At 45.4% G+C, this 115343-nt stretch carries 105 protein-coding genes (2 of these 105 only partly in view); 43 read left to right on the plus strand and 62 right to left on the minus strand.

Translation table 11 applies throughout. The annotated features are described in order from the left end of the window. From ACHUFM_RS13310 to ACHUFM_RS13320, 3 genes are all read right to left on the minus strand, one after another. Window positions 1-220: the 5' end (the start) of a sterol desaturase family protein gene (locus tag ACHUFM_RS13310; protein WP_394182703.1), read on the minus strand. 788 nt of this gene lie to the left of the window's left edge; 220 of the gene's 1008 nt are visible here — the first part of the coding sequence; it begins with the start codon at window positions 218-220; the stop codon falls past the left edge of the window. 70 nt (window positions 221-290) lie between these two features. Further along, window positions 291-1688 carry a DUF4856 domain-containing protein gene (locus ACHUFM_RS13315; protein WP_394182704.1) on the minus strand — a complete coding sequence of 466 codons (1398 nt, stop codon included), beginning with the start codon at window positions 1686-1688 and terminating at the stop codon, window positions 291-293. A 194-nt stretch (window positions 1689-1882) separates the two neighbouring features. Then, the gene (locus tag ACHUFM_RS13320; RefSeq protein ID WP_394182705.1) at window positions 1883-2857 is read right to left on the minus strand and encodes a helix-turn-helix domain-containing protein; all 975 of its coding nucleotides are present in this window, start codon (window positions 2855-2857) and stop codon (window positions 1883-1885) included. 202 nt (window positions 2858-3059) lie between these two features. Here ACHUFM_RS13320 and ACHUFM_RS13325 point away from each other — a divergent pair, with 202 nt between their 5' ends. The 4 genes from ACHUFM_RS13325 (at window position 3060) to ACHUFM_RS13340 (ending at window position 7020) form a co-directional block, all read left to right on the plus strand. Beyond that, complete coding sequence (locus ACHUFM_RS13325; RefSeq protein ID WP_394182706.1) at window positions 3060-4478, plus strand: ethanolamine ammonia-lyase subunit EutB; 1419 nt, start codon at window positions 3060-3062, stop codon at window positions 4476-4478. Then, a complete protein-coding gene (gene eutC / locus ACHUFM_RS13330) occupies window positions 4478-5329 on the plus strand; it encodes an ethanolamine ammonia-lyase subunit EutC (RefSeq protein ID WP_394182707.1) in 852 nt (283 codons plus the stop codon). Before ACHUFM_RS13325 ends, eutC begins: the two co-directional genes overlap by 1 nt. A gap of 162 nt (window positions 5330-5491) precedes the next feature. After that, a complete protein-coding gene (locus ACHUFM_RS13335) occupies window positions 5492-6853 on the plus strand; it encodes an ammonium transporter (protein WP_113872857.1) in 1362 nt (453 codons plus the stop codon). A gap of 2 nt (window positions 6854-6855) precedes the next feature. Continuing rightward, window positions 6856-7020, plus strand: coding sequence for a hypothetical protein (locus ACHUFM_RS13340; RefSeq protein WP_181799770.1), 165 nt, complete (start codon window positions 6856-6858; stop codon window positions 7018-7020). Window positions 7021-7159: 139 nt separating this feature from the next. On the opposite strand, the gene purL is transcribed toward ACHUFM_RS13340, so the two are convergent. Beyond that, the gene (gene purL / locus ACHUFM_RS13345) at window positions 7160-11059 is read right to left on the minus strand and encodes a phosphoribosylformylglycinamidine synthase (protein ID WP_394182708.1); all 3900 of its coding nucleotides are present in this window, start codon (window positions 11057-11059) and stop codon (window positions 7160-7162) included. A 114-nt stretch (window positions 11060-11173) separates the two neighbouring features. Then, window positions 11174-11665 carry a tRNA adenosine(34) deaminase TadA gene (tadA, locus tag ACHUFM_RS13350; RefSeq protein ID WP_394182839.1) on the minus strand — a complete coding sequence of 164 codons (492 nt, stop codon included), beginning with the start codon at window positions 11663-11665 and terminating at the stop codon, window positions 11174-11176. Between the two features lie 93 nt (window positions 11666-11758). Between tadA and ACHUFM_RS13355 the strand changes: the two genes are divergently transcribed. Continuing rightward, on the plus strand, window positions 11759-12175 hold the full coding sequence (locus tag ACHUFM_RS13355; protein WP_394182709.1) for a CBS domain-containing protein: 417 nt from the start codon (window positions 11759-11761) through the stop codon (window positions 12173-12175). Here the strand turns inward: ACHUFM_RS13355 and ACHUFM_RS13360 are convergent. The 4 genes from ACHUFM_RS13360 to ACHUFM_RS13375 all read right to left on the minus strand — a co-directional run bounded on the left by ACHUFM_RS13360 (window position 12172) and on the right by ACHUFM_RS13375 (window position 17469). Next, window positions 12172-12432 carry a cold-shock protein gene (locus ACHUFM_RS13360; protein WP_394182710.1) on the minus strand — a complete coding sequence of 87 codons (261 nt, stop codon included), beginning with the start codon at window positions 12430-12432 and terminating at the stop codon, window positions 12172-12174. The genes ACHUFM_RS13355 and ACHUFM_RS13360 overlap by 4 nt on opposite strands. Before the next feature lie 71 nt (window positions 12433-12503). Beyond that, on the minus strand, window positions 12504-15287 hold the full coding sequence (locus tag ACHUFM_RS13365; RefSeq protein ID WP_394182711.1) for a valine--tRNA ligase: 2784 nt from the start codon (window positions 15285-15287) through the stop codon (window positions 12504-12506). A gap of 129 nt (window positions 15288-15416) precedes the next feature. Further along, entirely contained in the window at window positions 15417-15758 is a 342-nt protein-coding gene (locus tag ACHUFM_RS13370) for a hypothetical protein (protein WP_394182712.1), read from the minus strand. Between the two features lie 250 nt (window positions 15759-16008). After that, complete coding sequence (locus ACHUFM_RS13375) at window positions 16009-17469, minus strand: leucyl aminopeptidase (RefSeq protein WP_394182713.1); 1461 nt, start codon at window positions 17467-17469, stop codon at window positions 16009-16011. 119 nt (window positions 17470-17588) lie between these two features. Here ACHUFM_RS13375 and lptF point away from each other — a divergent pair, with 119 nt between their 5' ends. Then, window positions 17589-18707: an LPS export ABC transporter permease LptF gene (lptF, locus tag ACHUFM_RS13380; protein WP_394182714.1), complete on the plus strand. Its 1119-nt coding sequence runs from the start codon at window positions 17589-17591 to the stop codon at window positions 18705-18707. A gap of 3 nt (window positions 18708-18710) precedes the next feature. Beyond that, complete coding sequence (gene lptG / locus ACHUFM_RS13385) at window positions 18711-19772, plus strand: LPS export ABC transporter permease LptG (RefSeq protein WP_394182715.1); 1062 nt, start codon at window positions 18711-18713, stop codon at window positions 19770-19772. A 20-nt stretch (window positions 19773-19792) separates the two neighbouring features. Here the strand turns inward: lptG and ACHUFM_RS13390 are convergent, their stop codons facing one another. Continuing rightward, window positions 19793-20968 (minus strand): aminotransferase class I/II-fold pyridoxal phosphate-dependent enzyme, encoded by a 1176-nt coding sequence (locus ACHUFM_RS13390; protein ID WP_394182716.1) that lies wholly within the window; start codon window positions 20966-20968, stop codon window positions 19793-19795. Between the two features lie 159 nt (window positions 20969-21127). On the opposite strand from ACHUFM_RS13390, the gene dksA reads away from it, so the two are divergent. The 9 genes from dksA (at window position 21128) to ACHUFM_RS13435 (ending at window position 30504) form a co-directional block, all read left to right on the plus strand. Beyond that, window positions 21128-21562, plus strand: a complete 435-nt coding sequence (dksA, locus tag ACHUFM_RS13395; RefSeq protein WP_013794852.1) for an RNA polymerase-binding protein DksA — start codon at window positions 21128-21130, stop codon at window positions 21560-21562. Window positions 21563-21565: 3 nt separating this feature from the next. Further along, window positions 21566-22444, plus strand: coding sequence for a tRNA glutamyl-Q(34) synthetase GluQRS (gene gluQRS / locus ACHUFM_RS13400; protein ID WP_394182717.1), 879 nt, complete (start codon window positions 21566-21568; stop codon window positions 22442-22444). 70 nt (window positions 22445-22514) lie between these two features. Continuing rightward, window positions 22515-23936 (plus strand): sigma-54-dependent transcriptional regulator, encoded by a 1422-nt coding sequence (locus ACHUFM_RS13405; RefSeq protein ID WP_394182718.1) that lies wholly within the window; start codon window positions 22515-22517, stop codon window positions 23934-23936. Between the two features lie 534 nt (window positions 23937-24470). Beyond that, window positions 24471-25907 carry a polynucleotide adenylyltransferase PcnB gene (gene pcnB / locus ACHUFM_RS13410; protein ID WP_394182719.1) on the plus strand — a complete coding sequence of 479 codons (1437 nt, stop codon included), beginning with the start codon at window positions 24471-24473 and terminating at the stop codon, window positions 25905-25907. A 14-nt stretch (window positions 25908-25921) separates the two neighbouring features. After that, window positions 25922-26404: a 2-amino-4-hydroxy-6-hydroxymethyldihydropteridine diphosphokinase gene (gene folK / locus ACHUFM_RS13415; protein ID WP_394182841.1), complete on the plus strand. Its 483-nt coding sequence runs from the start codon at window positions 25922-25924 to the stop codon at window positions 26402-26404. A gap of 3 nt (window positions 26405-26407) precedes the next feature. Continuing rightward, on the plus strand, window positions 26408-27232 hold the full coding sequence (gene panB / locus ACHUFM_RS13420; RefSeq protein WP_394182720.1) for a 3-methyl-2-oxobutanoate hydroxymethyltransferase: 825 nt from the start codon (window positions 26408-26410) through the stop codon (window positions 27230-27232). Next, the gene (gene panC / locus ACHUFM_RS13425) at window positions 27232-28083 is read left to right on the plus strand and encodes a pantoate--beta-alanine ligase (protein WP_394182721.1); all 852 of its coding nucleotides are present in this window, start codon (window positions 27232-27234) and stop codon (window positions 28081-28083) included. The genes panB and panC overlap by 1 nt, the downstream gene beginning before the upstream one ends. Before the next feature lie 60 nt (window positions 28084-28143). Beyond that, the gene (gene pgi / locus ACHUFM_RS13430) at window positions 28144-29790 is read left to right on the plus strand and encodes a glucose-6-phosphate isomerase (protein WP_394182722.1); all 1647 of its coding nucleotides are present in this window, start codon (window positions 28144-28146) and stop codon (window positions 29788-29790) included. 339 nt (window positions 29791-30129) lie between these two features. After that, window positions 30130-30504 (plus strand): hypothetical protein, encoded by a 375-nt coding sequence (locus ACHUFM_RS13435; RefSeq protein ID WP_394182723.1) that lies wholly within the window; start codon window positions 30130-30132, stop codon window positions 30502-30504. A 399-nt stretch (window positions 30505-30903) separates the two neighbouring features. Here ACHUFM_RS13435 and ACHUFM_RS13440 read toward each other — a convergent pair whose 3' ends face one another. Further along, window positions 30904-32043 (minus strand): Fic family protein, encoded by a 1140-nt coding sequence (locus tag ACHUFM_RS13440; protein ID WP_394182724.1) that lies wholly within the window; start codon window positions 32041-32043, stop codon window positions 30904-30906. Between the two features lie 584 nt (window positions 32044-32627). On the opposite strand from ACHUFM_RS13440, the gene ACHUFM_RS13445 reads away from it, so the two are divergent. Then, window positions 32628-34928 carry a bifunctional diguanylate cyclase/phosphodiesterase gene (locus tag ACHUFM_RS13445; RefSeq protein WP_394182725.1) on the plus strand — a complete coding sequence of 767 codons (2301 nt, stop codon included), beginning with the start codon at window positions 32628-32630 and terminating at the stop codon, window positions 34926-34928. 76 nt (window positions 34929-35004) lie between these two features. On the opposite strand, the gene greA is transcribed toward ACHUFM_RS13445, so the two are convergent. The 6 genes from greA to ACHUFM_RS13475 form a co-directional block, all read right to left on the minus strand. Further along, window positions 35005-35481: a transcription elongation factor GreA gene (gene greA / locus ACHUFM_RS13450; protein WP_063332868.1), complete on the minus strand. Its 477-nt coding sequence runs from the start codon at window positions 35479-35481 to the stop codon at window positions 35005-35007. Further along, window positions 35481-38696: a carbamoyl-phosphate synthase large subunit gene (gene carB, locus ACHUFM_RS13455; protein ID WP_394182726.1), complete on the minus strand. Its 3216-nt coding sequence runs from the start codon at window positions 38694-38696 to the stop codon at window positions 35481-35483. The genes greA and carB overlap by 1 nt, the downstream gene beginning before the upstream one ends. A gap of 20 nt (window positions 38697-38716) precedes the next feature. Further along, window positions 38717-39847, minus strand: coding sequence for a glutamine-hydrolyzing carbamoyl-phosphate synthase small subunit (gene carA / locus ACHUFM_RS13460; protein ID WP_394182727.1), 1131 nt, complete (start codon window positions 39845-39847; stop codon window positions 38717-38719). A 250-nt stretch (window positions 39848-40097) separates the two neighbouring features. Continuing rightward, window positions 40098-40649 (minus strand): DJ-1 family glyoxalase III, encoded by a 552-nt coding sequence (locus ACHUFM_RS13465; protein ID WP_394182728.1) that lies wholly within the window; start codon window positions 40647-40649, stop codon window positions 40098-40100. A 4-nt stretch (window positions 40650-40653) separates the two neighbouring features. Beyond that, entirely contained in the window at window positions 40654-41124 is a 471-nt protein-coding gene (locus ACHUFM_RS13470) for a GNAT family N-acetyltransferase (protein WP_394182729.1), read from the minus strand. A gap of 24 nt (window positions 41125-41148) precedes the next feature. Next, complete coding sequence (locus ACHUFM_RS13475; protein ID WP_394182730.1) at window positions 41149-41997, minus strand: hypothetical protein; 849 nt, start codon at window positions 41995-41997, stop codon at window positions 41149-41151. Window positions 41998-42188: 191 nt separating this feature from the next. Between ACHUFM_RS13475 and ACHUFM_RS13480 the strand changes: the two genes are divergently transcribed. Continuing rightward, entirely contained in the window at window positions 42189-42977 is a 789-nt protein-coding gene (locus ACHUFM_RS13480) for a transporter substrate-binding domain-containing protein (RefSeq protein ID WP_394182731.1), read from the plus strand. 114 nt (window positions 42978-43091) lie between these two features. Next, window positions 43092-43901, plus strand: a complete 810-nt coding sequence (locus ACHUFM_RS13485; protein WP_394182732.1) for an amino acid ABC transporter permease — start codon at window positions 43092-43094, stop codon at window positions 43899-43901. A gap of 79 nt (window positions 43902-43980) precedes the next feature. Here ACHUFM_RS13485 and ACHUFM_RS13490 read toward each other — a convergent pair whose 3' ends face one another. The 9 genes from ACHUFM_RS13490 to ACHUFM_RS13530 form a co-directional block, all read right to left on the minus strand. Then, complete coding sequence (locus ACHUFM_RS13490; protein ID WP_394182733.1) at window positions 43981-44628, minus strand: AbiV family abortive infection protein; 648 nt, start codon at window positions 44626-44628, stop codon at window positions 43981-43983. Window positions 44629-44901: 273 nt separating this feature from the next. Beyond that, a complete protein-coding gene (locus ACHUFM_RS13495; RefSeq protein ID WP_394182734.1) occupies window positions 44902-45903 on the minus strand; it encodes a TIGR03842 family LLM class F420-dependent oxidoreductase in 1002 nt (333 codons plus the stop codon). Window positions 45904-45956: 53 nt separating this feature from the next. Continuing rightward, on the minus strand, window positions 45957-46649 hold the full coding sequence (gene npdG / locus ACHUFM_RS13500) for an NADPH-dependent F420 reductase (RefSeq protein WP_394182735.1): 693 nt from the start codon (window positions 46647-46649) through the stop codon (window positions 45957-45959). Continuing rightward, window positions 46646-47419, minus strand: a complete 774-nt coding sequence (gene cofE, locus ACHUFM_RS13505; protein WP_394182736.1) for a coenzyme F420-0:L-glutamate ligase — start codon at window positions 47417-47419, stop codon at window positions 46646-46648. The genes npdG and cofE overlap by 4 nt, the downstream gene beginning before the upstream one ends. Beyond that, the gene (cofC, locus tag ACHUFM_RS13510) at window positions 47412-48080 is read right to left on the minus strand and encodes a 2-phospho-L-lactate guanylyltransferase (protein ID WP_394182737.1); all 669 of its coding nucleotides are present in this window, start codon (window positions 48078-48080) and stop codon (window positions 47412-47414) included. Before cofC ends, cofE begins: the two co-directional genes overlap by 8 nt. Then, window positions 48080-49039 carry a 2-phospho-L-lactate transferase gene (gene cofD, locus ACHUFM_RS13515; RefSeq protein WP_394182738.1) on the minus strand — a complete coding sequence of 320 codons (960 nt, stop codon included), beginning with the start codon at window positions 49037-49039 and terminating at the stop codon, window positions 48080-48082. The genes cofC and cofD overlap by 1 nt, the downstream gene beginning before the upstream one ends. Next, a complete protein-coding gene (gene cofH, locus ACHUFM_RS13520) occupies window positions 49039-50253 on the minus strand; it encodes a 5-amino-6-(D-ribitylamino)uracil--L-tyrosine 4-hydroxyphenyl transferase CofH (RefSeq protein WP_394182739.1) in 1215 nt (404 codons plus the stop codon). The genes cofD and cofH overlap by 1 nt, the downstream gene beginning before the upstream one ends. Next, complete coding sequence (gene cofG / locus ACHUFM_RS13525) at window positions 50250-51398, minus strand: 7,8-didemethyl-8-hydroxy-5-deazariboflavin synthase CofG (protein ID WP_394182740.1); 1149 nt, start codon at window positions 51396-51398, stop codon at window positions 50250-50252. Before cofG ends, cofH begins: the two co-directional genes overlap by 4 nt. Before the next feature lie 260 nt (window positions 51399-51658). Further along, window positions 51659-52300 (minus strand): TetR/AcrR family transcriptional regulator, encoded by a 642-nt coding sequence (locus tag ACHUFM_RS13530; protein ID WP_394182843.1) that lies wholly within the window; start codon window positions 52298-52300, stop codon window positions 51659-51661. A 264-nt stretch (window positions 52301-52564) separates the two neighbouring features. Here ACHUFM_RS13530 and ACHUFM_RS13535 point away from each other — a divergent pair, with 264 nt between their 5' ends. The 3 genes from ACHUFM_RS13535 to hydA all read left to right on the plus strand — a co-directional run bounded on the left by ACHUFM_RS13535 (window position 52565) and on the right by hydA (window position 57014). After that, entirely contained in the window at window positions 52565-53812 is a 1248-nt protein-coding gene (locus ACHUFM_RS13535; protein ID WP_394182741.1) for a Zn-dependent hydrolase, read from the plus strand. Window positions 53813-53928: 116 nt separating this feature from the next. Next, window positions 53929-55413 (plus strand): NCS1 family nucleobase:cation symporter-1, encoded by a 1485-nt coding sequence (locus ACHUFM_RS13540; protein ID WP_394182742.1) that lies wholly within the window; start codon window positions 53929-53931, stop codon window positions 55411-55413. A gap of 161 nt (window positions 55414-55574) precedes the next feature. After that, on the plus strand, window positions 55575-57014 hold the full coding sequence (hydA, locus tag ACHUFM_RS13545; RefSeq protein ID WP_394182743.1) for a dihydropyrimidinase: 1440 nt from the start codon (window positions 55575-55577) through the stop codon (window positions 57012-57014). Window positions 57015-57111: 97 nt separating this feature from the next. Here hydA and ACHUFM_RS13550 read toward each other — a convergent pair whose 3' ends face one another. The 6 genes from ACHUFM_RS13550 to nrdR form a co-directional block, all read right to left on the minus strand. Continuing rightward, entirely contained in the window at window positions 57112-57603 is a 492-nt protein-coding gene (locus tag ACHUFM_RS13550) for a phosphatidylglycerophosphatase A family protein (protein WP_113872899.1), read from the minus strand. A gap of 39 nt (window positions 57604-57642) precedes the next feature. Beyond that, on the minus strand, window positions 57643-58593 hold the full coding sequence (thiL, locus tag ACHUFM_RS13555) for a thiamine-phosphate kinase (protein ID WP_394182744.1): 951 nt from the start codon (window positions 58591-58593) through the stop codon (window positions 57643-57645). 204 nt (window positions 58594-58797) lie between these two features. Then, window positions 58798-59094, minus strand: a complete 297-nt coding sequence (locus ACHUFM_RS13560; protein ID WP_394182745.1) for a DUF6172 family protein — start codon at window positions 59092-59094, stop codon at window positions 58798-58800. 211 nt (window positions 59095-59305) lie between these two features. Next, window positions 59306-59806 carry a transcription antitermination factor NusB gene (gene nusB / locus ACHUFM_RS13565; RefSeq protein ID WP_394182746.1) on the minus strand — a complete coding sequence of 167 codons (501 nt, stop codon included), beginning with the start codon at window positions 59804-59806 and terminating at the stop codon, window positions 59306-59308. A 239-nt stretch (window positions 59807-60045) separates the two neighbouring features. Then, the gene (gene ribD / locus ACHUFM_RS13570; protein ID WP_394182747.1) at window positions 60046-61191 is read right to left on the minus strand and encodes a bifunctional diaminohydroxyphosphoribosylaminopyrimidine deaminase/5-amino-6-(5-phosphoribosylamino)uracil reductase RibD; all 1146 of its coding nucleotides are present in this window, start codon (window positions 61189-61191) and stop codon (window positions 60046-60048) included. Then, window positions 61181-61678, minus strand: coding sequence for a transcriptional regulator NrdR (nrdR, locus tag ACHUFM_RS13575; RefSeq protein WP_394182748.1), 498 nt, complete (start codon window positions 61676-61678; stop codon window positions 61181-61183). The genes ribD and nrdR overlap by 11 nt, the downstream gene beginning before the upstream one ends. Before the next feature lie 135 nt (window positions 61679-61813). On the opposite strand from nrdR, the gene ACHUFM_RS13580 reads away from it, so the two are divergent. Both ACHUFM_RS13580 and ettA read left to right on the plus strand, forming a co-directional pair. Beyond that, window positions 61814-62728, plus strand: a complete 915-nt coding sequence (locus tag ACHUFM_RS13580) for a DMT family transporter (RefSeq protein WP_394182749.1) — start codon at window positions 61814-61816, stop codon at window positions 62726-62728. A gap of 192 nt (window positions 62729-62920) precedes the next feature. Further along, on the plus strand, window positions 62921-64582 hold the full coding sequence (gene ettA / locus ACHUFM_RS13585) for an energy-dependent translational throttle protein EttA (protein WP_394182750.1): 1662 nt from the start codon (window positions 62921-62923) through the stop codon (window positions 64580-64582). A gap of 106 nt (window positions 64583-64688) precedes the next feature. Here ettA and ACHUFM_RS13590 read toward each other — a convergent pair whose 3' ends face one another. The 16 genes from ACHUFM_RS13590 to ACHUFM_RS13665 form a co-directional block, all read right to left on the minus strand. Beyond that, complete coding sequence (locus ACHUFM_RS13590; RefSeq protein ID WP_394182751.1) at window positions 64689-65363, minus strand: hypothetical protein; 675 nt, start codon at window positions 65361-65363, stop codon at window positions 64689-64691. Window positions 65364-65390: 27 nt separating this feature from the next. Then, complete coding sequence (locus ACHUFM_RS13595) at window positions 65391-66332, minus strand: SMP-30/gluconolactonase/LRE family protein (protein ID WP_394182752.1); 942 nt, start codon at window positions 66330-66332, stop codon at window positions 65391-65393. A 79-nt stretch (window positions 66333-66411) separates the two neighbouring features. Beyond that, entirely contained in the window at window positions 66412-67524 is a 1113-nt protein-coding gene (locus tag ACHUFM_RS13600; RefSeq protein ID WP_394182753.1) for a substrate-binding domain-containing protein, read from the minus strand. Between the two features lie 77 nt (window positions 67525-67601). Next, window positions 67602-68651 carry an ABC transporter permease gene (locus tag ACHUFM_RS13605; RefSeq protein WP_063332900.1) on the minus strand — a complete coding sequence of 350 codons (1050 nt, stop codon included), beginning with the start codon at window positions 68649-68651 and terminating at the stop codon, window positions 67602-67604. Between the two features lie 64 nt (window positions 68652-68715). Then, a complete protein-coding gene (locus ACHUFM_RS13610; RefSeq protein ID WP_394182754.1) occupies window positions 68716-70224 on the minus strand; it encodes a sugar ABC transporter ATP-binding protein in 1509 nt (502 codons plus the stop codon). Between the two features lie 70 nt (window positions 70225-70294). Then, window positions 70295-71302 carry a 3-dehydro-L-gulonate 2-dehydrogenase gene (gene yiaK, locus ACHUFM_RS13615; protein WP_394182756.1) on the minus strand — a complete coding sequence of 336 codons (1008 nt, stop codon included), beginning with the start codon at window positions 71300-71302 and terminating at the stop codon, window positions 70295-70297. Window positions 71303-71649: 347 nt separating this feature from the next. After that, on the minus strand, window positions 71650-72519 hold the full coding sequence (locus tag ACHUFM_RS13620) for an L-ribulose-5-phosphate 3-epimerase (RefSeq protein ID WP_394182758.1): 870 nt from the start codon (window positions 72517-72519) through the stop codon (window positions 71650-71652). A gap of 23 nt (window positions 72520-72542) precedes the next feature. Further along, entirely contained in the window at window positions 72543-73301 is a 759-nt protein-coding gene (locus tag ACHUFM_RS13625) for an IclR family transcriptional regulator (protein WP_394182760.1), read from the minus strand. 6 nt (window positions 73302-73307) lie between these two features. Further along, window positions 73308-73952 carry a 3-keto-L-gulonate-6-phosphate decarboxylase UlaD gene (locus ACHUFM_RS13630; protein ID WP_394182762.1) on the minus strand — a complete coding sequence of 215 codons (645 nt, stop codon included), beginning with the start codon at window positions 73950-73952 and terminating at the stop codon, window positions 73308-73310. Continuing rightward, a complete protein-coding gene (locus ACHUFM_RS13635; protein ID WP_394182764.1) occupies window positions 73949-75454 on the minus strand; it encodes an FGGY-family carbohydrate kinase in 1506 nt (501 codons plus the stop codon). Before ACHUFM_RS13635 ends, ACHUFM_RS13630 begins: the two co-directional genes overlap by 4 nt. After that, window positions 75451-76284, minus strand: coding sequence for a Cof-type HAD-IIB family hydrolase (locus tag ACHUFM_RS13640; RefSeq protein ID WP_394182766.1), 834 nt, complete (start codon window positions 76282-76284; stop codon window positions 75451-75453). The genes ACHUFM_RS13635 and ACHUFM_RS13640 overlap by 4 nt, the downstream gene beginning before the upstream one ends. Before the next feature lie 11 nt (window positions 76285-76295). After that, a complete protein-coding gene (locus ACHUFM_RS13645) occupies window positions 76296-76991 on the minus strand; it encodes an L-ribulose-5-phosphate 4-epimerase (RefSeq protein ID WP_394182767.1) in 696 nt (231 codons plus the stop codon). A 90-nt stretch (window positions 76992-77081) separates the two neighbouring features. Continuing rightward, window positions 77082-78074 (minus strand): TRAP transporter substrate-binding protein, encoded by a 993-nt coding sequence (locus tag ACHUFM_RS13650; protein WP_394182768.1) that lies wholly within the window; start codon window positions 78072-78074, stop codon window positions 77082-77084. Between the two features lie 16 nt (window positions 78075-78090). After that, entirely contained in the window at window positions 78091-79371 is a 1281-nt protein-coding gene (locus ACHUFM_RS13655) for a TRAP transporter large permease subunit (RefSeq protein WP_063332909.1), read from the minus strand. Next, complete coding sequence (locus ACHUFM_RS13660; RefSeq protein WP_063332910.1) at window positions 79368-79850, minus strand: TRAP transporter small permease; 483 nt, start codon at window positions 79848-79850, stop codon at window positions 79368-79370. Before ACHUFM_RS13660 ends, ACHUFM_RS13655 begins: the two co-directional genes overlap by 4 nt. A gap of 416 nt (window positions 79851-80266) precedes the next feature. Then, window positions 80267-81223 (minus strand): DMT family transporter, encoded by a 957-nt coding sequence (locus tag ACHUFM_RS13665; RefSeq protein ID WP_394182771.1) that lies wholly within the window; start codon window positions 81221-81223, stop codon window positions 80267-80269. A 122-nt stretch (window positions 81224-81345) separates the two neighbouring features. On the opposite strand from ACHUFM_RS13665, the gene ACHUFM_RS13670 reads away from it, so the two are divergent. Continuing rightward, complete coding sequence (locus tag ACHUFM_RS13670) at window positions 81346-81828, plus strand: Lrp/AsnC family transcriptional regulator (RefSeq protein WP_394182773.1); 483 nt, start codon at window positions 81346-81348, stop codon at window positions 81826-81828. 58 nt (window positions 81829-81886) lie between these two features. Here the strand turns inward: ACHUFM_RS13670 and ACHUFM_RS13675 are convergent, their stop codons facing one another. Further along, entirely contained in the window at window positions 81887-83500 is a 1614-nt protein-coding gene (locus ACHUFM_RS13675) for a methyl-accepting chemotaxis protein (RefSeq protein WP_394182775.1), read from the minus strand. A 350-nt stretch (window positions 83501-83850) separates the two neighbouring features. Between ACHUFM_RS13675 and ACHUFM_RS13680 the strand changes: the two genes are divergently transcribed. Next, the gene (locus ACHUFM_RS13680; protein ID WP_394182777.1) at window positions 83851-85176 is read left to right on the plus strand and encodes a DUF2868 domain-containing protein; all 1326 of its coding nucleotides are present in this window, start codon (window positions 83851-83853) and stop codon (window positions 85174-85176) included. 3 nt (window positions 85177-85179) lie between these two features. Next, the gene (locus tag ACHUFM_RS13685) at window positions 85180-86532 is read left to right on the plus strand and encodes a GTPase/DUF3482 domain-containing protein (RefSeq protein ID WP_394182778.1); all 1353 of its coding nucleotides are present in this window, start codon (window positions 85180-85182) and stop codon (window positions 86530-86532) included. Here the strand turns inward: ACHUFM_RS13685 and ACHUFM_RS13690 are convergent. Both ACHUFM_RS13690 and ACHUFM_RS13695 read right to left on the minus strand, forming a co-directional pair. After that, window positions 86522-87244 carry a 1-acylglycerol-3-phosphate O-acyltransferase gene (locus tag ACHUFM_RS13690; protein WP_394182780.1) on the minus strand — a complete coding sequence of 241 codons (723 nt, stop codon included), beginning with the start codon at window positions 87242-87244 and terminating at the stop codon, window positions 86522-86524. The genes ACHUFM_RS13685 and ACHUFM_RS13690 overlap by 11 nt on opposite strands. 20 nt (window positions 87245-87264) lie before the next feature. Continuing rightward, window positions 87265-89586 carry a putative bifunctional diguanylate cyclase/phosphodiesterase gene (locus tag ACHUFM_RS13695; protein ID WP_394182782.1) on the minus strand — a complete coding sequence of 774 codons (2322 nt, stop codon included), beginning with the start codon at window positions 89584-89586 and terminating at the stop codon, window positions 87265-87267. A 181-nt stretch (window positions 89587-89767) separates the two neighbouring features. On the opposite strand from ACHUFM_RS13695, the gene ACHUFM_RS13700 reads away from it, so the two are divergent. Beyond that, window positions 89768-90844, plus strand: coding sequence for a carbohydrate kinase (locus tag ACHUFM_RS13700; RefSeq protein ID WP_394182783.1), 1077 nt, complete (start codon window positions 89768-89770; stop codon window positions 90842-90844). Continuing rightward, entirely contained in the window at window positions 90841-91746 is a 906-nt protein-coding gene (locus ACHUFM_RS13705) for a pseudouridine-5'-phosphate glycosidase (RefSeq protein ID WP_394182785.1), read from the plus strand. Before ACHUFM_RS13700 ends, ACHUFM_RS13705 begins: the two co-directional genes overlap by 4 nt. Before the next feature lie 29 nt (window positions 91747-91775). Here ACHUFM_RS13705 and rlmF read toward each other — a convergent pair whose 3' ends face one another. The 5 genes from rlmF to ACHUFM_RS13730 form a co-directional block, all read right to left on the minus strand. Further along, entirely contained in the window at window positions 91776-92774 is a 999-nt protein-coding gene (gene rlmF / locus ACHUFM_RS13710; RefSeq protein ID WP_394182787.1) for a 23S rRNA (adenine(1618)-N(6))-methyltransferase RlmF, read from the minus strand. 145 nt (window positions 92775-92919) lie between these two features. After that, the gene (locus ACHUFM_RS13715; RefSeq protein WP_394182788.1) at window positions 92920-93252 is read right to left on the minus strand and encodes a DUF6164 family protein; all 333 of its coding nucleotides are present in this window, start codon (window positions 93250-93252) and stop codon (window positions 92920-92922) included. A 75-nt stretch (window positions 93253-93327) separates the two neighbouring features. Then, window positions 93328-94893, minus strand: coding sequence for an EAL domain-containing protein (locus ACHUFM_RS13720; protein ID WP_394182790.1), 1566 nt, complete (start codon window positions 94891-94893; stop codon window positions 93328-93330). A gap of 204 nt (window positions 94894-95097) precedes the next feature. Further along, a complete protein-coding gene (locus ACHUFM_RS13725; protein WP_394182792.1) occupies window positions 95098-95598 on the minus strand; it encodes a DUF7482 domain-containing protein in 501 nt (166 codons plus the stop codon). Window positions 95599-95698: 100 nt separating this feature from the next. Beyond that, window positions 95699-97666 carry a sigma-54-dependent Fis family transcriptional regulator gene (locus tag ACHUFM_RS13730; protein WP_394182845.1) on the minus strand — a complete coding sequence of 656 codons (1968 nt, stop codon included), beginning with the start codon at window positions 97664-97666 and terminating at the stop codon, window positions 95699-95701. Between the two features lie 370 nt (window positions 97667-98036). Between ACHUFM_RS13730 and ACHUFM_RS13735 the strand changes: the two genes are divergently transcribed. From ACHUFM_RS13735 to ACHUFM_RS13760, 6 genes are read left to right on the plus strand one after another with little or no spacing between them, the layout of a single operon-like run. Continuing rightward, the gene (locus ACHUFM_RS13735) at window positions 98037-99125 is read left to right on the plus strand and encodes an ABC transporter ATP-binding protein (protein ID WP_394182793.1); all 1089 of its coding nucleotides are present in this window, start codon (window positions 98037-98039) and stop codon (window positions 99123-99125) included. A gap of 2 nt (window positions 99126-99127) precedes the next feature. Further along, entirely contained in the window at window positions 99128-100258 is a 1131-nt protein-coding gene (locus ACHUFM_RS13740) for an ABC transporter ATP-binding protein (protein ID WP_394182795.1), read from the plus strand. Continuing rightward, the gene (locus tag ACHUFM_RS13745) at window positions 100248-101117 is read left to right on the plus strand and encodes a carbohydrate ABC transporter permease (protein WP_063332926.1); all 870 of its coding nucleotides are present in this window, start codon (window positions 100248-100250) and stop codon (window positions 101115-101117) included. Before ACHUFM_RS13740 ends, ACHUFM_RS13745 begins: the two co-directional genes overlap by 11 nt. 8 nt (window positions 101118-101125) lie before the next feature. Then, window positions 101126-101986, plus strand: coding sequence for a carbohydrate ABC transporter permease (locus tag ACHUFM_RS13750; RefSeq protein ID WP_394182797.1), 861 nt, complete (start codon window positions 101126-101128; stop codon window positions 101984-101986). 11 nt (window positions 101987-101997) lie between these two features. Next, entirely contained in the window at window positions 101998-102270 is a 273-nt protein-coding gene (locus ACHUFM_RS13755; RefSeq protein ID WP_394182799.1) for a DUF2160 domain-containing protein, read from the plus strand. A 60-nt stretch (window positions 102271-102330) separates the two neighbouring features. Next, window positions 102331-104052, plus strand: a complete 1722-nt coding sequence (locus tag ACHUFM_RS13760; protein ID WP_394182801.1) for an ABC transporter substrate-binding protein — start codon at window positions 102331-102333, stop codon at window positions 104050-104052. A gap of 124 nt (window positions 104053-104176) precedes the next feature. On the opposite strand, the gene ACHUFM_RS13765 is transcribed toward ACHUFM_RS13760, so the two are convergent. From ACHUFM_RS13765 to ACHUFM_RS13780, 4 genes are all read right to left on the minus strand, one after another. Continuing rightward, complete coding sequence (locus ACHUFM_RS13765; RefSeq protein WP_394182802.1) at window positions 104177-104359, minus strand: hypothetical protein; 183 nt, start codon at window positions 104357-104359, stop codon at window positions 104177-104179. Window positions 104360-104527: 168 nt separating this feature from the next. Continuing rightward, on the minus strand, window positions 104528-105319 hold the full coding sequence (locus tag ACHUFM_RS13770; protein WP_394182803.1) for a DODA-type extradiol aromatic ring-opening family dioxygenase: 792 nt from the start codon (window positions 105317-105319) through the stop codon (window positions 104528-104530). A 222-nt stretch (window positions 105320-105541) separates the two neighbouring features. Continuing rightward, window positions 105542-105913 (minus strand): VOC family protein, encoded by a 372-nt coding sequence (locus ACHUFM_RS13775; protein WP_394182804.1) that lies wholly within the window; start codon window positions 105911-105913, stop codon window positions 105542-105544. A 161-nt stretch (window positions 105914-106074) separates the two neighbouring features. Beyond that, window positions 106075-106527, minus strand: a complete 453-nt coding sequence (locus ACHUFM_RS13780) for an Rrf2 family transcriptional regulator (protein ID WP_394182805.1) — start codon at window positions 106525-106527, stop codon at window positions 106075-106077. 135 nt (window positions 106528-106662) lie between these two features. On the opposite strand from ACHUFM_RS13780, the gene ACHUFM_RS13785 reads away from it, so the two are divergent. From ACHUFM_RS13785 to ACHUFM_RS13795, 3 genes are all read left to right on the plus strand, one after another. Beyond that, window positions 106663-107562, plus strand: coding sequence for an NAD(P)/FAD-dependent oxidoreductase (locus ACHUFM_RS13785; protein ID WP_394182807.1), 900 nt, complete (start codon window positions 106663-106665; stop codon window positions 107560-107562). A 295-nt stretch (window positions 107563-107857) separates the two neighbouring features. After that, on the plus strand, window positions 107858-109000 hold the full coding sequence (locus ACHUFM_RS13790) for an OmpA family protein (RefSeq protein ID WP_394182809.1): 1143 nt from the start codon (window positions 107858-107860) through the stop codon (window positions 108998-109000). A 395-nt stretch (window positions 109001-109395) separates the two neighbouring features. Then, complete coding sequence (locus tag ACHUFM_RS13795; protein ID WP_394182810.1) at window positions 109396-109947, plus strand: porin family protein; 552 nt, start codon at window positions 109396-109398, stop codon at window positions 109945-109947. 84 nt (window positions 109948-110031) lie between these two features. Here ACHUFM_RS13795 and ACHUFM_RS13800 read toward each other — a convergent pair whose 3' ends face one another. Then, window positions 110032-111258: a TIGR03862 family flavoprotein gene (locus ACHUFM_RS13800; RefSeq protein WP_394182811.1), complete on the minus strand. Its 1227-nt coding sequence runs from the start codon at window positions 111256-111258 to the stop codon at window positions 110032-110034. Window positions 111259-111325: 67 nt separating this feature from the next. Then, entirely contained in the window at window positions 111326-111910 is a 585-nt protein-coding gene (locus ACHUFM_RS13805; RefSeq protein WP_394182812.1) for a DUF502 domain-containing protein, read from the minus strand. Window positions 111911-112080: 170 nt separating this feature from the next. Between ACHUFM_RS13805 and ACHUFM_RS13810 the strand changes: the two genes are divergently transcribed. The 5 genes from ACHUFM_RS13810 to ACHUFM_RS13830 form a co-directional block, all read left to right on the plus strand. Then, entirely contained in the window at window positions 112081-112257 is a 177-nt protein-coding gene (locus ACHUFM_RS13810) for a hypothetical protein (RefSeq protein ID WP_394182813.1), read from the plus strand. 83 nt (window positions 112258-112340) lie between these two features. Next, window positions 112341-113255: a LysR family transcriptional regulator gene (locus ACHUFM_RS13815; protein ID WP_394182814.1), complete on the plus strand. Its 915-nt coding sequence runs from the start codon at window positions 112341-112343 to the stop codon at window positions 113253-113255. Between the two features lie 91 nt (window positions 113256-113346). After that, the gene (locus ACHUFM_RS13820; RefSeq protein WP_394182816.1) at window positions 113347-114147 is read left to right on the plus strand and encodes a putative hydro-lyase; all 801 of its coding nucleotides are present in this window, start codon (window positions 113347-113349) and stop codon (window positions 114145-114147) included. 93 nt (window positions 114148-114240) lie between these two features. Then, a complete protein-coding gene (locus ACHUFM_RS13825) occupies window positions 114241-115203 on the plus strand; it encodes a TRAP transporter substrate-binding protein (RefSeq protein WP_394182818.1) in 963 nt (320 codons plus the stop codon). 112 nt (window positions 115204-115315) lie between these two features. Continuing rightward, window positions 115316-115343: the 5' portion of a TRAP transporter small permease gene (locus ACHUFM_RS13830; RefSeq protein WP_394182819.1), read on the plus strand. It continues 491 nt past the right edge of the window; the window shows 28 of its 519 coding nt (coding positions 1-28); the start codon lies at window positions 115316-115318; the stop codon falls past the right edge of the window.

The following is a 115343-nucleotide window of genomic DNA, read 5'->3' on the forward strand; positions in this document are numbered from 1 at the left end:
AAATAACGTAATCGTGACGGGCAGATCTGTGCCACCACACGCTAGGAGAAAAGAGTTGGATAAGCTGCGATTTCAACTTACCAGGATAACGCCAAGCGTAAAAAACACCAGCGATCATAAAAGCCGATAACAGATACCAGATCGACACTCGCTTCTGCACACTTTGCAAATCCGCAAGCGTTTGTTGCAACACACTGAGCAACCACTCAAAATACGTCATAAACACTCAACACAAAGCCAAAACAAAATATGAGAAGGCACGTGGCCTTCTCATATTATACGCTCTGCTATTAATCGTTTTCAGCACTTACGCCTGTGTTCAGGTTTTCCATTAAGTCTGAAATACCAGCCGTACGATCATTCAGCTTGGCTTTCAAAGCAAACTTCTCAGCCAAATGCACTTGCAGTTTTAGCATATTCAACTTGTACTCATTCATCGAAATGCTCTTTGCTTGAATGAATGCACCGTCAGCGCCGACGGCAACCACTTGTGAATCACCAAACAATACTGGGCTGAAACCAGTCAAACGATTCAACTGAACTTGCGTTTCACCCAATTCACGGCCCGCCGCTTGCAAAGACAAAGTAAAGCCTTTCAATTCACCCCAATGCTTCACATAGTTGCGGTAAGGCTTGGCGATGTCGCCATTGGATTTTTCCGCTTTTTGCAGGGTTTCAATGTCTTTGTAGACACTGCCAGCATATTTGAACGCCGCTTCAGCAATAACTTTCTGCCAGTTATCCGCAATCACCTTAGCATAAGCCTGTAGCTTTTGACGCTCAGCTGTTGACAGTTTTTCACCTTGCGCGTCTTGGATCAATTTACGACCATCGTAAAAAGCCTTCATGATGGTATAGAAGTATTGCGTACCACCTGAAGCATCGACACTCGCAGCGTAATAGGCATGAGCAAATGCCATTTCAGATTTAAGATCAACCACACCATCTTTATTATAATCCGCCTTAGCAAACGCGTCTGGCTTCATTTTTGTAATATCAACGATTTCTTGGGGCGTTAAGTTTAAAGCATGGATAGGCGCACCGAAGTAACCAAAGGCTTCATCCCAAACATGCTCTTTACCTGTGTAGGCCACACCGTCTTTGTAGGCTTTATCATTAGGATGCACATCGGCACCTAACTTTTCATCTAGATAATGGTTTACCGCTTTATTGTAGAAAACCGCGCCCATTGAAAATTTGGAAATCAATTGGATGTAGTCGTAGCCATTAACGGGATCAAACCCGCCTTTGGTTTTCGCCGCTTGCGCAATCATGCTGTTCAGTACTTCAGCCGCCGTCATATTTCCTGGCCAGCCTGTTACGACACCTTTGTAAGCACTGGTTGCCAAGTCTTTACCGGAAGAAAGTTCATCAATTTCGCTTTGCTTGATCGCAAAGCCTGGCTTAGAAACGGGATCAATAATATCGCGACCCGCAGCGGTACCAGAAAAGTATAGGTTTAATTCATCAAGCAAAGCTTGATTGTTGTTACCATTGCCTTGCTTGCTCAATACTTTGATTGAATTGTGCAATGCATGGCGCGCAATTTGTCCGCCATATGACACTGAGCTTGTTTTATCGCCCTGATAGTCCTTTAAAGTAATGCCAAATTCATAGGTTGGTTCTGCTGCCTGTGTGGCCCCCGCCATACTTAACATCAGCAAAGATAAAACCCATTTATTTTTCATATTGAACCTCTAGCCATACTCGCGTTGAGTATTTTGTTATTTTAAAAAATGCAAAAAAATCGCAAGAATGAACAAAGATACTATTGATTCTTATTTTCTCTTAATGAAAAAAATCTATTGGTTTATAAAAATTGTTTATAACTAGATATAATCAAAATGGTATAGAAGTCTAAGGAAAGAACTGAACATTAAGATTAACAACGCCAATCTAGAGTTTGGGAAGGTTGCTCACCAAACAATTGCTTGTAATCTTTGGCGAATTGACTCAGATGCCAAAAGCCCCATTGCGCGGCAATTTGGCCAACATTGATAGTATTCGATGTTCCATCAAAACTGGCTTTAACCAGATCACGTCGCACACCGTTTAAACGAGTAAAACGTAAATACTGAATCGGACTCACCCCAAGAATGCTCTCAAAACTGTACTGTAAAGTACGACGACTTACACTGACTACTTCACAAAGTTGCGTCACCGTTACTGGCGCATCCACATGTTGATCCAAAAAGCTGCGAGCGCAATCCACAACTTTTTTACGATGATAATAGCTTTGCGTCTTCGCAGGTTGTGGCGTTTCCACTTTAAGCACTTCCAATATCGCCATCAGAACGATGTCTTTTTGCAAACGCGACGGGGTTTCATTCTGCTCTACTGATAACAAACGATGCAGCAGAAAACGCACTTCTTCCAAGGTTTTATCTGGCACGCCAAGACGACCGTGCTCGGTCAGTTCTTTCCAGTTCAAATCCAAACCGTGAATATCAGCAAGCTTCAAGAGATTTTTCTGATCGACGACTAGGCCAAATAGATCGTAGTCCTCTGGTGTTGAAAGCTGAAATTCACAGTTACCTGGGCGACACATAATAGTATCCGGCCGAATGGTTAAACCATTAATTCGGCTTGCAGGCTGCTCTTCCAACGGAATCCCCAACCACACGGAATCAGGCCACACAACGCACTTTTGCTGTAATGCTTGGCTGGTGTGTTCACGAAATACCTGCAAACCATCAAAAGGCAGTTCAACAATACTGCCATAAAAACTGCCGCGGCTGGTTTGATCGTACTCTTGCTGCCAATTGGTTAGGTTGCTGGCATGCAAATCAGCATCATGAGCTTCGGAAATCTGCACCTCTCCGACCCAAGTTGGTGCATTTTGATTTACATTCAACATAATTATCTTACCTATCCAACCCTTTGGAAATTATAAATCTATGATTTATAAGGATTTTTAAAATTTGCCATTATTCGATAACGCCTGTTCGGCAATTTTCATAAAGTAGATAGCAGCAAAACCTGTGCCTTTTTACACCTCATCATAGAAAGCACAGTTTACTGTTTCACTTTATGAGTCACCCCATTTAAAGAGCTAATACATGAGCGCAAACCGCACCACACCGCAATTTCGTCATATTCTAGGAGAGCGAACTTTTACCTTCGCAGACCTTGCAGACCTTATGGCCAAAGCAACCCCTGCGCGTTCTGGTGATCGTTTAGCTGGCGTGGCCGCAGAAACCGCAGAACAGCGCGCCGTCGCTCAAATGACCTTGGCCGATGTGCCTCTCTCACTGTTTCTTGAGCAACCACTGATTCCCTACGAAGACGATGAAATTACGCGTTTGATTATAGACGAGCATGACAAAACTGCCTTCGCGCCTATTTCACACCTCACCGTGGGCGGCTTTCGTGATTGGCTGTTAAGTGACTTGGCCAGTCCAGAGAGGCTGCATTCCATTCGCGCGGGCGTGACGCCTGAAATGGCCGCTGCAGTCAGTAAGATCATGCGCAACCAAGATCTCATCTTAGTTGCGAAGAAGTGCCATGTGCGTACGGCATTTCGTAATACCATAGGTTTGCCCGGCCATTTGTCTACACGCCTACAGCCCAACCACCCAACCGACGATTTAACCGGCATCGCTGCCAGCATGTTAGACGGTTTATTGTACGCCAATGGTGACGCTGTGATTGGCATTAACCCAGCAACAGACAATGTTCAACAAGCCACTCGACTGATCAAGATGATGGATGAAGTGATCCAACATTACGAGATTCCAACACAATCCTGCGTGCTGACTCACGTGACTAATACCATTGAATGCATTGAACAAGGGGCGCCAGTGGATCTGGTGTTTCAATCTATTGGCGGTACGCAAGCAACCAATGACAGTTTCGGTTTCAACCTCGCGACCCTCGCCGAAGCTCAAGACGCCGCTTTATCTTTGAAGCGCGGCACAGTTGGCAACAATGTGATGTATTTTGAAACCGGTCAAGGCAGCGCCTTGTCCGCTAATGCTCATCACGGTTTGGATCAACAGACCTGCGAAGTACGCGCCTACGCTGTGGCACGTAAATTTGACCCATTGTTGGTTAACACTGTAGTGGGATTTATCGGTCCAGAATATTTATACGATGGCAAAGAAATCACTCGCGCCGGTCTAGAAGACCATTTTTGTGGAAAATTGCTTGGTCTGCCAATGGGCTGTGATGTTTGTTACACCAACCATGCCGAAGCCGACCAGAATGACATGGACAACTTGCTGACCTTATTGGGCGTCGCTGGCTGCACTTTTATTATGGGCATCCCCGGCTCTGACGACATCATGCTCAACTATCAAACCACTTCTTTCCATGATGCGCTGTACGCCAGACGTGCTCTCGGTCTTAAACCCGCTCCAGAATTTGATGCTTGGTTGGCGAAGATGGAAATTTTCAAAAACAACGAACAATTCACCTTAAATTCGCAGTTGCCTTCGGCCTTTCAACCCTCTTTGCAGCGTTTAATTGGAGGTCTGTAATGTCGCAAGACAAACCGACTCAACAAGATGCCGTAACAGAAAACAGCTGGCAAAAACTGAAAGCCTTTACCGATGCTCGTGTTGGCCTTGGCCGTTCAGGGGTGAGTACACCGACACAGCATCTACTGGCCTTTCAGTTAGCTCATGCGCAAGCCATTGATGCCGTGCACACACAACTGGACACTCAACAACTTGCACAACAGATTATGGCTCAGGATTGGGCCCCAAACTGTGCCCCCCTATTTTTGCACAGCCGCGCGACGGATCGCGCCACTTATTTACAGCGCCCAGATTTTGGTCGTCGCTTAGATCAAGCGTCGGCAGACAATTTGGATCAGCACGCACAAAATACTGAAACTGAATACGACTTAGCGATTGCCGTCGTAGACGGACTGTCCTCTCTCGCCGTCGAGCAAAATACCATGCCCTTTTTAGAGGCTTTGTTTGGCTATTTGTCTGAAGACAACCCGTTGAATCAACAGGCTTGGTCAGTCGCTCCTATTTGTTTCGTACAGCAAGGTCGAGTAGCCATTGGCGACGATATTTGCGAAAGGCTCAATGCCAAATGTGTGTTAGTGCTGATTGGTGAGCGTCCGGGATTAAGCTCTCCCGATAGCTTAGGACTGTATTTAACTTGGGGTGCAAAAGTGGGCTACACAGACGCTTACCGCAACTGCATTTCCAATATTCGTCCAGCAGGCTTGATGTACCCAGAAGCAGCGCGTAAGGCATTTTACTTATTGAATGAAGCACGAACACTGGAGCTATCTGGCGTGAAACTAAAAGACAGGTCAGATGATGATTTGCTTGAGCACGATACACAAACCACAGAGAACTTTTTAATTTCGTAACTCAAGGTTTAACAATTCTACTGGTGAAGCCAGTGGTGGTTTGTCAGTGACAAGCCGAAAAATCACGGATTGAAATAATAAATAAACGGCGTGTTAAGACGCTGATTAAATAACGACTTCGGTCATTAAAAGCTAACAACTCCCACAAAAAGGAACAAAACTATGGCTACAGAAACCCCAACCCTGGAATCCTTGCAAGCGTCTCTCGATGCTCAGCAAGCGATTTTTAACATGCACCAAGCCATGAACGTAGAAGTTTTCTACTGGTGGTGTACCGCTATCATGGTGATGATTCACGCAGGCTTCCTAGCCTACGAAATGGGGGCATCACGTAGTAAGAACGCCCTTGCCGCAGGGGTGAAAAACATTCTTGCGCTGGCCGTTATCATCCCCACTTTCTACCTGTTCGGCTGGTGGATCTACAATGCTTTCCCTGGTGGTTTGATGCCAGTAGAAGCCTCTTCTGCTTTGCCTTGGTCACAAAGTATGGGTCCTGATGTACAAGACATGGGTACAGGTATTTTCTGGGCGGCTTTCGCATTGTTCGGTGCGACCACAGGTTCCATCATGTCTGGTGCGGTTATCGAGCGTATTCGTGTCAGCGCATTCCTGATCCTAACGGTTATTTTGGGTAGCGGCGTATGGATTCTTGCTGGCGCTTGGGGCTGGCACCCAGATGGCTGGATGCTGACAGAAATGGGTTACCATGATGTGGGCGCATCTGGAGTAGTACACGCTATTGCTGGTTTCTTCACGTTAGGTGTGCTGATCAATCTAGGGCCTCGTGTGGGCAAGTTCATCAATGGTGTTCCGCAGCAAATCCGTGCACACAACCTACCCATGACCTTGATCGGTTTGATGATGATCATCTTTGGTTTCTTCGGTTTCCTAGGCGGTTGTATTATCTTCAACGGCGGCGACACTGGCTGGACAACCATCTACAACAACCCAACTAATCTGTCTGCTTTCGCTTTCAACACGCTAATGGGCTTTGCGGGTGGTGTAATCGGTTGTTACATCGCGACTCGCGACCCTTTCTGGACCATGTCTGGTGGTCTAGTCGGTATCATTTCCATCGCCGCAGGCCTTGATCTATACGATCCAGGTTTGGCCTTCATCATCGCGACTTGCGTCAGCTTCATTGCGGTTGGTGCTGCGAAACTGCTTGAGAAAAAAGGCATTGACGATGCTGTTGGCGCGGTTGCCGTTCACGGTGTAACCGGTGTGGTAGCGGTTATTCTAGTCGGTGTTTTCGCAGGTGGCACACCAAACGTAGGTGGCAACCCAGCAATCAGCCTTTACGGTCAAACGGTTTGTGCCATCGTCATGGCGGTTCTTGGTTTTGTGCCTGGCTACGCTGTTTCTTACTTATTGAAGAAATTCAACATGCTACGCGTACCAGAAAACGTGGAAGTATTGGGTCTAGACGAGGTCGAAATCTTGGCTCACCCTTACCCAGAAACCGTACCAGCTAAAAGCGGTACAACAACGAATGTCGGCGATCTAGAAGCGAAAGGAGCTTAATTATGGGAACCTCTATTACCTCTTGGGAAAATGTCTCAGCGTATTTTACCTTTGCTGATAATCCACTTGCCCTGATGTTATTCAGCCTAGGTGTGGCAGGCATCGTGGTAGGTCTGATTCGCTTTATTATGAAGCACGAAGCAGAAGCATTTGATAATCACAAGTAAGCAAAACACGTTCAATAAATGACGTTAACAAGTCGGCGTTGATATGAGCCAATAATACCTGACTCATTATTAAGCCGATAACAAAAAAGGCCTGATATTCCATCGAATATCAGGCCTTTTCGTTTAAACCATTAGCGGCTTAACCTAACCATTTACGACCGTTTTGGAACAAACGCAGCCAAGGTGCTTGCTCATCCCAGTCAGTTGGGTGCCAGCTATGCTGAACCGTACGATAAACACGCTCTGGGTGAGGCATCATAATGGTCACACGGCCATCTTCAGACGTTAATCCAGTGATACCTTGTGCAGAACCGTTCGGATTGAACGGATAACGCTCCGTCGCTTGGCCGTAGTTATCTACGTATTGCAGTGCCACTTGTTGATTGGCTTGCAGCAGCGCTTGATGTGCTTCATCACGGTATTCTGTTTGACCTTCACCGTGTGCCACAGCGATTGGCAAACGAGAACCTTCCATACCTGCCAACAGAATGGAGTTGGATTTTTGCACTTCCACTTGCACCAAACGCGCCTCAAATTGCGCTGATTGGTTACGGACAAATTTCGGCCAATTCTGCGCACCCGGAATCAGTTCGTGTAAGTTAGACAACATCTGACAACCGTTACATACCCCTAAACTGAAGGTATCTTGGCGATTAAAGAAAGCTTCAAACTGGTCGCGAGCACGAGCATTGAAAAGAATCGACTTCGCCCAACCTTCACCTGCACCCAGCACGTCACCGTACGAGAAGCCACCACAAGCAACCAAACCATGGAATTCGGCTAAATCAATTCGACCTGACAACACATCACTCATGTGAACATCAACAGGGGTAAAGCCGGATTTATGGAAAGCCGCCGCCATTTCTACTTGACCGTTGACACCTTGTTCACGCAACACAGCCATACGAGGCTTCACGCCTGTGGCAATGAAAGGCGCCGCCATGTCTTCATTGTGGTCAAAGGTCACCTTAGCAGACAGGCCAGGGTCTTTAGCATCCAACAGATTGTCGAACTCTTGTTGTGCTAATTCTGGGTTATCACGCATCGCCTGAATACGATAACTGGTTTCTGACCAGACTCGTTGCCAGTTAATACGAGTTTCTTCTAACAATGTTTCACCGGCCAAACGCACACGAATTTGATCATCGCCCGATAGCGTGGCAATCGGTGCAACCGCTACGCCTACCTTGGCATAAGCCGCCACAACCGCATCAACATCCGCTTGATTGACTTGAACCACTGCACCCAACTCTTCATTGAATAAGGCTGGCGCGACTTGCTCTGCAGAGTTAACCACGGCATCTAAATCAATGTTCAATCCTAAATGGCTAGCAAAAGACATTTCCGTCAAGGTTGCGAACACACCACCGTCAGAACGGTCATGGTAAGCCAACAATTTACCTTCTGCGTTTAACGCTTGCGTGGTGTCGAAGAAGCCAGCCAGTGCGGCCGCATCATCCACATCTGGAGCCTGTTGACCTAACTTGTTGTATACCTGAGCAATAACAGAACCGCCTAGGCGATTTTTACCAGCACCTAAGTCAATCAATAAAAGCTGTGTGTCGGCTTTATTTTGCAATTCTGGCGTTAAGGTTTTACGAGCATCGGCAACCGGCGCAAACGCCGAAATCACCAAAGACAATGGCGACGTGACGGCTTTTTCTTGCTCGCCTTCCTTCCAAACTGTTTTCATCGACATGGAATCTTTACCCACTGGGATTGCAATATCCAATGCCGGACACAGTTCCATACCAACGGCTTTAACCGTTTGATAAAGTTTTTCGTCTTCCCCTTCATGACCTGCTGCGGCCATCCAGTTTGCTGACAACTTGATCTGGTTACGCTGAGTAATCTGCGCCGCCGCTAAGTTAGTCAAAGCTTCACCAACCGCCATACGACCAGACGCTGGCGCATCCAATAGAGCAACAGGTGTACGCTCACCCATAGTCATGGCTTCGCCTGTGTAGCTGTCTAGAGAAGACGTAGTGACTGCCACATCGGCGACTGGCACTTGCCAAGGACCGACCATTTGATCACGCGCCACCATACCCGTAATGGTACGATCACCAATGGTAATCAGGAAGTTTTTACTCGCCACTGTCGGCAAACTCAATACACGCTTCGCCGCATCCGCTAAATCCACGCCCATTGCGGTGAAGTCATCACCCGCAATGACGGCTTTGGTAGCTTCACGATGCATCTTTGGCGGCTTGCCAAACAGCACAGACATTGGAAGATCTACAGGTTTGTTACCAAAATGGCCATCTTCTACCTGCAAATGCATTTCTTCTTTGGCTTCACCCACAATGGCAAACGGACAACGCTCACGCTCACAGATCTCACGGAACTCATCCACTCGATCCGAGGATACCGCCATAACGTAACGTTCTTGTGACTCGTTACACCAGATCTCCAAAGGCGACATACCAGGCTCATCATTTAAGATCTTACGAAGGTCGAACGTACCGCCACGTTCACCGTCCTTGACTAGTTCAGGCAAGGCATTTGATAGACCGCCCGCACCCACATCATGGATAAAGCTGATTGGGTTCTTATCCCCTAGTTGCCAGCAACGGTCGATGACTTCCTGACAACGACGCTCCATTTCCGGGTTACCACGCTGTACGGAAGCAAAGTCCAAGTCTTCGTTACCATCAGACGAGGCCATAGAAGACGCGGCACCGCCCCCTAGTCCAATCAACATCGCCGGTCCACCAAGCACGATAAGCTTAGCTCCTACCTTGATTTCATCTTTTTCGACGTGTTCACGGCGAATGTTACCAAGACCACCAGCCAGCATGATTGGCTTGTGATAACCACGTACTTCTTCTTGTGAAGCACCTTGGATTTTTTGTTCGTAAGTTCGGAAATAACCCAATAGGTTTGGACGCCCGAATTCATTATTAAACGCCGCGCCACCAATTGGACCTTCGATCATAATATCCAATGGCGTGACGATACGGGCAGGTTTGCCGTAATGGCTTTCCCATGGTTGCTCGTAACCTGGAATTTTAAGATCAGATACGGTGTAACCGCTCAACCCGGCTTTGGGTTTTGAGCCAATACCCGTCGCCCCTTCATCACGAATTTCACCACCAGAACCAGTTGCTGCACCAGAGAAGGGTGAGATCGCCGTTGGGTGGTTATGGGTTTCCACTTTCATCAAGATATCGATGTTTTCTTGACTAAAATCGTATTCACGAGAATCTGGAGAAGGGAAGAAACGACCCGCATGATGACCTTCCATCACCGCGGCATTGTCTTTATAAGCAGACAAGGTGCCATGAGGATTATGTTCATGGGTGTTTTTAATCATCTTAAACAAAGAGCGCTCTTGCTCTTCGCCATCAATGGTCCAAGACGCATTAAAAATTTTATGACGGCAGTGTTCTGAGTTTGCTTGGGCAAACATCATCAATTCAACGTCAATTGGGTTACGCCCCAAAGCGACAAATGATTCAACCAAATAATCAATTTCATCGTCAGCTAATGCCAGTCCTAAGCTTTGGTTTGCCTCAACCAAAGCGGCACGGCCACCACCTAACACATCAACACTGGTCATTGGAGCCGGTTCTGCATGTGAGAACATTTGCGCAGCGTCGCTCAATGCCGGGAGCACGCTTTCTGTCATACGATCATGCAACATGGCCGATAACAAGTCCAACTCTTCTAACGTCAGCGGTTGGCTACTGTGAATAAAATATTCAACACCACGCTCAACACGAGACACAGCGGCCAAACCACAGTTATGAAGAATATCCGTTGCTTTAGAAGACCAAGGAGAGATAGTGCCCAAACGAGGGACAACTAAAACGCTCTGATCAGACGATTGAATGTCTGCCGATTTAGGGCCGTATTCAAGTGCTCGTTGTAAAACAACCTCTTGTTCAGACGTAAGAGACTGATCATCAGCCAGTTCAACAAAATGAATAAACTGAGCATCAACGTCGGTAACAGACGGAACAGATGCAGTCATATTCGCTAATAACTTTGCCTTACGAAACGCTGATAGCGCTGCGGAACCATGCAGGGTTAGCATGTTGGTTATTGCCTCATTTGTAGTTTTGGGGGAAATGGTGCGGGTATTTTAAATCAATGAGGCAAATAGAGGCCAGCAGAGTCTGACTTTTCTGCAAAAAAAGGGGCAAATTAATTAGGAAATGGGAGGATTTGACAAGTCTTTGAGCTTTTTCTTTTGTGCCCGACGATACTGAAAAAATCGCGTCAGCTGTTCTGACGCCACTTCGGCCAACACCCCACCCTCAGCAGTCACAGAGTGATTCAAAAAAGGCGCATCAAAAAACCGCCCTTGGCTCTCCACAACGCCACTTTTAGGCTCTGTTGTCGCATAGACAACACGACCTATACGAGCATGAATAATGGCCCCAGCACACATGGAACAAGGCTCAAGAGTGACATAAAGAGTGGCATCTGGAAGGCGATAATTGCCTACGAGCTGACAAGCATCTCGAATCGCTTGAATTTCAGCATGAGCCGTCGGATCGCATTTCGAAATAGGCGAATTATAGCCTTCTCCGATCACCTTGCCATTTTGCACAATAATGGCACCAACTGGAATTTCGCTTTCGCCTGCGGCCTTTTCTGCTTGCTTAAGCGCCAACGCCATCCAGTCTTCTTCTGTCATCATTGATCTACCTCAATTGGTGTGCATTGCGTTTTACTCATTCTTCACCCAAACTCAATGAAAACCTATCAGTCGTACAAGGAGATAGCTAGAATGCAAACCGTCGCAGATTTAATGGTTACTAAGCTGATTACATTGAGAGAGAACGACTCTCTGGCGACCGCCAAAACCATCATGCAGGAAAAGAACATTCGCAACATTCCCATCACCAATGACAAGAATGAATGCGTCGGCATATTAACTCAACGGGAATACTTGCGTCATGCCTTCCACCTTGTCAGCCAATTTGGCACTCAACAACTGTCCAAAAAAGAACAACAAACACCTATTTCCAACGCCATGAACAAGGACATTTTAACCATCAGCCCAGAAATGCCGCTCGACACAGCGGCCGAATTCTTCATTGACAATAAGTATGGCTGTTTACCAGTGCTAGAAGACGACAAACTGGTGGGTATTTTAACCCCAGTCGACTTTGTCAAACTGGCTCATAAAATGCTAAACAGCTAATGGCCCACAGCCTGCTCATTAATGTCTTTTTGAACGGGCTGAGTCACACTATTTTCCACTTGAACATCCATCGCTTGTAAACCGAAATCTGTTTTCGTTAATACAAAGCTCACACTTTGCCCCTTCTTAAGGGTTTTATGTCCAGTGCAAGAAATGGATTTATAATGTACAAACACGTCGGCATCCGCTTCTCGTTTAATAAAGCCGATGCCCTTCGCATCATTAAACCACTTAACACTTCCCGTCAGTCGTTGCATTTAGATCGCCTCTTTTTTTATTTTTATTAAAGTAAGCGCGAAGTCAGGACACCGGCCCTGACCTCTCATTTTTATAGTGATTCTATGCTGGCTTTTTGATCTTCTAACTTACTGACCGCCAACTTAAGGTCATCACATTTCGCTCTTTCTTTTGCGACAACCGCTTCAGGAGCCTTCGCCACAAAACTCTCATTCGACAACTTACCTTCAATACGCTGTAGGTCTTTAGATGCCTTATCAATTTCTTTTTGCAAACGTGCAAGCTCCGCATCTTTATCGATCAGACCTGCCATCGGCACCAAGACTTCCATATCACCCACTAAGGCAGTGGCCGACATCGGCGCTTCGTCGCCTGCATTCAACCAAGTCACTGACTCAAGTTTCGCTAATTTTTGCAAGAAGGTCAGGTTCGCTTCTAAGCGCGCTTTATCCTGCTCAGATCCATTACGGAATAACACGGTTAACGGTTTAGAAGGCGCAATGTCCATTTCGCCACGGATGTTACGAACGCCAAGAATAACCCCTTTAAGCCACTCCACATCCGCTTCGGCTTGCGCATCTTTTTTCGCATCTTCCGCTTCAGGGTATTGCGCCAACATAATGGTGTCACCTTCAACACCTGCAAGCGGTGCGATGCGCTGCCAGATTTCTTCCGTTAGGAATGGCATCATTGGATGCGCCAAACGCAAGAAAGATTCCAACACACGAACCAAGGTGCGACGCGTACCAGTCAATTGAGCCCCAGTAGCATTCTCATCCCATAGTACCGGCTTAGACAATTCCAAGTACCAGTCACAGTATTCGTGCCACATGAACTCATACAAAGCTTGTGCTGCGAGGTCATAGCGATGTGTTTCAAAGGCACGATTGACCGCATCTTCGGCATGCTGTAAGCGTGAGATAATCCATTTATCCGCCAGCGACAACTCAACCTCTACGCCATTTTGTCCACAATCTTGTTCTTCTGTGTTCATCAACACATAACGTGTGGCGTTCCAGATTTTGTTACAGAAATTGCGGTAGCCTTCCAAACGGTTTAGATCAAACTTGATGTCACGACCACCAGATGCCAATGAACATAAGGTGAAACGCAAGGCATCTGTACCGTAAGCCTGGATTCCTTCTGGGTAAGTCTCACGGGTATTTTTTTCCACTTTTTCGGCCAAACGAGGCTGCATCATGCCGTACGTACGTTTTGCCACCAAAGAGTCGATGTCGATACCGTTAATCAAATCCAATGGATCAATCACGTTACCCTTGGATTTCGACATCTTGTCGCCGCGCTCATCACGAATCAAGCCAGTAATGTAAACAGTTTTGAACGGCACTTTATTGGTGAACTTCAAGGTCATCATGATCATTCTGGCTACCCAGAAGAAAATAATGTCAAAGCCGGTTACCAAGACATCAGACTCACTGAAGTCCATAAAGTCTTGTGTTTCTTCCGGCCAACCTTGCGTCGCGAAGGTCCATAATGCGGATGAGAACCAAGTGTCTAAAACATCTTCGTCTTGTGTTAATTCAAGATCGGCTGCCAAACCGTATTTGGCACGTACACTTGCTTCGTCTTTACCAACATATACTTTGCCGTCGGCATCGTACCAAGCAGGGATTTGGTGTCCCCACCACAACTGACGAGAGATACACCAGTCTTGCAGATCTCGCATCCAAGCAAAGTAGGTATTTTCCCACTGCTTAGGCACAAATTGAATGTCGCCATTTTCAACCGCTTCAATGGCAGGCTTGGCTAGACTTTCTACTGCCACATACCACTGTTGTGTCAAATAAGGTTCGATAATGGTGTTACCGCGCTCACCACGAGGCACTTTGAGTTTGTGATCCGCAACTTTCTCTAATAGGCCCAGCGCATCAAAATCGGCCACCACGGCTTTACGAGCATCGAAACGATCCATGCCACGGTATTTTTCCGGTGCATTGTCGTTGATGGCGGCGTCATCATTGAAAATATTGATCAACGGCATGTCATGGCGCTTACCCACTTCATAATCGTTAAAATCGTGAGCTGGGGTAATTTTCACACACCCTGTACCAAATTCTTTGTCTACGTATTCATCAGCGATAATAGGAATACGTCGCCCTACTAGAGGCAACTCTATTTCTTTACCAACCAATGAAGCAAAACGCTCATCATCAGGCGCGACCGCCACACAAGTATCACCAAACATGGTTTCTGGACGCGTTGTCGCAACCACAATATGATCTTTACCATCAGAGGTTTTAACGCCATCCGCTAGTGGGTAACGGAAGTACCACATGAAGCCGTTTTCTTCTTCCGAGATGACTTCAAGGTCAGAGATTGCTGTATGTAAAACTGGGTCCCAGTTAACCAGACGTTGACCACGGTAAATAATGTCTTCGTCAAACAAACGGACAAACACTTCCTGTACCGCTGCCGACATGCCAGGGTCCATCGTAAAGCGCTCTTTATCCCAAGCGACAGAGTCACCTAACACACGCATTTGGTCAGAAATGGTGCCGCCAGATTGGCCTTTCCACTCCCAAACCTTGTCTAGAAATTTTGCACGACCCAAGTCATGACGAGTGACATTTTGTGCCGCTAATTGACGCTCAACCACCATCTGAGTCGCGATGCCGGCATGGTCACAACCTGGTTGCCATAATGTACGACTGCCCTTCATACGTTCACGACGAATCATGGCATCCATCAAGCTATGCTGGAAAGCATGCCCCATATGCAGACTACCCGTGACGTTTGGCGGAGGAATCATGATCGAAAAAGGAGTGCCGTTGCCTTGAGGTGAAAAATAGCCACTCTCTTCCCAACGTTTATAAATAGGCTGTTCGATACTTTGAGGTTGGTAAGTTTTTTCCATTATGGTGTCTTAAAGCTCTTTGTAATGTCGCGGTCAAAATTAATGGGGTGGAATTATACCCTGTCATAGCCAGATAAAGAACTATAGGGTTTGGTTTCAATAAACATCCTACGAAAACAGCGTAATAACTTAGTTTTCGTTTTTCGACTCAGTGGTCTGCATGACCTGAATCACTTCGGCCACCAATTCAGGCAAGCGCTTCTGCAAGACTGAAGTAATAGCCTGTTCTAATGCTTCTCGTGAGGCGTAATTGGAAACAGTAGCCTCAACCGAAGACTCAACTTGCTCAGTGACATCCTCTACGGAATGCACAAAATGCTCTTCCTGACTCACGCCATCTTCTTCTGAGTCTGGGTCCGTCACGACATCCATTAGAATAGGTATGTCGTCCTGATTACGCAGCGCAGAAATCAGCGTTTCTTCATCCGGCTCATGAGTTTCTTCATTTTGATTCGTCGCAAGATCTGACATATAAAACCAATCGTTGAAATGCTAAATGAAATTGTTTGTGACCATATCAAACAGGCCACACAATCTCTCCACTTTCGCATTGAAGACCTCAAAAGTCTAGTCTGCCAAACACACAAACAACCAATGCAAACTGCTCATTTGAAAACTAAAATCTTGATTCCTAATAGGTTTATCAAAAAAAAGCGGCGATAAAAATATCGCCGCTTTATGATCATTAAAGCCTAGGTTTTTCTCTAGCAGAGAAAGTCGCTTAAGCCTTGCTAAGCAAGTAGCGCGTCAACAAGGCAACAGGGCGACCACTTGCCCCTTTATTTGCGCCACCCGACCAAGCTGTGCCAGCAATATCTAAGTGTGCCCAAGGGTAAGATTCCGTAAAGCGAGATAAGAAGCAAGCCGCCGTTACAGAACCGGCTTCAGGACCACCGATGTTGGCAATATCAGCGAAGTTACTGTCTAACTGCTGCTGATATTCTTCATCCAAAGGCATCTGCCAAAGTTTATCGGCGGACACTTTTCCAGCCGTTTTCAACTCAGCGGCTAACGCCTCATTGTTTGCATACATACCAGAATTCACACTACCCAAAGCCACCACACAAGCACCTGTTAGAGTAGCAATGTCGACAACGGACTTAGGCTCAAAGCGTTCGATGTAAGACAAAGCATCACACAACACCAAACGACCTTCCGCATCGGTGTTTAGAATTTCTACGGTTTTGCCAGACATGGTCTTCACAATGTCACCCGGCTTAGTCGCATGACCACTTGGCATGTTTTCCGCCGCCGCAATGACCGCGGTAAAGTTCATTTTAGGCTTCAATTCACAAATGGCTTTCATGGTGCCAAAGACACTTGCTGCGCCACACATGTCGTACTTCATCTCATCCATTTTCGAACCAGGTTTCAATGAAATACCACCCGTATCAAAGGTAATACCTTTACCCAATAAAACATGAGGAGCATCGCCTTCTTCACCACCACGGTAATGCATGACAATCAAGTAGCTCGGTTGATCACTGCCACGACCAACAGACAGCATACAGTGCATACCCAGCTCATCCATCTTAGTTTCATCCAACAACTCAACGTCGATAGAGAAGTCTTCTGCTAATTGCTGCGCTTTCGAAGCAAGGTAACTTGGCGTACATACATTGCCTGGCAAATTGCCTAGCTGACGCGCAAAAGCGGAACCACTTGCGGTGGCTTTACCAATTGCCAATGCGGATTCATCGCTACCTTGAAGTAATAGGGTCTCCACTTTTGTGGCTTTTTCAGCATCGTCTTGTTTGAAACCAATAAAGCTGTAGAAACCTTCGTTCAACCACTGCGCTACCAAGGCAATGATTTCTGACTCCGAACGGTCTTTCATGACCAAACCTTGGTTTGCCACAGCGACGTTCGCGAACGGCAGACCTTTAATTTGTGCCGCCACTGCCGCCACCACTTTACGCGACTGCATATCACTTAAAGCATCGCCTTTACCGACGCCGACCAACAATACGGCTTGCGCAAAATCTTGACTTAAAGAAGGCAGCAATAAAGTCTGTGCAACCCCCCCTTTGAAAACACCGGTTTCACGCAATTGAGAAATGTGCCCAGCGGCATTTTCATCCACCCAAGCGGTCGACTCAGGCAAGTCACCTTCACTTGGTACAAACACGACCAACAAATCTGCCTCTACATTAGGCAGGCGATCAAATAACGCCATATTCATGAAAGAACCCTCAATAAAATAACTTTAAAAAAATACTGGATAATGTCCTTCTTACCACGAGATAATGGGGGCTTTAGATGTGTAATCAACTCTCGGCTTAGAAGCATTAATCATCAGAGGTGACTTTGAGACTATTCAGATACTTAGCGAAAGAAGTGCTGGTGTCAACTGCTGGCGTCACGCTAATTTTATTATTAGTGATTTTGAGCGGGCGTTTTTCCTATTACTTAGGGCGCATTGCGGAAGGCAAAATGACCTTCGAATTTCTCTTTGTTATCTTGGGATATCACATTCCCAGTTTTGTACAAATGATCATTCCATTAGCCTTTTTTCTTTCTCTTCTGCTCGCGTTTGGTCGCTTGTACATTGAAAATGAAATGTCGATTTTATTCTCCAGTGGCATCAGTAAAGTCAAGCTAGCAGGTTACACTCTCGGCATTGCCTTTCTAATCAGCCTTTTCAGTGCCACCATCAATCTTTGGCTCGCACCAGCCAGTGAATATAAAGCCGCCGAAGCCTCAGAACAGCAGAATCAGCTCTCTACTTTTGACTTTTTGATTCCAGGACGTTTTGAAGGCAGCGGACAACGCACCACTTATGTCGACAGTTTCACGCCGGAAGAAGGTTGGATGAATAACCTTTTCATCTCGGATGTTATTCGTAAAAAAGGGCAAAACATTCCAGTGCAAACCTTTGCCGCGAATGCCGAACAGATTCGCATCAGTGATAGGGGCGATCAAAATTACCTTGTCTTTAAAGATGGCACTCGCTACGAAGGCCAGCCCGGCACCGCAGAATATCGTGTGACGCAGTTTGATACTTATGCCATCAGAATGGAAAATCAGGCCAGCGATCCCATCGACGATCCTTTCACTCAAAGCACACTTACTTTGCTTAACAGTGATCGTAAAATTGACAAAATTGAACTGCAGTGGCGTTTATCCCTCGTCATTATCATTCCAATTCTGGCCATCATTGGTTTGTCTCTGAGTCAGGTAAACCCGAGACAAGGTCGCTTCTTTAAAATGCTGCCCGCCATTCTTATTATGATTCTCTATCTCGCACTACTGATATGGGGTCGCACAGGACTGGAAAAAGGCAAGCTACCAATGCAATACGGATTATGGTGGATTCATGGCATCTTCTTACTCTTGGCCGGGTTACTGTTTGCCCAGTACAACCAAGTATTTCATCGCCGCAAAGCACGCTTACCAAGCACCACAGAGGTTGAACAGTAAGTCATGAGTAAAATAGACAAGTACATTGCCAGTAGTGTGTTGTGGGCATTTTTGATAGTGGTTCTGGTGTTACTCGGGCTCGACTTTGCATTAACCTTTATTGAGCAAATTAAAAAAGTTAACGAGCACTATACCGTCGCGTCTTTGCTGCAAGTTATTCTCTTTCGTTTACCGGGAAAATTCGCTGAATACGTTCCTATTGCCTCTCTGATTGGCACCCTGATGGGATTAGGAACCCTGGCCGCGACATCTGAACTGACCGTCATGAGAGCCGCGGGCATGCCCATTTGGCGTATCGGATTTGCGGCCTGCCAGCCGATTTTATTGGTGTCTCTAATTGGCCTTGGTGTGTCTGAATTTGTGTCGCCAGTCAGCGAGCAAAAAGCCAATCTCATTGAAAAATTCCGCAATCAAAAAAGTGGCGAGTTTTCTCTTACGGGTGGCGTGTGGCTAAAAGCAGACAATCGCTTTATCTACATAGATGCGGCGGACAACACCGGCAAACTGTATGGCATTGAGATTTTTGAGCCACAAGGTCAACAACTAAAAAGTGTTACAAAAGCCGCAACGGCAACCTATGTGGACGATTCCCTATGGCAACTGAATCAAGTATCGGAAACCCTCTTTTACTCTGATCGGATCGATATAACACAAGCTAAAACTCAAGACTGGCATATGAGCATCAAACCAGAACACCTCTATCTGGCGTCTCAAGACCCTGAAACCCTGTCTTTGAGTCAATCTATCAGCTATCAAAATTATTTAAGCCAACAAAATTTGGATGCGTCACAATACGAACTGGAGTTCTGGATTACCATATTAAGACCCATTGCCGCGATGGCTTTGGTACTCGTCGCGTTATCCAGTGTCTTTGGGCCACTGAGATCCTCCACCATGGGAGGCCGCATCTTCTCTGGCGTGTTGATTGGCTTAGCGTTTCAGAATGCGCTTAACCTATTTGGACGCATGAGTGTCGCCGTAGATTTTCCACCCGCCATTGGTGTGAGCATTCCTATTGCCATTTGCCTTTGCGCAGGCATCTTCTTAATGAAAAGAAGAGGTTAACCCTCTCTCCTCAAACGGAATCAATGGAATGATTTATTGATGAAGCGCTCAATTCGAGACAAGGCCTCCAATAAATCCACTTCATCACAAGCGTAAGCAAAGCGTACATAAAGATTGGCGTCTTTGCTGCCAAAATCGGCTCCTGGGGTCAATGCTACATATTCCGTTTCCAACAATGCCAAACACCAAGCCATGGCATCTTGAGTCACACTGGAGACATCAACATAGACATAAAACGCCCCCTGAGCTGGCGAGGTGACAGGTAAACCAAGTCTTTCAAGCCCCTCTAATAGAACCAAACGACGAGCGTTCAGCGTTTGACGACGTTGCTCACATTCGTCCAATACATCTTGACCAAACGCTCGTATTGCCGCGTATTGAGACACACTGGGAGCTGAAATAAACAAATTTTGCGCCAACTTTGTGGCTCCTTCGACAGCCCACTCAGGTACCACCAACCACCCTAGACGCCAGCCAGTCATGGCAAAATATTTTGAGAAACTGTTAATCACAAACACATCGTCGGCAATGGATAACGCGGAAAAATCATCCCCTTCGTACACCAAGCCTTGATAAATCTCATCCACCAATAAATGCCCACCTAAACGACGCACTGTGTCATACATAGATTCCACATAAGATCGACTAAGCACCGCTCCGGTTGGGTTGGAAGGCGAGGCCAACCATACGCCTGACGTGTTTGCTTGCCATGCGGCTTCAACCGCTTCTGGGGTCATGGCAAAAGCCTCTTCGGCCCGCGTCTCTAGCAACCTCGCCTGTGCACCGACCTGCATCACAAAGTGTCGATTACATGGGTAACAAGGGTCAGGCATCAACACCTCATCGCCAACATCCACCATCAAAGAAGCCATTAACAGTAACGCCCCTGAAGCACCGGGAGTCACTATTATTCGCTCTGCAGACACATCGACCTGATATCGCAAAGCATAATAATGGCTAATCGCCCGCTTGAGTTCTGGCAACCCAGTGGCCGCAGTGTAACCGGTCTGATGCTGCGAGATTGCCTGTATACCTGCCTGCTCAACTTGAGCGACAGCCGAGAAATCTGGCTCACCTATTTCCAAATGGATAACGGGCTTTCCTTCTGCTTCTAATGCCTTGGCTTTTTCCAGCACCGCCATCACTTGAAAAGGGGAAATTTGCTCAACTCGAGCCGCCATTTTAAGCTGTTTCATCCGGAGTTCTCTGCCTAATTGAAAAAAAACGTGATATTTTGCGCAAAAAAAGTGGTGAACAACCGAATAATCTGGTAAGTTTCCGGCCGAAAAATAAACCACCTAATTTTATTGGTTACAGGTTATCACAACGGATACCTGCGAAGTGAGGCAATGCATATGCCAAATATGAACCCAGATTCATTAATGAAAGACTTCACCCCTTATGTAGCTAAGGAAGGCGAAGAATACATGAACGAGAACCAGTTGGCGCATTTTAAAAGCATCCTACTCAACTGGAAACAAAACTTAATGGAAGAAGTGGATCGCACTGTTCACCATCTGAAAGAAGAAGCGGTAAACTACGCAGATCCAAATGACCGAGCTAGCCAAGAAGAAGAGTTTAGCCTTGAATTGCGCGCCCGTGATCGTGAGCGTAAATTGGTCAAGAAAATCTCTCAAACCATCGAGCTAATCGACAATGACGATTACGGTTTTTGTGAAGAGTGCGGTATCGAAATCGGTATTCGTCGCTTAGAAGCTCGCCCAACGGCGACCATGTGCATTGACTGTAAAACACTTGCTGAAATCAAAGAGAAGCAAGTCGGCGGTTAATCCGTGACACGTCGCTATATAGGCCGGTTTGCACCATCGCCAACCGGTCCGCTTCATTTCGGCTCACTGGTCAGTGCTTTAGCGAGCTATCTGGAAGCCAAACAACGACAAGGCAAATGGCTTATTCGCATTGAAGATGTGGATGGTACACGCTGCAAGCCCATATTTGCCGAACAAATTCTTACCACCCTGCAAAGCTATCAGCTGGTTCCTGATGACAAAGTCGAAGTACAAAGCCAACACCACCAATCTTATCAAGATCATTTAGAGCAACTAAAGCAGCAAGGACAACTCTTCCCTTGCAATTGCACTCGCCAGTCCCTGCAAACATTCCAAGGCCGACACCCACACATTTGCGATAGTCATACGGACACCCCGCATTCTTGGCGGTTAAAAAGCAGTGAACTGGTTTATCAATATTATGATCCCATCCAGGGGACGCTCACGTTTACCGATGATCTCAGACACACCTGCCCTGTTTTAAAACGGAAAGATGGCTACTTTTCCTATCAATTAGCCGTGGTAGTGGATGATCATAGACAACACATCACCCACCTTGTTCGTGGTGCCGACCTAATCGAAACCACCGCCCAACAACTGCATCTGTATTCACTGTTTAACTGGACGCCACCAGAACTTTGCCACATTCCTCTCATCGTGAATCAGAGAGGTGACAAGATCAGTAAGCAGAATCACGCTAAAGCTATTGTCGATGGCGATATCACCACCTTATTGTGTGCCTTGAAGTACCTTGGACTGCAGATTCAAGCCTCAAACATTCAAGCAGCCTTAGACCAAGCCATCAAATCATGGGACATAAAACGCCTACAGGGACAAAGTACTCTGCCGATCCAATCGCAAGACTGGCACCTTATTCAATAACCCTTCTCTATTCCAACCTCTCTTCATCCGTGTGTATAATCGTTACATTGGTTACAAGAGGTGACATCACATGCACAGCATTATGATTATCTGCCCCGACAACTCCCTGTTAAAAGAGTCGGAAAGATGGCTATCGAAATACGGTTTTCAAATTAACACCAGCCAATCTTTTGAGCAGGCCAACAAATATTATGACCTCTCAGCATTCGACTTAATGCTCGTGGATCAAGCGGCCATCGAATCATTAGAGCACCCCGCTAGCGAGATTCCAGAAACGCCAAAACACATTGTACTAGATGCCAAACCCAGCCTAAGCACTGGGGTAAACAGCATGGCCGAGGGTGCGGTTTATTATTTGCCCTTACCCACAGACACAGAAACGCTACTCAAACATGTCGTCAATACGCTGGAACAAGGTGATCAAGAAAAAACCACCCCAACCTCTGACACGCTATCATCAAAACCAGTCTTGTTTGCGGCCAGTGAACGCGAAGAAGCCCTTCCTCTTGGCACACCTGGTAGTGGCATCATTGGCCAATGCCCACCTATGCTGGAGTTATTCAGTGACATGAGAAAAGTGGCCGCAACGGACGTCACCGTATTGATAAGAGGCGAGTCAGGGACAGGTAAAGAGCTTGTTGCCAAAGCACTCCACAATCTAAGCCAACGACACGACCACCCTATCATCAGCGTCAACTGCGCCGCCATCCCTGAAAACTTAATAGAATCAGAGCTTTTCGGCCATGAAAAAGGCGCTTTCACCGGGGCTACCACGGCGCATGACGGTCTGATCGTAGCGGCAGACAAAGGCACTTTATTTCTGGATGAAATTGGCGAGCTTCCCCTTGAGGCACAAGCCAGATTACTCAGGGTATTACAAGAAGGTGAGATTCGTCGTGTCGGTGCCACACAATCCACTCACGTAAACATTCGCCTCATTACAGCAACCCATAGAAACCTCTTTGAAATGGTCAAAAACGGTCAATTTCGAGAGGATTTATACTATCGCTTGTACGTCATGGAATTGCTGTTACCGCCGTTACGCGATCGCGGTGAAGACATCTCTATATTGGCGAAAGCTTTATTAGAAAAAACCTGTTTAAAGCATCATCGCCCACCCGTTCCCTACAGCAAAACATTCGACAAAGCGATTCGCTCACATGACTGGCCAGGTAATGTTCGAGAGTTGGAAAACGCCATAGAGCGAGCCATCATACTTAGCCCTATGGATAGAGTGGAAGCAGCCAATCTCAAATTGGCTAGCCAACATCATACCAAAGGGAAAAGCTCGCCAATCTCGACCGAGAGTGACATGAATGCCACACTTCCAGAAGGCACCACCCTTGACGATTACTTTAAACACTTTGTGCTCACGCACCAGCACAAGATGACAGAAACCCAGCTTGCACATTCGTTGGGCATATCACGTAAAAGTTTATGGGAAAGAAGACAAAAGCTCGCAATACCCAAAAAAGTAACAACCGAAAAGTAACACTTGATACCAAAATACCCAAAAAAAGAGAAAGATATTGTAAAAAAAGTGTACAATATTTTACTAAAAACCAATAAAATCAGTGTATTATGTTTTTTGGCACAACTAATGCCTTATATATGGCACAACGATAATAAGATTGACCAAGAATAAAAATAAGTTAATCGTCGTATGTTAGGTTCTTAAAAATAAAAATAATAATTAGGAACACCGTGGCCTCTTCAAATAAAAATAAAATTTGAGGCCATGGATGGAAAATCGCTTTGGATAATTGATTTTTTTAGATATACAAGCCCTCGGGCGATGAAAACAATGCAAAAATAAAAATAAGACCCAAGTAGAACTGCAGAAGCAGCACTGACTTTGTTTTCGGAACTAGTATCTTCATGTATCCAAAGCGATTATTTTATTTCTTAATCCATCTCTTAGATTCCCGATCTTCACCAATTTCACTGAAACTGCCTCATAAATCGTGTAACTTTTCGCCATCACGTGTAGAATGCCATTTTCGTTAACTTTTAAATTTGTTGTCTAATGCTTACAGGATTCAAATCTCTGGTACGTAAAGCCTCTTCTGTGTTCACTCCTAATAAAACACAGACTTACCCCATTATCATACCTCGTAAACAACACAGTCTTTCAAGACAGGACATGAGTCCAAATGCTGTTAAGGTTTTATATCGTCTTAATAAAGCAGGTTACGATGCTTATTTGGTGGGCGGCTGCATACGAGATCACTTGATAAACATAGAACCCAAAGACTTTGACGTCGTCACCAATGCCACACCCGAAGAAGTTCATGCCATCTTTTCTAACTCTCGATTGATCGGTCGACGCTTTCGCTTAGTACACGTCACTTTTGGTCGAGAAATTATTGAAGTCTCTACCTTTCGAGCTAATACAGCACAAGAAGAGACACCAACCCCCAGTGCTACACAAACATCACTGAAAAACAAAGATTCAGCACGCTCTACTCATGGCATCATTCTGCGCGACAACGTTTATGGCAGCATAGAAGAAGACGCAGAGCGCCGTGACTTCACCTTCAACGCTCTTTATTACAATGTTCAAGACTTTAGCATTCACGATTATTGCGGTGGTCTTGCTGACATTAAAAACAAACAAATTCGCATCATCGGGGATCCTAGGCAACGCTATCAAGAAGACCCTGTGCGTATGCTTCGAGCGATTCGCTTTGCTGGTAAGCTTGGTTTCAACATTGAAGCCAGCACAGCAGCGCCTATTAAAGAGATGGCGCATTTACTGGATCACATCCCACCCGCACGCCTATTTGAAGAGGTACTGAAATTACTGGGCAGCGGCAACGGCATTAAAACCTTTGCGCTACTGCGAGAATTTGGCCTGTTTCGTTACTTATTTCCAGACACAGATGCATTACTACAAAGTGGCTGGAAACGGGATGACATTGACCCTGAAGCTTTCATTCTACGCGGCTTAAAAAATACTGACGACCGCATTCAAAGCGGTAAAAGTACCGCACCTTATTTTTTATACGCCATTTTACTGTGGCCAAGTGTTGTCTTAAGACACGAAGAATTTCAGGCGCAAGGCATGCCCGTTACACCTGCACTGCATCAAGCCGCCAACATGGTGCTTGATAATCAAGTCGCGTCAACGGCAATTCCACGTCGATTCTCAACGCCAATGCGTGAAATTTGGGACATGCAACTTAGACTACCGAAGCGTTATGGCAAACGCGCCTTCCAACAATTAGAGCACCCAAGATTTCGTGCTGGCTTTGATTTCTTACTCATTCGCGAACAAAGCGGCACTGAGCTGAACGACCTTGGCGCTTGGTGGGAAGCATTCCAGCATAGCAACGAGAATCAGCAACGAGAACTTATCAAACAAATTGACAGTCGCTCGAATAATGAAGGGCCAAAAAAACGTCGTCCTCGTCGACGCCGTAAAAGCAACGCCCCACAAAGAGACAGTTCAACCGATTCATAAGAGACAGGCCGATGATGACAGCTTACATTGGTCTTGGCAGTAATCTTGATCAGCCTCTTGAGCAGATTCGCCAAGCCATTCAAACTCTTGCCACAGAGCCGAGTTTGATTCATTTTAGAATCTCTAAACTCTACGCTAGCAAACCGGTTGGCCCACAAGATCAGCCAGATTATGTGAATGCGGTTGCGTCATTCGAAACCTCATTATCTGGCATCGAATTATTAGATTTACTGCAAGCCATCGAACAAGATCATCATCGGCGTCGCGAACGTCACTGGGGACCGCGCACCTTAGATTTAGATCTGTTATTGTATGGCCAAGAGCAGATTGATTTACCAAGATTGACCGTGCCACACCCTTTTATGCTTGAGCGAGGTTTTGTCATCCAACCTCTTCATGATCTTGCTCCCGATATGCTCTTGGTAAATGGCAAAACCGTTACTGAGCAGTTACACCAACTTGATACCAGCGACTTGGTTATTATCACAGAAGAATAAGATATGTATTCAGACAACTCACAGAAAAAACTGACCAAACCCGTTACTTTGTCGACACTCAAAAAAATGAAAATCGACAAAGAAAAAATCACCTGCCTAACCTCATATGATGCCTCTTTCACGAACGTCATGAATGCGGCTGGCGTTGAAACCATCCTTGTGGGTGATTCACTTGGCATGGTCGTTCAAGGTAAAGACAGCACCTTACCCGTTACCATCGAAGAAATGTGCTATCACACTGCAGCAGTAAAACGAGGCAACACGAATGCCTTCATTATGTCAGACATGTCTTTCATGAGTTACAGCAAGCCAGAACAGGCATTAGACAATGCCGCCAAGCTGATGCAGGCTGGGGCAAACATGGTTAAGCTAGAAGGTGGCAGCTGGCTGGCTGATACCATAAAACTGTTAAGCCAACGCGGCATTCCAGTTTGCGCTCATTTAGGTTTAACACCGCAATCTGTTCATAAGCTAGGTGGCTATAAAGTACAGGGCAAAAGCCAAGACGCCGCTGAACTGTTACTCCAAGAGTCGTTGGATTTAGTGGAATCAGGCGCTGATATTTTATTGTATGAATGCATCCCCACTGAACTTGGCAAAAGCTTAACTGAAGCCGTTCCCGTTCCGACCATCGGCATTGGCGCTGGTCATCATACAGACGGTCAGGTGTTAGTCATGCATGACATGCTGGGCATTAATCTTGGTCATGTGCCACGTTTTGTTAAAAACTTCTTAGTGGATGGTCGTAATGTAAGCCAGGCCTTTGAAGCCTATGTAGACGAAGTAAAAAGTGCCAGTTTCCCTGGTCCAGAACACGGATTCCAATAATGCAGACGTTTCATACCATAGCTGAATTACGAGCAGCACTTAAAACCTTACGCCTTCAAGATAAAAGCATCGCTTTTGTTCCGACGATGGGCAATCTACACGATGGCCACATGTCATTAATTCGTCGCGCTTCACAAGAAGCAGACATTGTTGTGTCATCCATTTTCGTCAACCCAATGCAGTTTTCCGCCAACGAAGATTTAGAACGTTATCCGAAAACCTTAGAGGAAGACAAAAAGGTACTCAAAGCCAACGGTTGTGATTATGTTTTCGCTCCCGATGCCTTGGAAATGTACCCAGATGGCAAACGCAGTCAGACACAGATTGAAGTCGTTGGCCTATCTGACATACTTTGCGGCGCGTCTCGCCCTGGTCATTTTGTTGGCGTCGCCACCGTGGTCACGAAATTATTCAACATAGTGCAACCTGATTGCGCTATTTTTGGAAATAAAGATTTCCAACAATTGAAAGTCATCGAAGACATGACACGAGATCTCAGCTCCAATGTCCGAATTATAGGGATAGACACCGCCCGAAATGAAGATGGTTTAGCAATGAGTTCTCGCAACGGCTATTTAACAGAACAAGAACGAGACATTGCACCGACAATGTACAAAACATTGCTCTGGGCAAAAGAACAGCTCTTAGCAAACAGCGCGAGTCACGAGGACATCCGCGAACAAGCTCAACAGAAGCTTGAAGCGGCCGGTTTCCGTCGTGATTATTTTGAAATCCGCGCGCAAGATAATTTACAAATGCCAACAGAGGAAGAGAAGTGCTTGGTCATATTGGCTGCAGCACATCTAGGGAGCGCACGTCTTATTGACAACCTGCGCGTCGACCTTGGGTAAGTTGAGCCATTAAGCTCACCCCCATAACCTAATTCACTTTCAAACACGAGGGAGATTGTAATGCGTTCACCCACTGAATTTTCTGCCTGGAAGAAACTCGCAGAACATCAACAGGAAATAGCCTCTGTTGATATGACATCACTTTTCCAGACCGACCCTAAACGTGCTGACAAATATCAAGCACAAGCGGCTGGCTGGACCCTTGATTACGCCAAAAACCGTGCGAATGACACCACCCTGTCTTTATTGACTGAACTGGTCACTGAAGCCGGCATGAAAGACGCCATTGATGGCATGTTTAGCGGCGCTCACATTAACAATACGGAAGATCGCTCAGTACTGCATATCGCCTTGCGTGCCAGCCAAGCACAAGACAGTCTTATGGTCGATGGTGTCAACGTGCTTGCGGAAGTTCGTGCCACACTAAAGCAGATGGAACAATTTGTTGCGCAACTGCACAGTGGTGAGTGGCAAGGCTACACCGGAAAAACCATCACCGACGTTGTATCAATCGGCATTGGCGGCTCTTACCTTGGCCCTAAAGTCGTTGCTGAAGCGCTGACACCCTACAAAAAAGACGGCATTAAAGTTCACTTCGTTGCCAACATTGATGGCTCTGACATCACAGGTAAACTGAAGCAACTGAATCCTGAAACCACAGTATTTGTGGTGTCATCAAAAACCTTCGGGACACTGGAAACCCTATCGAATGCCAATGCGGCTCGCGACTGGTTCCTAAGCAATGGCGGTTCGCAAGACAACGTCAGCAAACACTTCGCTGCCGTTAGCTCAAACGTTAAGAAAGCCGTTGATTTTGGCATGGCTGAAGAAAACATTTTCCCAATGTGGGATTGGGTTGGCGGACGTTACTCTCTTTGGTCGGCGATTGGTTTACCGGTAGCCATTGCGGTTGGCATGGATAACTTCTACGAATTGCTAGACGGCGCTCACCAAATGGATGAGCATTTCCGCACAGCACCGTTAGAAGAAAACCTGCCCGTTATTATGGGTGCCTTAGGCGTGTGGTACATCAACTTCCACAATGCACAAACCCATGCCTTGATTCCTTACGATCATTACCTACGCGCCATGCCTGCTCACATTCAGCAGCTCGACATGGAAAGTAATGGTAAAGCGAATCTATTGAATGGTGACGGCGTAGAAACCGACACAGGACCAATCATTTGGGGGGGCGCTGGTACCAACGGCCAACATGCTTACCACCAATTGTTGCACCAAGGTACTCGTCTTGTTCCTGTTGACTTCATCGCACCATTAACCAGCCACAATCCAATTGCTGAACACCACACGCACTTGTTCGCGAACTGCCTAAGTCAGTCGCAAGCGCTAATGGTGGGCAAAACCCTTGAACAAGCTCAACAAGAGCTAAAAGAGGCCGGAGCAACCGACGAACAAATCGCCAAGATTGCACCGCACAAGGTCATCAAGGGCAATCGTCCAAGCAACACCCTATTAACCGACAAGATGACACCAGCGACCGTTGGTGCGTTAATTGCTCTTTACGAGCACCGCACCTTTGTTCAAGGTACCATTTGGGGGATTAACTCATTCGATCAATGGGGTGTTGAACTGGGTAAAGTGTTGGGCACAGACATCTATAATCGCTTAGTCAGCGACAGCGACAACAGCGCACTGGATGCGTCTACCCAAGCACTGATCACAGCATTTAAGAAGGCTCAAGCTTAATAGAAAGTGGACAGCTAATGCGATTTAAAAACACCAGCCTCGGCTGGTGTTTTTGTTTAATCCCTCCCCTTCTCTTCAAGGGGAGGGATTATTGAAAGCGAAGCTTTCATGTAAGTCGTGCCTTCAGGCCAACAACCTCTCCACATGACATCATCAGCCCGATACAGACTTTTGTACATGACATCAAGCCAAGCGGCGTCTCTCTTCGCTTTTCAATTCTAGTTAAAACCACCCAACTCATCGAAACGCCACTCGGTTTTTGAATGACGCAAAGTTAAAATGCCTTTCCGTAGACCCCTTATTTAGCATAAATTTATCCACGCCTTGCTAGGACAGTATATGCGTAATCAGATAATTAGCAGTCTGTATAAAGAATTTCTAGAAGGCTTAGCTGACCTTAATCAGATACAACAAATAGTGAATCGTGCCTTTGAAAGAGAATTTACAACTCTTGAAAATTATAATGATTCAACAAAAACAATCGATATCGTTACCCAAGAAGCTTATGCTTTTGATAACCCCTTTACTGGAAAGCTTGAAAAATATGCATTTCGCGACACCACAATAGAAAACTTAAAGCAGCTGACTTTTTGGCACAAAAACAGTCAATACTGTTGGTTACTTATGAGCGCTTATGAAAAATTCGAGAGTTTTATTAAATCAGCATACAAAGAATTAACAGGAGAAGATCCTAGTGATTTAAAAAAATGCTAGCTCGACTTTCAGATACCTTTCCTAATATTAAGGATGCCGAAAGTAAAAATGCTTTTAACATCAACTTACGTATCGCTGTTCTCTTGGTTGAGAAATGCGTCACGCAATTACTCACAATCAGGGTATTATTCTCGACCTTCCACAATTCATAAAAAAGTGATCAATGCCTCAGGGATAGGTAACAATAAAGAGGAGCACGAAGAATTTATATCTCAATTCATTTTTAAAAATAAAGTTTGCATATTAGAGCTCCCTGCAACTGGCACCTCAAGACTTAGCAGAACTCACTATATATATAGAATTTTAGTTGGCTATCTCATTTCATATACGTACCTAGTAAAAAACGGAACAAACTAATCTACCTGAATCAAAGCGTAAAAATTGGAGGAGCAGACTCCTTCACCCCAACTCCACCCCATACCTTGCATTCCTGCCACCGCCCTCTAGACGGTACAAGCAGCCTTTTTCAACCAAATCAGCGAGGTCTCGGGTGGCGGTGGCTTTGGAGCTTCTGGTAATGCTGATGTATTTTTTGGCGCTGAGTCCGCCTTCAAAGCCATCCGACCCTGCGTTAAAGAGTTTACTAAGCACTTTCTTTTGACGTTCATTCAGTTCGGTGTGTCGATGTTTTTCCCAGAATTTCGCTTTTTTCAATACAAAGTCGACTTTCTGAGCGGCTTCTTTTTGTGCCAACAGAACCGAGTCGACAAACCATTTTACCCAGTCGGTAATATCTAAATTAAATTGGCTGGCTTTGTTTAGTCCATCGTAATAGGCGTTTTTATCTTTCTCGATTATTGTCGACAAGCTTAACAATGGAGGCCGGTTAAGGTCTTGCGCCAAGGCCATTTCGGCAATTGCTCGCCCGACTCGGCCGTTGCCATCGTCAAATGGATGGATGGTTTCAAACCACAAATGCGCGATAGCCGAGCGAACAGGCCCAGCAAGAAGGATATCTCGCTCTGCTTTTAATGGGTTAGAACGATTAAACCAATCTAGAAATCGGTTTATTTCTGTATCGACTTGATGAGCTGGCGGCGCTTCATAATGGACTTTTTCATAGCCAATGGGGCCTGAAACAATTTGCATAAGTTCTTCAGAATCTCGCCATTGGCCAACCTTTAGGTTGCGAGGCAGCAGACTGTTCTCTGGTTGTGGAAGAACTCGTTGATGCCAATGAAACAAAGTCGCTTTTGTGAGTTCATCAGCAAAGCTATTACGCACGTCGACCATCAAGGCAGCCATGCCTTCTGCTCGTGGATCGGCGACTCGCGTTGGTGGATTACTCAAGCCTAAGAAGTTTTTGATAGAAGAGCGTACGTCTTCTCGATCCAAACGCTCGCCTTCTATCTGGCTTGTGTTTATGGCTTCGCTCACCATGAGGTCGATATATGCATCGTACTGCAACGTATTTTCAAGCTGACTCATACCTCCAGACAAACGACCAGCCTCTAACGCATACCAATACAAAGCGTCTCGGCATTGAGTTTCGTCAAAGGTAAAGTTTGGCCAATCAGGGTGTTGCCAACTGTATTTCATAGCATGAACCGATTAAGTAAATTATTCGGCTCATAATATCATTATTTTATGAGCCGAATTAACTTATTATTCGGCTCATGCCTTTTTATTTAATCGCCAGCGGAAATCATCAAGATACAACGCCTGACTTTTCAGTACGACTCTTTCACTTAATCGAGGAGAACATAAAATGACTCAAGCAAACAGAAACATCGTTGACGATTCGTTATCACTCTCAATGAACGAACATAGAGCTTGTCGAAAAGCTACTTGAAAACTTAAATACACCGAATGCTGAGCTAAACGCGATTTGGACGCACTTACCAAAGGTAACTATTTAACGACACAAAAAACACAACAAGCAACCAAATAAAGTGGCCGTTTCAAGTCCAAGCTTCTATATTTTTCGTATCCAAGAATATCGTTATTTTTAGAAGTGACAGTGAGATCAACAGCGCCATTTGTTTTGTGACTTTGTTGATTTCGTGAAATACCAGTAAGGAGGCTAAAGCACTCGATGATGCTGCCAGCTACTCCAGCATCAAATTTCCATTCAGTCACTTGTATCATGTATTCGTCGATTGATCATTCTGAGTGAGGCATGAATGGCTTTAATCAAAAAAAATATCTGGGCGGCCTTTTATCTGACCGCTGCCATTTGGTTGGTGTTTTTTGGGGCGGCGACTTTTGTTAGCTATCAAACCGTCTACGAAGAATACACCTCCGAACAAAAAAGACTCATGGCACTAACAGCCAACTCCATACAGTCCATCTTACGTCAATATGAAGTGTTACTTGATCTGGTTGCCAAAGAAGTCATTGCCTATGGCGAGTTAGCCGACAAGGACACTATCCAAAAAGTAATGGATTCTGTCGTGGAAGTGGATAACTCCATGCTTGGCGTCGGTCTTTTTCTACCTCATGGCGATGTGTATGTTGCTTCCTCTGGTGTAAAGCTTCCACCAAAATTTAACTTACTATCTCAACCTGAGAATCGTGACAGTTTCCAACAAACATTAGAAACCAATAGAATGGTACTGGGCCGAACGTATCAAAGTGACGTGCTTAAAACCGTCGCTTTCCCTTTACGGAAATCCGTTGTCGATCAGGATGGCAACGTTCTGTTTGTCTTATCCACTGTAATCAACATCCCAAAAGGCTTCCGCTTTTTCTTCGACGGTGAGAGCAATCAAAACAACAGCAACCTCTACCTCTATCGAGACAGCGATCGTTATTTCCAAATCGTGTTATCTCATCATGAAATAGACTCAAACATTTACCGCTATCAGATCCCTCAAGCCAATTTTGATGAGGCTTTTCGTAAATTAGAGAAGAAAAAAGGCCTGAGCATTAAAAACATCAAAACGAATGAGCTGGAAGTCATCACCACCAGTGTACAACCCGGCCAAACCAGCCAAGCCGTAAGTCGTTATATCCACAAATACGATTTATGGGCGGAACTTAAATTGGATGACAGCTACGTTATGAGCCTGTTCTTCAAAGAATTACAAGTTCTTATTGGCATTTTTGCGGGCTCGTTATTACTCATTTATTTGCTATTCAGAGGCATTGCAATCAATGAAAAACGCATTAAAAACGCGCTGGAACACCAAGCCAACCATGATTATTTAACGGCACTGCACAACCGTTTTTATTTAGATCAACAACTCACCTGGATGAAAAAAGACTCCCTGTATTACCTTATCTTCATCGACTTAGATAATTTCAAAGCCATCAATGATGGCTATGGCCACGAAGTCGGTGACAAAGTACTTCGCCTCGTTGCCGAAAGATTGCAGGCCTTAGTAAACACTGAAGATGTACTGGTACGTTACAGTGGTGATGAATTCATTATTGTGGTGTTTAAACAAGACGAGAACAGCATAAATTTATTCTGCAAAGCCATTCAAAAAGATTTGGCATTACCTGCAAGAATCGACGATTATCGCTTTGTTTTAAGCGCTAGTATCGGTATCGCGGCGTTCCCTGAAGACGGCCAAGACCTAGACGAGTTAAAGCGCTATGCAGATCTTGCGATGTATGAAGCGAAGAAAACACGCAACACTATTACCTTCTTTCGTAAAGATTTCAAACAAGCTTATCAATATCGCGCCCAAATGGAACAAGAACTTAAAAAGGCTTTATTGCAGAACGAACTGTACATGATGTATCAACCACAAATTCGCCGTGATGGCAGCTCTTTTGGTGTAGAAGCCTTAGTTCGTTGGGAAAACAAATTGCTAGGCTTTGTGCCTCCCGACAAATTCATTGCCGTTGCCGAAGCCTGTGGTCTAATGCTACCCATCGGGGAATTTATCATTGATCAAACGTTTACCGATATAACGGAAGTCCAAAAAGAAACAGGTTTACCTGTGACGGTGTCGATCAATATCTCTGTACGGCAATTCCAGCACAATGAATTCTTCGACAGATTGATTGAGCTGATAGAAAAACACACCTTTATTCACGTTGAATTAGTTCTTGAGGTAACTGAGAACCTCTTTATTGATGATGTCATCGACATTCAAAATCTAATGGAGAAAATACGCGAGAAAGGCATTCGCATCTCTTTAGACGATTTTGGTACAGGCTACTCATCATTAAGCTTGTTGAATCAATTGCCAATTGATGAACTTAAAATAGACAAAAGTTTTGTAGATAATATCACCACCGACAGCAACACCCTTGCGATGGTCGAAGGCATCATTGCCATCGCACGAAAACTAAATATCACCACCGTAGTGGAAGGCGTGGAAACGGATGAACAGAGACAGATCCTAGCGGACTTACAATGCGATATTTTCCAAGGCTATCATTTCTCTAAACCATTGAAAATCAATGAGCTTAAAGCATTCATGACCTCCAATACGCATTTATTGCAAGGAGACAACAACTCAAGCCCTTGAATCGGATTACTTTTCTCAGCGCACAAAAAAACCACCCAAGGGTGGTTTTTTAAAAGATCAGCTACATAAATGAAATTTAAATGTATTCAACCTTCTCAATTTCATACACCGCTTCGCCGCTAGGAATTTTAACAGCCACTTCGTCGCCTTCTTCCTTGCCGATAATGGCTTTGGCGATAGGAGACGCGTATGAAATTTTCTTCACTTTCACATCCGCTTCGTCATCCCCAACGATCTGATAAGTCACCGTGTCTTCTGTATCAACATTATACAGCGTAACGGTTGTGCCAAAGACAACCTTACCAGTTGCAGGAATCGACTTAACATCAATCACTTGTGAATCAGACAGTTTACCTTCGATCTCTTTAATACGACCTTCAGTAAAGCCTTGTTCTTCACGAGCAGCATGATATTCCGCGTTTTCTTTTAAGTCGCCATGCTCTCGCGCTGTTGCAATGTCTGCAATTACGCGAGGACGGACAACAGCTTTCAAGTGATTCAGCTCTTCTCTAAGACGAGCTTCACCCTCTACTGTCATTGGAACTTTTTTCATCATTTCCCCAAGTGCAAATCTTGTAATCTTCTGACTTTGGTTTCGCCGGTTAGGCCAATAGCCAAACTCGTCGCCTCAGCGCCAGCCAATGTCGTAGTGTAACAAACCTTGCGTTGTAATGCTGTACGACGAATCAAAGAAGAATCCGTAATCGCTTGAGTACCTGACGTGGTGTTAATAATGTAATCAATCTCGCCATTTTTCATCATATCAACAATATGCGGACGACCTTCATTTACTTTATTAACTTTGCGCACTTCGACGCCATGTTCTGTCAAATATTTCGCCGTGCCTTCTGTACCCACAAGATCAAAGCCTTGTTTCGCCAGACGCTGAGCCACCGCAACCGCACCTTCTTTGTCCATGTCACGAACACTGATGAATGCACGACCTGATGTTGGCAATTCTGTACCACCACCCAATACCGCTTTACCAAAGGCTTCAGCAAACGTATCACCGACTCCCATGACCTCACCAGTCGACTTCATTTCAGGCCCAAGAATTGGATCAACGCCTTGGAACTTGTTGAATGGGAAAACGGCTTCTTTAACACTGTAGTAAGAAGGAATAATTTCTTCAGTGAAAGCTAGCTCAGTAAGGGTTTTACCTGCCATCACCAAGGCAGCGACTTGTGCCAAAGAACGACCAATGCACTTAGACACAAATGGCACAGTACGTGATGCACGAGGGTTGACCTCGATGACATAAATCTCACCGTCTTGAACTGCTAGCTGAGTGTTCATCAGACCGATCACACCCAATTCCAGAGCCATGCTCTTAATCATCTCGCGAATGCGATCTTGTGTCTCCGCAGGCAGCGAGTAAGGTGGCAATGAACAGGCGGAATCACCAGAGTGAACACCAGCTTGCTCAATGTGCTGCATAATACCGCCAATCACCACTTGCTCACCATCAGACACACAGTCGATATCAATCTCGATGGCCGCATTTAGGAAGTGATCAAGCAATACTGGGCTGTCATTAGAGACTTTCACAGCCGTTGTCATATAACGAGTCAGTTCTTTCTCGTTGTAGACGATTTCCATTGCGCGACCACCCAAAACATAAGATGGGCGAACCACTAATGGGTAACCAATTTCAGCTGCTTTCACAATGGCCTGCTCTGTCGAACGAACCGTCGCATTGTTAGGCTGTTTGTAACCAAGGCGCTGGATCATGCTTTGGAAACGCTCACGATCTTCCGCACGGTCAATGGCCTCTGGGGTGGTACCAATAATTGGCACACCTTCGTTTTGCAAAGCACGAGCAATCTTCAATGGCGTTTGGCCACCGAACTGTACGATCACGCCTTTTGGCTTCTCAGTACGTACGATTTCCAATACGTCTTCCAAGGTAACTGGTTCGAAGTACAAACGATCAGAGGTATCGTAATCTGTTGATACGGTTTCTGGGTTACAGTTCACCATAATGGTTTCGTAACCGTCTTCACGCAAACCAAGCGCCGCGTGTACACAGCAGTAATCAAACTCAATACCTTGACCGATACGGTTTGGACCACCCCCTAGAATGATCACCTTGTCTTTATCACTTGGTGCCGCTTCACACTCATCTTCGTAAGAAGAGTACATGTAAGCCGTATTCGTCGCGAATTCCGCTGCACAAGTATCAACACGCTTGTAAACCGGATGCACGTCCAACAAATAACGACGTTCACGCAAGGATTTTTCGGTCACTTGTAGCAAATCGGCAAGACGCGCATCCGAGAAGCCTTTACGCTTCAAGCGACGCATCACATCAAACGTCATGTCCGCCAATCCTTTGTTAGACAACGCCGTTTCTTCTTTGATGATGTCTTCAATTTGCACCAAGAACCAAGGATCTACGCCGGTTACCGCATACAATTCATCCACTGTCATGCCAGCACGGAAACCATCACCAATGTACCAAATACGATCAGCGCCAGGAGATTGCAGCTCATGAGACAATTTCTCTTTGCTGTTTTCTTCTGCCATGTCCAATTGAGGGTTAAAACCGTCAGAGCCCGTTTCCAAACCACGTAGGGCTTTCTGCAAAGACTCTTGGAAGCTACGACCAATCGCCATGACTTCACCCACAGATTTCATCTGTGTGGTCAAACGGTCATTAGCCGTTGGGAACTTTTCAAAAGTGAAACGTGGGATCTTAGTGACCACGTAGTCAATGGCAGGCTCAAAGCTCGCTGGCGTTTGACCGCCAGTGATGTCGTTCTGCAACTCATCTAGAGTGTAACCAATGGCCAATTTTGCAGCGATTTTCGCAATCGGAAAACCCGTCGCTTTTGATGCCAAAGCCGATGAGCGAGACACTCGTGGGTTCATTTCGATCACCACAAGGCGACCCGTTTTCGGATCCATACCAAACTGTACGTTAGAACCACCGGTTTCAACACCGATTTCACGCAATACAGCCAAAGAGGCGTTACGCATGATTTGGTATTCTTTGTCTGTCAGCGTTTGTGCGGGTGCCACTGTGATGGAGTCACCTGTGTGAACGCCCATGGCATCGAAGTTTTCAATGGCACAGACAATAATACAATTGTCTTTTTTGTCTCGTACCACTTCCATTTCGTATTCTTTCCAACCGATCAAAGACTCATCGATTAGCAACTCGTTGGTTGGCGACAAATCCAAACCACGCGTACAAATTTCTTCAAATTCTTCCATGTTGTAAGCGATACCACCACCAGTACCACCCATGGTGAAAGAAGGACGAATAATACAAGGGAAGCCTACTTCACTTTGTACTTTCAGGGCTTCTTCCATGTTGTGAGCGATACCAGCACGTGGACACTCTAGTCCGATCGACTTCATCGCTTGGTCAAAACGATTACGGTCTTCTGCTTTGTCGATCGCATCAGCCGTCGCACCAATCATTTCAACATTGTATTTTTCTAAAACACCATGACGCTCTAGATCCAGCGCACAGTTCAATGCCGTTTGCCCACCCATAGTAGGCAATACTGCGTCTGGACGCTCTTTCTCGATAATTTTCTCAACGGTTTTCCACTCAATCGGTTCGATGTAAGTGGCATCCGCCATAACAGGGTCCGTCATGATGGTGGCTGGGTTAGAGTTCACCAAAATAACGCGGAAACCTTCTTCACGCAGGGCTTTACAAGCTTGTGCGCCTGAGTAGTCAAACTCACAGGCTTGACCGATTACAATTGGGCCGGCACCTAAAATTAAGACGCTTTTTATGTCAGTACGTTTTGGCATAATCTTTCGTTCCGCTCCTTTTAGGCTTTTGAGGCTTTGATGTTGTCAATAAATTGGTCGAACAAAGGCGCAACGTCATGTGGCCCTGGGCTCGCTTCTGGGTGACCTTGGAAGCTGAACGCTTTCTTATCGGTTCGACTAATTCCCTGCAAAGAGCCATCAAACAGAGACTTGTGAGTCATCTCCAAGTTGGCTGGCAAGCTGTCTTCATCCACTGCAAAACCATGGTTTTGGCTAGTGATCATCACAGTGCCTTGCTTGATGTCTTGAACTGGGTGATTGGCACCGTGGTGACCAAACTTCATTTTCTTGGTCTTAGCACCGCTGGCCAGCGCCAACAACTGGTGACCAAGACAGATACCGAATACAGGAATTTCAGTGTCTAGAATGTCTTTAATCGCTTGGATCGCGTAATCACATGGCTCTGGATCACCAGGGCCGTTTGATAGGAAAATGCCATCTGGGTTCAAAGCCAACACGTCACTGGCTGGGGTTTTCGCTGGTACAACTGTTAGGCGGCAACCACGCTCAACTAGCATACGAAGAATGTTTCGTTTTACACCGAAGTCATAGGCAACAACATGAAATTCGGAGCTTTCTGGTGTGGTATGACCCTTCACAAGATCCCAAGTAGACTCAGTCCACTGGTAAGCTTCTTGTACTGTCACTTCTTTTGCTAAATCCATCCCCTTTAGACCGGGGAAAGCACGTGCCGCTGCAATGGCTTCTTCTTCGTCGATGTTATCACCGGCCATGATACAACCAGCTTGTGCACCTTTTTCGCGAAGAATACGTGTTAATTTACGAGTATCGATATCCGCGATACCCACCACACCTTTGCGAGTCAGATAGTCAGACAAAGTCTCTTCTTTACGCCAGCTGCTGGCTAATAAAGGTAAATCACGAATAATTAAACCCGAACACCACACTTGGTTAGACTCTTCATCTTCAGAGTTAACACCAGTATTACCAATGTGAGGATAGGTCAAAGTGACCATTTGTCGAGCGTAGGAAGGATCAGTAAGAATTTCTTGATAACCAGTCATTGAGGTGTTGAATACCACCTCTGCGGTTGAGGAGCCATCCGCTCCGATCGACACGCCCTTAAAAATTGTGCCGTCTTCCAGAGCTAGAATCGCTGATGTTGCCAAAGGAACCTCCCGTTTAGAGCCTATCAGGTTGCAAAAAAGCGAGACGAACCGGCGGCCCATCTCGCTTTTAAGAAATTGCGTTTTTGCCGTCTATCCATCGTCAGAATGTAGATGGATCTCGCGTTCAAAAAATCTGCCTAATTTTACTCTGAACTGGCTTAACCGTCCACCTAAGAATGGGGCTGAAATGGTCAAAAACAGCCTATTTTCACGCTTTTTAACTAACTCTTTGGTCAAGAATAAATATTCCTTAACACAACAGACCGTCGGCAACGTTTTGCGCCTCTTCATAGCCTGTCAGATTTGCCAACAAGGTCAATGCAAACACCATGGAAACCGCTGGTCCTTTCGCCGTTAAAATATTGCCGTCCATCACCACAGGTTCGTCCGCCAAATATTCCGCTCCGGTTAAACCCGATTCAAAGCCTGGGTAACACGTCGCTTGTTTGTCCACAACAAAGCCATGGGTTCCGAATACCAATGCTGGCGATGCACAAATCGCCGCTAATAACGCATCTTGAATATCGTGCTTTTCCAATAAATCCACCAACAATTTACAATCACGAAGGTGCTCTGCGCCCGGCATACCACCGGGCAACGCGATGGCATCGAACATTTTGTCAGTGTGCTCACTCAACAGAGAGTCCGCTGTCAACTGACAACCATTCGCCAAGGTCACATCCGTTGTTTCGTGGACACTGGCAACCGTTACCTCTACACCGCCACGCCTCAGCACATCAATAATAGTAATAGCTTCAATGTCTTCACTGCCATTAGCGATTGGTACCAATACTTGGGTCATTTTTTCATCCTCTTCCAACAGGGGTAACTAATATATACAAGCAAGCCGCTTCACGCCCCGTCTCTGTTTGATAATAGTGTTTACGGCGCCCAACTAACTCAAAACCCAGCGCCTCATACAAATGAATTGCCGCCAAATTTGATTCCCGAACCTCTAATAAAAATTCCGCAACGCCTTGTTGGTTCAAACTGTTTAACCAATGCCCCACCAATTGCTTTGCGATCCCTTGTCGACGCACACTTGAATCCACCAAAATCAGCTCCAACTCAGATTGATCCACACTTCTGGAGGCCGTCAGCCAGGCAAGCAGGTTACCGGGATTTTGTGCTTCGCACATCACCCAGTTTAGTCTGACTTCCAAAGCATCGGCCACTAAAGTGCGGCCCCAAGGATGAGGGTTTGAATGTTTGTCCAAGCGTTCGAGACCTAACACATCAGATTCAACAGCTGGACGAATCACGTAGGTAGAATTCATAGATAGACGCCACATTTCATTGTATTAATGGGACGAAAAGAAACTCGTTTGCATGCTATTCCAAGCTTCCTTTCGCAACTCAGGAATTCGGTGTAACTCAGATAAACTCACAATCCTAGCCATAGGATAGGATTTCAAAGGACTGCTGCTAGGTAAATCGTCCATTAACTGGGCAATTTTACTGCCCGCTAACACCAGCTTAGCCTCAGGCAAAAAGCCTTGAGTCCAACGTTGGACTGAGGATTCCAACGCGCCAATTAACCAATCGGTACGATTTAAAAAGTGTGGATTTTTTAATGTTCCAGGCCAAGCAAATGCATAGCGCTGCCAATTTTCAACAGGGTCTTTCAATAGGGCTTGCGCCATTTTCAACGCCAGCTGATCAATTTCTTCCTGTTGCGAGAATACCGCAGGCACATCACTCAGAATTAACAACCTATTTGACAAGGCATAGGCTCTAAGCTCAATTGACGACACTTGAGTCAAATGAACGTCCGTCGCTACCTCAATGTCGACCGCCAACTCTTCAATTGGCTGCAAGTCTTCCACAATGATTTCAGGCCCTGCATTTAACTGTTCACGCAAATTGGAAACAGATTGTTGCTTCTCTTGTGGATCTAACATCACAGGAGGCTGAGCCGCTTTGGCCGAGAAACCGGACACCCTGTCATGCTCAGAAACAAGGGACAGCGTCTCGTCTAGAGCTTCAGAATCCGCCAACACATTGCCTTGAGCTTGCCAAGGTTGCGCAGGGAGATAAACCTGCCCCACGACATTTTCCACACCATTCAACCAAGTCACCACCCCCATTTGTGCAAGGCACTGGGTTTGAAAAGCATGCTGTGACGATAATTCGCGTAAGCGATTACTCATAATAGTAATGACTCATCAGTGATGGTAATAAATTAGGGCTATTTCGAATAACCAGAATATACGCGTTTCCTTGCTTAGATGCTACCGAACAGGCGGTTCCGCATAGTGTCCAATGGAACAAATGTGTATAATCCTAAACGAATATCAAGTCGATAACGCCCTTTCAACCGTTTCTCTAAAAGGTAATCATCATGCATTCTTTGCTGTCCCGTTTGGCTTTAATAGCGAGCTTATTTATTGCCAGTGCAAGTCAGGCTACTGCGCTACCCGATCTTCAAGGTCGCACTATTCTAGCCGTTACCGAAAATGCCTATACACCACTGAATTTTGTCGATGCCAACACAGGGCAAGGCATAGGCTGGGAATACGATGCCATGAATGAGATAGGAAAACGCTTGAACGCGAATATTGAATGGCATTTAAGCAGCTGGGACGCCATGATCCAAGCGGTTAAACAAGGTCAATATGATATCGGTATGGATGGCATTACCATTAATGCTGAACGAGCACAGCAAATTGATTTCTCCATTCCCTACATGACCTCACAACAATTCATGTTAGTCAGAGCGGACGAAGACCGATTTACTGACGCCAAAAGTTTTGCCGCTAATGACGACTTACACTTTGGAGCTCAAGCTGGCACCACAAACTTTTATGTGGCCGTATACGATGTGTTAGATGGCAATGAAGACAATCCTCGCATCACCTTGTTAGAAACCTTTGGCGCATCTGTACAGGCATTGAAATCCGGTGACGTTGACAGTGTCCTAATGGATGCCACATCGGCACGCGGATACATAGGCGCTAACCCAGGTGCGTTTAAAATTGTAGGTGGCCCACTCGGCACAGAAGATTTCGGTTTTATCTTTACCCCAGGTTCTGATTTGGTAGAACCTGTAAATGCAGCGTTACGAAGCATGAAGGCGGATGGCACATTAGATGCATTAAACAAGAAATGGTTTTTTGACTATAACCAATAAGCCATCTTTTATTGTTTAAGCGCCGATAATGACGCCGCAGCATGGCCGACACTTCAGTGATAAACGACTAAAAACCTTTATCACTGAAGCATTCTTATCATCAACAACTGAAATATGATGCCCCTTAAAAAGACCTTAGATCGCACCCCTTGGTGGCTTGTTGCTACTATTATCATAGGCATAGTCTTGCTCTGGAACATGGTAGCAAACCACAGCTATCAAAAGATCGCAGGCGCATTAAGTAACGGATTATTGACCACCATTGGCGTAACCTTAGTCGCTTTCCTATTAGCCAGCGCCATAGGCTTGATCATCGCCCTAGCCGGTTTTTCAAAATGGCGCATTTTGCGAGAATTCGCTCGTTTTTATGTGGAAATATTTCGTGGCATTCCTGTATTAGTATTGCTGTTTTATATCGCCTTCGTTGGGGCAAGCGAAATGGTCCATCTCTATAATTGGCTATTACAATGGCCCATTGAAGCTGGCTGGCTGGAAAGCGCTAGAACCCGTGACTTCGACATGCTCTGGCGTGCTATTTTAGCCTTATCCATCAGTTACAGTGCCTTTATTGCGGAAGTCTTTCGCGCCGGTATTCAAGAGGTCAGCAAAGGCCAAATCGAAGCCGCACAATCCCTTGGTTTGTCTAGCTGGTTGCGATTCCGATTGATCATCTTGCCACAAGCCATGCGTAAGATTCTTCCTCCGTTAGGTAATGATTTTGTTGCCATGATTAAAGATTCTGCTTTGGTCTCTGTTCTCGGCGTACAAGACATCACCCAGCTCGCCAAGGTCTACAGTTCGTCGACCTTTCAGTTCTTTGAGACCTACAACGTGGTGGCCTTCATGTACCTAACCCTGACGCTCAGTTTATCCTTATTAATTCGAGCTTTTGAGGCCCATTTACGACGCAATGATCATCATTAAACCATGGAAACCGCTCGCAAAGATGCAAACACTCTCATACGGCCCTATTCAGATAAGCAGGCGAACCATCTTGTTTATGTCATTGCTCAGAATGCTTCACTAAAAAAGACACCACATTTTTAATCAATGCTTTTTTATCTTCGAAGCTCATATTATTAGCTGCGGGAGAATCGGCTCTCTTGCGGTCTTTTAACGTGGATAATTTTCTTATTTTAGCTTGGGCGGAAGCCTCTTCATCAATCGCGTGACACGCCAACTCAATATTACGCTCGGCCAAACGTTTACTAATCACTTTTCTGGGATCACTCATTTCGCCATCCACAGCAATATCAACATAAAGAGAGTGACTCTTCATGTTATGTGCTTGATGTGGCAATACCGTCATACTCCCAGCCATTTTTATAAAATCGCCTTGCCCTTCTAACAGCGCCGCTAAAATGGAATTTTCGGTGATCTCTTGTTTAAGTTTTAATTGATGATCTTGTAATCTCTTCATCGTCATTTTCCAATCCACGTCTATTCCCGATGCAATCCTAAGCGCCGTGGCATACAAAATCTTACTCATTACAATTTCTTCCCTGGCAATATGAGAAAGCGTGTAAGAACGAGCAAAGGCTTTATGCTCAAACAAAACTTCAGACTCTTTTAATAACGCCTTAGCATTTACGATGAGAGCCAGCATATATTCATCAATTTGATTAAGGTTGAATGACATAAGCTCTCCCAAAGTTTTACTTTCCAATCACGGCATACACGGCCATTCTTTCTAAATATTAGTAGAAACAGCTAATTTTTCCGCTATTTTGACTATTTTTTAAACACCCCGATACAACACAAGCCAACCGTAAACTGAACCTTTATCCACTAAAGACATCGTTATTCATTGATCTTAAAAAGGCTTTAGAACGTCCACACAAACAAGTTCAAGATAAGAGACATGTTGGTAAAACAAAAAAGCCAACTCCATGAGTTGGCTATTTTCGCCTTTTAAGGTCATTCATTAACGAAATTTTGGAATAATCTCAGCACCGTATTTAGCAATAATTTCTTCTTCATCACCGCTGTCTAGATAGATGTTGAACTGCGTGGTTCCCGCCACTTCAAGATCTTTGATCTTAGCGATGTGATCTTCTGGTGTACCTAATACACAGAAGCTTTTCACTATATCTTCGGTAATGAAATCTAAGAATGGGTTGTCGCTTTGACCATGTTTCGAGTAATCGTAGCCACGACGTTTTTCGATGTAATCCGTTAAGCTTTTTGGCACTAAGCCTGAATCACTACCGTATTTCTCAACAATATCTGCCACATGGTTACCCACCATAGCAGGGAACCATTTGGTGTGTTCAATACAGTAATCCATGTCACCAAAGTAAGCGGGGGCGGCAGCTTGAACTTTGAAGTTAGACATATCACGACCGGCTTCGTTACCCGCGGCAATGGCCTGATCTTTAAACCATTTCACCAAGTCTGGATCGCCAATTTGCAGGATCAAACCATCTCCAACTTGCCCTGCGGTTGCTAAGGCTTTTGGCCCATAAGCACCAATCCAAACAGGCAATTCATAACCTGTCGCCCAAGGCAATTTGACCGGCTCTGGGCATTCGCCGTATTCCACTTCTTCCCCTCGGACCATGGCTTTAACTTTCGTGGTAAATTCCGCCAAACGAGCCAATGTGGCCGGTTTTTTTCCCATCACCCGCATGGATGAATCACCACGTCCTAAACCGATATCAAAACGCCCATTACTTTGATGCGCTAAGCTGGCGTATAAGCTCGCAGACAAAGACCAATCACGAATATTAGGGTTGGTCACACAAGGACCAAATCGCATGTTTGTAGTGTGTTCCATACACATGGCCATGGCGACAAACGATTCACGCCATAAAATGTGAGAATCGTAAAACCAACAGTAAGTAAAACCTGCTTCCTCAGCCTGACGTACCAAACTGCGTGCCCGATCTGGGCTGACAAAGCCTTTAAAGGTGATGCCGAATTCCATAGTAAGTTCCTCTTGTGATCATTTTTAGTATGAGTTTTTTGTAAGATAAAACCTTAATGCGCCTGCTCTGGTGGGCAAATGCGCACCCCTGCATGGGAAAAAGGCACATCCTTTGAAATGTTCAGACGAATCAGAATGGGCGTTAACGCCTCGATGCATCGAGCGCTCTCAGCCAACCCTGCGTTATAGGCTTGCGTACCCATGGTTTGGCATAATTGGATCACCCGTTTTTTCGCTGCCAAATCATTGCCACAGACTAGAATGTCGCAATTAATGGGACGCGCTAAATCGTTTAGCGTAATGGCGGACACATTATGCAGCGCACCGACTACCGGTATATCATCGCCTAACAAGGCTTGCGCGGCTTCCGTCACCGAACCTTCAACCGGCATATCTACGGCTTTTGGGTTGCCCGGTGCAAGAGGCACAACAATGTCCACTAGGGTTTTGCCGATTAATGACGAAGCCAACGCTGTTAAGGTCTCATCGTGACCCGCATACGGCACAGATAGAATCACCAAATCGTCAGCCGTTTTGGTTGCTGTTACCATATCGGCGCCCGTTATATGAGCGTTTACACCCAACACATTGAGCTGTTCCGTTAATTCACTGGCGGTCTGTTGAGCTTTACTGGCGTCTCTCGACCCAAGCACAATATGAACACCAGCCTGTGCTAAACGCAGGGCTAACCCCTTACCTTGTGGACCGGTGCCACCTAAAATAGCGACTGTGTTATCTTCACTCATCTAAATAAATCCTCATTATGTGAACGGATAAGGTCTCGACTTGAGCTCTGTGTTTTTGGCCAATTTAAGCCTCGAAAAAGAATCACTGGGGACTTGGCACTTTTTTCCATTAAAAGACCGGACGCAGCCGCCAGCTCGTCGGCGAACGCTGGAGCGGTAACACTCAGTGGGCGACCAAAGGCATCGATTTCTCCTAGCATGTGCATAACCCCAGGAACATTGGCGAGACCGATTGCCACATTGGTTTGACCTAAGCGCCAAGGGCGACCAAAGGTATCGCTGATCACCACACCTAACTCACATTGAAAATGTGCTTCTAAGCGCTGACATAATGCGGTCGCACTTTTATCTGGATCTTCGGGCAATAAAATCAGCTGCCCAGGATGATCCGCATTGGATTCATCCACTGCGGCATTGGCACAGATATAGCCTTTTTTGTGCTCTGCGATCAGCACACCTTCTTGCTGATCTGGTCGTTTCATTGCCCGAACGATACGATTCGACTGAGACAAGATAACTTCTACTTTACGTGGGTCTTTGTTCACGGTTTTCGCCAGCTCAATGGCTTCGTTACTAGGCGTTACATCGGATAAGTAGACACAAGCCCCTTCTGTTTTGGACACCACCTTGTGTGCAACCACTAAGATGTCGCCCTGCTGCAAACCTTGGTTTTGTGTCGATAAGGTATCAATAATGCTCTGCGCCAGATCATCACCAGGTTGAAAATCCGGTAACCCCATCAAACGTGACATAGTCATAGAATCAGGCATATCTGACCGCCTTAACGGAAGCAATGAGAGACTTATGCCAGAACTGGAAACGCTCAGGTTGACGGCGTGATGCCAGCGACAAGTCTTCCTTTTGATCAATGTCTAACGACAGGTGAGTCAAATGCAAGCTACGACAGCTGAGTTGCTGCATTTGCGCATTGGTTTGATGGGCCACTGCAGAGTGACAACCGTACTCGAATTCAATGGCATCAGGCGGAGAAGTGAATAAAGCATTGGTCCCTCCATCTTTGGCCACGGCAATCACCACCTGAGCTTCCAACCCTGCGGTTAACAAGGCTTGAATCTCTGATTTTTCCAACATAGCGATGTCACTCGGGATGATCAATTGGCCATCGTAGCCGGACTGCTTTACCCAATCGCAGGCAAACCGTAAAGCGCCATTTAAGCCCCTTTCACCGTCATCAAACAGACTGTTCGCTTGATAATCTTGCGCCAACCGAAGGACATCCAGCGACTCACTCACCACCAACACATCTAACTCAGGAAAATGCTGCTGGAAAAACTGCAAAGTCGTTTCAAACAAACTGAGTGACAAGCTCTCTCGCGCCTCAGCTGGCAAGTTCGAAGACAAACGCTGCTTTCCTTTAGCCGGTGATTTCATTGGAATCACCACACATAGATTGTTTACTTTTGGTTTCATCAAGCGGCCCTCTTTGCCTGTTTATCTAATGCAAAAGCCACCACTTGATCGAGCAAGTTCACTTTGTCATCACGCTCTTTCATCAAGGTTGGTGTCACTAAGACATCCACGCCTTGAGCCAGCAACCAGTCAGCTTCTTGTGCATCTTGCAGGTCGATCACCATGCCATCTAAAAAACCTTGGTAAGAATCGTAGATGCCTTTTGAATCGACGCTCTTCCCTTCGCTTAACAGCATTTTGTCTGCGGGACCTTTAACCGTTTTTCCACCGATCAAGGGTGAAATAGCCACAACATAAGCGTCACTGTCGATAACGGCTTGACGAATATCAGGGATGGACAGAATGGCTCCGATGCTAACCACAGGATTACTGGGGGCAATGACAATGACATCACTGGCTAATAATTGAGCTAAGGCGGCGGCATTGGGTGTCGCGTGATCCGCCCCTTGATAAGCCACTTCAATCACGTCTGGTTGACAATGTTCGCGAACAAAAAATTCTTGAAAAGACAGCCAACCAGAGGGCGTCTTAACACGAGTCTGCAGCGTATCATCCGTCGGTAATAAAATCGGCAGATTCACCCCATGTCGCGTTGCTAACCTTTGAGCAATCTCACTCATGCTGACGCCTTGCTTTCTCAGCTGAGTGCGATAAATGTGCGTCGCCAGATCCAAATCGCCTAAGGTCATCCAAGTATCTTGGCCCAACGCCGCAAGCTCTTTTAGTGTTTGATGGCTTTCGCCTTTACGCCCCCAACCTTGCTGACGATCTATTTGATCACCAAGGGAATAGATCAAGGTATCAATGTCTGGGGAGACCCAAAGCCCATGAAATTCATCGTCATCGGCGACGTTTCCAATCACTTTTGCTGCCTGTGAATAATGTCCAAATGCCAGCCCTTCTGCTGCTTTGGCACCTCCTACTCCGCCGGCTAATAAGGTGATATTTAACCCCGCCATTACGCCACTCCTTGAATCGCTATACGATTCGGCTGCACTGGATCTTGGGTATAATCTCTCACCGTCTGGTACTTGGTATTACGCTGAATCGCAGTTAGCCCCGCCGCTTCAATATTAGCCACCATGTCTTCTGGCATCACTTCCTGACCATGCGTCGCGCCAGCCGCACGAGAAATGCTTTCATTCATTAAGGTGCCGCCCAGATCATTGGCGCCGGAACGTAACATTTGAGCTGCAACATCCGGCCCCATTTTCACCCACGAAGCTTGGATATTGTCGATATAGCCTTGCAACATAAGACGAGCAATGGCGTGCATTTTAAAATGTTCATCTCGAGTTGGTCCGGGACGAACTTTATCTGGGTTATCTTTATATAAACGGGTTTCATAATGGATGAAACCAAGTGGCACAAATTCGGTAAAACCGCCGGTGTCTTTTTGAATATCGCGCAGCAATTTGAGGTGATTCGCCCAATGAATCGGCTGATCCACATGACCGTACATAATGGTAGACGTTGTCGGCACACCCACTGAATGCGCAGCACGTATAATGCGTACCCACTCTTCTGTGGTGAGTTTGTTTTTAGTCAGCTGTTTACGCACTTCCGTATCCAAAATTTCCGCCGCGGTGCCTGGCATAGAACCTAAACCCAATGTTTTTAACTCAGACAAAAACACCTCCGGTTCAAGGCGAGCTTTTTTACAGCCATACCAAATTTCAAACGGTGAAAACGCATGGATGTGAATCTCAGGGACACGTTTTTTGACGGCAATGACCAGATTCCGGTAATAATCTGCGTCTATGTCTGGGTGCAAACCGCCTTGAATACAAACCTCGGTAGCGCCACGCTGCCAAGCCTCTTCAGCACGGTCAGCTACTTGCTCCACCGTTAAAAACTCCGCGTCTTTACTGCCTTTTTCCGTCGCAAAGTTACAAAAGCGACAGCCCATGTAACAGACATTGGTAAAATTAATATTGCGAGTCACCACAAAGCTACCGGTATTACCCACACGCTGTTCTCGCACCTGGTCGGCCGCCGCTAACACGGCTTGCGCTTCGTCACCTTCGGTTGCAAATAACACACAGGCTTCGTCAACACTCAGCTCCTCGCCCAAAATCGCTTTATTCAAAATTGTCTGAACCGCCAAATTCAGCGGGTGGGATCTAACAATCGTCTCAGGGATCGGGGTTTCATTGATGGTATTTAGACTCATGCGACAAGTCCTCCTGTAGCACAAAGAGAGTGAGCAGATGACGAATATGACGCCGATATGGACGCCACTCGCTGTATTAGGTTTTCCGTCAGGTATTTGCCCTGCGCTTGCTGATAGCGAGGGTAGATGGTCAGTCGCTCATGTAATGAATACCCCAAGCCTTCACAGGCTTTCGCGACACTACTGATTTGCGGCCAAGCTCTTTCAGGGTTAATGAAATCTTTGGTCAAAGGAGAGATCCCCCCCCAATCATTGATGCCAGCATGAAGGTAGCTGCCATATTCTTCTTCTAAATTGGGCGGTGCCTGTAGGCTAATCTCACTCGGCAGAATGAGTCGTGCCACAGCAATGGTTCGCTTCATGTCATCCAAATCCGGTTCTTGGCAACCCGCCATTTGCGTCCCAGGCTTGGCACGAAAGTTTTGAATAATAACTTCTTGAATATGACCGTATGTCAGGTGCCGGTCACGAATGGCCACCAGACTGCGTACTCGGTCTTCCCAACTTTCCCCTATGCCAATCAAAATCCCCGTCGTAAAGGCGATGTCTAAACGGCCTGCATATTCCAGAGTATTTAGACGTCGCTTTGGCGTTTTATCTGGGCAGGCGTAATGGGCTTGGCCTTGTTTGAGTAACTCTGTGGTGACGTTTTCTAACATCATCCCCATACTCGCGGCCACGGGTTTTAGACGTTTCAATTCGGCATAAGTTAAAGCCCCTGCATTCACATGAGGCAATAGACTGGTGTTATCAAGCACATTGGCACATTGATCATGGAGGTAGTCTAGGGTGTTGTCGTAACCCAACTCAGCCAGTTTATCGCGCGCCTGTTGATAACGCAGTTCAGGACGCTCACCCAAACTGAATAACGCCTCTTTGCAATCCAAAGCCGCGCCTTCTTGTGCGGTTTTCAATACTTGCTCAGGCGTCATATAGTTCGCGTGAATGGAATCTGGTGATTGAACAAAAGTGCAGTAGCCGCAAGTGTCTCGACACATATTCGTCAAAGGAATAAAGACTTTTTTCGAATAACTGATGGCATTTCCCCAAGCTTGGTAACGGGTATTTGCCGCCTGTTGGCAGAGTGCGTATAAGTCTGGCCCAGTCGCAAACTCATAAGATATGGCTTCGGTAACAGAGATCATATTCACTCCACTCAAGGTCAGGAAATTAACTTTTTTACCATTTGGTATAAAAATTAATAACAAGCATTTTGGTGGTAGTAAATTGTTTTTTTTAGTGCAAATTGCGCACTAAAATTGCGCCATTAAATTAAAGTTTAGTTAAACAAAAAGTTAACTAAATGGTTAAGATCATGAAAAGACGTACTTTTTTGAAGGTTTTAGGCTGACTATTTTTTCACCAGCCGAGTGGGAATATGAAAGAAATGAAGTAAGAAAGAATTTTAATTTATTTTTTTGGCACCAAGAGCGCGCATTACAAATTCAGTGACCGCTAATTCGGCTCGTTCAAAGTCATCTTCATCTAATGATGTCTTAGCCAGTAGCACTTCCATTTGCAGAGAGAAATCCGCATAGGTTTGTGTGGCAGCCCAGATGGTAAAAAACAAATGCTCAGCGTCTATATCAGCGATTAACCCTTTACTTATCCATGACTTAACTAATTTAACATCACGTTCAAACTGTGGTTTTAAATGGCTCACTAGATAGTCCTTTAGCATTGGTGCACCGCTAATAATTTCGTGAGCGAACACTTTCGAACCGTTCGGATAAAGGCGAGATAACTGCATTTTTTCATGGACGTAGCGACGAATGACCTGCTCTGGTGTATCGCCGTCTTTTTCAAGAAAAGACAGCTTTTCGATCCAAATATCAAGCATCTCTTTGAGTACTCGTTTATACAGTAACTCTTTGTTTGAAAAGTAATAAATTAGATTTTGCTTGGATATTTTAGCGACTGCGGCAATGGCTTCCATAGAAGACCCGTTATAGCCTTTCTCTGCAAAAACAATTTCCGCTGAGCGTAAAATTCTCGCTTCCAATTCTTGTCGATTAATAGACTGCTTCGTTTGTTTCTGTTTTTTCACTACCAAACTTTATTCCACCTTTTATTTGTTTTTAACCGTTTTTCCAAAGTATCACAAATATATGTTTTTAAAGGTTATTTTTTAATTTATCAGCGTCATTTTGAGAACGCTTATGGCTATTAATATGGCGTTATTTCACTGAATCAAGACAGTGTTATTTAAAAACTTGGCCTAGTTATTGCTGACCGAAAAGACAAGTTCAAATTTTTTTATTCAGTTTTTTTACCTTTTGGTAAATGTATTTAACGGTAATAGGAGACGGCCATGCAAGACCTTCGAATTAACGAACAACGCCTTTGGGATACGTTAATGGAAATGGGGGAAATTGGCGGCACCAAAAAAGGCGGCTGTAATCGTTTAGCCGGAACGGATTTGGATAAACAAGCTCGCGATCTTTTTGTGTCTTGGTGTGAAGCTTGTGGTTGCACAGTGGAAGTAGACAAAATTGGCAACATTTTTGCTCGTCGACCTGGTACCAATAACAATTTACCAGCCGTCGGTACAGGCAGCCATCTTGATACTCAACCCACTGGCGGTAAGTTCGATGGTGTCTTTGGTGTGCTATCGGGCGTTGAGGTATTACGAACCCTTCATGAAAACCAGATAGAGACACCAACGGCGATGGAGTTCTCTGTTTGGACCAATGAAGAAGGCTCTCGTTTCCAGCCCGCTATGCAAGGTTCTGGTACCTATGTCGGTCGCTTCGATTTAGAAGCTGAATTAAATAAAACCGATGTGAATGGCATTCGTCTCGGTGATGAGTTGGAACGCATTGGCTACCTAGGAGATATGGAATTGGGTAGCCGCCATATGGGGGCATTTTTTGAGGCACACATTGAACAAGGCCCTATACTGGAAGATGAAAAAAAGGCCATTGGTATTGTGCGCTTAGGTCAAGGCATTCGCTGGTATAACGTAGAGGTGGTCGGTCGTCCTTCGCACTCCGGCACCACGCCAATGCATTTACGTAAGGATGCCATGTTAGCAGCCTCAGCCATTGTTACCGAAATGAATAATATCGCTCATCGTCACGAAAATGGTTTGGGGACTGTTGGTTATATGGATGTGTGGCCAAACTCGCGTAATACGATTCCGGGCAAGGTAACCTTTAGTGCGGATTTACGTAACCCACGGCCTGATGTGTTATTGACCATGCATGAAGAGCTGGAAGCCTTTTGTAAAAAGATCGCCAAAGAGCATGACCTTGACGTCAATCTAGATCACTTTTGGTATTTCGCACCGGTGGAGTTTAATGCGTCTGATGATGTTAAAGCCGCCACCGAAAAATTAGGTTATAGCCATATGGATATCTATGCTGGCGCTGGACATGACGCCTGCTATATGGCGGATTTGGTCCCAACAGGGATGATTTTTACGCCGTGTTTAAACGGCATCAGTCACAACGAAGCCGAGTACAGTTCTCCAGAAGAGTGTGCAGCCGGTGCCAATGTGCTGCTGCATACCATGTTAGAAGCCAGTGACCGAATTGCCCAAGAACATAAAAAAGCATAATCCTTGTCCACAAGAGACGAGATGAAGAAAGGGCGCTCAATAAACTGAGCGCCCACCTTGAATGAAGCAATAATCCCATAATAACGATCAACCCAAGAATAGAAGAGGTGGCAAAAATGACCAGCAAGTCTGTTAAGCAAGGTGAGTTTTATGAGTTAGAGGTCGACAGCGACCTGCAAAACAGCACAGCCTATAACGACGACCTTGCTCCGACTAAGATCAAGGATCGCACATGGAGCAAATGGAACATCGCCGCCCTTTGGGTCGGGATGTCCATTTGTGTGCCGACTTACACCCTAGGTGGCGTACTGACCGCTTATTTCGGGTTATCTGTTACGGAAGCCCTGTTCACCATTTTGATTGCGAATGTTATCTTGCTGGTGCCACTTACCTTGAATGCCTACCCTGGTACAAAATTTGGCATTCCTTTCCCTGTCCTATTACGCTCCTCCTTTGGCATGGTGGGGTCCAACATCCCCTGCTTGATTCGAGCCATTGTCGCCTGTGGCTGGTTTGGAATTCAAACCATGTTTGGTGGTTTGGCCATTCACTTATTTCTCTCTGCCATCTCAGATGGTTGGGCTAGCTTAGGTGGCGTGGGCGAAGTCATTGGCTTCTTCATTTTCTGGGCACTGAACATGTACGTTGTCATCAAGGGGGCGGAATCCATCAAATGGCTTGAAACATTGGCCGCACCTTTGCTCCTTATTGTTGGCATTGGCTTAATGGTTTGGGCTGGCGGCAAGGTATCCTTTACGGAGATTTTAGCCACACCCGCTAACCGTCCAGAAGACGCTGGCTTTATGGGTTATTTTTTAGGTGGCTTGACCGCGATGGTCGGTTTTTGGGCGACACTGTCACTCAATATTCCTGACTTCAGTCGTTATGCCAAAACGCAGAAAGACCAAGTGATTGGTCAAATTATTGGCCTGCCGGTCACCATGTTTTTCTTTGCCGCATTGGGTGTCGTACTAACGGCCGCTTCTAGTACGTTAGTTGGGGAAACCATTTCCGATCCGATTTCGTTAATTGGTAAAATTGACAGCCCTGTTTGGGTTGCCGTGGCTATGGTATTAATTGTGATTGCGACCCTATCAACCAACACAGCGGCCAACGTGGTATCGCCAACCAATGACTTCCAGAACATTGCACCGAAACTCATCAACCATACTCGCGGAGCCTTATTGACGGGGTTTATTGGCATTTTATTGATGGGCTGGGAACTGCTCAAAAAAATGGGCATGTTGGAATCGGATATCAGTGTTGAAAGCATGTACTCAAACTGGCTATTAGGCTACTCCAGCTTACTTGGCCCTATTGCAGGCATTATGATTGTCGATTACTTCTTAATCAAACGTCAGCATTTGGATCTGGTTGCCTTATATACTCCAAGTAGCTTGTATCCAGCGTTCAACAACGCAGGTCTCATCGCTTTTGCTGCCCCGGTATTGATTACACTAATTGCTTTGAATGTGCCGTCATTAGGCTGGTTCTATAACTATGGTTGGTTTACCGGTGCTTTCACTGGCGCTTTGCTGTACTTCATCTTAGCCAATCTACAAAGCGCATCAGCGAACCAAACCGATGCTGTGGCCTCATAAAATCTAATTTAACCTCACTGGCGTTGCCTGTTTCCGTCTAGAACGGTAGCAGAGCAATGCCATCCTTCAACGTTGGTAACCCGTGAACGAGCAAGATCCACTTGCTGGTCGGTCGCGCTTGCCCAAATTTAACAACAAACCTGTAGAAAAAAGGACGGCATATGAGTCTATTAATCAAAGGCGGAACCATTGTCACCCATGAAGAAACCTTTCAAGCCGACATTCTCTGTAAAGACAATAAAATTGTCGAAATTGGCAGCATCAGTCAGCTACCCAATGATGTAGAAACCATTGACGCTACTGGTAAGCTCATCATGCCTGGCGGCATTGATCCCCATACTCACATGCAACTACCTTTTATGGGCACAGTGGCAAAAGACGATTTCGCCTCTGGTACGGCCGCAGCGTTGGCAGGAGGAACCACCAGCATCATTGATTTCGTGATTCCAAACCCACAACAATCACTTTTAGACGCTTACCATCAATGGCGTGGTTGGGCAGAAAAAGCTCATTCAAACTATACCTTTCACGTGGCCATTACCTGGTGGGACGACTCCGTCGCGGAAGAAATGAAAGTACTGGTTGATCAACATGGTGTGAACAGTTTTAAACACTTTATGGCGTATAAAAATGCCATCATGGCAACAGACGACATTCTGGTATCCAGCTTCACAAAGTGCCTTGAGCTGGGCGCCATTCCTACCGTTCACGCCGAAAATGGGGAACTGGTGTATCACCTACAAAACAAACTGCTTGCTGAAGGCATGATCGGACCAGAGGCTCACCCTCTATCTCGTCCATCCTCTGTAGAAGGCGAGGCCGCGAATCGCGCCATTAGTATCGCCAACACACTAGGTGCACCTATTTATCTGGTTCACGTCTCCACTGAAGAAGCCGTTGATGCCATTCGCTATGCCAAAGATCACGGTCAAACAGTATTTGGCGAAGTACTCGCTGGTCATTTAACAGTGGATGACAGTGTTTACCAAACCCCCGACTGGGCTACGGCCGCCGCCCACGTAATGAGCCCACCATTTCGCCCTAAACATCACCAAGATGCGCTTTGGAAAGGGGTACAAGGGGGAACCTTACAGACCACAGCTACTGACCACTGTGCTTTTTGTGCAGATCAAAAAGCCATGGGGAAAGACAACTTTGCCCAGATCCCAAATGGCACTGCCGGTGTCGAAGAACGCATGATGGTACTATGGGAAAAGGGCGTGAATGAAGGCAAGATCACCGCCAATGAATTTGTTGCTTTGACCTCGACCAATACCGCAAAAATATTCAACATCTACCCGAACAAAGGTTGTATTCGAGTAGGCGCTGATGCCGATTTGGTCATCTGGAACCCGGCCGCGAAAAAGACCATTTCTGCGAAAACTCATCACTCAAAAATTGAACACAGTATTTTCGAAGGGATGGAGATAAACGGTGTGCCTGAGACAACCATTTGCAATGGTAAATTGGCTTGGCACAACAATACCCTTATCGCTAAATCAGGAGAAGGGAAATACATAGATCGCCCCGCCTACGCACCTTTCTATGAGGCGCTGCGTAAGCGCAAAGAGTTGAACAAACCGGTAGCAGTGGCACGTTAATTCAACGCACTTTGATGCCCAAAATACGACGCACAAAAAAGCGATGTGATCACACACATCGCTTTTTTTGATCTAATTTAGGCCTCAAGGAAGCGCATTAAAAACGTTCTATAACAAAATGCACAATGGCTTGCAGCACCACAAAAGACATGACGCCGGCGAGAATGTCATCAAGCATAATACCAAAACCACCATGAATGTTTTTATCGACCCATGAAATCGGCCAAGGCTTTAAAATGTCAAACAGACGAAACAAAATAAACCCCAATACAAGATAAAGCCAACCTGCAGGGGCCATCCACATGGTGATCCAGAAACCAACGAATTCATCCCACACAATACCCGCATGGTCATGCACTCCCATGTCTTTCGACGTCTTGCCACACAGATAAATACCCAGCAGCGAGGTAAGCACTAATACCACCAAGTATTCCATATTGGACAGGTCTTGTAGGAACCAAATAAATAACGGCACCGCCGCCAAGGTACCAAACGTGCCTGGGGCTTTTGGCGCTGCACCAGAACCAAGACCAAACGCCAGAAAATGAATCGGATTTCGCCATACAGAGGCGGGGGCAGAATTTGCCATAACGCGGAAACCTTCTAAAAAATTAAATGTATTGTACTGCTAAAAATGTTGCCAGCCAGACACATCACCATCGTACCCTTGAATGGTGAAACCTGACGTTGTCACTTCGCCAACTTTGATACAAGGCAACCCTAGAGTTTGAGTAATCAAAGCAATTTCGGCCGCTTGAGAAGGCTCTGCGGTAAAGCACAGTTCATAATCGTCACCACCGGTTAACGCCAAATTCAACGCCTGCTCTGGCTGCCACTGCCTCAATTCATAGGAAATCGGTATGTGACTGGCATCCAAATTTGCTCCCACCTTTGACGCGGATAAAATATGCTGAATATCTTGCGCTAAACCATCCGAAATATCCATCATCGCATTCACCACTCGCTTCAATGCCATGCCAGCGATTAACCGCGGTGACGGACGCCAAAAGCGTTCATAGAAATAATCAAAGCGTTCACTGGAAACCTGTGTTTGCCCAGTCACAATCGCCACTGCGGCGGCGGCATCTCCCAAGCAACCTGTTACATAAATATCATCTCCCACTTGCGCGTTAGCACGACAAGGGGTTTGATCATGCTCGACATAACCATGAACTTGCAAGCTGATGGTTAAAGGGCCTTTTGTGGTGTCCCCGCCAACCAAAATCAAACCAATCGGCTCCGCCAATTCCGCCATACCTTGCGCCAACCCGGCAAGCCATTGTGGATCTGAGTGAGGCAAGGTCAAAGCTAAGGTGAAGAAAGCCGGTTTCGCTCCCATTGCCGCTAAATCGCTGACGCAAGTGGCCACCGCACGATAACCAATATCAACAGGATCAGCATCATAGGGAAAATGACGACCTTCAATCAAGGTATCCATTGAAAATACCAAACTCTGACCCATTGGCACTTGCACCTGAGCACAATCATCGCCGATGCCCAATAAAAGATCGTCACGACCTCGAATGCTTGCCATTTCAGAGGTCTGAAAGATGTTTTGTATCAACTCAAATTCTTTCAACAAAATGTCCTTTTATTCCTCAGCCAAGCCCACCAAAGAGGGATTGAGGAAAATCAATTTACGCCTTAAGAGGATACCGTATTGTCAGAAAGATGTCAGAAGCAAAACGGTGAGGCAGGATCAAGCGCTGCAAAACAAACAAGGCCGACCATTTATCGCTGATCAGCCTTGTTAATCACTCATGAATAGTTCTCTACCGCAAGATTAATCTTCTTTCGGGCGTTTCATTCGCGTCTTAGGTGTTGGTACCACTTCCAGATAAAAAGACTTCCAGTTCTGACTCTGTGCAGTACTGATATTAACCTTGATATCCCCTTCATGAATCTCACGAGCTTTGCTTTCAACTTGTCCAAACTTACAGTCAAATCCCCAAAAATCAGCCCCTTCTGGTAAGGCCTTAGCGCGCTCCTGCTTAATGTATTTCTTCACTTCGTTTTTTGCTTCTTCTATGAGGCGAGGGTAGTTTTTTTTGGGGTGAGATAACACAAAGTTCTTTTTCATTATGATCCTAAAATTATTGAGTAAAGCGGCGTTCTAGCTACTTTAATGTACCTATGATAACGGGTTAGACAGCCACCAGCCATTGATATAGATAGGCCACGCCTATTTATGCTAGAAACCAACAAACCATTGCTCACCATAAAAAAGCCCCCGTTTATTAGCGATGAGCCATAAACGGGGGCTTTTCGATGTCTAAAAGCAATAAATTGGCTTATTTTTTACGACGTGCGGCAATCTCTTCACGGCGCACACGTTGTGCTAACTTGTCCAAAATACCATTCACATATTTATGACTTTCTGTGGCGCCAAAGCCTTTTGCCAATTCAACGCTTTCGTTGATCGCCACTCGATATGGCACGTCCAAACGCTCAGACAACTCAAACGCACCAATTCGCAATACAGCGAGTTCAATTGGATCAAGCTCTGCGAATGGACGATCCAATAGTTCTTCAAACAGGCTATCCAGTTTCTTAGCACCAGACGTGACACCTTGTAACACTTCACGGAAGTAAGCTTTATCGCAAGCTCCCATGTCCTGGTCCATCACAAATTGGGTTTCAATTTCACTTACCGCAGTGTGATTCATCTGCCATTGGTAGACAGCTTGCAATGCCAAACGACGCGACGCACTGCGCATTTGTGAGCGTGAAGGTTTTTTGTCCTTACGCTGCGGTGCTGGGTTTTGTTCGTTTGTAGTTTCCACTTCGCTCATTTTTTGCCTCAGTTATCCAGACTACACGACCTTTTGAGTATGTGTGTTCAGCCTGTTTTGTTGTACTCTAAGCCGTTATGGCCAAGAGCACGAGAATACGCTTTATCTTGGCGGGCGATTATAGCAACATTTACGCTAGGTTTCTCGGCAAACTTATCGAAATTTCACCAAGTTTTTAAGGTTTTTCTGCTTTCCTAAAAAAAGCGAGTGAAAGCAATGACTCAGTGATCTCTAGCCACTCATTCCAGCTCGTCTTCTGACTCATCAAGATAAACCGGTTGATACACCAAGCGTAGATCTTGTCCTACCTGACGCACAGATTTTAACTGCAAATCTACCGCATCAGCCATCACCTCAATAGGTAGTTGGAATAAGGCACGAGCGCTGGAGCCCAGTAATTTCGGTGCCATATAGACAATGATTTCATCGATCAAGCCGGCTTGCAAAAAGCCGCCCGCCAACTCAGCCCCCGTTTCCAGTAGAACTTCATTAATGCCCATGTCCGCCAGTTGTTCCATCGCATCAATCAGGTCCAAGCGGCCGTCGTCTCCGGGAGGCGAAAATTTCACCTGCACCCCTTTTTGCTGCAAGACCTCAAGGTGCTCCGCTTCCACTTCCTCTTCAATGGCAAACACGCACGCCTGTGAACTAGGGTAAAGAATCTTGGCTTCTGGCACGATCGAAAGTGCCGTGTCCATAATGACACGCAAAGGTTGGCGAACTGTCTTAGCATCGACTTGCTGCCCCTGTTCATTAATGCGTACTGTCATACTAGGGTTATCCGCTAATACCGAGCCAATGCCCGTCACAATCGCATCACTTTGAGCTCGCCATTTCTGTACATCTAAGCGCGCATCAGGTCCTGTAATCCACTGACTTTCACCAGATTCCATCGCCGTTCGACCATCTAGGCTCATGGCCAATTTAACTCGAACAAAGGGTAAACCTTCACGCATACGTTTATTGAAGCCAGGATTTAAAGCCTCGCATTCGGCTTCTAAGATGGGGCCAACGACCTCTATGCCTGCGGCTTTTAATTTCGCTAAACCATTGCCCGCAACTTCTGGGTTCGGGTCTTGCGTACCGTACACAACACGAGCCACTCCCGCCTTAATCAGTGCGTCGGCACAAGGTGGTGTTTTGCCCTGATGGCTGCAAGGCTCTAAGGTGACATACGCGGTCGCGCCACTCACATCTTGCTTGGCATCCGCTAACGCATTGACTTCAGCATGACCTTCGCCAGCTTTCACATGGTAGCCTTGTCCAATCAATTCATCTTGTTTCACTAACACGCAACCCACTCTAGGGTTTGGATGTGTGGTAAACAGGCCCTTTTGAGCGAGTTGCAGCGCTTTGGTCATCCAATATTCGTGGTTATGCATCATCTTTGTCTTCTTCAATGGCGTTAGGCAATGCCACACTGTGGCTTTCAAGGCGATCAATGGCCTCACGGAATTCGCTGATGTCTTTAAAGCTTCGATACACGGAAGCAAAGCGAACATAAGCAACTTGATCCAATCGCTGAAGCTCTTCCATAACTGCTTCCCCCGTCCAACGAGACGGTAATTCCCGCTCACCTGTGGCCTGCATTTTTTCTTTAATACGCGTAATTGCGGTTTCCACTGCTTCCATGCTCACAGGGCGTTTTTCAATGGCTTTGAGTATGCCATTACGTAATTTATCATCGTCGAATGACTCTCGACTGCCATCACTTTTGATCAGTTTTGGCATTTGCAATTCGGCCACTTCAAAGGTGGTGAAGCGCTCCTGACAATGTATGCAAGTACGTCGACGTCGCACCTGTGCGCCTTCTGACACAAGTCGAGAATCCACTACTTTAGTCTCTTGAGTTCCACAAAAAGGGCATCGCATAGTGCTTCCAATATCACAGGTTTGATGTAAGAATGTTTGGCTCTTATTTCTGGCTCAGATGATACCAACCCCATTCTTAGATAGCCACTAAGCGCGCGGTTTGCTCGCCCAGTAAATACATTAATAAGGAATCTAATGGCTTTTGCTGAATTATCCGGTCTGGTCGCTGCCCTATGTTGGACTTTGTCCAGTTTGATGGCACCACGACTGATTCTGCGCTTTGGCACCATGCGCTTTAATACCTGTCGAATCACCATCGCCAGCAGCATTTTATTAATACTCTGTTTGGCGACTGACCGCTTTGACGACACACTTTGGCAACATGCTGAGCTTGTTATGCTATCTGGTGTATTGGGTATTTTCTTAGGCGATACCATGCTCTTCACCGCCGTTCATCGCCTTGGACCAAGACGAGCTGGTGTTTTATTCTCAATGAACGCCCCCATTTCCATTGTATTAGGCTGGCTCTTTCTCAACGAACATCTGTCCATTCTGCAATTATTCGCCTGTGGATTAGTGTTAACCGGTGTCATCATCGCCATCTTATTTGGCAAACGCGACAATGCCCATGCGTGGGAACAAACTCGCGGTCATCTGGGGTTTGGCATTGTCATGGCCCTTGGTGGTGCGCTTGGTCAGGCCAGTGGTGCGTTATTGAGTAAACCGGCTTTGCTCAGCGGTGCTGATCCAATTGCCGTCTCTGGCCTGCGAGTTACAACAGGGGCGATCGCCTTAATTCTGGCTTACAGTTTGTACTATCGTCACAAGCAACCCGCCGATGCGATTCCTTTTTCACAACTGACAAAGCGAGACTTTATCGGCATCAGTGCACTAGCGACTATCGGCATGGTCATTGGCATGAGCGTGTTGGTGTGGGGGGTTGGTAATGCTAATGTGGGTATTGTCACGACCTTATCCGCGGTCGTGCCAGTACTGATTCTTCCCGGATTATGGATCACCACAGGACAACGGCCAGCATTTGGCGCTTGGTTGGGCGCCATTTTAGTGGTGATTGGCGCTGGCTTAATCATTCAATTCAGTCAGTCATAGCCCTCACTTAAAATGAACGCCAGAAAATACTATGGAATTTGTGTTTCTTGTCTGTGGTTATATTTTGCCCCTTGTTCCCATGTGCTATTCTTAGCGCACTTATATATCAGCGCGCTATCCCATCATTAAGCCTAATTTCATTAATCATGGTAAGGCGCGTTTTATCAATCTCAGGAATAAGTTGGCTCTGTTATGGCTCAGTTTGTATACAGCATGAATCGCGTTGGAAAAGTTGTTCCACCTAAACGCGAAATTCTAAAAGACATTTCTCTTTCATTCTTCCCAGGCGCTAAGATCGGTGTATTGGGCCTTAACGGCTCTGGTAAATCCACTCTATTGCGCATCATGGCAGGCGTTGATACCGAATATAATGGTGAAGCACGTCCTATGCCGGGTATTAAAATCGGCTACTTGGAACAAGAACCTCACCTTGACCCGACTAAAAATGTTCGTGGCATCGTCGAAGAAGCCTTCGCAGATGTGATTGACGCCACAGCGCGACTGGATGCCGTTTACGCAGCCTACGCGGAACCGGATGCCGATTTTGATGCCTTAGCCAAAGAACAAGGTCAGCTAGAAGCCTTGATCGAAGCAAAAGAAGGTCACAACCTAGAGCGTGCTTTGGAAGTCGCCGCAGAAGCACTTCGCCTACCACCATGGGAAGCCAGTGTTGAGCACCTTTCAGGTGGTGAACGTCGTCGTGTCGCACTGTGTCGTCTATTACTCGACAAACCAGATATGATCCTTCTCGACGAGCCAACTAACCACTTGGATGCCGAATCCGTAGCTTGGTTAGAGCGCTTCTTGAAGGATTACCCTGGGACTGTAGTGGCCATTACCCACGACCGTTACTTCCTAGATAACGCAGCCGGTTGGATTTTGGAATTAGACCGTGGTCACGGCATTCCATACGAAGGTAACTACTCTTCTTGGCTGGAGCAAAAAGATGCTCGTTTGGAACAAGAAGCCAAACAACAAGCATCTCACCAAAAAGCCATCAAATCTGAACTTGAATGGGTTCGTCAGAATGCCAAGGGGCGTCAGTCTAAATCTAAAGCGCGTTTAGCTCGCTTCGAAGAAATGAACTCTCAAGAGTTCCAAGATCGTAACGAAACCAACGAGCTGTACATTCCACCTGGCCCACGTCTTGGTTCTAAAGTCATCGAAATCGAAGGCGTGAGCAAGAGCTTCGAACATAAGATGCTACTCGAAGACTTCAACATGGTGGTGCCGCAAGGTGCCATCGTCGGTGTGGTCGGTGGTAACGGCGCCGGTAAATCAACGCTGTTTAAAATGATCGCGGGGGTTGAAAAACCTGATACTGGAACTGTGACCTTGGGTGACACAGTTCAGCTGGCTTACGTAGACCAAATGCGTGAATTAGATGGCGACAAAACCGTCTTCGAAGAAATCGCGGACGGCCAAGACATGATCACGGTTCACAACTACAAAGTACCGTCTCGTGCTTACATTGGGCGTTTTAACTTTAAAGGGTCTGATCAACAAAAATTGGTTAAACACTTGTCTGGTGGTGAGCGTAACCGTTTGCATCTTGCCAAGCTCCTGAAAGAAGGTGGCAACGTATTGCTACTCGATGAGCCGACCAACGACCTTGACGTAGAAACCTTACGAGCACTGGAAGACGCACTACTGGCCTTCCCAGGCGCCGCGATTGTTATTTCCCACGACCGTTGGTTCCTTGACCGTATCGCAACGCATATCCTAGCGTACGAAGGCGATTCAAAAGCCGTCTTTTTTGAAGGTAACTACGCTGAATACGAAGCCGACTACAAACAACGTACCGGTAACGACGCAACACCAACGCGTATTAAATACAAACGTATTGATGCTTAATCAGTTCAATATCGTTTAGAAAGCAAAAAGCCGCTTAGAACAGAGTCCAACTTAGTCCAACTTTATGGGGTCAGTTCATAAGCGGCTTTTTTCATAACTTATGGGACTACACAACATCCACACGAATCAGTGTGCCACTGTCACCTACGACTTCGTTTTTGCCCAAACAAATATCGGTTTCGATCAGCCCATTTAGACTGCCCGTCATGAAGAAGAAGTCATCGATGTAACCTCGTCGGACACATTCTTGAACGCCTTTTAACAACACCGCTCGCTTTTGCTCAAAGAAATCAGGGGCGCTTGTTGAGTAATGGTACTCTTGCCCACTTTTCAAAGAAAAATCACTCTCAATAGGCTGATCTGACACCAACATGCCGTAGTGGTAGTAAAAGTCACAAGACTGATAGCTCTGCTCATTGATCTTGGGACGTAAAACTTCAATTGCGACAAGAGGCTCACTTTGGCTAACCGCATATTCAATATCATGAGCTAAAAGAGGCACACGGCACTGATAGCAAATTTCAACTTCTATGCCAGATATATCACGGCTCGCAATCTCGGTACTTTGATTCGACAAAACTTGAAAGTCAAAAATAGGGGAGAGGATAAACAAACCGGAGTCTTCTACGACCTTCCAGCCTTTGATAACCGCCCCTTTGCTTATTAACTCAGCGATTAACTGATCTTGTGCATGACAAATATCATCATAACTGTTCGTAATCGAGGTGAAAACACCACCGTCAAAAGCACGAACAATGGCCGAGTATTCTGTAAAATTCATCTAATAATTCCTTAAAAAAATTCAATATCAAACACTTAAATTCCTCGGACGGGCTCCTTTGGTATTCAGTCTAATACGATAAATAGAAGTAGAAGCAGTAATGTATAATGTCTCGCCCAGATGATCCGAAGATCGATCAACAGCAAAAGTACAGTTAGAGACTGTTTCAGGGACAAAAATTTTGCCTAATAATGTCCCGTCATCATGATAAACCTGAATACTGTCTTCTGACGACGTGTAGATCCAACCCTGCACATCCACACGAAAACCATCGGCTAAACCGGGGGATACTGTGGCAAACAGTCTTTCATTCGTTAATGTCGCCCCCTGCTCAACATCAAACACTTTGATATGATGGTTTCCCGAGCCATCTTGTCTTAATGCTGCAGAAGTATCAGCAATATAAAGTTGAGACTCATCAGGGGAAAAAGCCAGTCCATTAGGTTCTTCAATCGTTCGACAAACGACAGATAACTCATTGTTAGCAGGATCGAAGCGGAAAACGAAATTTCCCTCCTGCTCAGACTCAGCTTTATAACCTTCGACATTAGATAAAATGCCATAAGGCGGATCGGTAAACCAAATAGTACCGTCTGATTTAACAACTAAGTCATTTGGAGAATTAAAGCGTTTACCAAGATAACGGTCTACCAAGGTTGTGGTTTCATCTGTCTGTAAATTCGTTTTCTCTATCGCTCGAGCACCATGACTACAATGCAATAAATTACCTTGTAAATCTAAATAATGACCATTGGTAAAGTTGGCAGGAGAGCGCCAAATGCTTGCCCCTTGTTCGCTATTCCAGCTTAATATTCGATTATTCGGAATATCACTCCACAATAAGGTTTGTGATACTTCTAACCAAACAGGGCCTTCATACCATTTCCCGTCCGTATAGACTTTCTCTAGAACAGAGTCCGCCAATAAAATACGTTCCAATCTATTATCAAACTTTTCGATGCCTGCCATACTCTATCTCCAAAATAACGTAGAGACTCAAATAACAAGCCCTTTCACATACAAAAGAGCTTCACGATTTACACAGAGGCTACTTCCAAATAGCTTTATAATGTTCACGATAGTTATTATCAGGATCGAAAATATCGTTTTGACCACCGTCAAATTGAATATTGCCAGGCGTAACTAAATGCACAGGAGTCGAAAAGCCACTGTCAGCCACACCCGCAAACGATCGATTTAATTCATCAACGATTTGCCAACCATGCATATTCAATGGCTCTGGCACGGTACCTACTTGATTAAAGTTAGATCGAATACGCGAGTAAGCAGATTGGCTTCCGTCTCCAGCTGAAATATTACGAGGAAGCTTGTCTTCCGGTAAACCTGACGCGTTTAGAGCTGAGCCTATGTAATCAAAATAAAGATCATTAATCCCTAAAGAATAAGTCCATTTATTTTGATAGCGTTGGAGCAAAGAGGTGGTTAATTGCGGCATACGAGTAGACGTATCGGATAAAGGCGTATCCTCAACCGAAATCAAGGTACAGCCACTACATTGTTTAATGACCTTAGCCATAGCATCAGACTTTGCAATGGCGACAGCATAAGCAGAGTCAGTAAATATCACTACTCCAGCTTTACCATCAGACCCTGCCACAGCCGCTAACGCAGCAATTTCAGCGACATCATCTGCGCTAGTCGTAATATTTGAAAAGACATTTTTGCTCGGAATTGGACCTGGATTTGGTGCAGAGTGCCACCCAACTACTTTGATACCTTGTTTCGTCGCCATTTCAAGCGCCGCCGCTTGTTCATTAACATCAAAACCGCCTAATACAATGCCATCTGGTTTTAACGCTATCGCCTGATTAAAAGCCGCAGTACGACCAGACACAGAGCCTTGCCCATCGAGTAATCGAACATTCCAGCCTGTCCATCCTGCCGCTTCTCTAACACCATTACTGACCCCAAGTACGCCTCCATTTCGCATATCTGAAGCTAAAAATACAATCGTTTTATCCGCTTCTGCTGTTGGGCCTGAAGTGGGTCCATCCCACTTATTATAAGGCGCTGTTGCAGCTTGAACCTTAGCTTTAGCTTCGCTTAAAAAATCATCGGCGTTAGCACTTCCAGAACCGATGGCCAATAATATAGATACACTTAAAGAACTGAATTTTAAGATCGATTGATATTTTTTCATGGTAACCTCATCGCTGTTTTTTGTTTTTATTTCTAGACATGAAACTACAAAACCATTCACTCATTTCGTTTGTCGTACTACTCATTTTTTTTACTAATTCGTTTTATGCGACCTCCACGGCGTTGGGCGTATCCGGCAATACCGATAGAAATCAATAACGTCGCGCCATTAAATAAAGGCTCAATGTAAAAGGCACCGCCAAGCTGTTGAATCCCAGAAATACCCACAGCCAAAATAGAGACACCAATAATGGTCCCCAACACATTGACTCGTCCTGGTCTGATGGTGGTTGAACCGAGGAAAGCACCAACCAGTGCAGGCAATAGGAATTCCAAACCGACATTGGCTTGTCCTATGCGCAGCTTTGCCGCCAAGAGAACCCCTGCAAAAGCCGTCAATAAACCGGATGTGACAAAAGCACCGATGACATATTTTCTAGCCGGGATACCATTTAAGTCAGCGGCTCTTGGGTTAGCGCCAATGGCATATAAACAGCGTCCTAGAGGCAGACGTTCAGTCATAATCCACAACAAGATAGCAATACCCAACACATAGAAGGCAGGTGCAGGCAAACCAAAGAAAAAGGCATTAGAAAGTGCATAGAAATCGGCATCTAGCGACCCGATTACTTGACGCCCTCCGGTGTACCAAAGAGCAACCGAATAAATCACCGTGCCGGTACCTAGCGTAGCGATGAAGGAATCAATTTTCGCCATTTCGACCAGTAAACCATTTAACAAACCAAACAACATGCCACAGACTAAAACGACGAAAACCGCCATTTGCCAGCTCATACCAAACTTAGTTTGCAAACTGATCGCCAAAATATGCCACAGCACTATGCCGTAACCAACAGTCAGATCCATCTTCCCAGTTAACATAGGCACCATGGCAGCCAAGGCTAAAATAGCAATGATGGACTTATCACTTAAGATTGACCGTAAATTCAGCATGGTCGGAAAGGTATCCGGCAATAACACTGAAAAAAACAGAATCAATAACAGGGTTAAAATGGGCAAACCAAACACCGGAAGGTAACGACCAAGATGAGATAATGGTCCCTCGTTCTCTGATTTTTTATCATTATGGTCCGGCTCTAGGGCCGTAGATTTAATAGAAGTCGTCATTGTCTGCTGCTCTCTATATTTTTGTTTTTTTAGCTAGAAAATCTCTGTCAATTATTCATTGCTGCTAGTCACCATCCGCCGAAGCCACTTTCAGCATATTGGCAAAGGTCATGTCTTCTTCCGCCAATTCCTTGTGGATAACCCCCTTACTGAACACGTAACAGCGATTGCAAATTTTTTCTATTTCTTCAAAATCTGTCGACACTAAAATGACCGTTAGGCCATTACTAACTGCTGTTTTAAGCAAGTTGTAGATTTCAGCCTTAGCCCCTACATCAACCCCAGCTGTCGGTTCATCCAAAATCAAGACACGCTTATTCAAGTTCAACCAGCGAGCCATAATGACTTTCTGTTGATTGCCGCCACTTAAGTTTTCGATAGTTTGATTTGGATTTCTAGGACGAACATCAAAACGATCAATCAAATCCTCTGCGACACCTTGCTCTTTAGATAACGCATTCAGCGCAAAGAAAGACGTCTCACCCAGCAAAGGGTTAATGAAAAAATTATCTTGAACCGACATGGACATCGCGAGGTTCTCTCCCCGCTCGCCAGCGACATAACCAATACCAGCCTGAATGGCAGCAGTAGTCGAATTCAAATTCAGCAATTGACCGTCTAGCCGAACTTGACCATTAAAAATCGGGTAATCACCAAAAAGCGCACGACCTACTTCACCCTGACCGCCGCCACGCAAGCCAATCAGACCGAGGATTTCACCTTGCTTAACATGAAAGGAGACGGGACCTACATTGCCAGCTTCAAAATCTGTGACGTCAAGTACAGTCGCAGCATTAGTGTCAACTCTCTGGCGATGAAAGTCTTTCTGAGCATTGCCGACGATAAGCTCAACGAGATCTTTTGCTTGCATGCCTTTAGTAGGACATTCTGCCACCAACAGACCATCGCGCATGATGACCATGCTGTCGGAAATTTCCATGACTTCGTCTAAACGGTGGGAAACATAAATCATGCCCACTCCTTTTTGACGAAGATCACGAATCACGCCAAATAAGCGTTCCACATCAGCGGCAGGTAAACTGGCCGTAGGTTCATCTAGGACAAGAATTTTGGCTTTGCAGTATACGGCTCGGGCAATGGCAATCAGCGATTGCTCTGCTCGAGATAGGCGGAATACGCGAGTGCGTGGGTCAATATTGGCATTTACGCTGGCCAGCGCTTCGGCGGCTCGGGCATCCGTGGCTTGCCAATCTATTAAGCCGAACTTTTTACAATAGCCCATGGCAAGCGCCATGTTTTCGGACACTGTCATCCAATCGACTAAACCTAAATCCTGATGGATAAAGGCAATGTCGTCATGATGTCTATTTTTTTGATCTAACAGCGTTCCTTGGTAAAGGATCTCGCCTTGATCTTCTTGATAAATACCGGCTAAGGTTTTGATCAAGGTCGATTTTCCAGCGCCATTTTCTCCTAATAGAGCGACCACAGAATGGGAGCCCACATTAAAAGACACGTCGTTCACGGCAATGCTATTGCCAAATCTTTTGGTGACATTCTTAAACTGCAAAAGCGATGCGTTTGGCGTTTGCAGCTCACTGGTTTCCAACATAACCCCACCTCATTAACATTATTTTTATTGTTAAGTAATCGATGTCTATTAATGCTGATCTTTATAAATACTATTGCGCCAATTGTTGGATCTGATCCCAAATATCTGGGTGAATGTCGATGCCGCCCGCTTTTTCATGCTTATCAATAAAGCTCTGTATTTTAGAGCCTGCGATCGACACTTCACCGCTTTCAGCCGGTTCCGAAGCCAAGACATAATCACGAATTCGCTGCATCTCTGCGGCAAACTGCGTTTTTTCAATGGTCTTACTTAGGTCAATGGCAATCAAAAACTGTGAGACACCAAATTCACCTTCTTGATCTTCTGTAATGGCCGGTACAGATCGTCCTCCCGTAATGGCGGTCAACATCATGTCGAGTACAATCGACATAGAAGAGCCTTTCCAGAAGCCCATTGGCAAAACGCGTTTGTTCTCCCAAAGCACATGAGGATCTTTCGTTAAATTCCCCTCATTGTCATAGCCACCCACTACCGGCAACTCTTTATCGGCAAGCACATGGTTTTGCAGCTGACCATAAGAAAACTGTGACATTGAGCAGTCCACTAAGACTGGAGGATCACCCGCTATGGCCATGATCAAAGGATTCGTACCAACACGATGGTCTTTCCCACCCCAAGCTGGCATAACCGCAATAGAATTGGTGGCCGCTATACCAGCAAAGCCCTGACGAGCCATTTCCAGTACATAGGCACCGCCTCGCATCCAATGGTTGGAGTTACGCATTCCGACCATACCAATGCCGTATTCACGTGCTAATTCCATCGCTCGATCAGCACAAATCAAGCCATTTAATACACCAGGTCCATAATGACAGTCCCACTGCTCTAGTGCGCCCATGCGATTAACGCACTCTGGAACCGCGTTCAGTTGGATTTGACCTTTATCCACTTGGCCGATGAAGACAGGAAAGCGATTAATTCCGTGTGAATACACCCCTTCATTTCCCATATCAGCGAATCCCTTAGCTAAACGCTTAGCCATATCTGGCGACATGTTACGAGCCAATAGGGCTTTCTCATAGGTACTTTGAAGCAGTTCTACAGAAACGATAGGCATAATAAACTTAACCTTAATTCCGATATGCGGAATATATTATTATTGTATTTCCGTATAATGACATAAAGTAAGAATATGTGAAGCTTTTTTAATCAGTATTTTTGAAAATCTTATAAAAAGAAAAAGTAGGCAGAGCTAATTATTTAATTTTTAAGAAAAAATACATAATCATGCCAATCAGGAATTATTTGGTTTATTTGCATAGAGAAAAAACGGAAAAGAGGGGTGTAGAATAAAAACAACAGTAACAGACGGCACCGCCTTCGAAGGTACCGTCCTCGCCATAAAAACCTCTATGGAACATAAATCAATGTCTTAGTCCATGATAGACAAGGTATAGCGATACCTTAAAGCGGTAGACCGCATTCATTCGCAATACTCTCTAATTTGGCCTTAGCATGAGCAATATCCTCATACCAATGATCATTTTGAGCCCACATTTCAATCACAAATGGCGCAGCGTAATCGATTTCTTTTAAGGTGTTAAAAATCCCATGAAAATCCACTTCCCCTTCACCGATGACCAAATCGCGGAACTGCCCTTTGCTTTCCGGCGACACTCGTAAAGTATCTTTTAAATGTATTTGGACAATATGATCTTGACCAAGCTTTAGCTCAGTCGGTACATCATGGTTCCAGCCAGAAATGTTACCCACATCTGGGTAGGCCATAAAAAAGGGAGAGGGAATCTCGCGCTTCAACACTTCAAATTTACTCAACGAATTTAGGTAAGGCGTATCCATGATCTCTACCCCGAGCAAGACCCCTGCTCGCTCAGCCATTTTCGTCGCACGCTGCATGCCATCAATGAAACGCTGATGTGTTTCAGCAGATTGAGGTTCGTAATAGACGTCATAACCCGCCATCTGAATACATCGCACACCAAGCTTATAAGCTAACGCAATGGCCTTCTCCATAATGTCAAAAGCACGAGTTCTAACCTTGTCATCCATCGAACCAAAAGGGTATTTCCGATGGGCGCTCAGACACATAGATTGCAGCGGCATATCCAGTTCTATGCATAGGTCTCGAAGTGCGTAAATTTCCTCATCAGTCCAATCAAGACGAGCTTGTCGCTCATCAGTTTCATCCACCGAAATTTCCAGAAAGTCGAAACCTAAAGCTTTGGCATGGGTTAAACGCTCACGCCAATTTAACTCAGCCGGTAGTGCTTTCTCATAAATGCCTAAACGAAATGTCTTTGAAAATTCGATCATTATTTACCTCAGAAGATTGCTCTTTAAAACAACTTTGCTTCTATCAATTTGGCCGATTGCGAAATAGTGTCTGCCAATGTATCGAACCCTAGACGGACCATTTTTGGCGTCAATGAAGAAACACTAATGGCATAAATCGGCATACCGTCTTTATTAAAAACCGGCACAGACACACAGGATATCCCTGCCTCATTTTCTTCATCATCAACAGCGTAACCACGTTCTTTAACCCGCTCTAACTCTTTGAAAAAAGCATCTTTATCTAAAATGGTGTTTTCTGTCAGCTGTTTCATAATGGGGTGATTACGCTGCCAATAAGCTTCTCGTATTTGGTCCGACGCATACGCTAAGAAACATTTTCCAGCAGCGGAACAATACGCTGGTGAATGCAGACCCACATAGGTACGAGTACGAAAAGAGGCATTGCTCGGTTCGAGCTTATCTTTGAATAGAATATTGTCGCCATCGAATGCCAGAAAGTTGATGGTTTCATTGATAGAGTTCAGTAGTTGAGTTAGATAAGGTTTCACAAAACCAGTCACATCCGAGTTTAAAGCCACTTGTCCCACATGCAGCAACTTCATCGTCAGACGATAATCGCGTCCACTCGACAATTGACTGACGTATCCCGCACTTTCATAAGTGGACAGAATACGGTGAGCAGAGGACTTGGTCATTCCCGTTTGCTGAGCAATGGTTTGCAACGAAGCACCATTTGGAAATTGACCTAAAAACTCTAATACACTTAATGATTTAAGAAGTGACTTTATTTGTTCACTCATGTCTACCTACCAGTATTTTGCTATTTCATTATGGAATGATTCAGCAATCGATCGACCTTTGTCACTGGCCAAGGCACGACCAGCAATAAAAGACTTCACTTTAAGATCTTTAAAGAGAGGCAGATCTTCGGGCACTATTCCACCCGTTATGGATAATTCGATTCCCAAATCTGATAACGCCTTCATTTTTAATAAGTCTTCGTCTGTCCATGTTACCCCCGCTAACTCGGCGTCACGTGAGCGGTGATAAATGGCTTGAGTAATCCCCATGGCGACCCAGGCTTTGGCATCCTCTAATGTCCAGTGGCCGTATAGCTCTATCTGAATTTCGCCCGAAAATTCCTTTGCAACAGTTTGTGCTGCACGAATTGTTTCAATGTGTGCCGCGGCACTCACTGTGACCCAATTCGCACCTGCAGATAATGCCATTTTAGTCAAAATGGTACTGGCATCGGTAATTTTCATATCACAGACAATAACATGTTGCGGGTACTTTTCGCGCAACAAGCTCACACTTTTTACTCCGTTGGCAAACGCTAAAATGGTACCAACTTCAATAACATCAACATGATCAGCAATGTTTTCGACGGATGCTAATGCGGTGTCAATATCAGTAGCGTCTAAGGCGATTTGTAATAACGGTTTAGTCATATGGACTCCTCAAATTCTTTGAATAGGCTAACGAGCTTCAAATAACGCTGATATTTACGCTGATAAGCTTGGAAATGTTCAGGATTGGGTTCAACCCGTTTGCTACTAATCGCCATGGCCGCTAGGCCAGACTCAATGCTGTCATATTGTCCCACGCCGACCATCGCCACTAAGGCCGCACCAAGTGAGCCCGTTTCATCAATACTAGGGATATCCACCGACATCCCCGTTAAGTCGGCTAACATTTGCATCCACACATCAGAAGAGGTCGTGCCACCTGTCACCCTCAGTACACTGGCTTGAGGGAATCGATCCCGCATGCGATCCAAGTGCACATTGTGACAAAACAAAATACCTTCCCAAATCGCTTGTATTAAATGGCCTTTAGTATGATGTGATTGCAGCCCATAAAAACCCGATTTAATCCCTAACCCCATATTTGAACCGTACAGAAAGGGCACAAAAAACAGTGAACTTTCAGCCACAGGCAAAGCGGACACTAAGGCTTGATTTTCCAAGTGATCAAATTCGCCATGTTGACTGAGATAGTCCTGAAACCATTCGTAATTGCTGGCAGAAGTGGGGCTGGCATCATGAATAATGTATTGTTTATCCAGTACATAATGACCATAGACATAATTGTATTGATTTGACGCATCACTAGATTCAGTGGGGATATCGGTGGCGATCCCAGACGTCACGGACCAAGTACCTGTGACATAATTCAGGGTGTTTTCCGTCGCATTAATACCAGAGCAAACAGCAGTAGACACCACATCAAACAAGCCACCGAACACCGGTGTACCCGCGTTTAAACCCGTTTCCTGAGCCACGGCTTCCGTGACATGACCGGCCAATTCATCTGGTTTGATTATGGGTGGTAATGCAGACCATACTTCAGCAATATCAAAGACTTTTAGTAGCTCTGGATCATATTGACCAGTGACCATATTATAAAAGTTACTTTCGGATATGTTCGTTAGCTCAGCCGCAATGTTACCAGTCAATCGATATCGTAAATAATCATGTGCCATTAAGACCGCACCGATGTTTTGATAATGATGTGGCTCATTGTCTTTTAACCAGCGAATGATAGACACAGGGTGCCCAGTCCATAAGGTTTGACGGGTAATTGGATAAATAGCGCTCGGCGTACCTTGCTGCTGCCATTGCTTAACAATATCCAAAGAACGAGAATCCGATGACATGATCCCATGACGAAGATTGTCGCCATTTTTGTCTAATAGATACGCGCCTTTACCCTGAGCTGAAATACTCAAGCCTTTAATGTCGCTGGCATCAACCTCAACTGAAGCCAGTAATTTAGAAATGGCGGATTTGGCGTCTCCCCATAAATCATCCAGTTCTCGTTCAACCCAGCCTTGCTGCTCATTGAGTACCTGTGCCGACACCTTGGCTATCGCTATCTGCTGGCCATAACTGTCGAGCAAAGCGGCTTTCATAAACGTGCCGCCTGAGTCTAAGCCTATAAAGTAATTCATCGGCCCCCCCCCTGAACGGAAAATAATTCACCAATTAATTCGGCCAGCGCCATGTCATCATCATTGGTGGCCGTTGTCACTCTGTCTGCTAACTCTTGAATGGCATCATCCGCATTCAGCATGGCCACACCCATGCCTACTAACGTGAGCATAGAAATGTCATTATGATGATCTCCCACGGCCACGACACGATCAGCCTCAATACCTTGTGTTTTAAGATACTCAGTGAGTGCTGCGCCCTTAGTGTTCCCGATACCCGCAAAATCAATTCGATTCGCCCAAGAGTATTCCCCGTTAAAATACTGTTTAACGAAAGGCAATTGCGCGAAATGCTCAACCTCTTGGCCTTCTAATACAAACTTCCAAACATGCGGATGTTGCTCCACTTCGTCGAACAGGCTGTCTACCTTATAAATCTGAGGGCGATTGAGTTCGGGCAAGGAATTGGCCCAATCAGATAAGGCTTCAACATAGGGCAATGGCCGATGTTTTGAATGCAACATGGCTTGAGTCACATACATCACGGCCGTCACATCATGTTGTTCTGCCAGAGTAATGAATTGCTTAGCCACGTCTGGTGATAAGGCGTTATGTTGCAAGACCTGCTCAGTTTGATAATCGTAAAGGTAAGCACCGTTGCAACAAATAATGGGAGTCTTCAATCCCAATTGCTGATAATAAGGTCGTGCCGCCGTATGATGACGTCCGGTCACAATCATCACTGGTGTCGTCTCAGAAAGCTGGCGAATTTGCTCAATCAGAAAAGGACTAATGCTTCGATCCGATTTAAGTACCGTACCATCTAAGTCAAGGGCTAACAGTTCGTACATAATCGTGCGCCTTACTTCTTTTGCCCGTAATAAGCATTCTCACCATGTTTACGCAAATAATGCTTATCCAATAGTTCGTCTTGCACCTTAATTTGCTGATTCAAGCTTCGAGTCCCGATTGCCATGGCCGAGATTTCTTCTAAAACCACCGCATTATGAACCGCATCAAAGCCATCTTTCCCCCAAGCAAAAGGGGCATGGCCAGAAATAATGGCACCCGGTACAGCAGTTTCACTCAGGCCACGCTGACGGAATTCTTCAATGATGACCATACCGGTATTTTTCTCATACTCTGTGGCAATCTCGTCTGCGGTCAGCATTCGAGTACAAGGAATATCACCATAAAAATAATCTGCGTGCGTGGTACCTAATGCTGGAATATCCAAGCCAGCTTGCGCCCAGATCGTGGCGTGACGAGAATGAGTATGAACAATCCCCCCTATCGCAGGGAACGCCTTATACAATTCTATGTGAGTTGCGGTATCGCTGGAGGGGTTCAAACGACCTTCGACCGTATTACCATCTAAGTCGATAACGACAATGTCATCCACTGTCATATCTGTATATTTCACGCCAGAAGGTTTAATGGCGATCACTTTTTTTTCACGGTCAATTTCTGACACATTGCCCCATGTAAAGGTCACCAGACCATATTCAGGCAACTGCAAATTGGCCTTCAATACTCTTTCTTTTAATGTCTGATACATGATGTTTCTCGACAGTCAGTCTGCAATAAAAACACAATAAAATGAGACACTCGATGCACTTTGATTTGCAAAGTGCATCGAGTCATTCAGCTACTTAGATGCGGCTAGAATGTCATTCACCATTTTGTCGCCATGCTCTTTAATAAAGGCTTCCCAAACAGGTTTAACCGCTTCTTGGAAGGCCGCACCGTCCACATCACGATTGACCTTCATGCCGTCTTTTTCCAGTGCCGCAATCATAGAGTCTTCTTTCGCTATGCTCAGCTTACGCTGCATTTCGACAGACTCTTTGGCGACCTGAGTAATGATCGCCTGATTGGCAGGACTTAGCTTATTGAACGTTTTTAGGTTCATAGTAAAGGCAAGAGGAGAGTAAGCATGTTGCGTTAGGCTCAAGTACTTTTGCACTTCATAGAATTTAAACGACAAGGTGACACCAATTGGGTGATCTTGGGCATCTACCACACCGGTTTCCAATGCGGTATACAGCTCAGCTACTGGGATTTGAGCTGGGTTCGCACCCAATAGGTTAAACATGTCATTCAATGCTTTTGAACCATTAACGCGCATACGCAAACCATCAACATCGCTTGGCGTACGGATTGGGCCGCGACTATTGGTCATATTACGATAGCCGTTTTCAGGATAGCCTAACCCTTTAAGATCGAATTGCTCCATCTGCTTAGAGACTGACTGTCCCACTTCACCGTCTAGTACCTTGTAGGCGGCATCACGATTTGGAAACATAAAAGGTAAGGTAAAAGCAGCGGATTCCGGTAATAATCCAGAGTAGTTATTCAAACCAACAATGGAAAAATCCACTAGGCCAAAACGCGTACTTTGGATCATCTGCTGATCATTTCCGAGCTGCCCTTGAGGGAAGATATTGATCTTCACATCCCCATTGGTGCGTGCTTCTACTTCTTTCTTAAAGAAGAGAGACATATCCTGCTGTAAATCAGATTCTGGTGCGGCATGAGCCAACTTCAGTGTCGTCGCGGCTAGGGCTGAATTTGACAAAACAGCACAAGAAACAACAGACACAAGGCCCACACTTTTAAATAACCGTGTCATTTTTTTCATTATTTTTCTCCTTGGGTTATCCAATAATAAATTTCATCGGGACAGTAATGATGTCGGGAAATACTATGAAGAGTATTAACAGAACGACATAGGCACCTATAAAGGGCAATACACCCTTCACAGAAGTAGAAATAGAGACTCGTGAAACACCACACACCACGTTTAAAACAGTACCAACAGGCGGTGTAATCAGACCAATCGACGTATTAATGACAAACATCAACCCGAAATAGACAGGATCAATGCCAGCCATTTTGACAATAGGCATCAGCAAAGGAACAAGAATCAAAATCGTCGGACTTAAATCCATCACCATGCCGACCATGAAGACCAACAGCATAATAACCGCCATCAATAGGCGCGGACTGTCGACTAAGGGAGCAAGCATTTCAGCTAATTGTTGAGGCAATTGCGCAATGGTAATCAACCATGCTGCCACCATGGCACAGCCCACCAGGAACATCACCATAGCCGTAGAACGACCTGCTCGTCCTAACACATAATACAAACGCTTAAAACTCAATTCTTTATAGATAAATGACGATACAAGGATCGCGTACACCGCGGCCACAACAGCGGCTTCCGTAGGCGTGAAAATACCGAAACGAATGCCACCCAAAATGATGATAGGTAAGAACAGCGCCCAGATGCCGTCTTTAAGAGCAGCCATTTTCTCTGCAAACGTCGCTTTCTTTTCTAGCTCCAAGTTTTCTTTGCGGACAATGAATCCCCATAAGAACATCAACGTCATCCCCATCAAAAGACCAGGAACAATACCGCCGATAAAGAGATTCTTAATGGATATTCCACCTGCAACACCAATCAAAATTAGCGGAATTGAAGGCGGAATCACTGGCGCAATAATGCCACCGGATGCCAATAAACCAATTGATGAGCCTTCAGGGTAATTGGCTTTTTTCATCATCGGATACAAAATACTAACCAGCGCTGCGGCATCTGCTACGGCAGAACCTGATAGACCCGCTAATAAAATGGAGGTAAAAATTGCAACATAACCTAAGCCTCCCTTACGGTGACCAACAAAGGTATTAGCGAGGCGTACAATACGCTCAGACAAGCCCCCTGTTGCCATCACCTCTCCCGCGATCAGGAAAAAAGGAATCGCCAACAAAGTAAAACTGTCCACACCACCGATTAATGCCTGAGACAATATATCGGCACTAAATAAATCCATGTGCAGCATGAGCGCCATAGAAGAAAGTAACAGCGCAAAAGAAACAGGCAAGCCCAACAAAATAGAGGCGATCAATACCCCCAGAAAAATAATCAATGTCATTCGTCATTCTCCTGGTCAGCAAGCCAGTTAGGGTTAAAAATTCGGACTAAAGAAATCAATATGATGAGTAACCCTGATACGACACCAGCGAGAGCAAACAAGGCCGTTGGCAATCCGGTTAATGGGGATATATTGTTCCAGTTAGCAACGGTTTGATTGATGGCACCAATGAACAGCATGCTTGAGGAAATCAAGATAACCAGCCAGATAAGACGGTTTAAAATGGGCACAGCGGAAGGGAAGAAACGCTCAGAGAACTCTGTTACAGCAAGATGCTCACCACGACGTAGTACCACTGCCGCACCTAACAGCACGATCCATACTAGTCCAAGACGAGATAGCTCAACTGAAGCTCGTATACCGGAAGAAAAGCCATACCTTAAGACGACATTGGTGAAAACCAACACCACCATCACAGCCAAAATCGTTGTAATCAGAATATCAATACTCTGCCACATCCAATTTAGTATTTTTTTCATGCCATAAAACCTCTATGAACTCATTGGCGGTATCTCCAATGATTTCATTTTTTTATATTTATATTGGTCATTATTTAGCTTATTTCTTAGAGAGATTAAATCTAAAATTCCGCATTACGAAATAAATATTAACTCTATTTCCGTATAATGACATATAAAAAAATAAAATGAAGCTTTTTTGTACGGCTTTTTGTAATTTGTTCGTTTTCAGAATGGAAAACAATGGCGGCCATCAACGGCCTAAGTCATGGGTCTAAAATAGGTAGTATCGAAACCATTTAGCCAACGCGCAAAAGTAGGATAAGCGATTTAAACAACGTCAATTGCAAAAACAATGAGTAAAAGAAAGGAGGCTGATAGGATGCCCTTCAGCACCCTATCAAAACAGAATAGATCATGAGGTCGATCGTACGGGATTAGCGCCTTTTCAGAATACCACTGGCCAACAATACGCCCGTGGCAACCAAACCTAATCCCACAATGGAATACACCTCTAAGGTTTCACCCAAGATAGGAATGGCAATAACAGAGGCTAACACTGGGGTAAAAGCACCAATCGCGGCCATATTTTCAGCGCCCAGTTGTTGTACGGCATAACCATAAGTAAAACCCGTCATTAAACCGACTAACAAGCTTTGCACCACCAGCTGTACAGCAATCATGTCCCAAGAAGCTTCCGAAAGCCCACTTGATACTAAGCCTGTAGACCAAAGCACCAATAATACAACGAAAGACACAAACCCCATCAACGAAGTAGATAATAAGGGAGGCAAGCCTGCAATGCGCAAGCTCACCGTATAAATAGCCCAAAACATACTGGCCGCTAAAAGCAGCAAGTCGCCTTTCCAAGTCCCTTCAGCGGCTGTCAACATGGACAAACTCAACAACACAACCACACCGCTACACACAAGCCCCAAACCCATTTTTCGCGCTCGAGTGACTTTTTCCTGATAAAAAATCACCGCCAACAAAGTAACAAAGAATGGGTACGCACCGAGAATCAGCAAGCCTGCATGGGACGCTGGCGCATATTTCAAACCAGTAGCACTCAAAAAGAAGAAGGGAACACCAGCGCCACAGACAATGCCTAATAGCAAGATAGGTGACACGGCTTTGATCTTTTTTCGACCACGCCACAAAATAGGCAATAACAAAAGTGCAGGCGGTGTAAAACGCAAAAGCCCAAGATCAAAAGGCGTGAGCGTATTCGTCACACCCGCGCGCATACTGACCAACCATGACGACCAAATCAGAATACTGACAAACGCTGCCAATAATCCCAATTTAAACCCCCAACCTGTTGCGTACACCTTATAGTCAGGTTGAGGGTTGGAAGCAGGTTCAGAATAGTCTTGTGTTGCAGAATGAGCCATACGCACCTCGCCAGATAATATTACATTATATTATCTCTGCAAATCTGCGAGCATGTCCTTGCTATTTCACCCAGTTATCCTCTATTTTTTAGCATACATGAAAACCACAAGACCAAAAACTTATGAAAGATGCCAACATAGACAAAACCGACCTACAAATACTTGCCCACCTTCAAGAGGACGGACGTTTGACGAACGTGGCGTTAGCCGACGAAATCCACTTATCACCGTCACCTTGTTTAAGACGCGTCAAGCAACTGGAGGGACAAGGCGTTATTCAGGGCTATCATGCCAGAATTGACCGTTTAAAAGCCGGTTTCTCCATGACAGTCTTTGTCGAAGTAAAGCTCAGAAATCACGCTGACGACTATCATTTAGAATTTGAGCAAGCGATTTTAGCAATGGAAGACGTCATCAGCGCGCATTTGGTATCAGGCTTGGCAGATTACAAACTGGAAGTGGTCGCTAGAGATTTACCAGATTACGAAAACATTTTAAAACAGATTCAATCCTTACCACATGTAAAAGACATACAAAGCTATTTTGCCATTCGCTCAGTAAAAACATCAGCGCCACTGCCATTGAATAAACCCATAGTGGATTAATAAAAAAACCGCCAAGAGCTTGCTCTGGCGGTTTTGAGGGGTAGGGTTCTATCAATGACTAAACTTTAAAGCTACCGACTTGCTTATCAAGCGCTTTATATAAGTCAGAAATATCACTCGACTGCTTCTTAATGGTGTCTGAGACCGCTTGCACAGAGTCAGTTTGCTCTTTTAACGACAACATATTTTGATTAATGTCGTTAGCTACCGTCGACTGCTCTTGCGTTGCTTGCGCTGTCTGCGCTGCCATTTCTTGAACTTTCGCGAAGGACTCTTGTAGGTCTTGGAAAGCCTTGGTCACATCACCAAAATTGTTCACCGTAAAGTCAGCATTGTTACGACTGTTTTGAATGGCTTTAGACGACTCCGCCACATTCACTTTCAGCTGCTCAATCATGGCTTCAATTTCATTGGTACTGTCTTGTGTACGAGTCGCAAGGGTTCGGACTTCATCAGCAACGACAGCAAAACCACGACCTTGTTCACCGGCACGAGCGGCCTCAATGGCTGCGTTCAATGCCAATAGGTTGGTTTGTTCCGCAATATTACGAATCACTTCCAATACCGAAGCAATGCTCTCAGAACTCTTCTGTAATTCGTCGGAACGTCCTAGTGCCAGCTCAATGTCAGACACCAATTCCGTGACCGCAGAATGGGACTTGTTCACCGCGGTAATACCATTTTCAGTTAAGCTACTTGAGTTGTTGGCTTCATTAGCCGCTTCACGAGCTACTTCTGCCATTTGTTGGTTTGACATGTCCATCTGGTGACCGGCACTGACAATCGAAGCCGATGCATTTGACAAGGAACCTGTAATATCCGTTGTTTTTGATGCCGCATCATTCAGCTGACTTGTCACCTTACCTAGGGCATTCGCTTGTTGATGAATACTAGAGATAATGCCTCGCAAGTTTTCAACAAAATTATTGAACTCGTTTGCTAGATCTCCTAGCTCATCTTTCGTTGAAAATTCAATACGCTGCGTTAAATCGCCGTCACCTTCGGAAATTTCACGAATACGCTGACCAAGGTAACGCACTTGATCGGTAAGGGTTTTAGGCGTCTTATAACTGAACCATACTGCGATCAGTACACCAATGATCACCACAATGGTCGCAACTCGCATTGAAGAAGCCAACTGCGCCTCCAATACTTTCTTGCTTTCAATAGCATGCTCATAAACTGCCACACCCGCTGCATCAAGAATGTCACGCATGGTACTAAAGGTGTCGTTGGCTTGTTTTTCAACCGACAAATAGTTTGCCGCGTTTGTGTCCGTTTGTACCATTGCCTCCGAGGCTTTTACCCAAGCATCAAAGGCTTTATCGAAGTCACCTAAACTGTTTACAACTTGAGGGGCGATTGACATGTGTTCTTTATATAGGTTGAAGCGGTCTTTCACTTGCTGAATGTTATCAGCACGATCGACTTCTTCGCTTTTCACATCCCCTAGGTCGGCAACAATGCGTTGCTCTGCTAGTTTGGCTTGATAAGCATCACGGTCGGCATTCAGAATCACTGAAATCGCCTTCTCGTAATGATTAGTGTGCTCATTTAACGAAGCTTTTAACTGATTAATAATGAAACCTAAAGCAAGTAGCGTTACGACGAATGTCAACGCCATTACCACAACAGGCAAAGAACTCTTCACCCTGACTGAATTAAAACGCATACCCCACCTCCTAGATTCACGCGTCCCACAATTACAGCAATAGTAGGCTTTCGGAGTTGTGCAATTCAATGAGGGTTAACAAATACACACACTAATACTGTAGGACTTTACCTACAAATTAAAAAACATTGCGTTAGATCAAAAAAACGCAAGGTTAAGGTAATTTTAAGTGAGAACAATGGGATACAAATCTACCTTCAAGTATCAAAAAGCCTAGTTCATTTTTCGACGCCACGACAGAAACGCTCTTTTTCGTCTCCGCCTTCATCGCCTAATTTTGCCTTTAAGCTTGAGTTCGCGTACAAAAGAAGCATGTTCTTTTATGACCGCACAATGAGACTGTATTAGGTATGACGTTTCCATCAAGGAATGAAAAACTGGCGTTAGCCGCTTATTTAGAGAGCCACTCAGATTTAACACTGCCTGCACACGCCAACCATTTAGATCAGGCGCTACAGGCACTCGACCAACCAACCGCCGTCAATGCTTCAAGCTACACGGAACAATACGCTCGTCTTAAACGCTATTTTACTAATAGCATTTTGGTTCTAATGTTGCTGAGTTTTGTCATTGGACTTGTGATTACGCCCAGCAGTTTTCTGCTCAACGAAAGCAAGCACATTAATATTTATTGGTTGTTGTTAACCCTATTAGGGGTTCACCTAATCAACCTGTTTTTGTGGTTAGGTAGCCTCATTTGGTTACACCTTAAACCCAGCCGGAACAACAGCCCTTTTTTATTAGGTTTATTAACGTTTTTACTCCATAAGATCAGTCATTGGCTGGCCATTGAGGTGCAAGTCAGTAAGGCTTTTTGGCATTGGCAGAACCCAGCAAAAAGCCAAACTTGGCTTGCTAGCAGCCTGTCTCATGGCGCTTGGTTAAGTTATCTGTGTGCTGGTTTATTAATGACAATATTGCTGTTACTGACCAATCAAGTGAGTTTTATCTGGGAAACGACGTTGCTTAGCGACAGTCGCTTTTTAGCGTTAACACAATGGTTAAGCTCCCCATTAACATGGTTAGGCTTAGATCTACCAACTCATGCCGACATACTTTCCAGCCGTATCGATCAAACACTACAAAGCCAAGCCACACGACAACACTGGGCAAACTTCTTACTCGGCAGTGTGGCCATGTATGGTATTTTGCCTAGGTTACTGTTGCTGATGATGTGTATGACAATGTATCGGCTCAAGCGTGTAACCCGTAAACGCAGCCCACAAGAAGACATCATTCTGAATCGCTACACACACCAAGAAAGACAACAAAAACGTATTATCGATCCAGACCATCACCAGCGACATAAGAATCAATCAGAGCCCAGCAAAACCCGGTCAATTTGCCAAGTAGAAGCTGATAGTTTGTGGGGGCTGTTTGAATGGAGTGATGACATTCCTGCGCCTCTCATACAAGCCAATACGCAGGTACTAAATGACCAAACGCAACAACAAGCCTTTTTAGCGCTTGCTCCACAGCAAACAACGTATCTCTTGGTCAGTAACACTCACAGTCCTGACCGAGGCACGACTCGCTTTCTAAGCAGCTTAGCGAGGCAACAACCACACCTCCAAATGGTGCTATGGAAAACCAAGTCAGGGCATTTTGATAATGCGTGGGCCGACTTATCTGAACAACTGAACTTACCTGAGCTCAAGTGCTTGCCGGAGGAATAAACGATGCCAATTAAATTGTTAGTCGTTGGGCATGCAAACACAGGCAAAACGTCTTTGATTCGCACCTTACTGCGTCGCCATGATTTTGGTGAAGTAGCCGACCAAGCAGGCACAACACGTCATGTCGAAAGTGTTGCCATTACCTTGGAAAATCAGCAAATCATGCAATTAACCGACACACCAGGATTTGAAGATTCCATTGGGTTATGGCAACTCAGACAACAACCTCCCTTTCTCTCCCACACGGGCAGTGACTGGTTAACCATATTTTGCCAAAGCGATTATGCTCATGGCGAGTTCGAACAAGAAGCGAAAATACTGACTCAACTCACGCAAACGGACATCATCTTATATGTGATCGATGTGCGTCAGGCACCACTTGGTAAATATCTGAATGAACTCGACATTCTTGCTAGTGCCAACAAGCCCATTATGCCCATTCTAAATTTCAGTGCCAGCACAACATCTCACACTACCAAGTGGCGAGAAATTCTAGCAGAACGCCATCTGCATACCTTAGTGAAATACGATTCTGTGGCGTTTTACTTTGAAGACGAAAAACGCTTATACCAAAGTATTCAAAGCCTCATGCCCGAGGATTATGGTCTGCTGGAGCGCTTTATCCAGCTTCGTCAGCAAGCGTCTAAATTGCGCTTTAAATCCGCCATTGCTCAACTTGCGCAACTGCTCATCAATGCGGCTAGCTATCGATTTTTAGCAGATCAATATCCACCTAATGATCAACAACAAGCCAGCTTTGAACAGGTTATACAAGGGTTGGAGCAAAGCTTTTTAGCACGCCTTTTAGGGCTTTATGAATTTCGCTCAGACGATGTCCAGCTCAGTCACCTCGACATTCAAAACGCTCAATGGCAACAAGACTTGTTTGCCAAAGACACGCTACAAGAATGGGGACTAGAAACCAGCAGTGGGGCTCTAACCGGTGCGGCTATTGGCGCAGGCATCGATGTTATGTCAGCAGGATTGAGTTTAGGAACGGCCACTGGGATTGGCGCGTTATTGGGTGCGGGATGGAAAACAGGTAAACACTATAAAGACACCATCAAAAGCAAACTAACCAAACGTCATTATCTCTGCCTTGATGACGTCACTTTGGGGCTATTAGCATTACGTGGTATGCAAACAATCGCTCATTTACATCAGCGCGGTCACGCTACTCAACAGGTGTTTCAAGTAAATGAAGACAATTCAAACAACAAGAACATCATTAAACCCTTACTGAATGACTTTCAAAAAGCCAGACAACATCCAAAATGGTACCTAGCCGACAATCCGCTACAAGCTTCTTTAGAAAACACCTTACAGCAGATCTTATCCAATAAGATTACCCCTTAGCCGCTAACTCAGCGTCTAAACGCTGTTGAACTTGGTACATCTGCTCTTCACACTGCTTCATCAGAGTGACGACATCGGTTTCATGAAGACCTTCAGTGGAAATCGGATCCAACATTGCCACTTTTACCTCACCATTATTCCAGCGATTCAATTTAACCTGATTGTGTGTGCTGCTACAGACGACAGGAATGATGGGCACTCCAGCCTGTACTGCCGCATGAAATGCACCACGCTTAAAGGGTAACCACCCACGACCACGACTACGAGAGCCTTCGGGGAACATCCAAATAGAAAAGCCCGTTCGTTTCATACTGCTCACCACCTGATCGATGGTGGCAATGGCTTTTTTACGGTTATTGCGATTAATCAGTATGTTGCCACTGGCCCAGTACAACAGGCCAAAAAATGGGATCCAACGTAAACTGGTTTTTCCCACGGTCACCACACCTTTAGGCACGACTACGGCAAGAGTAAATAGATCAAAGTTATTTTGATGATTAGCAACATATACAGCTTGAGGAACGTTTTTGGCTGCCTCAGATATTCGACCTTCTACCGTCAGGCCAAATAAAGGCCCAACCTGTGCAAACACTCGACCGAGGTGATACACACGATTTTTGGATTTTAAGGTCAATAGACAAAACACAATGCCCAACAAAGTTACCAGTACAATCAACACCAACAGCAATGCCATCCGTATTAAAAGCAACATAGCGGATTCCACCTTAGCAATTAAACTGATCCAGTTGATTTACCATTAAATTCAGCCCGCCAATCAAAAAAGTCAACGGCGTTCAATGGTTTAGAATAAAAGTATCCTTGTATTTTATCACAATGAAGTTCCCTTAAAAGCGCGACACTGGCTTGACTTTCAGCGCCTTCAGCCGTTACCTGAAAGCCCAAGCTGTGCGACAAATTAATACTAGCTTGAGCGATGGAAGCATCGCCTTTATTGGTATCAATGTGCTGAACAAAGGCACGGTCAATCTTCACTTCATTGACAGGTAAATCCCGCAGATAGGCCAACGAAGACTGGCCAGTGCCAAAGTCATCAATGGCTAAATGAATACCCATATTTTGTAATGCCTGTAAGACACAAATGACTTTATTGCGATCCGTCATGACCGCACTTTCAGTGACTTCCAGAGCCAATGCCTCTACTGGCAACTGATTGGCCTCCAACGCAAGAGAAACGATTAAAGGTAACTCTTCATCCACCAAATCGTGAGCAGATAAATTGATGGCAATACGAATGTTATGACCTTGTTGCCACCATTCACTCAACTGCGTTAACACTGTATTGAGCACCCATTTCGTCAACAATTGGATACTGCCCGCGTTTTCTAAGAGCGCAATAAATTCATCGGGGGGAATAAAACCTAACTCGGGATGAATCCATCGAATCAAGGCTTCCGCCTCATGACAGTCGGCTTGGGCTAAACCGACTTTAGGCTGATACACCACAAACAATTGATTCGCTTCTAACGCGGCTGGCAAGTCGCGAATAATGGTTAACTGACGACGATGGTTTTCATCTTCACCGACTTGATAAAAAGCACAGCCGTCACTTTCTTCCTTAGCTTTTTCCGCCACGATATCAAGGCGCCTTAACGCCGCATTTACACTCTCTGTTGCGTGCTCTAAGGGTAAAACACCAATGCTCACGTCAATACGAAGTTCTGAACCTGACTCGATTTCAAGTTCATCATTCATCACCTCTTTCAGATCAGAGCAATCTTGAGCGGTAATGTTACGCTGAAAAATTAATAAAAACTTATCGTCGCCTAAACGCGCAATCATATCAGCCTGATGCGCCCAGTCTTGCAGTCGATTCGCCACTTTACCGAGCAAAATATTCCCCAGATCAAAGCCCAGCATATTATTAATGTCGCGAAAACGACGAATGTTCAATAATAAGAGACCACCTTCCTTTGCTGGTAAGGTCTCTTGCAGATACAGCTCAACAGCACTTTGATTATTCAACCCAGTTAACATGTCGTGCGAAGCTCGATAAGTCAGTTCCTCTTCACGCATTAAAATAGAATGCTGCATGGTCTTCATGGTGTTGGATAAAACCCCAAACTCACCCACCATTTTTGGCACAGTTAACTCAGCTTGTTGCACGCTATTCCCTATATTGTTCGCAAATTCAACCAAATGACTAATAGGACGAGTCATATTTCGCGCCAACGCTAACCCCATCAGCAAAGCTAAGGCTAAGGCACCAGCAAAAATACCCAATAATTGGTTACGCGTGAAATTATAACTTTCTTTCCAAGGCCCATAAGGTAAATGAATCATCCCCCACTGGTTCTTAACCCCTAAGTCGACCGCCAAAGACAAGTATTTTTCATCATTAGAAAACATAGGTTCTTGCAGAGCTTCTTCGATGGCTTCTATCTCGTTTAACAAGCGCCTTCCTTCAACTGATGACAAGGTAGTACCGCCAAAAAGAATTTGCTCATCTTGGGTTCTATAGACAAAACTGATATCAAGTCCAGTGACGCCTTTAATTTCTTCCGCCAAGGACTGATCAAGCTGAAACGCCATACCGACCCAAGCCACAATGTTTGGTGACCTTACTGGCACCAGCACCAGTTGATAGGCCAGATCGCCAAATGCAATCATGGTACTAATAGACGACCCGCCGGAACGCCTTGCGGCAAACACCAGATCTGCGACCACGTCACTGGCATTTAGCGCTTGTGTCATCGTGATAACCTCACCCGCAGGAGAGACTAAAAGAGACACATCCGCATTGATTCGCGCACCGTGGTTTTGTAAAACAGAACGGATGGTGCCCGTTTCTTTAGTGGCAACCGCCTGCTTAAAACCAAAATCTGAGGTTAGAATTTCAACCCCTTTCGTAAGCTGTTCCGCCCTCGCTTCTAATAACAAATCGAAGACATTTCGAGAAACATCAATCGATTGCACACCCTGTCGGTAGTTATCCTCTTTTAGAGACGACAAGACGGCCAGCGCAGTGCCCAGCTGAGCGAGAGCCAATAACGCCAAAACAAATAAAATTAATCGCGCCTGAAAGCTGCTGAACACCTTACATCCTCATATTGATCTAGCTTGATACGTTTGAATATCAAAGCAAATAGCTGGCCACATTTATCGTGTCTTGAATAATAGGGCTTATCAAATATTTATGCCACACCGGATAAAAAGACTTGTCATCAGCAGCCACTTAACATAAGTTATTATTTTCAACTTTTGTTAAAGATGAATTATGAAAGAACAAACCTTGCGCGTTTATGAAGCGATTAAACAAGATCCGTTAGCCTCACAAAAGGCGCTTGCAGATCGACTCAATATGACTAGAGAGTCAGTCGCCAGCCACATTATGCAGCTAACAAGACAAGGTCATATTTTAGGTAAAGGCTATCTTTTAGCCGAACAGAATGCCTATGTAGTCATTGGTGGCGCGAATGTCGACATCAACGGCAATAGCCTTATTCAATGGTTACCGCAAGACTCCAACCCTGGCCAAATCAACCAAAGTCCCGGCGGAGTTGGTCGAAACATAGCGGAGAACTTAGCTCGCTTGGGGGAAAAAGTACATCTGATTGCCCCTATTGGTCTCGACCAACGCGGTGACTGGTTAATCGAGCAGACTCGAACCAGCGGAGTGGATACCCATCACGTGATTCGCCACGACACCTTACCAACGGGCACCTATTTAGCCATCAGTAACGAACGTGGTCAGTTGCAAGCGGCCATTGCCGATATGCGTATAATCGACACATTAGAAACCAGTCGACTCGCGGCTAAAACAGCCTTACTACAAGGCGCAAGCCGCATTATAGTGGACGCTAATTTATCGCAAGAATGCATTACTTGGCTTGCTCAACAACCCATTAATGCCACCTTCATTGCCGATGCGGTATCTGCAACGAAAGCACCAAAACTGTTACCAATTCTCACGCATTTGGATATCCTAAAAGTCAATCAGGATGAAGCCAGAGCCATTCTCAGCAGCCAAGAAAAAGACCCAGAGCAACTCGCACAGGCCCTACGACAACTAGGCGTCCAAACCGTTTTACTGAGTCTTGGAAGTCAAGGCTTACTGCTCTGTGATGCATCTGGACATCATCAGCAAAACTGCTACCCAACGACACCAATCAGCGATACTGGTGCAGGCGATGCCCTGCTTGCCGGATATTTAACGGCTTGCGAACAATTCGAACAAACAGAACAACGACTTTCTTTTGCCTTGGCTTGTGCTGCCATGACCCTAGAAAGTCCTCACGCCAATCACCCTGAACTCAGTGTTCAAACTGTCACTCAATGGATGCAAACACTATGAATCAATTTCTTGATATTCACCCAGAAGTCGCTGAAGCCATTGCTTCCGGCAAACCTGTTGTTGCTTTAGAAAGTACCATCATTTCCCATGGTATGCCTTGGCCACAGAACGCAGAAACCGCTAAAAAAGTAGAGCAAGTCATTCGTGATAATGGCGCTATTCCAGCGACAATCGCAATCATCAATGGCCGCCTTAAAGCCGGGCTCAGCAGCGATGAAATCGATACGTTAGCGAAAGCCGGTTTGTCCGTGACCAAATGCTCTCGTCGTGATTTACCTTTTGTGGTTGCTCAGAAACAACACGGTGCCACAACTGTTGCAGCAACTATGATTATTGCCGCCATGGCGGGCATACGAGTATTCGCAACAGGCGGCATTGGCGGGGTTCACCGTGGCGCGCAACAAACCTTCGACATCTCAGCCGACTTACAAGAATTGGCTAAGACCAATGTGGCGGTCGTTTGTGCTGGCGCGAAGTCGATTTTGGATTTGGCCTTAACTCGCGAATATTTGGAGACTCAAGGCGTACCAGTGTTAGGCTATAAAACGGATGTGTTGCCTGCGTTCTATACTCGTGAAAGTGATCATACCGTGGATTACAACATGACAAGCGCCAAAGACATTGCACAATTTATCAGTGCGAAATGGGGCATGCAATTACACGGTGGTACCGTGATTGCCAATCCGATCCCAGAAGAATTTGCGATGGACAAAGAGTCGATTGATTCAGCGATTAATCAAGCGTTAGCAGAAATGGAAGAACAAGGCGTAGGTGGTAAAGAGTCAACGCCTTTCTTATTGGCGCGAGTCGCGGAATTGACAGGCGGTAACAGTCTATCCAGCAACATTCAGTTGGTGTTTAACAACGCGCGTCTGGCCGCTGAAATCGCAACGGCGCTATAACAAGAGACTAACGCGACTTTTATTCACCATTATTGTTGCCAATAATGGTGACGCCAATAGTCGATTTGATCGTCTGCGAGGAAACTCCAGGCGATGAATCGACTGATTTTTTGCCCTTGTGCCATTTCTACCACTTTGACCTGCCTTGCTCCTACGTCTTTTAAAGCTTTTTGAATCGTGTCTATATTGCTTTGTCGAGCCACTAACGAGGTGAACCAAAAACATTGATCACGATAGGCCATACTCTCTTTTACCATTCGTACAATAAAACCCGCTTCCCCGCCATCACACCAAAGTTCCGCAGCCGTGCCACCAAAATTCAATGTGCTTTTCTGCGCTGGATTTTTGCGAGCTGTATTTGACACCCCTTTTAATCCACGCCATTTACGTTGGGATTCTTCAAGCATGGCCGATTCACTAGTATGAAAGGGCGGATTACACAAAGTGAGGTCAAAGCGTTCATTCGCTTGCCAAATGCCGTTAAAGATTGTTTTCTCCGACGTTTGTTGTCGAACTCTCACCGCGTTTTTCAAACAAGGATTGGACTTGATAATGGTTGAGCAAGTGGCAATGGCAACGGGGTTCACATCTGAACCAACAAATTGCCAACCGTATTCCTGATGCCCAACGATCGGATACACACAATTTGCTCCAACACCGACATCCAACACTTTAATATTTTTACCACGTGGAATAACGCCCTCGTGACTGGACGCCAAAAGGTCAGCCAAATAATGGATGTAATCCGCTCGTCCAGGAATGGGAGGGCATAAAAAGCCCATTGGAATATCCCAAAACGCCACCCCATAAAAATGATTCAACAAAGCACGATTAAGCGTTTTCACCGCATTTGGGTTCGCGAAATCAATCGATTCATTACCGTATTTATTGAGCTGAATGTAATGGGATAATTCGGGGCAAGAATCCGCCAGCAAGGCAAAATCATAACGCGCACGGTGAGGATTGCGAGGATGCAACTCTAGTTTGTTGCTACGTTTAGCCTTGGTATGCTTGCTTTTATGAGCCACAGAATCGCCGTTTTTGATTGCTAAACGCTAAGTATAACCGAATACCTAAGCTGGCAAGAAGCACCTTATAACACGCTCCACATGAGCGCTCGCTCGCAGTGCGCCAATGTCGCTAAAAGCACTGTAACAAATACTTAAAAAATTACTACAAGATGAAAGGCAAAATAGAAAGGCTTAAGATCAACCCAATTGCCACTAGAGTAAAAAACGCCTCGGCTGAGTTTTGACGAGCATGTTGAAAATAGCCCATTAGATATTCACCAATATTTGGGGTTTTCATATTACGACTGCGCTCTAGCTGATCTTCGCGAATGAGAACACGTGCTTGTTCGGCCTGCTGTTTATCTCTAACCCAAATCCCCGCCATGGATATTTGCCAACGACCCGCACTGGTTTCATAAAACTCAATATCATGCTCCGCCAGAAGTTGACGGATATCGTCGGCTTCTTCTTCAGGAACATATTTTAATCGAAACACCAAGGTCGCCATGCAAATCGCTCTCTGAAAATAAAAGGTAGCAAAGAGTAAGAGAAGGCAAAGCGGAATACAATGCTACAAATGGCTTTTTCTCGCTTGATCGTCCATCAACCACTCTATGACTTGATCAATCGGCAAAGGTCGACAGAAATAATACCCCTGCACTCTTTCAACCCCTAACTCTCTTACCGCTTCCAACTGGTCTTCCCTTTCTACCCCTTCCGCAACCACTTCCATATTCAGCTCTTTCGCTAACTTGGTGACGGAGGTTAAGACCTGTCGGGTAAATTGATCTTCTTTTAAACTCGCGATAAAAATTTGATCTAATTTTAATGTGTCATATGGGAAACGTCGTAAAAAATCCAACCCCGCATAACCCGTACCGAAATCGTCCACGGATAGACGAATATCTAAGGCTTTAATGTGCTCAAAACGACTCACCATTAAAGGTAATTCAATGGAATTCAATGCCGTTGTTTCTGTCACTTCTAACCCTAATCGCCCTTTTAATTCAGGCCATTCATTCATCACTTTAGCCAGCGTAGGAGCAAAGTCTTCATGAATCAAACTGTGTCGATCAACGTTCACTGAGATTCGAATGTCTTTGAGTAAATCCGCATTTTGACGGAAGAACGCCCCCACTTTTCGAATCACCATCCAAGTGAGTTCGTCAATTAACCCTAAGCGTTCAGACACCTCAATAATGGATAAAGGAGAGACCTGACCATGATAAGGAGAATGCCAACGAATTAACGCCTCCAATTCATGAGTACGGTTTTCATCTAATGACACAATGGGCTGGAAATACACTTCCATCGCATTGTTTTGAATGGCCCTTTTGATACATTGTGGTAATGAGCGGCGATAATACAGAAAACTCCAATGTAAAACGCAAAACAAAACAAGTAAAAAGACACTAAAAAGAAGGATGAAGGGCCACATTGACTGATATATTTGCCAATAATAACGTTCTGGCAAATACACCGCCAAACTCATCGCCCAATCATCCAGAGTGCGAACCTGTTTATCCAATATCGAGCCTTCAATATCAGCACTATTGGATACGACCATTTGTTTACCCAAAGTCAATTGATAGGCATAACCTGATGTCAGCCAACGATCAACATAGTTTCCTAAACGCTGCGGCGGTGCCAAGCCATTTACCCCAATGCCTTTTTCGCCTTTATAAAACACCAGAAACGCATTATCTCCTAAAGTATGTGACTTAACGAGAGATACGGTTCTATGGGCTGGGCTGGCTTCAATTCGCTGAGCAATACTGTTAAAAATCTTGAACTTTCTGGGCCCTAGATTGGTACAAAAAACCTGATAATCCGAATTGAACAGACCAAACTCTTTAAAAGTAGGGGAATAAAATGTCGCGCTACGCAAGCGCGTGATGCTTTCTGAATTACAAGAAAGGTCCGCGTCATTTGCAATGCTTTTAAGCTCAACAAAAATTGCCTCCATTTGCGAATCTAATGCCGCTTTAGCGAGGTCTGTTCGAGTAGAGATGTCTTTCAAGAGGTAAAAATACAAACCCAAGGAGAAAAGCAATATTGAGCAAACAACGGATATAAAGGCGTAGGAAAATAGGACTTGTTTACTAGAGGGAAATAGTACACTCAACTTACGAAGCATAAATCCCTCTTATATATGTACCATCCATCGTATATCTCAACCTTTTGTAATAAAGTGTAACGGCACAAATAATGCCATATAAGTAACAAACTACCAACAAAAGACTGTACAAAAAGTTTATAAATATAAAGCGAACAAGTCAGATATACACATACCTTATAGAGATCTTCAGCTCATATTAAGAATATACAGATTAGCGACGAATTATTCCGGCAAAAATGGCAGCACAGGGCAATTAACCACAATATCGCTACGCTCAATACGAATTAATCCACTCTCTTCAGCCTCAAAAACAGCTTCTTCTGAGGTCAATTCATAGACGTCTTTGGGGTTATTCCATACCACCCAGTACATGAGCCAAAGTGGTGAATAATGACGATCTCGGCTTAAATAACCTAATGGGACAGGCGCCGACGCAAAGATATTTTGTTGCTCTTTATTTGGGAAGCCATATACCCGTTCTAGTACCGTTTTAACTTGAGGTGGTTTTGGGTAACGAGGAATCGCATCCCGTAAACGCGGTGCATAATTCGCCTGCATTTCCTTTGCCATCTTGCGATCAGAAACATCTGTGGTGATGTAAGCCACTTGTTCACCATCATGCCAAGCCTGAAATATCGGCAAACGTGCCATGTTATTCTGCGTCGAAGCGCAACCAGCTAACCACAGGGTGAATAAAATCAACAACACAGAACGACTCAGCAAACTTAGCCTCCACTTGAAACAAAATCGTCTTTCCGACTCTCACAAGGTATCAAGACTCATCCTTTTTGGAAAGGCAAGTCGATTTCCTTATCGAGCCACTTTAGTCTGGTGCCTTGAGCTTAGTGTATTTATACACTGTATTTCGACTCACGCCCGCGGCTTTCGCGGTTTGTGACACATTGCCCTTGTGTTCCTCCAATAAACGCGGGATTAGCTGCTTAAGTGTTTCCGCATCGGTACTGACGTCACGATGCTCAATCTCCTCTGCGGACGACATCATCAGATCGTCAAAAAAGTCGTCAGGTAAATGCCACTCTTCCAACTCATCACCGTCAGCCATGGCCATGCCAACCTTTAACGTATGCGCTAATTGACGCATGTTTCCTGGCCAAGGGTGTTTCTCAAGCAAAGCCAACATGTCATCTGATAAAGGAGGGCTTGGTTCTTCTTGACTTAATCTTGCATGCAAATACGCGATCAATTTCACCTTATCTTGTCGTTCACGTAACGGCGGTAACTCTATGTTTAAACCCGAAATACGATAATATAAATCCTGTCGAAAGCGACCATCTTTCACTTCTGTTTTTAAGGCTCGATTAGTGGCTGAGATCAATTTAATGTCCACAGGATAGACTTCTGTTGAGCCTAACGGCGTCACTACCCTTTCTTGTAACACACGTAATAACCTTGATTGCACCGCCATTGGCATTTCACCAATTTCGTCCAAAAATAACGTGCCTCTGTGGGCTCGTCGGATCAAGCCAATTGAACCTTTATTTTGCGCCCCTGTAAAAGCGCCCTTTTCATAACCAAAAAGTTCAGATTCGACCAATTCAGCCGGAATGGCAGCGCAGTTCACCGCCACCAGCATCTCTTCTCGGCGTGAACTGTGATAATGCAAACTACGCACAAAGATCTCTTTGCCCGCTCCCGTTTCACCATGAATTAAAATCGGAATGTCCTTTTCCATGATCTTATGAGCCTGCTTCACTAAACGCTCTACGTGGGCATCTCCATGTTGCAATTCGGCTAATGGAATGACATTCGGTGGCACATTATGACGAGCGTGACCCGCACTTTCCAAGTCCATAAAAGACAAGTCTTTACCCTTGTTTTGCATAGTATTTTTATTATCTTTAGGGGTAGGAGGAACATAGCCAGAGCCTTGGCGAAAATCTGGTACACGCATAATTTGTTGCACTGGCGGTATGACTTTGACATAAAACTGATAGCGCCCTAGCGCCATCAGTTTTAGGGGTAAACTGGCCGGGTGATGCTTAATTTCTCGCATTTCAATATCAAAAATCTGACGAATATTCAGAAGCGCTAAATCCCGTGCTAATACCACTTCAGCACGCCGATTAGCCGACACAATGGTGCCATTTTCATCCAGCACCAAAATACCCGACCAATGACTGTCTAAACTGGTCACATTGGTGTTGAAACTGAGGATAAAATGCTCTTGTTGAAACGCTGAAAAAATAAGCCGATTTTCCACACTCAAAGACATAAGTTTCACCATACCAAAGGTATGATCCTGAGGCAGATAAGCGTCCGATGAGATGTCCAACACACCAACTAAGTCGTTTTGAGTATTATAAATAGGGGAGGCCGAGCCCACCATGAAACGATTCGCTCTTAGGTAGTGTTCATCGCGACCGACCTGAATGGCTTGGCCAGTAATCAAGGCTGTACCGATGGCATTTGTGCCAACACCAATTTCACTCCACTGATTACCACCAACAAGACCGTGTTCTGAAGCCGTTCCAAAACGCGGTTGCCCCCAGGTATTCAAAACATGACCTTGGCGATCGGCTAGCACGATCATACAGGCCGAATTGCTTAAGATATTCTCGTAATAAGGCAAAACTTCGTTTTCAGTGGTCTCTAATAGACTACGATGCTGGTCCATTAAATCGTGCAGTTCCCCTCTTGGCAAACTGGCAAAGTCCGGTCGACTGCCATGCTCCAAACCAAACTGCTCACACCGATACCAAGACGCTTGAATTTGCTCTTTATGAGTTTTTTCAGTGACTTGAGCTCCTTCAGTTAAGGCATTTGGTGACATATTTTGTTGTTGTTCTTGCTCAGGCATTTCCAGCTCCGACGTGTCAGGGGCATTCGCCAAGTTCATTCTGTATTGTTATTTAGAGCTTACTCAGATGACGCTAATGTGTTCATCCGGTGTTCACAATTCTTCCCCACTCTAAACACTTTGAACACCTCTGAACAGTCTTTTTCATATATGAACATTTCATCCTGACTTAAAGGTCACATTATTTTTCCTTATATTTCATAAAGTTAAAAAAATTAAGAGGATTTTTAGTATTTTGGCACAAGCTTTGTATTAGTCCTTACAAAGCTTGCATGTTCACTTTTGCAATTCACACTGAGCACATGCGGCATTGAAAACAATAACAACAAATAAGGTTCTAAACATGTCTCTGACGCTGCAAAATGTCTCGCGCGTTGTTGAGGGTGAAACTTGGATAGACAAGGTCAATATGACGCTTGAGCCAGGTTCCTTCAACGTGTTACTTGGGCGCACCTTGTCTGGTAAAACGACGTTAATGCGACTGATGGCCGGTCTTGATCGACCAACTACAGGAAGCGTTCTCATGAACGGTGTTGACGTAACCGGACTCCCTGTTCGCGAGCGCAATATCTCGATGGTCTATCAGCAATTCATCAATTACCCCAATCTTACGGTCTACGAAAACATCGCCTCACCTTTGCGACTCGCCAAAATGAATGAAGCGGAGGTGGATCAAAGAGTTCGGGAAACAGCCACCATGCTGCGCATCGATCCTTTTCTAGATCGATTACCACTGCAACTGTCTGGTGGTCAGCAACAACGGACAGCGATGGCTCGTGCCTTAGTAAAAGATTCACAAATCATTCTATTTGATGAACCTCTGGTGAACCTAGATTACAAACTTCGCGAAGAACTGAGACAAGAACTCAGGGCTTTGTTTAAAGCGCGTAACTGTATTGCCATCTACGCCACCACGGAACCCAACGAAGCCCTTGCCCTTGGCGGCAACACCGCCGTTCTTCACGAAGGCAAATTATTGCAAATGGGGCCAACCGCGCAGGTTTATCATCAGCCGAAAGACATCATCACCGCCGAAATGTTCTCCGAGCCGCCGATCAATCTGGTGCCTGGTCGCGTCAGTGAGGAAGAAGTCACCTTTGATGAAACCGTTCACTTCCGCCTAAACAGTGACCTAAGGGGCCTAACGCCAGGTCTTTATAAATTCGGAGTGAGAGCCTCACACATTGGTTTGGTTCCCCATTCAGATGACGACTTAGAGCTTCCTGTCAAAGTCGATCTCGCCGAGATCAGTGGCTCAGAGACCTTTTTACACGTTCACAATTCGCATTTTGATTTGGTACTTCACCTGTCTGGCGTTCATGAATACCAAGTGGATCAAGACATTAAGGTCTATTTCCCCACCCATAAACTCTATGCCTTTGATAGTGAAGGTAAAATGGTGCATTCCCCAGCACGTATGAGGGAGCAATAATCATGGCAGAAATTACGCTTAATTCACTCGCCCACAGCTATGGCGAAAAACCAGATGGTCAAAAAGAGTACGCCATTCGAGAAATGACACACGTGTGGGAACAAGGCGGAGCTTTCGCTCTACTGGGGCCTTCTGGCTGTGGTAAATCCACCTTATTGAATATTATTTCAGGCCTACTGGAGCCTTCAGAGGGGGAAGTCTTATTTGATGGTAAACGCGTCAATGAGCTCAAACCTGAAGAGCGCAATATCGCGCAAGTGTTTCAGTTTCCTGTGGTGTACGACACCATGTCAGTGTACGACAACCTAGCCTTCCCATTACGCAACATTGGCGTTCCAGAATACAAGGTACGCTCAAAAGTACATGAAGTGGCGGAAATTCTAGAACTCACGGAACAGCTAAAACGCAAAGCCAAAGGTTTGTCTGCTGACCAAAAGCAAAAAGTGTCAATGGGGCGCGGCTTAGTACGAGATGACGTTTCCGCTATTTTATTTGATGAGCCACTCACGGTCATTGACCCTCAGCTGAAATGGAAGCTACGTCGTAAGCTCAAACAAATTCATGAGCAGTTTAACATCACCATGGTGTACGTCACTCATGATCAGCTAGAAGCCTCTACCTTCGCCGATAAAATTGCCGTCATGTACAACGGCCAGATTGTGCAGTTTGGTACTCCAAGAGAGCTATTTGAAAATCCGGCACATACCTTTGTGGGTTATTTCATTGGCAGTCCTGGCATGAATTTCTTCGAGGCCGATCTGATTCAGCAAACCGATGGCACTAATGCGATTCGTTTTGGTGAATATGACATCACCGCCAGCCAAACCATGCTTTCGCAACTTTCTGACATGCAAATTAATAAAGTCACTCTGGGAATCCGCCCTGAGTTTGTACACGTTTGGGATGGCAAAAGTGATGATGCCTTCTTGGTAGAAGTCGACTATGTAGAAGACCTTGGCACCTACAAGATTTTGTCTTTCCTATTTAACGGAAAAATGATGAAAGCTCGACTCAGCGAAGACCAAAAAATCCCATCAGGACAAGTCTACGTCAGCTTCCCTGAGCAATGGACCAAGGTATATGTCAATGACTATCTAGTCGAGCCTAAACAGGAGACACAAGATGCAAACTAAAGTCGAAAATAATAAAGCCTGGTTTCTTGTACTGCCCGTTTTCTTGATTGTGGCTTTCTCTGCCATCATTCCATTAATGACGGTAGTAAATTACTCCGTACAAGATATTTTTGACCCATCAACGCGCTACTTTGTTGGTACCGAATGGTTCCAACAAGTCATGCTCGACAGCCGTCTGCATGATGCCCTATTACGTCAGTTTATCTATTCCTTCACGGTCTTAGCCATTGAGATACCACTCGGTATCTGTGTGGCGCTGATGATGCCGACGAAAGGAAAAGGCGCTTCACTTGCGCTCATTTTAGTGGCCATTCCTTTGTTGATCCCTTGGAACGTCGTTGGCACCATCTGGCAAATTTTCGGTCGTGCTGACATCGGTTTATTTGGCGCCTTCATGAGTTACATCGGCGTTGACTACAACTACGCATCGGACCCAACTGACGCTTGGCTAACCGTTGTGTTGATGGACGTTTGGCACTGGACACCTTTGGTCGCTTTACTCTGCTACTCAGGTCTAAGAGCCATTCCGGAAGTCTACTATCAAGCGGCGCGTATCGATCGTGCTTCACGTTGGGCGGTGTTCCGCTATATCCAACTCCCCAAGTTAACCAATGTACTGATTATCGGTGTGTTATTGCGCTTCATGGATTCCTTCATGATTTATACCGAGCCATTTGTCTTAACCGGTGGTGGTCCAGGTAGTTCGACAACCTTTTTGAGCCAAGCACTCGTGCAACAAGCCATTGGTCAGTTTGATCTGGGTCCTGCGGCGGCCTTCTCATTGGTTTACTTCTTAATCATCTTGTTAGTGTGCTGGGTTTTCTATACCACCATCATGAACATGCAGAAAGATAAATAGGGGCTACTATGACACCTTCTAATACACAAGCACCGGTTCATAGCACCGCCGAACGTAAAGCCCGACATGCCCAATGGCGTGGTCGTTTCGGTCTTGTGCTCTACATTGTCCTATTGCTCTTGCCAATCTATTGGCTCGTCAATATGTCTTTTAAAACCAACACTGAAATTCTTAGTGGATTATCCTTCTTCCCTGAAAATTTCACCCTAGAAAATTACGCCAAAATCTTTGGTGATGCGACCTGGTACATGGGCTACGTCAATTCCATTTTCTATGTCTCTATGAACATGGTCATCAGCCTATTAGTAGCATTACCAGCCGCTTACGCGTTTAGTCGCTATAAGTTCATCGGCGATAAGCACATGTTCTTTTGGCTGCTTTCTAATCGTATGGCGCCCCCTGCGGTTTTCTTACTGCCGTTCTTCCAACTGTATTCGTCGGTTGGTTTGTTCGACACCCACATCGCCGTTGCACTAGCACATTGCTTATTTAACGTGCCGCTCGCTGTGTGGATTTTAGAAGGCTTTATGAGTGGTGTGCCAAGAGAAATTGACGAAACCGCCTACATTGATGGTTACACCTTCCCACGCTTTTTTGTGCGCATCTTTATTCCTTTGATCCGTTCAGGCATTGGGGTAACCGCCTTCTTCTGTTTTATGTTCTCTTGGGTCGAACTCTTGCTAGCACGAACCCTAACCTCCGTAGACGCGAAACCGATTGCCGCCATTATGACGCGGACGGTGTCCGCCTCCGGTATGGATTGGGGGCTGTTGGCCGCCGCCGGTGTGCTCACCATTATTCCTGGCATGCTTGTTATCTACTTTGTTCGTAACCATGTCGCTAAGGGCTTTGCCCTTGGTCGAGTGTAAGGAGAAATATCATGGCTTGGATGTCTTGGACACTACCAACCGCTCTGTTTTTTATCGGGATTGCGGCCATTTTGGTCAGCATGACCGTCTGGCAAATCATCTCACCGAGTGTGGAGCGCCGTGGCTTTTTACCACTGGCCACCACCCGAGGAGATCGTTTATTTATTGGCCTGCTAAGCAGTGCTTTTATCCACCTTGCATTTGTTGCACTAACAAGTGTGAGTATTGCGATAGCAACCGTCCTATGTGCTCTTTGGATGATCGTCCTAATGCGCTGGGGTTAACGGTTGCCCCTATGGAAAACTTGGCAGGACGCCAAAAAACTAAAATTGTTGAGGTAAATCATGCGCTACAATAAGAAAAAAATTGCACTGGCCACCTTGCCCTTTGCTGTTATGTTGCATTCAGCTAGCCTATGGGCAGATGCGTATTCAGATGCAGCGGAAAAGTGGGTAAAGGACGAATTTTCAGTTTCCACTTTAACCCAACAGCAGCAACTTGATGAGTTAAGTTGGTTTACTCAAGCCGCGAAGAAGTTTCGCGGTATGGAAATTAATGTCGCATCCGAAACTCTGACTACCCACAAATACGAATCACAAGTCTTAGCCAAAGCCTTTGAAGAAATCACGGGCATCAAGGTAAACCATGACTTGATTCAAGAAGGGGACGTGGTCGAAAAACTGCAAACCCAAATGCAATCCGGCCGTAACATCTATGATGCTTATGTTAATGACTCAGACCTCATTGGTACGCACTTTCGTTACGGTAAAGTAGTGCCGATTTCTGACATGATGAAAGGCGACGGAAAAAATTATACGTCACCAACATTGGACCTAGACGATTTCATTGGTCTGTCTTTTACCACTGGACCTGACGGTAAACTATACCAACTGCCTACCCAGCAATTCGCCAACCTATATTGGTTCCGCGCAGACTGGTTTGCACGTGCCGATTTGAAAGCAAAATTCAAATCCATTTATGGCTATGACCTAGGTGTACCAGTGAACTGGTCTGCTTATGAGGACATCGCGGAATTCTTCACCGACAAGGTGAAAACCATTGATGGCGAGCCTGTTTACGGTCACATGGATTACGGTAAAAAAGACCCATCTCTAGGCTGGCGTTTCACCGATGCTTGGTTCTCTATGGCGGGTGCCGGAGACAAAGGCATTCCAAATGGTTTGCCTGTTGATGAATGGGGTATTCGTGTAGAAAGCTGTCACCCAGTGGGTTCCAGTGTTTCTCGTGGTGGCGCAACAAATGGTCCTGCGGCCGTGTATGCAACAACGAAATACGTCGATTGGTTACGTAAGTACGCGCCACCAGAAGCGCAAGGCATGACCTTCTCTGAGTCCGGTCCAGTACCTGCTCAAGGCGGCGTGGCTCAGCAAATCTTCTGGTATACCGCTTTCACTGCAGACATGACCGCAAAAGGCCTACCTGTTGTGAACGAAGATGGTTCTCCGAAATGGCGTATGGCGCCGTCGCCAGTTGGGCCATACTGGGAAGAGGGCATGAAAAAAGGCTATCAAGACGTTGGTGCTTGGACCTTCATGAACTCAACGCCGGATGATCGTCGTCTAGCGGCTTGGTTGTATGCTCAGTTCACTACGTCTAAAACCGTCTCGCTACAAAAAACCTTGGTAGGTTTAACGCCAATTCGTGAGTCAGACATAAACTCACCTGAAATGGCCGCAGCCGCACCGAAACTAGGTGGTTTGGTTGAGTTCTATAAAGGGCCTGCTCGTAAAGAATGGTCACCAACAGGTACTAACGTGCCAGACTATCCTAAGCTAGCACAGCTTTGGTGGCAGTACATTTCTCAAGCTGCCAGTGGTGAAGCCTCACCACAAGAAGCGTTGAATGGCCTTGCTGCGGCACAAGATAAAGTGATGCAACGTCTTGAACGTGCGAAAGTACAAGACAACTGTGGCCCTAAACTGAATACGCCTCGTGACGAAGCGTATTGGTTGGCCCAGCCGGGTTCACCTAAAGCGAAATTGTCAAACGAGAAGCCGCAAGGTGTCACGGTATCTTACGAGGAACTGCTTCGTTCTTGGGAATAAGTTAATTTAACACCTAGAACACAAAGACCGGCTTTCTGCCGGTCTTTTCTTTGCTGATGTTGCATGCACTAAATTAACCGCGCCATATCAGATTAGATTTATCCATGAACAGCCTATTTTAAAATCAATGCAGAAGCTTACTGTGATGCACCACCTCCTTCAGTTGATCTTGAAGGTGTTCAATGGTCTCTACCATGAGGTGCTGCTTGTCTTCTGGTATCTTGGCAATATCGTCTAAAGATATTTGCTCCAAGTCTTCCAACAATTGAGTGAGATGCTTAAAATCCTTATCTGTTTCCTGTTTCATCGAAGTGCTCCTTGCGAACATTGTTTAGGACACCACTAACCATAGCTGAGCTTTCTGTGCTTTGTGTTCATTTAAAAGAAAAGTCTTTGTAAAAAATCGTAATGTTCATTTAAATCCTGAACAATTAAAGCCGTATGAAAAACAAAATCGCTCTATTTTTAAGTCCCATCAGCCAAAACGAAAACTGGATGCTGTCACTCCACCAAAGACATTATTATCATGATAAACCCTTGTCATTACCGCCTCTTCAGCCGCTCCTAAAGCCACCATTAAAGGAATAAAATGATCTTCTCTTGGATGACTGACTCGAGCATACGGCGCTTGCTCCCATGCGATTAAGCTGGCGTTTCTTTGCTCTGGTGTTGACGCCATCAACGTCTCCTGCAACCAAGCATCAAATTGAGCTGAAGGCTCTTTTGCTTGCGGTCCAAACAAACGCAAATTGTGATAACTCAAGCCACTGCCAACAATCAACACACCTTCTTCACGTAGTGGGCGCAAGGCTCGACCAATGGCCAGATGCTCAGCTGGATCTAAGTTATTCTTCAAGGATAACTGAATCAGTGGCATGTCTTTATTGGGGTACATGATCTCCATCGGCGTAAAAGCGCCGTGGTCATAGCCTTTTTTATCATCTAAATCCACTGGCATGCCTGCCGCTGACAATAATTCTACAACTCGAGCCGCCACCTCAGGAGAGCCTGACGCGGCGTATTTAACACTGTAAGTATGTTCAGGAAAGCCGTAGTAGTCGTATTCCATGCCAGGAGCCGGACTGGACTGAACCGCCAGCTTTTTGGTTTCCCAGTGCCCTGAAATCATCAACACCGCTTTCGGTTTTTCGGGTAACTGTTCTGGCATGGCCGCTAACGATGCTTCTAAGGTTGCTAACATAGCACGCATGTCTGGTATATAAGGCCAAGGGCCACCACCGTGAGAAATAAAATAAGTTGGTAACATAAACAACACCTCGTAACTTGATTTAATTGGCTCACACTCTTACGTGATAACCATTGGAATTGCCTTCAGTCTAAGTTTGAGCGCCAAGGTGATCAATATGCGTTCAGTTAATCCATAATTTACAAATACGAAATAGTATCATCAAAAACTCTCTCGATATTTCATTTAAGTTCAAAAAAAACCACTCTTAGATGGGCTATTTGAGAGCTTATGTCTGCTATTTTATTTTGCATAACAAAAAACTCTAAGTCTGTGCCCATCGGGGTCTAATGCGGTAAAGCTGGTACCAAAATCCATCACACTTATGTCTTGGATAATCTCCACTCCCAGCTCTGACCATTTGCGGCAATAAATCTGTAGGGTGATTAGATTGCTAACTTCAAGAGCAATTTCCATACTGGCTGACACCACTTTATCGGCTTTTGGTTCCACACAAGACCAAGCCCATAGACCAAATTTATTGCCTGATTCGCTGACAAAGAGGGCAAAACTATCTTGTTGTTCAACCGGATCTCGCTCGAAAAGCAAACGATAAAAATCGACGCTTGCTTCTACATCATTGACATAGAAAATAGGAAAATTTGAAAGTTCCACTCGCTTCTCCTTCGTTAAAATCACACAAACAGACATGGTTTACAGCCTATATCTGTTATTCCCTATGCTAAACAGCAGAACGGTTAGTTTATGTCAGCAGTCGTTAAATACAGAATAAGAGCCACAGTTGCCAACAAGGCGCAAACTGCAGCATATGCATGTCATTTAACAACCTCATCCTTTGCAAAAGAAGGGGACGGCAAGTCGGTAAAGCCTTCCGCTAGAACGTCCAACGTGACCTCACCAAAACGCTCTAACAACAGAGACTCCGCCTCAATTAACACATCACTAATGGCTTTGTTAACGGCTTGCTCAATGGGGCAATGGGTATATTCATCAGACAATCCAATGGTAAACACCGAGCTTTCACCTAGTGCATTGTGGATATCCAGCAAACTAATCTTATTCAACGGCCTCGCCAAAGACCAACCACCACCATGCCCTTTGACAGAGCTTACATAGCCTTGTTTTCGTAATCCTGCCATGGTGCGCCTTACAACAACAGGATTCGTACTTAGCATTTTTGCAATGCGCTCCGATGTCGCAGGACTTCCTAAACGCTCCATATGAATCAGTACATGCAACATACGTGATAAACGACTGTCTTTTCTCATGACTTACCTCGGTCTAAAAGCTCTATGTACATTTTACCTCAAGATCTCAAGAAACAATAAAAGTTTCATGAGTTGACTTTGCATTTTCATGTAACTTATGATGTTTCTTAAATTAAATTGACTGAGGATAGAAACATGCCTGAAGAGGTAATTATCATAGGTGGGAGCTTCGCGGGTTTATCAGCCGCCATGCAACTGGCTCGTGGACAAAGAAAGGTCACCGTCATTGATGCTGGCGAACCACGTAATCGTTTCGCCAATCAATCACACGGTTTTTTTGGACTGGATGGCGTATCACCCTATCAAATTCAGCAAGAAGCACAGCGCCAATTGCTAAAATACCCCACTGTTACCCTGATTGAAGACACCGCTACAGCGGCATCAAAAAAAGAAGGGCTCTTTCATGTCAGCTTAGGAAATGGTCATACGATACACAGCAAAAAGTTGATTCTGGCAACCGGTCTAAAAGATGAAATACCCGATATTCCCGGCCTACGAGAACGCTGGGGGGCCACCGTTGCCCACTGTCCTTATTGCCACGGCTATGAATTAAGAAATCAGCACTTGGGGGTCATCGCCACCAGTCCTCATTCCATTCATCAGGCCGCTATGCTGCCAGACTGGGGGCCAACCACCTATTTCACCCAAGGTCAATTTGAGCCGGATGAGGAACAATTCGCCCTACTAACCAAACGCGGCGTTACTATAGAACGTACTGAAGTGATTGAAGTCCTTGGTCGACCACCCAAAATTACCAGTCTCTATCTCGCCGATGGTCGCACCATTCAGATTGGTGGCATCTTTGTGGCCCCTAAAACCCATATGGCCAGTTCGTTAGCCGAGCAACTCGGCTGTGAATTTGAAGAAGGTCCGTTAGGACTCGTGATCAAAACCGATGAGATGAAACAAACCAATATCACAGGGTTATTTGCCGCAGGAGATAACGTTAATCCTATGCAAAATGCCACTTTCGCATCTGCCGCTGGTGTTATGGCGGGCGTAGGAGCCCACCACGCTTTAATCCAAGACGCCTAATAATCAGGCCGCAAAATGCTACAAACAGCATTTTGCGGCTTTTTAAAGTGCAAAATCCCTGTAATAAATTCCATCCTTCCTAGCCAATTACTGACCTTACTTTCTGCCCCAACGTGTTGAAAATGCCTGTTAAGTAAACTCTCCGTCATGATAGTGCAATCCCCCGTAATTAAAGGCTTTTTAGGGAAATTGGGGGTATCTTTTCTGGCGCTAAAAACCCGCTTATTCTGAGAAAAAGCACAACGCTTATTGTAATCAGCACAAAACAACCCAGACACTTATCAGGAGATAAACCATGTCCTTTACCTTTGCAAAACGCACACTGATCAGCAGCTTAGTCGCTGCCGCTTCTTTTTCATCCGTTGCTTTGGCTCAACCGCAACCAGGTTTTACCATCACGCCAAGTATTGGCCATTACGATATGGACAATGATCGCGATGAAAAAAACGATACCGCTTACTCTCTCGGCTTAGGTTATCAATTCGATAATCCTTGGGCAGTCGAATTTGTTTACCTAAATGCCGACACAAAATCGGCTCAAACAGGCAATAAAGTCGATGTTGACCAGTATCGCTTAGACGGTTTATACCACTTACCAAATGTTTCTCACTATAACCTCACACCTTACTTAGCCGCAGGGGTTGGCACCACTGACTTCAGCTCCAATCCTGACAATAATGTGGAGATTAATGCCGGTGGTGGTTTGAAATATGCCATCAATGATTCACTTGCTTTACGCGCCGATTTTCGTCTAGTGAATGACGTCGAAGATCATCACGTCGACAAGGTCTCTTCTATTGGTTTGCAAATGACTTTTGGCCATAAAGGGAACCATGAAGCCAGTCAGGAGATGGATTTTCAACCTATCGACTATGATGAAAATGTCGATCAAGCAACAGAAGAAATGGCTGAACCAACGCCAGCAAATGAACCTGAAACCATCACAGAAATAGAGCAGCCTATAATCGCTGAAGATAACCCACTAATGGAAAACACGGTAAAACAAGAGGAGCCATTACCTGAACCACCGGTGACGGCTGACGGCACAGAACCAAGCTTGTCGGAGCAAGCTGCCGTTGTCGCAGCACAACCCCCAATTAAACTGAACATCCAATTCGCCAGCAACCAAACTCAGGTACAGCAAAAATTCTACCCAGAAATTGAGAAACTGGCGACCTTCCTAATGGAAAATCCTAATACCACGGTGGTCATTGAAGGTCACACGGACGATACCGGTGCCGCCAGCTACAACCAAAAAGTGTCAGAAGAACGTGCTAATGCCATAGCGGATGTCTTGGTCGAAATCTTCGGTATTCCAGAGAGTCGAGTGAGTGCCATCGGATACGGTGAAGATAAGCCTTTGTTCGACAACGATTCTGCTGAGCATCGTCAAGCAAACCGTCGTGTTGTCGCTGTGATCTCGGATAATCAAGCCTAAATCACCGCATTCAAGTCTCCCAATGATTGCCATAGAGCGAACCGCATTCTGGCACGCCCAATCTTTGATTGGGCTTTTTTTTGCTCTTCACAAAGAGCACTCTTATCTTCATCAAGCACCTTGGAGTCACTTCATTTCGCCATATAAAAATGCAAAAGTATTGTAATTAAAATCCGATTTTCTACACCTTAACAGCAAACTTGCTACTCATTTAACTAAATAATTCTCTCGCCAAGTAAAGCCTCTGTCAGGAATACATAAATAGATTTCAACCCTTTGTTTTTATTGAATTTTAGATCCCTTTATTTCTCACTAAATGGGCGTAACCTAAAGTCTGAAACGGAACAGAACACATCAATGTATGTTCATAAATTCAGTACATTAGGAGAATTAACATGGCAATTTCATTTACTAAACGTACTCTTTTCAGCGGAGTCCTAATGGCTTCTACTTTAACCACCATGGCTTATGCCGAGCCGAGTAAATCCGGCTTCACCCTGACCCCAAGTCTCGGCTTCTACAACACAGACAATGATCGTGACGCAGGCAATGACCATTATTACGCCCTTGGTCTTGGTTACCAATTTAATAGCCCACTTGCTATCGAAGCCACTTACCTGCATTCCGATGCGAGAAAACGTGGTCGTGATCACGACTTAGATCAATACAGAGTAGACGGTTTGTATAGCTTGCCAAAATTCACTCAAGTGGATCTAACGCCTTATTTGGCCGCCGGGGTTGGTTTAACCGATGTAGATGGCACAGACTCCAGCACCAACTTGTTCATCAATGCCGGTGGTGGAGTGAAATACGCACTCAACCAAGATGTTAGCCTACGAGCCGACTTCCGCTTGGTAAAAGACATTGAAGACAATTACTTAGATAACGTGGCATCAATTGGCGTGCAATATGCCTTTGGCGAACCCGCTTTACAGTACAGTAACTAACCCTAAGGCTAAACACAGCATGTTTAAAGATCAAAACGCCCAGTCTTGCTGGGCGTTTTCCTACTACTTAAAACCGACGTTTTATCAAGTTTTGGTTGCTAACCATCGACACACACCTTGCCCAGCTAAACGTCCAGTCGCAAAGCAAGCCGTCAGCAAATAACCGCCGGTTGGCGCTTCCCAATCCAACATTTCACCCGCGCAAAATACGCCCGGCATTGTGCTTAGCATCAAGTCATCATTTAAGCTCTCTTGACACACACCACCAGCACTGGAAATCACTTCCTCTATGGCTTTGACTTGAAAAAAAGACACGGGCAAATGCTTGATCGCTTGCGCCAAAGACACTGGGGTCGATAAAACCTCTTTGCTAAACATTTCATGCAGTAAGGCGGCTTTGACACCGCTTAAGCCTGTAGTGCGTTTTAGGTACTTGCTAAGGGACTCTTTCGCCTTTTTAGAGGACAATTTAGCCACCAGCTGAGATTCACTCACCTCAGGTAGCAAATCAATGGACAAACTGGCTTCCCCTTGCGCTTCAATGGCGTCTCGCAAGTATTTTGAAAAAGCATAGATTAAGCTACCTTCCATACCGTCTTGGGTGACAATGCATTCGCCTTTTTTATGAACGACCAGCCCCTGAGCGAGCGTCATGGTAAACGCCACGCCTTTAAGTGGACTGCCTGCAAACTTGCTACGTAAGTACTCACTCCAACGACTGTAAAAACCGCAGTTAGCACTGCGCAAAGGTGACAAATGAACGCCTTGCTCAGCAAGCATAGACTGCCAAGCACCGTCTGACCCCAGTTTGGGCCAACTGGCTCCGCCCATGGCAAGGACAATCGCATCCGCATCCGCCGTCACGGTTTCCCCTTGATGATCAAAGGTGGCACATGTTGAATTTAGGGAGAGCATTTTATGACGCATATGAAACACCACTCCGGCGTCGCGCAAGCGCGATAGCCACTGTCGTAACAAAGGCGCGGCTTTCATGTCGGTTGGAAAGACACGACCCGAGCTGCCCACAAAAGTGTCTACCCCTAGGCCATGAATCCAATCCCGTAAGGCTTGATTATCAAATTGGCGTATCGCACTGGATAACCAATCGGCTTTGTCATAGTAGCGTTGTATGAAATCATCATAGGCTTCGGAGTGCGTAATGTTCATGCCGCCCACACCGGCCAATAAGAATTTGCGGCAGGCGCTGGGTTTGGCATCGTACACAGCCACGTGATGACCCGCTGCGGCCATCCTTTCTGCTGCCATTAAACCCGCAGGGCCGGCTCCGATCACCATGACTTGGTTTGCCATTGTCTGTCAGTACTCACTCAATATTATAAGGGAGGGCATGATAAAGAAGTTTTTCTCTATCGCCAAATCAGTCACTCTTTTGACTCTGAATACCCGCAGTTAACGTCAAGCGCATGGCTTCTTCCACGCCAATGTCCAACTCCGTTAAGCGCGCTCGCTCTATGTACAAGGTAACCCCACCGATTTGATAACTCAGCGGCACATACACGCCAACCAATTCTTGATCAGGGAAAAGTTGTTTACCCGTTCGCTCACCAGTGACAAAACCAATCACTTGCGCGCCATTCCACTCCAAAGACACCACACTTTTCATGTCTTTCTTTTCGGATAGGTTAAATACCATCATGACGTCTTTAAAAGCACCGTAAATGGATTTCACCAAGGGAATGCGCTCTAACAGGTCATGGCTGAGTTTCACCAGATAGCGAATGCCGTATAGATTTACCAGCAAACCCACCAATATCAAGGTCGCCAAACTCATAACCAAACCGACCCCGGGAAAATAGTAATCTTCCGGTATGAGTAACAGAATGAGCGGTTTGGCCAATGATTCACCGGTCGATAACAACCAGTAAATAAGGTATAGGGTTAAGCCAATTGGCAACACGGCTACCAAGCCCTTCAACAACAAAGACACCAATTTATTCATCATCACATTATCCAATTATTTGCCTCTACTAACGAGACGCAGCAGGTCCAATCTTGCTGCATAGTGTGTGGATAAATTCCTCAAAAGCAAGCGATACGAGAAATTTAATTCGTTTCGCAGAACGCTGAAAAGACCTATGTTCATCACGTAATGAATAACCACAGGGACTTCTCATGACCAGCAAAGTAGGACGCCTCAAAGGGGATCAGCAAGATACGCGCCATTGTGTTGCGCGATGCCATATTTATCGAGCTGCTAAAGGACAGCATTCGGTTAATCGCTTTTACTCTGCGCGGTCTATTCATCGACTCGCGACGTTTTCGCAAAAAACGGGGTTAACAAATACCTAATAGGACTCCTGTCATTTCGGCTTTATACTGGCGACATAATAAATGAAATATAAATAACAGCAGAAGTTGCACAGGAGTCGGCCTTGAATTACAAACGTCTTGAAACCTTTGTTTGGGTTGCCACGTTAGGCAGTTTTCGTAAAGCAGCGGAACGCTTACACACCACTCAACCCGCTATTTCTGCCCGAATTTCTGGTCTGGAAGACGAGCTTGGTGTGAAACTGTTTGAACGAGAAGGCGGTTCCAGTCCTATTATTTTGACGCCAAAAGGCAAAGAGTTACTACCCTACATAGAAAAAATTCTGTTTCAATCGGAACAGCTGCGTAAACGCGCTGAGGCAGACACGGCCTATTCTGGAGTATTACGTTTGGGCGTTTCCGAAACCATAGTCAACACTTGGCTACCGGACTTCTTAGCTCGTTTACACAAAAAATCCCCCAACTTAAACGTCGAACTGACGGTGGACATCACCACAGTATTGGCAGCAGGCGTAAAAGATCGAACCTTGGATTTAGGCTTATTAATGGGCCCCATATCTGAGCCAAGTATCGTCAATCATGATTTATGTACCTTTGCGTTGTCTTGGGTATGTAGCCCCAAATTGGCCTTACCAGAGCGCTTACTTTATCTCGAAGAACTGACACCTTGGCCAATTATCACCTATGCTAAATCCACCAAACCTTATGCGGAAATCGTACAGAAATTTCGCAGCTTAGAAGGCAACCCTGCACACTTCTACGCTTCAACGTCACTGGCTGCTATTCGTAGTTTGGCGATCGATGCCGTGGGCATCGCCACTTTACCAGACATCATGATCAACAAAGAATTAGAAGACAATGTGCTGCGTAAGATACACACCATTTGGACCCCTCATGATTTGAAATTTACCGCCTCCTATTCAGACGAGCCTTTCAATCCTTTGGCCGAAATGGCCGTTGATTTAGCGATTGAAGCCGCACAAAAATACGAAAACACCTTACTTGATAAAATTAATTGATCAAATAACCCAAAAAAACACGATTAGACTTTTTATAGCGAGGAACACTACTCTTAGAAAAACAAAATGTGCAAAAATAAGGAACTCTCCTATGAACCCATCGGCCAAGCCATTAGCACAACAAGCGTATGAACTGCGACAAGCCATTCGCAAGCAAGCGCACACTGGCCCCACCAGCGGTCTCGCCACTGGCGCCATGCAAGGTAACATTGTGATTTTACCCGCCGATTGGGCTAATGAATTTTTATTGTACTGTCAGAAAAATCCGGTTTCTTGCCCTCTAATCGGCGTATCCGAAATAGGGGATTACCACTTACCCGATTTAGGCAAAGACATCGACATGCGACACGATGTGCCTGAATACTATGTGTATCGCGATGGCATCAAGGTAGAAAGCCGTGCCGACATCACCGACTTATGGCGTGATGATCTGGTGGTATTTGTCTTAGGATGTTCCTTCTCATTTGAAAATGCCTTATCGCAAGCTGGATTAACACCGCGCAACATGACCGAAAACGTCAATGTTTCCATGTTTGAAACCACGATCCCAACGACGCCTGCTGGCCGCTTCTTTGGCAATACGGTAGTGACCATGCGTCCTTACACACCAAAAGACGCCATTCGAGCCATTCAAATCACCACACGCTTTCCAAAAGCTCATGGTGCGCCATTGCATTTTGGCAGCCCTAAAGACATTGGCATTCAGGATCTCAGCCAACCCGATTTCGGCGATCCTGTATCAGTAAATGACGGTGAAGTACCGGTTTTTTGGGCTTGTGGTGTCACCCCACAAGTCGCTGTACGTAACGCCAAGCCACCGTTCTGTATCACTCATGCCCCCGGCAAAATGCTGGTGACAGATTTATTAGATACCGATTTGGCGGTTCTCTAGTCCGTTTGCTTTACGCTGTCTTCCTTCCCAGGCGAGGTGGCGCTTTATAACACAATCAAACAACACTAACCTTCAACGAAAGGATAAGGAACAATGAAAAAACTCACGACCGCTCTGGTTCTGGGCAGTGTACTGTCCACTTCTGCTTACGCTGTTAAATGGCACATGCCAACCCCTTACGGCGACGGCAACCTACCAACGCAAATCGCTTACGGTTTTGCTGAAGAAATCAAAAATACCACCGGTGGCGACCTAGACATTACCGTCCACTCTGGCGGCTCTTTGGTGCAACACACGGAAATTCCTCGTGCGGTTAAAACCGGCCAAGTACAGATGGGTGAAGTCTTCATCGGTATTTTGGGCAATGAACATCCGGTGTTCAAACACGACAACATTCCTTTCTTAGCCACCTCTTTTGATGATGCGAAGAAACTTTGGGAAGCGGCGAAGCCACAGGTTGAGCAGCAACTGGATAAAAGCGGTATGAAGATGCTGTACGCGGTGGCTTGGCCTGCGCAAAGTCTTTATACAAAAATGCCAGTGACTAAGTTGAGCGACTTATCAGGTGCGAAAATGCGTGCTTACAGTCCATCCACTTCTCGTTTGGCCGATCTAATGGGCACAACGCCAACGACGATTCAAGTACCAGACATTCCACAAGCATTTAGTACTGGCATCATTCAAGCCATGATCACCTCACCGTCTACCGGTGTGGATAGCCAAGCTTGGGACTATGTGAACTACTACACCGACGTCAAAGCGTGGATTCCTAAAAACATTGTTGTGGTGAACAAACGCGCCTTCCGTCGTCTTGATAAAGACACCCAGAGTGCGATCTTAGCTGCGGCGAAAAACGCTGAAGCCCTAGGCTGGGAAAAAGTAGCGGAGCGTGCCGCGAGCGACAAAGCGAAATTAGCGGCAAATGGTATGCAAGTAAGCGACCCGTCTCCAGAGTTGCTTAATGAGCTGCAAGCAATTGGTGCCACTATGATAGAGGAATGGAAAGCCGAAGCGCCAAAAGAAGTGGGCGATATCTTAACTCGCTACCAAAACTAAGCACTTTCTTGAAGGTCATCTAAACGTCGTATTTGACCTTCTCACACCGTCTGGTTTCTTCGCCCCCATGTCAGTAGGCTAGACGGTGACTTTTCTATCAAAAGTGAACACTATGAAACAAATAAAAGAAAAATTGTATC

The organism is Marinomonas posidonica (genome assembly GCF_043643765.1).
Classification (GTDB): Bacteria; Pseudomonadota; Gammaproteobacteria; order Pseudomonadales; family Marinomonadaceae; genus Marinomonas; species Marinomonas posidonica_A.

What these genes read in the sequence shown, in the direction of transcription:
- ACHUFM_RS13315 (WP_394182704.1), bottom strand. Translation starts at nt 1,688, where the DNA reads ATGAAAAATAAATGGGTTTTATCTTTGCTGATGTTAAGTATGGCGGGG.
- panB (WP_394182720.1), top strand. Translation starts at nt 26,408, where the DNA reads ATGTATTCAGACAACTCACAGAAAAAACTGACCAAACCCGTTACTTTG.
- ACHUFM_RS13320 (WP_394182705.1), bottom strand. Translation starts at nt 2,857, where the DNA reads ATGTTGAATGTAAATCAAAATGCACCAACTTGGGTCGGAGAGGTGCAG.
- ACHUFM_RS13335 (WP_113872857.1), top strand. Translation starts at nt 5,492, where the DNA reads ATGGCTACAGAAACCCCAACCCTGGAATCCTTGCAAGCGTCTCTCGAT.
- ACHUFM_RS13820 (WP_394182816.1), top strand. Translation starts at nt 113,347, where the DNA reads ATGAACCCATCGGCCAAGCCATTAGCACAACAAGCGTATGAACTGCGA.
- cofG (WP_394182740.1), bottom strand. Translation starts at nt 51,398, where the DNA reads ATGATCTCTGTTACCGAAGCCATATCTTATGAGTTTGCGACTGGGCCA.
- ACHUFM_RS13600 (WP_394182753.1), bottom strand. Translation starts at nt 67,524, where the DNA reads ATGAAAAAATATCAATCGATCTTAAAATTCAGTTCTTTAAGTGTATCT.
- npdG (WP_394182735.1), bottom strand. Translation starts at nt 46,649, where the DNA reads ATGAGTGAAGATAACACAGTCGCTATTTTAGGTGGCACCGGTCCACAA.
- ACHUFM_RS13760 (WP_394182801.1), top strand. Translation starts at nt 102,331, where the DNA reads ATGCGCTACAATAAGAAAAAAATTGCACTGGCCACCTTGCCCTTTGCT.
- tadA (WP_394182839.1), bottom strand. Translation starts at nt 11,665, where the DNA reads ATGACAGAAGAAGACTGGATGGCGTTGGCGCTTAAGCAAGCAGAAAAG.
- nrdR (WP_394182748.1), bottom strand. Translation starts at nt 61,678, where the DNA reads ATGCGATGCCCTTTTTGTGGAACTCAAGAGACTAAAGTAGTGGATTCT.
- greA (WP_063332868.1), bottom strand. Translation starts at nt 35,481, where the DNA reads ATGAAAAAAGTTCCAATGACAGTAGAGGGTGAAGCTCGTCTTAGAGAA.
- dksA (WP_013794852.1), top strand. Translation starts at nt 21,128, where the DNA reads ATGCCAAATATGAACCCAGATTCATTAATGAAAGACTTCACCCCTTAT.
- ACHUFM_RS13625 (WP_394182760.1), bottom strand. Translation starts at nt 73,301, where the DNA reads ATGAGTGAACAAATAAAGTCACTTCTTAAATCATTAAGTGTATTAGAG.
- ACHUFM_RS13390 (WP_394182716.1), bottom strand. Translation starts at nt 20,968, where the DNA reads ATGAAACAGCTTAAAATGGCGGCTCGAGTTGAGCAAATTTCCCCTTTT.
- ACHUFM_RS13635 (WP_394182764.1), bottom strand. Translation starts at nt 75,454, where the DNA reads ATGAATTACTTTATAGGCTTAGACTCAGGCGGCACGTTTATGAAAGCC.
- cofC (WP_394182737.1), bottom strand. Translation starts at nt 48,080, where the DNA reads ATGAAACCAAAAGTAAACAATCTATGTGTGGTGATTCCAATGAAATCA.
- eutC (WP_394182707.1), top strand. Translation starts at nt 4,478, where the DNA reads ATGTCGCAAGACAAACCGACTCAACAAGATGCCGTAACAGAAAACAGC.
- ACHUFM_RS13375 (WP_394182713.1), bottom strand. Translation starts at nt 17,469, where the DNA reads ATGAATATGGCGTTATTTGATCGCCTGCCTAATGTAGAGGCAGATTTG.
- cofE (WP_394182736.1), bottom strand. Translation starts at nt 47,419, where the DNA reads ATGCCTGATTCTATGACTATGTCACGTTTGATGGGGTTACCGGATTTT.
- ACHUFM_RS13485 (WP_394182732.1), top strand. Translation starts at nt 43,092, where the DNA reads ATGATGCCCCTTAAAAAGACCTTAGATCGCACCCCTTGGTGGCTTGTT.
- ACHUFM_RS13785 (WP_394182807.1), top strand. Translation starts at nt 106,663, where the DNA reads ATGCCTGAAGAGGTAATTATCATAGGTGGGAGCTTCGCGGGTTTATCA.
- ACHUFM_RS13665 (WP_394182771.1), bottom strand. Translation starts at nt 81,223, where the DNA reads ATGGCTCATTCTGCAACACAAGACTATTCTGAACCTGCTTCCAACCCT.
- folK (WP_394182841.1), top strand. Translation starts at nt 25,922, where the DNA reads ATGACAGCTTACATTGGTCTTGGCAGTAATCTTGATCAGCCTCTTGAG.
- ACHUFM_RS13370 (WP_394182712.1), bottom strand. Translation starts at nt 15,758, where the DNA reads ATGTCAGATCTTGCGACGAATCAAAATGAAGAAACTCATGAGCCGGAT.
- ACHUFM_RS13795 (WP_394182810.1), top strand. Translation starts at nt 109,396, where the DNA reads ATGGCAATTTCATTTACTAAACGTACTCTTTTCAGCGGAGTCCTAATG.
- ACHUFM_RS13645 (WP_394182767.1), bottom strand. Translation starts at nt 76,991, where the DNA reads ATGTATCAGACATTAAAAGAAAGAGTATTGAAGGCCAATTTGCAGTTG.
- ACHUFM_RS13750 (WP_394182797.1), top strand. Translation starts at nt 101,126, where the DNA reads ATGACACCTTCTAATACACAAGCACCGGTTCATAGCACCGCCGAACGT.
- nusB (WP_394182746.1), bottom strand. Translation starts at nt 59,806, where the DNA reads ATGAGCGAAGTGGAAACTACAAACGAACAAAACCCAGCACCGCAGCGT.
- ACHUFM_RS13560 (WP_394182745.1), bottom strand. Translation starts at nt 59,094, where the DNA reads ATGAAAAAGAACTTTGTGTTATCTCACCCCAAAAAAAACTACCCTCGC.
- cofH (WP_394182739.1), bottom strand. Translation starts at nt 50,253, where the DNA reads ATGAGTCTAAATACCATCAATGAAACCCCGATCCCTGAGACGATTGTT.
- purL (WP_394182708.1), bottom strand. Translation starts at nt 11,059, where the DNA reads ATGCTAACCCTGCATGGTTCCGCAGCGCTATCAGCGTTTCGTAAGGCA.
- ACHUFM_RS13340 (WP_181799770.1), top strand. Translation starts at nt 6,856, where the DNA reads ATGGGAACCTCTATTACCTCTTGGGAAAATGTCTCAGCGTATTTTACC.
- hydA (WP_394182743.1), top strand. Translation starts at nt 55,575, where the DNA reads ATGAGTCTATTAATCAAAGGCGGAACCATTGTCACCCATGAAGAAACC.
- ACHUFM_RS13670 (WP_394182773.1), top strand. Translation starts at nt 81,346, where the DNA reads ATGAAAGATGCCAACATAGACAAAACCGACCTACAAATACTTGCCCAC.
- ACHUFM_RS13495 (WP_394182734.1), bottom strand. Translation starts at nt 45,903, where the DNA reads ATGGAATTCGGCATCACCTTTAAAGGCTTTGTCAGCCCAGATCGGGCA.
- ACHUFM_RS13590 (WP_394182751.1), bottom strand. Translation starts at nt 65,363, where the DNA reads ATGAATTTTACAGAATACTCGGCCATTGTTCGTGCTTTTGACGGTGGT.
- ACHUFM_RS13660 (WP_063332910.1), bottom strand. Translation starts at nt 79,850, where the DNA reads ATGAAAAAAATACTAAATTGGATGTGGCAGAGTATTGATATTCTGATT.
- ACHUFM_RS13480 (WP_394182731.1), top strand. Translation starts at nt 42,189, where the DNA reads ATGCATTCTTTGCTGTCCCGTTTGGCTTTAATAGCGAGCTTATTTATT.
- ACHUFM_RS13355 (WP_394182709.1), top strand. Translation starts at nt 11,759, where the DNA reads ATGCAAACCGTCGCAGATTTAATGGTTACTAAGCTGATTACATTGAGA.
- ACHUFM_RS13810 (WP_394182813.1), top strand. Translation starts at nt 112,081, where the DNA reads ATGACCAGCAAAGTAGGACGCCTCAAAGGGGATCAGCAAGATACGCGC.
- lptG (WP_394182715.1), top strand. Translation starts at nt 18,711, where the DNA reads ATGAGTAAAATAGACAAGTACATTGCCAGTAGTGTGTTGTGGGCATTT.
- ACHUFM_RS13740 (WP_394182795.1), top strand. Translation starts at nt 99,128, where the DNA reads ATGGCAGAAATTACGCTTAATTCACTCGCCCACAGCTATGGCGAAAAA.
- ACHUFM_RS13655 (WP_063332909.1), bottom strand. Translation starts at nt 79,371, where the DNA reads ATGACATTGATTATTTTTCTGGGGGTATTGATCGCCTCTATTTTGTTG.
- ACHUFM_RS13610 (WP_394182754.1), bottom strand. Translation starts at nt 70,224, where the DNA reads ATGTTGGAAACCAGTGAGCTGCAAACGCCAAACGCATCGCTTTTGCAG.
- pcnB (WP_394182719.1), top strand. Translation starts at nt 24,471, where the DNA reads ATGCTTACAGGATTCAAATCTCTGGTACGTAAAGCCTCTTCTGTGTTC.
- ACHUFM_RS13690 (WP_394182780.1), bottom strand. Translation starts at nt 87,244, where the DNA reads ATGTTGCTTTTAATACGGATGGCATTGCTGTTGGTGTTGATTGTACTG.
- ACHUFM_RS13765 (WP_394182802.1), bottom strand. Translation starts at nt 104,359, where the DNA reads ATGAAACAGGAAACAGATAAGGATTTTAAGCATCTCACTCAATTGTTG.
- ACHUFM_RS13605 (WP_063332900.1), bottom strand. Translation starts at nt 68,651, where the DNA reads ATGACGACTTCTATTAAATCTACGGCCCTAGAGCCGGACCATAATGAT.
- ACHUFM_RS13720 (WP_394182790.1), bottom strand. Translation starts at nt 94,893, where the DNA reads ATGCTTCGTAAGTTGAGTGTACTATTTCCCTCTAGTAAACAAGTCCTA.
- ACHUFM_RS13470 (WP_394182729.1), bottom strand. Translation starts at nt 41,124, where the DNA reads ATGAATTCTACCTACGTGATTCGTCCAGCTGTTGAATCTGATGTGTTA.
- ACHUFM_RS13685 (WP_394182778.1), top strand. Translation starts at nt 85,180, where the DNA reads ATGCCAATTAAATTGTTAGTCGTTGGGCATGCAAACACAGGCAAAACG.
- ACHUFM_RS13465 (WP_394182728.1), bottom strand. Translation starts at nt 40,649, where the DNA reads ATGACCCAAGTATTGGTACCAATCGCTAATGGCAGTGAAGACATTGAA.
- ACHUFM_RS13705 (WP_394182785.1), top strand. Translation starts at nt 90,841, where the DNA reads ATGAATCAATTTCTTGATATTCACCCAGAAGTCGCTGAAGCCATTGCT.
- ACHUFM_RS13805 (WP_394182812.1), bottom strand. Translation starts at nt 111,910, where the DNA reads ATGATGAATAAATTGGTGTCTTTGTTGTTGAAGGGCTTGGTAGCCGTG.
- ACHUFM_RS13405 (WP_394182718.1), top strand. Translation starts at nt 22,515, where the DNA reads ATGCACAGCATTATGATTATCTGCCCCGACAACTCCCTGTTAAAAGAG.
- ACHUFM_RS13540 (WP_394182742.1), top strand. Translation starts at nt 53,929, where the DNA reads ATGACCAGCAAGTCTGTTAAGCAAGGTGAGTTTTATGAGTTAGAGGTC.
- ACHUFM_RS13770 (WP_394182803.1), bottom strand. Translation starts at nt 105,319, where the DNA reads ATGTTACCAACTTATTTTATTTCTCACGGTGGTGGCCCTTGGCCTTAT.
- ACHUFM_RS13580 (WP_394182749.1), top strand. Translation starts at nt 61,814, where the DNA reads ATGGCTTTTGCTGAATTATCCGGTCTGGTCGCTGCCCTATGTTGGACT.
- ACHUFM_RS13365 (WP_394182711.1), bottom strand. Translation starts at nt 15,287, where the DNA reads ATGGAAAAAACTTACCAACCTCAAAGTATCGAACAGCCTATTTATAAA.
- ACHUFM_RS13680 (WP_394182777.1), top strand. Translation starts at nt 83,851, where the DNA reads ATGACGTTTCCATCAAGGAATGAAAAACTGGCGTTAGCCGCTTATTTA.
- ACHUFM_RS13780 (WP_394182805.1), bottom strand. Translation starts at nt 106,527, where the DNA reads ATGAGAAAAGACAGTCGTTTATCACGTATGTTGCATGTACTGATTCAT.
- ACHUFM_RS13445 (WP_394182725.1), top strand. Translation starts at nt 32,628, where the DNA reads ATGGCTTTAATCAAAAAAAATATCTGGGCGGCCTTTTATCTGACCGCT.
- ACHUFM_RS13650 (WP_394182768.1), bottom strand. Translation starts at nt 78,074, where the DNA reads ATGAAAAAAATGACACGGTTATTTAAAAGTGTGGGCCTTGTGTCTGTT.
- ettA (WP_394182750.1), top strand. Translation starts at nt 62,921, where the DNA reads ATGGCTCAGTTTGTATACAGCATGAATCGCGTTGGAAAAGTTGTTCCA.
- ACHUFM_RS13550 (WP_113872899.1), bottom strand. Translation starts at nt 57,603, where the DNA reads ATGGCAAATTCTGCCCCCGCCTCTGTATGGCGAAATCCGATTCATTTT.
- ACHUFM_RS13535 (WP_394182741.1), top strand. Translation starts at nt 52,565, where the DNA reads ATGCAAGACCTTCGAATTAACGAACAACGCCTTTGGGATACGTTAATG.
- ACHUFM_RS13730 (WP_394182845.1), bottom strand. Translation starts at nt 97,666, where the DNA reads ATGTCACCAAATGCCTTAACTGAAGGAGCTCAAGTCACTGAAAAAACT.
- cofD (WP_394182738.1), bottom strand. Translation starts at nt 49,039, where the DNA reads ATGGCGGGGTTAAATATCACCTTATTAGCCGGCGGAGTAGGAGGTGCC.
- ACHUFM_RS13755 (WP_394182799.1), top strand. Translation starts at nt 101,998, where the DNA reads ATGGCTTGGATGTCTTGGACACTACCAACCGCTCTGTTTTTTATCGGG.
- ACHUFM_RS13700 (WP_394182783.1), top strand. Translation starts at nt 89,768, where the DNA reads ATGAAAGAACAAACCTTGCGCGTTTATGAAGCGATTAAACAAGATCCG.
- carB (WP_394182726.1), bottom strand. Translation starts at nt 38,696, where the DNA reads ATGCCAAAACGTACTGACATAAAAAGCGTCTTAATTTTAGGTGCCGGC.
- ACHUFM_RS13800 (WP_394182811.1), bottom strand. Translation starts at nt 111,258, where the DNA reads ATGGCAAACCAAGTCATGGTGATCGGAGCCGGCCCTGCGGGTTTAATG.
- yiaK (WP_394182756.1), bottom strand. Translation starts at nt 71,302, where the DNA reads ATGCCTATCGTTTCTGTAGAACTGCTTCAAAGTACCTATGAGAAAGCC.
- ACHUFM_RS13630 (WP_394182762.1), bottom strand. Translation starts at nt 73,952, where the DNA reads ATGACTAAACCGTTATTACAAATCGCCTTAGACGCTACTGATATTGAC.
- pgi (WP_394182722.1), top strand. Translation starts at nt 28,144, where the DNA reads ATGCGTTCACCCACTGAATTTTCTGCCTGGAAGAAACTCGCAGAACAT.
- ACHUFM_RS13435 (WP_394182723.1), top strand. Translation starts at nt 30,130, where the DNA reads ATGCGTAATCAGATAATTAGCAGTCTGTATAAAGAATTTCTAGAAGGC.
- panC (WP_394182721.1), top strand. Translation starts at nt 27,232, where the DNA reads ATGCAGACGTTTCATACCATAGCTGAATTACGAGCAGCACTTAAAACC.
- ACHUFM_RS13675 (WP_394182775.1), bottom strand. Translation starts at nt 83,500, where the DNA reads ATGCGTTTTAATTCAGTCAGGGTGAAGAGTTCTTTGCCTGTTGTGGTA.
- ACHUFM_RS13825 (WP_394182818.1), top strand. Translation starts at nt 114,241, where the DNA reads ATGAAAAAACTCACGACCGCTCTGGTTCTGGGCAGTGTACTGTCCACT.
- ACHUFM_RS13735 (WP_394182793.1), top strand. Translation starts at nt 98,037, where the DNA reads ATGTCTCTGACGCTGCAAAATGTCTCGCGCGTTGTTGAGGGTGAAACT.
- ACHUFM_RS13595 (WP_394182752.1), bottom strand. Translation starts at nt 66,332, where the DNA reads ATGGCAGGCATCGAAAAGTTTGATAATAGATTGGAACGTATTTTATTG.
- ACHUFM_RS13790 (WP_394182809.1), top strand. Translation starts at nt 107,858, where the DNA reads ATGTCCTTTACCTTTGCAAAACGCACACTGATCAGCAGCTTAGTCGCT.
- ACHUFM_RS13440 (WP_394182724.1), bottom strand. Translation starts at nt 32,043, where the DNA reads ATGAAATACAGTTGGCAACACCCTGATTGGCCAAACTTTACCTTTGAC.
- ACHUFM_RS13360 (WP_394182710.1), bottom strand. Translation starts at nt 12,432, where the DNA reads ATGCAACGACTGACGGGAAGTGTTAAGTGGTTTAATGATGCGAAGGGC.
- ACHUFM_RS13325 (WP_394182706.1), top strand. Translation starts at nt 3,060, where the DNA reads ATGAGCGCAAACCGCACCACACCGCAATTTCGTCATATTCTAGGAGAG.
- ACHUFM_RS13475 (WP_394182730.1), bottom strand. Translation starts at nt 41,997, where the DNA reads ATGAGTAATCGCTTACGCGAATTATCGTCACAGCATGCTTTTCAAACC.
- ACHUFM_RS13620 (WP_394182758.1), bottom strand. Translation starts at nt 72,519, where the DNA reads ATGATCGAATTTTCAAAGACATTTCGTTTAGGCATTTATGAGAAAGCA.
- ribD (WP_394182747.1), bottom strand. Translation starts at nt 61,191, where the DNA reads ATGATGCATAACCACGAATATTGGATGACCAAAGCGCTGCAACTCGCT.
- ACHUFM_RS13640 (WP_394182766.1), bottom strand. Translation starts at nt 76,284, where the DNA reads ATGTACGAACTGTTAGCCCTTGACTTAGATGGTACGGTACTTAAATCG.
- ACHUFM_RS13745 (WP_063332926.1), top strand. Translation starts at nt 100,248, where the DNA reads ATGCAAACTAAAGTCGAAAATAATAAAGCCTGGTTTCTTGTACTGCCC.